Raw genomic sequence first — 115343 nt, forward strand, 5'->3', positions numbered from 1 at the left:
ACTGGTGAACCATCATCTCGAAGGCGGGCTGCACATCGATCGTATACGAATCCGTCCAATCCTGCCCGACGATCATATCCATCGCCGCAATCAGCGACGTTGCCCCCTTCAGCGCCACGCTGGTGGAAAATGGTGCGATGCCGAAAAGGATCACTGCGTCCAGACGGTCCCACAATTCCAACGGCATTTTGCGATTGGTAAAGCTGCCCAACACAAAAGCGTGTCCGTCGCTGACCACCGTATTTTCAAGCGCCGCAACAATGTGACTATAAAGCGGGTTGCTAAAAATACCGTTGGGAACGGTGTCGCGATTATAGAACCATCCGATCCGCAAATAGGTTTCGGCCCAAGGCAAGCGCACTAAAAACGAACCACGCCCAACCTGCCGATAAATAATGTCGTCAGCCTCCATATCGCGCAGGGTGCGCAAAACGGTAACCAACGAAAATCCCATCGCCGCGATTTCGTTCTGCGATTCAATTCGGTCCCCGACCTTCATTCCAGCACTACGCCAGCGCTTTAAAAGTAGATCTCGTAATTCCAGGTGACGTGGGACGCGTAATTTTGGCAAATTTTCCCTCGGGATAGCCTACCCCCGTAGGTTACACCGCGGGCGATTGGGGATGCAAGGCACCGCCGCATTTTATAAGGGCCGCAGCGTCCCCTGTCCCACGACCAGATACTTGAAGCTGGTCAACTGGGGCGCACCGACCGGCCCACGTGCGTGCAGCTTTCCGGTTGCGATCCCGATTTCGGCGCCCATACCGAATTCAGCCCCATCGGCAAATTGGGTCGAAGCATTGTGCATCAAAATCGCGGAATCCAACTGATTGAAAAACGCGGCGACTGCTGCGGGATCATCAGTTACGATACTTTCTGTGTGACCCGATCCGTACCGGCGAATATGGTCTATCGCGCCCTGCACGCCATCCACGGCACGGGCAGCAATGATCATATCCAAAAACTCGTGCCCGAAATCATCCGCGGTGGCGGCGATTGTGCCATCAACAGCCAGCGTTTCATCGGCGCGCACCTGAACACCAGCGGCCAACAAATCAGAAACAAGGCTTTTGCCGTGGCGATTAATGAAAGCGTGATCAATCAAAACACATTCCGCGGCGCCACAAACGCCGACGCGGCGGGTTTTGGCATTCAACAAAACCGCTCGCGCCATATCGGCGTCGGCGGCCGCGTCGATATAAACGTGGTTGATGCCCTCCAGATGCGCAAACACGGGCACGCGGGCTTCGGCCTGCACCAGCCCGACCAGCCCTTTGCCGCCGCGCGGAACGATTACGTCGATCCATTCAACCGCGCCCAGCATCGCGGCAACCGCGGCGCGGTCGCGCACAGGCACCATCTGAATTGCGTCTTGCGGCAGATCCGCCGCTGCCAGACCTGCCCGCAGACAGTCCAGAATCAGCGTGGCCGAATGCAAGCTTTCTGACCCGCCGCGCAAGATCACCGCATTACCCGATTTCAGGCAAAGCGCGCCTGCATCGGCAGTCACGTTCGGGCGGCTTTCGTAGATCACGCCAATGACCCCGATCGGCGTCCGTACGCGGCGAATATGCAGGCCCGACGGCACAGTCCACTCGGCAATCACTTCGCCCACGGGGTCGGGCTGGGCTGCGACGCTTTCCAACCCAGCCGCCATCGATTCGATGCGCGCGGGGGTCAGTTCCAAACGGTCGAGCATCGCGCCCGTCAGGCCCTTTTGCTGCGCAAAGGCCATGTCTTTGGCGTTGGCCGCCAAAATATCATCAATGCGCCGGCGTAGTTCGGCGGCCGCCGCATTCAGCGCGATGACCTTGGCCTCGGGTGGGACGGTGGCCAGTTCCCGCGCGGCAGAGCGGGCGCGTCGGCCCATATCTGCGATCAAAGCGGTAAAATCCTGGCCGATGTCCTGCATGTTCTGCCCCTATAAGACCATATCGTCGCGGTGAATAAAGGCCGCGCGCCCTTTGTACCCTAGAACCACCTCGATCTGGGCGCTGCGATGGCCGCGGATCATGTGGGTTTCGTCAACTGTATACCGTGTCAGCCCGATGCCAATGCGGTTTCCTGTCGGCCCGACAATCGCAACGGGGTCGCCCCGCCCGAACCGGCCAGTGACCAATGTGACCCCCGCGGGCAGAAGACTGCGACCCTGTTCCAGCGCAACCACGGCGCCCGCATCGATCATGACCTCGCCCTTTGGCTTCATCGCACCAATCCAGCGTTTGCGGGCGGCTTGCGGGTCTTCCATGGCCAAAAACCATGTCGCACGCGCGCCGTTTTCTAGCAATTGCAGCGGGTGCAGCGGCGCGCCCAGCGTGATCGCCATGTCGCAGCCGCCATCTGTGGCCACGCGGGCGGCCATCAGCTTCGTGATCATCCCGCCCTTAGACACCCCCGAGACACCGTCACCGGCCATCGCCTCAATCTCGGGGGTGATGTGGTCGATGATGGGGAAATGGGTCGCGTTCGGGTTCAGATACGGATTGTCGTCATAGAAACCATCAACATCCGACAGCAAAACCAGCTTGTCCGCCCCAACCGTAACCGCCACCTGCGCGGCCAAGCGGTCGTTGTCACCATAGCGGATTTCATCGGTCGCAACGGTGTCGTTTTCGTTCACGATAGGGGTAACGCCCAGCGAGAGCAGAGTCTCCATCGTGGCGCGGCTGTTCAGGTAGCGGCGGCGGTTCTCGGAATCCTCCAGCGTCACCAACACCTGCGCGGTAACGATACCGTGGGGCGCCAAGACTTCCTCATAGGCGCGCGCAAGCCGGATCTGACCGACGGCAGCGGCGGCTTGGCTTTGTTCCAGCGCCAACGCGCCTGCCGGCATGCCCAGTACCCCCCGCCCCAGCGCGATCGAGCCGGACGACACCAGGATCACCTGCGTGCCCGCGGCCCGCAAACGGGCCACATCAGCGGCCAGGCTTTCCAGCCATTCGCGCTGCAATGTGCCCGTCGCGCGATCAACCAGCAGCGCCGAGCCGATCTTTACGACAAGACGGCGCGCCCCGATCAGGGTTCCCAACGGGTGACCTCCTCGATGGGGGTCTGTTCTTTACGGTAGCGCAGGCGGCCCTCGTCGATCTGGGCGCGCAGAGCGCGCAGCACATCGACCACACCCTCGCGCGTGGCGCCCGACATCAGCATGACAGGGCCGCCAACGGCCTCTTCCATCGCCTCGCGCAGCTCCTCGCGCGCCTCGTCATCCAGCGCGTCGATTTTGTTCAGCACCGTAATGCGCGGCCGGTCGATCAGGTCGTTTTCAAGATCTTCGGCATAGGTCGCCAGTTCTTCGATGATGGTGTAATAATCAGCGACGGGGTCTTCCGACGTGCCATCGACCAAATGCAGCAGCACCGAGCAACGCTCGACGTGCGCTAGAAATTGGTCACCGAGGCCCCGCCCTTCGGACGCGCCTTCAATCAGGCCCGGAATGTCAGCGACGACGAATTCGACGTCATCCACACCCACAACCCCAAGGTTCGGCACAAGCGTGGTAAACGGATAATCGGCGATTTTAGGACGCGCATTCGAGGTTGCTGCCAAGAACGTCGATTTACCGGCGTTCGGCATCCCGAGCAGACCGGCATCGGCAATCAGCTTCAACCGCAGCCACAACGTCCGCTCGATCGCGGGCTGGCCTGGGTTCGCGCGGCGCGGCGCCTGGTTGGTCGAGGATTTGAACGCCAGGTTGCCGAAACCACCGTTGCCACCTTGGGCCACGGTGACACGCTGGCCCACCTCGGACAGGTCGGCGATCAGCGTTTCCTCGTCCTCGTCGATGATTTCGGTGCCAACCGGCACCTTCAGAATAATGTCGTCGCCATGCGCGCCGGTGCGCTGGCTGCCCATACCGGGCGTGCCGTTCTTGGCGAAGAAGTGTTGCTGATAGCGGAAGTCGATCAGGGTATTGAGGCCTTCGACAGCCTCGATGATGACATCACCGCCCCTGCCGCCGTCACCCCCGTCTGGCCCGCCGTATTCAACAAATTTGTCGCGCCGGAAGGAAACGCACCCGTTACCACCCGCACCCGAACGAATATAGACCTTGGCCAGATCCAGGAATTTCATGTTAGCCCCTTTTGCCCCGCGGCATCTTTCACGCGGGCATAGCGGCTTTGACCCCGACGGTCAAAGCCCGGTTTTCAAAGTATAGGTCCAGGTAGGGACAGCGGAATTGCGCGCAACCGACCACGCCTCGGCATCGCCCAGATATTCGAACCCGCAATTCGTCAGAACACGCGCCGCGCCGGGGTTATCCTGAAACGCCTCGGCAAAGAAACGCGACGCGCCATGCGGGTTAGCCGCAATAATGGCACGCACGGCTTCGGATGCCATGCCGGTGTTCCAAAACGCGGGCGCGATCCAATAGCGGATCTCGCTTTGTCCGCGGTCCATACGGTCTAGCGATATTAATCCCATGAATTCTTCGCACCCCTGTTCGCTGGAATCCAGCGCCCAGAAGTCTTCCTCGCGCAGCGCCCCGTTCGCACGCGAAACCAGTTGTGCAGCAGCCCCCGGGGGATAGGGATGCGGAATCGACCGCGTGCCAATGGCCACGCGCAGATCACCCGCATAAAGACTAATCAGCCCCGTGTCGGACATACGAAGCGGGCGCAGCGTAAACCGCGAGGTACGGATCACCGGCTGTACTTCGATCGTTGCGATGTTCATCATGGCCTCCTTTGTTGTCGGATCATACGATCCGGGCCCGATGCGCCGGGCCATATAGCCCCAGCATGACGCAAATGCGAAAAGGGGGTCGGCTTGCGCCGACCCCCTTCCTGGTGTGTGCCCTTCCAGGTTCGGCTTATTCAGCGGCCTCCGCCACCGGGAGAACCGAAATGAAAGTGCGGCCTTTGAGGCCGGTGTGGAACTTCACGGCGCCGTCGACGGTTGCAAAAATCGTATGATCTTTGCCCATGCCGACACCGGCGCCCGGCCACATCTTGGTGCCGCGCTGACGCATGATGATGTTGCCGGCGATGACAGCTTCACCACCGAACTTCTTCACGCCCAGACGACGGCCAGCCGAGTCGCGGCCGTTGCGGGATGAACCGCCTGCTTTTTTCGTTGCCATTGGGGATTACTCCTTGCTCGAGGCGCCGACAGCCGCCTTCACACCGGTTGCGTCCGCGCCAGTGGCGAGGATGTCTTTGATACGAACCAGCGTCAGTTGCTGACGGTGACCCTTGGTGCGCTTCGACGAGTGCTTACGGCGGCGACGCACGAAGTGGATCGTCTTTTCACCCTTGATCTGGTCGATCACTTCAGCTTGCACAGCTGCGCCGGCAACCACGGGGGCACCGATTTGATCACCAACAACCAAGATGGTGTTGAATTGAATGGTTTCACCTGCAGCAGCGTCCAGCTTTTCAACGCGCAGAACGTCGCCGCTCTGAACTTTGTACTGCTTGCCGCCGGTTTTGATAACCGCAAACATGTTTTCGTCCTTCATCTTCCGCGTCCTTTGGTCCCTTGCCACGACGACAAGTGTTGCGGTGAACCCCACCACCTACGGACTGCGCGCCCTATTGGGCGATGTCTATTCATAAGGCAGCGCGATTTTGCGAATCCCGCATGCCAAACCGGCGGCACATAGCCACCAGATGGCGGCTTATCCGGACTATCGGACCCAAAGTCAAGTATCAGAGTTCTTCTGACACCAAAAGCCTTGCAGCCGCGCGGCCCAGATTGTGGGAAATCTGCTCGATCATTGGGTCAAACGCCACGCCGGACACACGGCTAAGGGTTTTGCCCGCCGGTGTCCCCGCAAACGTGATCATCCCTTCGATGTCCGCGTCGCTGGCAGGTGTATAAGCAAGCAGCAAGAACGCATACAGCCATTCTGCCGTCGAGGCGCGCATATCGTCGGCTCGCCCCAGCACTTCGGCTAACACAGCATCGGTGGGCATGTCCCCCTCGCTTTCGGCCATGCCGTTGTAAAACGCTAAATTCGCATTCAAACCCGAGGCAACGTTGCCTTCCAGCAAATCGTTCGCCGCCATCAGCTGGGCGATTAGCGTGGCACGGGGTGTCTCGCGCGCCATCTCGACCGCCGCAAATTCGATAGCCGTTTCGCGCAGATCATCGTCCAACATCGCCTCGCGGGCTGAGACCTCCATCTGCAGCAGGCTGTGCGCGGGCTCGCCGGTGGCGAAGGCCAGAATGGGGTCGATATCCACCCCTTCCAGCGCGACATACCATTCCGACCGGGCTTCGGCCTGCATCCATTCGGGGTCGTGAATCGCCTCGACCGCTTGGCGCCACGTGTCGCTTGCGGCCCCGCCGGTCATATTCGGGGCCAGCGACAGGCCGAATTCAATACCCTCGCGCGACATCAGATCCGTGATCTGCGGCAACAACAGCGCGTTGAACAGCGCATCAGCCTTCTCGCGATCGACATCCGCGAGCGCGCCCGAGGCCGCGCAAGAGAGGGCCGCCGCACAAATCAGATTACGCCACATGACCAGCCCTCAGCGCCGCGCCGCGTTCCAGCAGCGGCTTCAAATAATGGCCGGTATAGCTTTCGGCGACCTCTGCAATCGCCTCGGGGGTGCCCGTCGCAACAACTTTGCCGCCACCAATGCCGCCCTCGGGGCCAATGTCGATCACCCAATCGGCCGTTTTCACCACATCCAGATTATGTTCAATGACCACGACGGTATTCCCCTGATCCACCAGTTCGTGCAGCACATCCAGCAGCTTGCGCACATCCTCGAAATGCAGGCCCGTAGTCGGTTCATCAAGGATATAGAGCGTGCGGCCCGTAGATCGGCGGGAAAGCTCCTTCGCCAGCTTCACACGCTGCGCCTCGCCGCCCGACAATGTCGTCGCCTGCTGCCCGACCTTGACATACCCCAGGCCCACATGGCGCAGCGCCTGCATCTTGTCGCGGATCGGCGGCACCGCGCTAAAGAAGTCAGCGGCTTCCTCGATCGTCATGTCCAGCACGTCAGCGATGGATTTGTCCTTGAACTTCACCTCCAGCGTCTCGCGGTTATAGCGGGCGCCGTTGCAGGTTTCGCAGGTGACATAGACATCGGCCAGAAAGTGCATTTCGATTTTCAGCACGCCGTCACCTTGGCACGCCTCGCAGCGGCCGCCCTTAACATTGAAGCTGAACCGCCCCGGGCCATAGCCGCGTGCCTTCGCCTCGGGCAGCCCCGCAAACCACTGGCGGATCTGATCGAACGCGCCGGTATAAGTCGCAGGGTTCGACCGTGGCGTGCGGCCAATCGGGCGCTGGTCAATGTCGATCACCTTATCAAGATGCTCGAATCCCTTGATCGTCTCGCACGGCGCGGGCACTTCGCGGGCGCCGTTCAGCTTCATCGCGGCGTTCTTATACAGCGTCTCGATCGTCAGGGTCGATTTGCCCCCGCCCGAAACACCCGTCACGCAGACAAACTTGCCCAGCGGAAAATCGACCGTCACATCATGCAGGTTGTTCCCGCTGGCCTTGACGACAGTCAACTTCTTGCCGTTTCCCTTACGACGCTTTTCGGGCACATCAATCCGGCGCACACCCGACAGATACTGCCCGGTCAGCGAATTGGGGTCAGCCTCGACTTCCTCGGGCGTTCCTTGCGAGACGATCTGCCCCCCGTGCACGCCAGCCCCCGGCCCCACGTCGAAGACATAGTCGGCGGTGCGGATGGCATCTTCATCATGCTCAACCACCAGCACGGTGTTGCCTTGGTCGCGCAGGTTGCGCAGGGCATCCAGCAGCCGGTCGTTGTCGCGCTGGTGCAACCCGATCGAGGGTTCGTCCAGCACATAAAGCACGCCCGTCAGGCCCGAACCGATCTGGCTGGCCAAACGAATCCGCTGGCTTTCGCCGCCCGACAACGTGCCTGACGCGCGGCTGAGGGTCAGATATTCCAGCCCCACATTATTCAGGAACCCCAAACGCTCGCGGATCTCTTTCAAAATAGCCGCGGCGATCAGACCTTTCTGATGGCTCAGCGCCTCGGGGACGGTTTGCACCCAAGCATAAGCGTCTTTCACCGATTGCTCGACCACCTGCCCGATGTGCTTGTCGCCCACGCGTACAGCGAGCGCCTCGGGGCGCAAGCGGTAGCCGTTACAGGTGTGACACGGCCGGTTGTTCTGGTACTGCTCCATATCCTCGCGCGACCAGTTGCTGTCGGTCTCGCGGTAGCGGCGCTGCAGGTTCGGCACCACGCCTTCAAAGCTGCGAGTCACGTTGTAGCTGCGCCCGCCGTCGTCATAACGGAACTGGATTTCTTCCTCGCCCGAGCCGTGCAGCACGACCTGCTTCACCTTTTCAGGCAGATCCTTCCATGCGGTTTTGGCATCGAACCCGTAATGTTTGGCCAGCGCATCAATCGTTTGCAGCCAATAGGGTGACTTCGTCTTCCCCCATGGCGCAACGGCCCCCTTGATCAAGCTGAGGGTCAGATCCGGAATGATCAAACGCTCGTCAAAGAACAGCTCGACCCCCAAACCGTCACAATCCGGACATGCGCCCAGCGGGGTGTTGAACGAAAACAGGCGGGGCTCAATCTCGGGGATGGTAAAACCCGACACCGGACAGGCAAATTTTTCCGAAAAGGTAATCCGCTCGGGCTCGCCCTCGCTCGGGGCGGTTTCCAGCACGGCAATCCCGTCGGCCAAGTTCAATGCGGTGCGAAAGCTTTCGGCCAGACGCGTTTCCATGCCGGCGCGCACGACAATACGGTCGACGACCACATCAATGTCGTGACGGAATTTCTTGTCCAATGTCGGCGGCGTATCCAGTTCATAGAATTCGCCATCGACCTTGACCCGCTGAAACCCCTGCTTGCGCAGTTCCAGCATCTCTTTCTTATACTCGCCCTTGCGGTCGCGCACGATCGGGGCCAGCAGATAGCCGCGGGTGCCCTCCTCCATTGTCATGGTGCGGTCGACCATGTCCTGCACCTGCTGCGCCTCGATCGGCAGGCCGGTCGCGGGGCTGTAAGGGGTGCCTGCGCGGGCGAACAGCAAACGCAGGTAGTCGTAAATCTCGGTCACTGTGCCGACGGTCGATCGCGGGTTCTTCGACGTTGTCTTTTGCTCAATCGAAATCGCTGGCGAAAGGCCGGTGATATGATCGACATCGGGCTTTTCCATCATATCCAAGAACTGGCGCGCATAGGCGGACAGACTCTCGACATAGCGGCGCTGCCCTTCGGCATAAACCGTATCGAAGGCGATGGACGACTTGCCCGACCCCGACAGCCCCGTCATCACCACCAGCTTATTGCGGGGAATATCCAGTGACACGTTCTTGAGGTTGTGTTCGCGCGCGCCGCGCACTTCGATGAACTTTTGTTCCATGCCGCTGTCCCTAGAAACTTCCCCATAGGAATAGGTATCCTGCCTTGCAAACTCAAGCGCGAAGTAAGAACATTAATCGAACATTATGGAGTTCGTGATGACCATCGCGCAATACACCGGCAGCTGCCAGTGCGGTGCCATCGCCTTACAGGCGCAACTGGATCTGGACCATACCGTGACCTGTAACTGCGGGCGGTGCCAGCGATGGGGGCTGTCTGAGCCTATACGTCCGAAAGCGGATTTCGCCTGACGCAAGACGGCCCGTGACGGTTTACACCTTCAACACCGGCAAAATCGCCCAAGCCTTCTGCCCCACCTGCGGGATCGAAGCCTATTCCTGCAACGACAGGGGTTAATCCCCGCGCGCTTCACACGCAGGCCTATGACGGCGCCGCACTATGAAAAAGGGGGCCAGTTGGCCCCCTTTCCGTTCTAGAAGTGCAAGGCACGCCCATAAGCGTCCAGCACCGATTCGTGCATCATCTCGCTCAGGGTCGGGTGCGGGAAAACCGTTTCCATCAGCTCGGCCTCGGTCGTCTCTAGCGTGCGGCCGATGACATAGCCCTGAATCAGCTCGGTCACCTCGGCCCCCACCATATGCGCCCCCAGCAATTCGCCCGTCTTGGCGTCGAAAACCGTCTTCACCATCCCCTCGGGCTCGCCCAGCGCGATGGCCTTGCCGTTGCCGATAAAGGGGAAGCGGCCGACCTTGACCTCGTAACCTTTTTCCTTGGCCTTCGCTTCGGTCAGCCCCACCGATGCCACCTGGGGCGTGCAATAGGTGCAACCGGCAATGGATTCGGGGCGGACGGGGTGCGGGTGCTGGCCAGCGACCAATTCGGCCACCATCACACCCTCGTGGCTGGCCTTGTGTGCAAGCCACGGGGCACCGGCAACGTCGCCGATGGCATAGATCCCCTCGACACCCGTGCGGCAGAACTCATCCACCACCACGTGGGTTCGGTCGACCTTGACGCCCAGCCCTTCGAGGCCAAGCCCTTCAACGTTACCGACGATCCCGACAGCCGAAATCACGGTGTCGAATTCCAGCTTCTCGACCTTGCCGTTCGCCTCGATATGCGCGGTGACTTTGCCCTTGCCGCGGTCAAGCTGCTTGACGGTGGCCTTTTCCATGATCGTCATGCCCTGCTTGACGAATTGCTTCTTCGCAAAGGCCGAAATCTCGGCATCTTCAACCGGCAGAATGCGATCCATGACCTCGACAACGGTCGTTTTTGCACCCAGCGTATTGAAGAAGCTGGCAAATTCGATGCCAATCGCGCCCGACCCGATCACAAGCAGGTTTTTCGGCATGCGGTTCGCAACCAGCGCCTCGCGATAGCTCCATACCAAATCACCGTCGGCTTCCAAACCCGGCAAGGTGCGCGCACGCGCGCCTGTCGCCACAATGATCGCTGGGGCGGTAAGGTCCTCGTCGCCCTTATCGGTCTTTACGCGGACTTGGCCTTTGGCGGGGATCGTCGCCTCGCCCATAATGACGGTGACTTTGTTTTTCTTCAGCAGGTGCCCGACGCCGCCCGCCAACTGCTTGGCCACCCCGCGCGAGCGTTGCACAACCGCATCCAGATCGAACCCGAGGCCTTCAGCCTGCAACCCGAATTCTTTGGCGCGGTGCATCAGATGATACACCTCGGCCGAGCGGAGCAGCGCCTTGGTGGGAATGCAGCCCCAGTTCAGGCAAATCCCGCCCACATGCGCCTTTTCGACGACCGCGACCTTCAGCCCCAACTGCGCGCCACGGATGGCGGCCACATAGCCGCCCGGGCCAGCGCCAATCACGATCATATCGAATTTCTGCATCGGTCTGCTCCTATCCTCGCTGACTGCGATCCGGCGGCGCGGGCGCGCGACCGAAAATTAGTTTGATGCTAAACCATTTTCTTCGCCATCACCAGATGCCGCTTCGGCAACCACTTGCACGGCAACAGGCGACGACCCGGCCAGCACGTGTTGGTGGGTTGCGGGGGCGCCCACAATCTCTTTGTGGGGCACGCGGCGCAGGCGCCACGCGGCATAAACGCCCAGCGCCAGCATAACGACTGCGACAACCAGCCAGAACCCCTGCGGCCCGACGTTATCCATCATCCAGCCCAAGATCAGCGGCCCCGCAATCGACCCCAACCCGTTGATGAACAACAACTTACCCGAAGCGGCCGGCATTTCGTCAGCTTCCAGATAGTCATTCGCATGCGCAATGATGACCGGATAAACCGTGTTCGACGTGCCGCCCACAACCGCCGCCGCCGCCAAAATCAACCACAGCTGCCCCGGGATCAAAAATGCCAGCAGCGCCGCGACACCGCCGATTGCGGCCATGATACCGATCAGAATCCGCCGATCCATCCGGTCGGCCAGCCAGCCGACGGGAAACTGCAAGATCAACGCGGCTACATAGGTCAGCCCGATCATCAGGGTGATCTGCTCGACCGGCATCCCGACGCGTACGCCGTAAATGGCCGCCATCCCGAACTGGGCCGCAAAAACGCTGCCCAACAGGAACATCCCTGCACAGGCCAGTGGTGAAGCCTGCATAAGCCGCCCCAACGGCAGCGATTTCGTCTGATCAAAGGTCGGCGTCACCTTGCTGGTCGTCAGCAACATCGGCGCGAAGCACAGCGAAATAATGACCGATGCGATCCCGAACAGCTCGAACCCGGCCACATTGCCGCTGGCCGCGATGATCTGCGAGGTGATAATCCCCGCCATCTGCATCCACATATACAGCGACAGCGCCTGCGCGCGGTTTTCATTCGATGCGGTGCTGTTCAGCCAGCTTTCAACGACGATATACGCCCCGCAAAAGCAAAACCCGATCATCGCCCGTTCCAGCATCCACGCCACCGGCGTCGGCCAAATCGCGTAAAGCACAAAAATCGCCGAGATCATCGAGGCCAGCGCCGCGAACACCCGCACATGCCCCACCCGCCGGATCATCTTCGGCGCCAGCGATGACGCCACCATAAACCCGACGAAATAGGCCGAGGTGACCATCGACATCGACAGTGTCGAGAACCCCTCCATCTCACCGCGCAGGCCCAGCAGTGTGCCTTGCATGCCGTTGCCGATCATCAACATGAAAATACCGACGAAAATCGCCCACGATCCGACCAGAACCTTCAGCACGGCTTACCCCTTTGGCAGCAACAGCGACGCATCGCCGTAAGAAAAGAACCGGTACTGCGCCGCAATCGCGTGGTCATAGATCGCACGGATCCGGTCGGCGCCCATCAGCCCCGACACCAACATCATCAGCGTCGATTTGGGCAGGTGGAAGTTCGTCACCAACCCGTCCGCCACGCGGAACTGAAAGCCGGGGGTAATGAAAATATCGGTCTCGCCCACCCACGGGCTGATCGCGCCAGTGTCGCGCGCCGCGGTTTCCAGCAGCCGCAGCGCCGTGGTGCCAACGGGGATGACGCGGCCGCCGGCGGCTTTGGTCTGGGCGATCTCGGCGGCGGCGGCGGGGGTCACTTCCCCCCATTCGGCGTGCATTTTGTGCTGCGAAATATCGTCAACCTTCACGGGCAGAAACGTCCCTGCCCCCACATGCAACGTCACGCGCGTCAGTGTCACACCGCGCGCCGCCAGTGCGGCCATCACATCCGCATCAAAGTGCAACGAGGCCGTTGGCGCCGCAACCGCACCGGGCCGATCAGCCCAAAGCGTCTGGTAATCTTTGCGGTCTTGCGCGTCAGCCGCGCGGCGTGCGGCGATGTAAGGTGGCAGCGGCATCTGGCCCGCTTCGGCCAGCGCGGCATCGAAATCATCGCCCGTCAGATTGAACTGCAGCTTGGCCTGATCGCCCTGCCGCCCCACCAACGTCGCCGACAAGCGCGGCGAGAATACGATGTCTTCCCCCTCTTGCACCTTGCGCAAGGGTTTGATCAGCGCCATCCAGCACCCGTCCGCCGTGGGCTGCAACAGCGTCACCTCGATATGGGCCGATGCCTCGCCGCGATGGCGGTGGCCCGACAGGCGCGCGGGGATGACCTTCGTGTCGTTCAACACCAACCGATCACCGGGATTGAACTGGGCTGCCAGATCGGCAACCGTCATATCAGCAATCGTATCCCCGCGCGCGACAAGCAGCTTGGCCGCGGTGCGCGGAACTGCGGGGCGCAGGGCGATCAATTCCTCGGGCAGCGTGAAGTCAAAATCCGAAAGTTTCATCCGCCATCCTCAGGCATAGGTGGAACAGGGCGGCGAAACGCCTCGCGCAGGAAACCGGGCGCAAGCAACGATAGCGGGTTCACCCCCACACGCACCTGCCCCGGCGGCCCATCCAACGTAAAGGTCATGCCGAACACCCCTTCGCCGCGACGCGTTATTGCCTGACCGATCCCGTTCAGGAAATACACAGGCGAGACGACGCCCTGAAAGCGCATCTCGGCCGCATCGGTCCTGTAAGCCCCGTCAAGCGATATGCCAAGCCCCGCCCCCATGGCCGAGGACGACAAAAGCGTCACCTGTCCCGGATCAATCCGGAACGTCGCATCAACGCTGTCAAACGCAATGCCCATGCCCACCATCTGCTGGATCAGGCCGACAACCGAAGCCGCATCCAGAATTTGCGCCAGCACGGGCGCATCGTGAATTTGGATCGGCCCCGTGACGAACTGGCCGAGGTAGCTGGCGGCCCCATCGGGCACAATCGTCAGCGTAAAATCACCGCCACGCGCGGCGACGGCCACACCCAGCGCCTGCACCAAGAGCCCCGCATCGGCACCGGTGATTTGCACACCTTGTCGGCCATCTTGGGTAAAAACGCGCCCCGCAACCGGCAGCACGCCATTTACCCTGGCCGTGAAACGCCCCGTCAGCCCCCCGCTGCCGTCGAATTGCCCATCAACATCGTTCAGATCAAGGCCGGGGAATACGTGGAACCGCGCCAAGGCCAGCGACAGCGGCCCACTGGCCCCACCGCCGCCGCCCTGCCCAAGGCTACCCAGCCCCGACAGATTCATCACACCGCGACCAACATTTACCTCCATCGGCTGCCCTGTCCCGCGCCCGATCAGCGTAAGGGGCGCATCGAGCCAGCCGTTCAGGTGCAACCTGTCGAAATCAGCCCGCGCCAAACCGCCATCCGGGCTTAGGCTGATGCGCCCCCGCCCCGCCAGCCCCGGCGCGTCTAGGGTCAACGCCGTGACCTCGGCAGGCGTCCCAAGCACCCCCTCGACCACCAACGGGGCCGACTGGCTTGCCCCTTTGGCCCAGCCGATCACGGGGACTGACACCCCAAGGCCCACCAGATCGCTTTCAAAGCGAAACCGTGGCGGCGCGGGCGTAGCCAGATCGACTGTCAATTCGCCCTGCGCCTGCCCGCGCAAGGTCAGCGGCAGGTCAATGTCTAGTGCTGCAAACAGGTCGGAATCGACCGGAACCGCCGCTGCTACGTGCGAGCCAACCGCCCCGAAATCATGCCACCACCGCACTTCGGCCGCCGCGCCCTGAAAGAATGCTGGCCCTGTGACGGCCACCGTTTCGGGCGTGACGCTGACCTGCAGATGGTCAGCTTCGATCACTTTGCCCGGAACCATTTTGGTGCTGTAAACATCGCGCACATCGGCGTCGAAACCAAAACCGATACTGCTGGCGGGTACTGGCCCGCCGTGCAGCGGAAAGGTGACCCACCCCTTCATATCGGCCTGCCCCGCGGTCAGATCGACCGGCACGTTGGCTTTTGTCATAAAGCCAAAGGGGGGCTGATCCAGTACTGAAAGCATACCGGCCACTGGGCCGCTGGCTTGTAAATCCAACCGCGCTTGCACGGGCGATGCGCCCATATGCGCGATGGTAAAGGCCGAACCGCCCATATCCAGCCGCCCGCCTTCGGGCGGATCAGCGTGCCCCGCCGTTAGCCCCACGCCCAACCGGCCAGCTGTAATTTCGACGAATCCGGCACTGTCGGCGATCACTGGCAGTTGGCCGTATCCATCAATCATGACGCCCTGAAAGCCAGTCGACAGCGCCCAATCCAGCGGGCCGGTCGGCGATTTGCGCAGCGACAGATGGGGGTTAATCGCCTCGCCGCCCGACAGGCTGCTGGCCATCCAATGGTGCGGCGCCGCGCGCATCGACTGCGGCCAAAGGGCGATCAGCCGCGCCGTCGGCAAGCGGTCCATCCCCGCATCGGCCCGCACCGACCAGCCTTCGGGCGTCGCCGCGATCTGCCCATCGGCCTGCAAAACGCCGCCGCTGGCATCTTGCAGCGTCAGCCCCGCCACATCGATGCGCAGCGGCTGCAATGTAACGCGAAAATCGGCCGAGGCCCCCGAAAGATGGGCAGGCGCGCTATAAAACCCCGGGGGCGCGACGGCGATATCCTCCATCGCCAGCTGGGCGCTGATCTGCGCGGGCAAGCCTGCGTGAAAGTCCTGTAAATAGGCTGCCCCGCTGGCCGTGAACGAGGCCCACCGCGACGCAACCGCCATACGCTGCAGATCGACACGCTGGGACGCAGGGTCATAGGCCAGCGACAGCGACAAATTGTCGAAGGTGGCGGCGGGCGGATCCAGACTGCTCGGCGCGACCCCCGGCAACAGGCCACCGCCCGGCACATCGAGCTGGGCAGACATGGATTGCAGCGCGCCCTGCCCGTCGATCTGCATCTGCAAATCGCCCGATATGCGCGCATCCAGCAATGTTAGCGCCCCAAGGCCCGGGATCTCGTAACCTATGTCGGCAGCGGCCACGTTATCGACACGCAGCACAGCCGAAGCGGCGGGCGAGTGGCGCGGGCTTTGATAGGCAAGGCTGATCTGCGTCGCATAATCGCGCCCCGACAGCACCGAGGCCTGCGCGCTCAGCACCGTGCGCTGCGCATCCAGCGCCATGCGCAGACTGCCGCCGTCCAATGTCATGCTGCGTGCGCTGCGCAGGTCGGTATAGCGCACCACCAGCCCGTCAATTTCAACGCTGCGCAAAGCCTCGAACACGGGGGACTCGAAAATCTCGTCGAATTGCTGAAAGACGGTGGAAAAGTCGGCCGCAGGCGCGGCAGTGCCTGCGCCAAAGCGAAGGGCCATCACACCGTTGGCATCGCGGGTCAGCTCGACCTCGGCCGCCGCGCTGGTTATGCGCTGCACCAGCAGGTCGCGCCGCAGCAAAAGCCCGCGCGGCGACAGATGCAGGCTAACCGCAGGCAGCACGGCAATTTCACGGTCGTCGCCATCATACAAGGCGGCGTTGCGAATGGTGACGATGGGATGCAAATCAGGCTGCAACCGCACCGTCAGCGCGCCAAAAGTGATCCGCCCCTCGCCCAGTGCCTCGCTGGCGGCGGCGGCGACCTCGTCGCGCAGCCAACGTGGCGCGGCAATATCGCGGTCAATCGCATAGCCCAAAACCAGCAGCCCCAAGCCAACGACAATGGCAAGGCCCAGCAGAACCGCCCCGTGACATAGCCCCCACACACGCGCCACCACGCGCGGCTGGACAGGCGCCGGTTTCGCCGTGTGCCGCAGTCCAATACTGGGGGGGACGCTGCGGCGCGTCATATCACCTCGTCTCGCGTTGCCCTTGGTGGGGCTTTTGTCTTTATACTCGCAGGGCTAGACGGAAATGGAAACCAAATCAGCCCCGAAAGGACGCCGATGCCCAAAGACTCGCCGATGACCAGCCTAAAACCCGGCCAAATCGCGCCCGATTTCAGCCTGCCCGCCCATGACGGGCAAACCTACACACTGTCAGCGCTGCGCGGCAGCCGAGTCGTGCTGTTCTTCTACCCCGCCGATAACACGCCGACCTGCACCAGCGAAAACAGCCAGTTCGCAGCCGCCTTTCCAGCCTTTCATGCTGCAGGTGTGAAATTGCTGGGCCTGTCGCGCGACAGCTTGCAAAAGCACGCGAAATTCGCCGAAAAGCTGGCGCTGCCCTTCCCGCTTTTGACAGATGAAGACGGCACCGTCTGCAGCGCATACGATGTCTGGCACGAAAAGCATACCTTCGGCAAAACCTACATGGGCCTTGTGCGCACCACGTTCCTGATCGAATCCGATGGGACGATCGGCGCTGTCTGGCCCGTGACCCGCCTTGCCGGCCACGTTGACGATGTTTTGACCAAGTGCCTGAACACCGCCTGATCTAACGCCGCATTCTTGGCCTTTCCCGCCGATTCTTTCGGCGGGAACCCGCCGACGACGGCGCGCTTTGGCCTATGCCCCCTTGAATGGTGATCGCAACGGTTGTCAGCCCTGCCCATCGTTGCCTAACACGTGGCAGACAAGCTGGGGCCACGCCCCGCCCAAAAACACTGATGAGGGACGCGTGCGCTTACCGCTGCGACACAGAATTCACGCCGCACTGGAACGGCGCCTGCCCGAGCGGCGGCTGTTCATCCGGTCCGACACCCAGACCCGCTTCATCCGGCTGCGCCCCATCACGCAACTGATCGCCATTGCCGGCTGCAGCGTGTTGGTTGGCTGGTCGATTGTGGCGACGGCCATCGTGCTGATGGACGCGATCAGCGCGGGCAATTACCGCGCCCAAGCCGAACGCGACAAAATGCTGTACGAGGCGCGGCTGGAAACGCTGTCGGGTGAACGTGATTCCCGCGCCGTCGAAGCCATGGCCGCGCAAGAGCGGTTCTCGGCCGCTCTGGCGCAGGTTTCGCAAATGCAAACCCAGCTGCTGACACTGGAAGACCAACGTGTCGAGTTGGAATCCGGCCTTGACGCAGTCCACCAAACGCTGCGCCGTACGGTATCGGAACGCGACTCGGCCCGGGCGCAATCCAGCAACCTCACCGCACAACTGAACGGCACCCAAGACGTGGTGCCGGGACATACCGGCGAGGAATTGGTCGGAACGCTGGATATGCTGTCGACAGCGCTGGCCGAAACGGCCGCCGATCGCGACGGTGTTGCCGCCGACGCGCAATCCGCCATCACCGCCGCCGCCGATCTGGAACTGGAACTGCGCCTGATGCAGGAGCGCAACAGCGAGATCTTCCTGCAGCTGGAAGAGGCTATGCAGGTTTCGGTCGAGCCGCTGGAGCAAATGTTCCGCGCTGCGGGCGTTAACCCCGACACCATCATCGCCCAAGTGCGGCGCGGCTATTCCGGCCAAGGCGGCCCGCTGACACCGCTGCAATATTCGACCAGCGGCAGCGCCATCAACCCCGACATCGAACGCGCGAACCGCATCCTCGAAGGGTTGGACAATATCAACCTTTACCGTATCGCCGCCGATCTGCTGCCAGTATCGCAGCCCTATCGCAACGCGGCACGGCTGTCGTCGACCTTCGGCACCCGCTGGAATCGCGCCCACGAAGGCGTCGATTTCGCCATGCCGATCGGCAGCCCGATCTACGCCACCGGCGAAGGCGTCGTGACCTTTGCAGGCTGGAGCAGCGGCTACGGACGACTTATCAAAATCCGGCACGAGTTCGGATTCGAGACCCGCTATGCACATTTGAACGATATCAAGGTGCGGGTCGGCCAAAGGGTATCGCGCGGCGAGCGAATTGCTGATAGTGGTAACTCAGGCCGATCCACCGGACCTCACCTTCACTACGAAGTTCGGTCCAATGGCGCCCCCCAAAACCCTCTCACCTATATAAGAGCTGGACGCGATGTTTTCTAAGAGCAAGATCAACGAACCCGGAAGCAAGACCCCTGATCAGGCCCCCGCGCCCAGCCAACCCGCTGCGGCTGCCAGCACTGCGCCTGCTTTCACCCCTGCAACCAGCGCCAAGCCCAAGCCCCCTGCTTCGGTTCTGTCGTCGGACCTGCACATCACCGGCAACATCCGCACATCGGGCGATGTGCAGATTGAAGGTCAGGTCGACGGCGACATCCGCGCCCACCTGCTGACGGTCGGCGAAGGCGCGACCGTGCGCGGCGAACTGGTTGCCGATGATGTGGTGATTAATGGCCGTATCGTCGGCCGCGTGCGCGGGCTGAAGGTGCGCCTCACCTCGACCGCGCGGGTCGAGGGTGACATCATCCACAAGACCATCGCCATCGAATCCGGCGCCCATTTCGAGGGTTCGGTCCAACGCCATGAGGACCCGATCACCGGCGAAGCAAAGCCCAAGGCGCTGGCAAAGCCTGTCGACGACCAAGGCGTCTAAGACACAAGTCCCCAACACTAAAAGGGCCGTTCTTAGCAATAGGAACGGCCCTTGCCTTTACCAGACCCCAACCAATCCTGCCGCTGTTGTGCCTGTCGCCCAGACGCGCTGGACGCGCACCGGCAGCGGCACGCCAACCAACACCGGCAGCGTCACAGGCTCGCCCCCCGCCAGCATGGTCACGCGCAGATTTCCCGCCGTGGTCGCGTAGATCGCGCGGGGCACGTTGGGCAAATCGACAGTGTTCGATGGCGTGATCGCTGCGGCCTGCACAGCGGGGCTTTGCAGGCCGGTTGCGGCATTTCTAAATGGATCGTTTGGCATGGCAGGGCCCTCTCTCGTTGTTGCACGGCTGGGGCGCAACGTCGCGGAAAAAGGTTTAGGCTGCCACACACCGGCGCGCGGTGGTGTTGCGCCTACTCGCCACTGCCGCGCGTCAGCAAATCCATCGGGATTTTCAGGTAGCGCCGACCGTTCGCCTCGGGCGCGGGCAGCTGCCCGCCGTTGATGTTCACCTGCAGCGCATGCAGAATCAGCTTGGGCATCGGCAGCGTAGCGTCACGCGCATCACGCGCGGCGATGTAGGCGGCCTTGTCGCGATGCACCGACAGATGGCTGTTCGTCGCGATCTGCATGGCAATGGTCGATTCGTACTGTAACGCCCGCCCACCCGGCAAATAATCGTGCCCGGTAAAGAGGCGCGTTTCGGGCGGCAATTGCAAAATCGCCTGAATCGAATCCCACAGCGCGGCAGAGCTGCCCCCCGGAAAGTCGGCCCGCGCCGTACCGCTGTCAGGCTGGAACATCGTATCGTGGATAAACGCCGCATCACCAATCACATAGGTGATCGAGGCCAGCGTGTGCCCAGGCGAATGAATGACATAGCCCCCGATTTCGCCAATGTTGAACGTGTCGCCGGCGGAAAACAGGTGATCCCACTGGCTGCCATCCTGCGGGAAATCGGGCCAGTTATAAAAATCGGCCCACAGCTTTTGCACGCGGGTGACATACGATCCTGTCGCTGTCGGCGCACCCGTTTTCGCTTTCAGATAAGGCGCGGCGGAAAAGTGGTCGGCATGGGGGTGCGTGTCCATAATCCACTGAACGCGGTAGCCACGCTCGGCAATGAAGGCCAAAATCTTGTCTGCGTTCTCGCTCCACGTCTGGCCGGACTTTTCGTCATAGTCGAAAACGGGGTCGATAATCGCGCAGTCTTTGGTGACCGGATCTGCCACGACATACTGAACCGATCCCGTGCGGCGATCATGAAAGGCGGTGACATCGGGCAAGCGTTCGGCGGCAGTCATAAGGCGATTCCCAAGTTATCAACTCTCGTCAGCGGCAACCTACACCCCGAAAAAATATATACAACGACACACCCCTGCGATGCGCTATCGCGCGGCGATGCACCACGGCGATTATTTCCGATTTGGAACCAATATCACACCGAAGCACTGTCTAATCCTCGGGGCGGCAATGCGTCATATACGCAGCAACGACAGGCCATGTCGGCCTGACCCCAGCTTTTCGGAGTATTCGAAATGATCGATCTGTCCACCGCCCCCTATGCCATCCTGATCCTGCGCTTGGCTTTGGCTGTTTTGTTCTTTGCCCATGCGGGCTTGAAACTGTTTGTCTTCAAACCTGCGGGCACCGTGGGTTACTTCCAATCGCTCGGGCTGCCGGGCTGGTTTGCCTACTTGACCATCGCCGCTGAAATTTTGGGCGCCCTTGCCCTGACCTTCGGTATCGTCCCGCGTCTGGCGGCTTTGGCCCTGATCCCGCTGATGCTGGGCACGATCATCAAGGTGCACGGCCCCGCCGGTTTCTGGTTCACCAACCCCAACGGTGGCTGGGAATACCCCGCCTTCTGGACGATCGCGCTGCTGGTTCTGGTGCTGCTGGGTGATGGTGCGGGCACGCTGGTCGCCAGTCCGTTCTAATAGGCCGCCCCTTACAAACGCAAACGGCGCTGCATCACGCAGCGCCGTTTTTTTTGTGTCTGGCCTAAAATCAGTCGACGCGCGCAACCTCGGAAATCGCGATGGGCTGGCGCAGGTGGGTCTGGTCTTTTTCCGCCCGCGCATACAGGCGGTCCATCACATCCCAGCCGCTTTCGACTTGACCAAAGGCGGCGAAGCCCTGCCCGTCAGGCTGGCGCTTGCCGCCAAAGTCCATCTCGGGATCTTCGTTCATCATGATGAAGAATTCCGACCCCGAATTGCCGGGCTCGTAGCGGCCCATCGCCAACGTGCCGCGCACGTGGCGCAGGCCGGTGTCGCGCGTCCGCTCTAGCGGGATCTGCGGGAACGGGCGCGGATCATTCGCGTCTTTCGCGCGCCAGCCCCAGTGCAGCGCCTGAATGTAATGGTCGCGCGCCTGTTCTTCGTTATCGGGTGTCACGATGCGGAACAGCGTTTGGTTGTTCAACGCGCCGCTGTCGACATAGCGCATGAAGTTTTCGCCCGAAATCGGCGCTTTATCGAGGTAAATGCGCAACGTGATGTCGCCCTCTTCCGTGCGCATCACTACCAGAGGATTTGTCATGTCAGACTCCCATTCCTTATAACTGTCGCCCTACTGCCCGAACGCCGCAAACGCCAGTGGGATGACAATTGCCGTCACCACCCCGTTCAACGCCATCCCCAGTCCGGCAAACGCGCCCGACACCGCGCTGACCTGCATCGCGCGCGCGGTCGCGATTCCATGCGCTGATACACCCATTGCAAACCCACGTGCGGCGGGGTCACGAATCCCCAGCAGATTCAGCAGCGGCCCCGCGATCACAGCCCCGACCACACCGGTCGAGATCGCAACCGCGACTGTCAGCGGGGCCAGCGCGCCAATGGCATCGGCCACGCCCACGGCAATACCCGCCGTGACCGATTTGGGCACCAGCGCCAAGGCCAGCGCCTGATCTGCGCCGAGGCCCCGCGCGATCAGCCAGCCTGCAGTCGCCCCCACCGGCGCGCCCACAACCAGCGCCCCAATTACCGGCAGCGCGCGCTCGCGAATCAAATGGCGCGCGCGAAACAGCGACAGCGCAATCGCGACCGTCGCCGGCCCCAGCAGCAGGTAGATGAGCTGCGCGCCCGACATATAGGTTGCATAATCCGTCCCTGTCGCGACCAGCGTCACCACAACAACCGCGATCGAGATAAGAACCGGGTTCACCACCGGATGGTTGCCCGACAAGCGCGCCAGCATCTGCGCCCCCGCAAACACGCCGACGGTCAGCGTCAGCCACAAAATGGGCGAATGAAGCAAATCGGCGATCATGCCCGCCCCCGTTTGGATAGCAGCGCGAAGACGGCCGCTGTGACGGCAATGGTGATCGCGGTCGAACAGACCAGCGCGATCAGCATCGGCCAAATATTCGCCGACAGCGCTTCGAAATACAGCATGATCCCGACACCGCCGGGCACGAAAAACAGACCCAGCACCGCCAGCAGACCGTCAGCAACCTTCACCGTCTGGCTTTTCTCTATCGCGGCATTGCCACCTTTGCGCGCCCAAACCAGCAACAACACCAGCAACAACACAATTCCGATCACCGGCGCCGATAGCGGCCAGCCAGTCACGCGGATCACGACCTCGCCCACCAACTGGCACGCAAGGATGACGAATAAACCCTTCAGCATAGGTTCCCCCTTTTCACCGAGGCTCCATGGCACCGCAGGCCGGGATTTGCAATTTCCACCGCCCCGCGCCGTCGCGACAGATCGGCGCGGGCAAACAAAAACGCCGCCTGCGATTATCACAGGCGGCGTTCAAATGGTGGCGGCGTCTTAGCGCAGTTTCAGCGTCGACAGCCCGATGATGGCCAGCACGAGCGCGATTATCCAGAACCGGATCACGATCTGCGATTCCGACCAGCCCTTCTTTTCAAAGTGGTGGTGAATCGGCGCCATCAGGAAGATCCGCTTGCCGGTGCGCTTGAAGTACAGCACCTGAATAATCACCGACAGCGCCTCGACCACGAACAGGCCGCCCACGACCACCAGCACCAACTCGTGCTTGGTCACAATGGCGATAGCCCCCAGCGCGCCGCCCAGCGCCAAGCTGCCGGTGTCGCCCATGAACACAGCCGCAGGCGGTGCATTATACCACAAAAAGCCCAAGCCCGCGCCGACCAGCGCCGCGCAGAACACCACAATCTCGGACGTACCAGGCACGTAATGCACGTCCAGATAGGTCGAAAAGTCGGCCCGCCCGACGAAATAGGCGATAATCCCGAACGTCGCCGCGGCGATCATTACGGGCATAATGGCCAGCCCGTCCAAGCCATCGGTCAGGTTCACCGCATTCGCCGCGCCCACAATGGTGATGATCGCGAAGGGGATGAAAAACACACCCAGATTGATCAGCAGCGATTTGAAGAACGGCACGGCCAGATGGTTAGCCATCAGTTCCGGCTGGTAATAGCTGGCCCAAAAGCCCGCAACACCCGCGATCACAAAGCCCAGCACCAACCGCACACGGCCCGAAAGGCCCGCCGTCGTCTGCTTGGTCACTTTGGCATAGTCGTCGACAAACCCAATGCCCGCATAGCCGATCGTCACGAACAGCACGACCCAGATAAAGGCATTATCCCAGCGCGCCCATAGCAGCGTGGCGACCAGCAGCGCACCGATGATCAGCAACCCGCCCATGGTCGGCGTGCCCGCCTTGGCCAAATGGCCCGCAGGGCCATCGGCGCGGATCGGTTGCCCCCGCCCTTGCACACGGCGCAAGTAATTGATCAGCGGTCGCCCAAAGACGAAGCCAATCAGCAGCGCGGTAAAGAACGCCCCGCCCGCCCGAAAAGTGATATAGCGGAACAGGTTGAACGGCCCGCCGCCATCTGAAAGAGCTGTCAGCCAATAAAGCATGTCTTATCCTATTCCACAGTCTCGGCCTTGCAGCCCAACTTGCGCAGCGCGTCGACGATGATCGAAACGCGACTGCCCTTTGATCCTTTGATCAGCACCACATCCCCCGCATCCGCAATGCGGTTCAGGTGCGGCAGAACGTCCTCGGGGGCGGCGAACCAATAGGCGTCCTCGGGGGGCAGCGCCGCGTGCAGCGCCTTCATGCGCGGCCCAACGCAAATCACCACATCGGCCTTTTGCAGCGCGGCATTGTCGGCCAGCGCGGCATGCAGCGCCATCTCCTCCGGCCCCAGTTCCAACATATCGCCCAGCACGGCAACGCGCCGGCCGCGCATCATCCGCCCCACGCCATCGACAGGCTCCGACAGGGCCAGCACGTCCAGCGCTGCCGCCATCGATGTGGGGTTCGCGTTATACGCATCGTCGATGAGTTCAAAACTGCGCCCCTCGCGCAGCGCATCCAGCGCGATCACCTGCCGCATGCCGCGGCCTGCGGGGGGCGTCCAATCGCCCAAGGCCACCAGCGCCCGCGCGCGGTCCACACCCACGGCGCTGACGGCGGCCAGAACCGCCAAAGCATTCACCGCAAAATGCCGCCCCGCGCTGTTGACCTTCAGATGGAAGGGCGTGCGCCACGCGCGCCCCGTGCCGACGGTCACGCCGCCACGCACGCGCACGTCCAGCAGGCGATGGTGATCCGCGCCCTGTTCGCCAAAGGTCACCACGCGCGCGCCCCGCGCCTTCGCGGCGGCAACCAAAATAGGTGTCACGGCCAGATCGCCGTTCACAACGGCAGTGCCCTTGGGCAGCAGGCCTTCAAAAATGGCCGCCTTTTCGTGGGCGATCCCCTCAAGGCTGCCGAATGCTTCAAAATGCGCAGCGGCAACCGTGGTGATGACGCCGACATGCGGCTGCACCATGCGCGACAACGGGCCGATCTCGCCGGGGTGGCTCATCCCCAGCTCGAACACACCAAATTCGGTATCAGCCGGCATGCGGGCCAAAGTCAGCGGCACGCCCCAGTGGTTATTGTAGCTGGCTTCCGATGCATGCGTGCGCCCGAAATGCGCCAGGACGGTGCGCAGCATGTCCTTGGTCGATGTTTTCCCGACCGATCCCGTCACCGCGATCACCTTGGCCTTGGTGCGCGCACGCGCCGCGCGGCCCATCGCCTCGAGGGCGGCCAGCACGTCATCGACGATCAGCAGCGGCGCATCATTTGCAACACCGGCGGGAATACGTGCGACCAGCGCACCCGCAGCCCCCTTTTCCAACGCGGCTTGAACAAAATCATGCCCATCGCGGCTGGCGGCCAGTGCCACGAACAGATCACCCGGTTGCAGCGTGCGCGTGTCGATTGAAATCCCATCGACAGCAAAATCGCGCAGCAGCCGCCCGCCCGTTGCGGCGGCAGCCTCGTGCCCCGTCCAAAGTGCCGTCATATCAATCCCTCGAGGGCAGCGACCGCAATGCTGGCCTGTTCGACATCGTCGAACGGCAGCACGTCCTGCCCCACAATCTGGCCGCTTTCGTGGCCCTTGCCGCAGATAATCAAGGCATCGCCCGCCTGCAGCGCATCGACGCCGCGCAAGATCGCCTCGGCACGATCGCCGATCTCGACGGTGTAGGCGCTGCCGCCTGCAGCGATCGCCCCCTCCATCACAGCGGCGCGGATGCTCGCCGGGTCTTCGGTGCGGGGGTTGTCGTCGGTGACAATCACCATATCGGCCAACTGCGCCGCAGCGGCCCCCATCAGGGGGCGCTTGGTGCGGTCGCGGTCGCCGCCCGCGCCGACGATGGCGATAATGCGGCCCATCACATGCGGGCGAATGGCCTGCAGCACGGTCGAGACAGCGTCGGGCGTATGGGCGAAATCGACGAACACAGACGCGCCATTGGCCCGCCGCGCGGCCAGCTGCATCCGCCCGCGAACGGTGGTCAGGTAGGGCAGTGCCGCAAAAACATCTTCCTCGTCCTCGCCGGATGCGATCACAAGGCCAGCGGCCAGCAGCACGTTGTCGGCCTGAAAGCCACCAATCAGATCAAGGCGTTGCTGATAAATCGTGCCCTGCCAGCTAAAACGGATGTCCTGCCCCGTGGCATCGAACCGCTGCCCCAGCAATTGCAGGCGTGCACCCATCGTGTGCCCCACGCCGATCACTTCCTGCCCGCGCTGCTCGGCGGTACCCGCCAGCTCTGCCCCTTTGGGGTCGTCAATGTTAATCACCGCGACGCCATCTTCCGGCAGCAACCGCGTGAAGAGCCCGGCCTTGGCCTCGAAATAGGCGTCGAACGTCTTGTGATAGTCTAGGTGGTCTTGGCTGAAGTTGGTGAACCCCGCCGCTGCCAGCATCACCCCTTCAAGGCGGCGTTGCTCGATCCCGTGGGACGATGCCTCCATCGCGACATGGGTGACCCCATCGGCAGCCGCAGCGGCCAGCACATGCTGCAGTGTCAGCGCATCGGGAGTGGTGTGTTTCAAGGGGTAATGCCAGTCGCCATCGACACCTGTGGTGCCGATGTTGATTGCATGATGCCCCAGCCGCTGCCAGATCTGGCGGGCAAAGCTGGTGACCGATGTCTTGCCGTTCGTGCCGGTGACAGCCACAACCATCGGCGGCTGCGGGCCAAACCACAGCGCGGCTGCGCCAGCCAGCGCGGCGCGGGCATCTTTGGTGACCACCAGCGTCACATTTTGCCCCGCCAGCGTGTCGCCGATCAGCGCTGCGCCTTCGGGGTCGGTCAGAATCGCCGTCGCGCCCAAGGTGACGGCGCGTTCGGCATAGCTTGCGCCGTGTGCTGCCGTCCCCGGCAAGGCAGCAAACAGCATGCCTTGGCGCAGTTGACGGCTGTCAATTGCAATGCCACTGACCCGCAGCGCCGCACCTTGCGGCCCCGCGGCCCCATGCAATCCCAACTCGGCCAGCGATTTCGTGTTTTGCACTTCTGCCATTGGCCGTCACCCCGCGCCTTTTGCGTTAATGCACGCCTGATACATCAGAGGAGCCGGTAACCTCAACATTCGGCCGCACGCCCAGCAGCGGTGCGACGCGACGAATAATCTCGGCGGTGACGGGAACGGTCGTCCACCCCGCCGTGCGCCGCGTTTGGCCTGCGACGAATTCCGACGGCTCGTCCATGGTGATAACAAAAACATACTGCGGGTCTTCCATCGGGAAAGCGCCCGCAAAGGTGGCAATCACCTTGTCATCATAATAGCCGCCCGTTGGCTTTGGCTTGTCGGCCGAGCCCGTCTTGCCGCCAATCGCATAGCCCGGAATATTCGCGAACGACGCCGTGCCGTGCGTCACGACCGAACGCAGCATTTCTCGCGCGTCTTCCGAGACCGATTGGCTGACGATCTGTTCGCCCAGCGGGTGATCTTCGGTGTGCACCAGCGTTGGGCGCACCAAATGCCCGCCGTTCAGCAAGGTCGAATAGCCCGCCGCCAAGTGCACGGGCGACGACGAAAAGCCGTGCCCGTAAGACGCAGTAATCGATGTCAGCTCGCCCCACGTGCGGGGCAGCAGCGGGACGCCAGTGGCGGCCTCGCTCAGCTCCAGCCCCGTCGGGGTCAGAAAGCCCAGCTCGCCCAGAAAGTCACGCTGGCGCTGCGGGCCGATCAGCATCGCAAGGCGCGCCGAGCCCACGTTTGAGGACTTTTCAATAATCTGGTGGACCGAATTCTGCGCGCCGTAGTTGCCGAAGTCGCTGATGCGGAAGCGACCCACAACCAGCGGGCTGCGGGTATCCAGCACGGTGTCTTGGTTCACCAAGCCCAGATCAATCGCCTGCGCGGCGGCGAAAATCTTGAATACCGACCCAAGTTCGTAAACGCCCTGCACCGCACGGTTAAATAGCGGGCTGTCGGACTGGTCGCCCTCGGTCAGCACGCGGGGGCGGTCGTTCGGGTCGAAATCGGGCAAGGACGCCATGGCGATAATCTCGCCGGTGTGGATATCCATGATGATGCCCGCCGCGCCCTTGGCGTTCATCATGGTGATGCCGCCCTGCAGCACCTGTTCAACCGCCGCCTGCACGGTCAGATCGATGGAAAGCTGCAACGGCTCGGCCAGGTGGGCGGGGTCGCGCAGGCGTTCGTCAAAGAATCGCTCGACCCCCGCCACGCCGATCACCTCGGCCGAGGAGACATCCTCGTTCCCAAAGCCAGCGCCGCCCATCACATGCGCGGCAATTGGGCCGTTTGGGTAAAGGCGTGCCTCGCGGGCGCCGAACAGGATGCCGGGGTCGCCGATGTCATGCACCGCCTGCCGCTGCTCGGGCGAAATCTGCCGGCGGATCCACAAAAAGCGGCGGTCCGAGGTGAAGTCGTGAAGCATCCGCTCCTCGTTCAGCTCGGGGAATATCTGCGCAAGTTCGCGCGCGGCGCGTTCGGGGTCGACCAGTTGCTGCGGGTGCACATAGACCGACGCGGTCTCGATATTCGTCGCCAACAGGCGGCCATTACGGTCGACAATATCCGCGCGCTGGCTGGTAATGCTGGCGACCAACCCCGCCGAGGTGCGCGGCTCGCTCGGCTCGGTCGAGGCCAGCAGCGCCATCCGCCCACCGACCATGAAAAACCCCAGCGCGAACGCCGCGCCCAGCAGCAGCAAGCGGCGCTCGGCGCGCTGGCGACCGTAATCGCGCTCTTCCTCTTGGCGCAGGCGCATGTTTTCGCGCTGGATCGCATCGGTGCTTTCGCCGCTTTCGCGGGCCTGCAAAATACGCGCCAAAGGGCGAAGCGGTTTGCGGATCATGGCAGAGCGGCCTCCTGCGGGGGGAAGTCTTGCGGCACGATGTCAAACCCGCGGGGGTCGACGGGTTGGGCGGTTTCGGCCTGCGCAAAGGGAATCGCGTCAATACGGCTGTAGGTTTCGCCCATCATAGGCAGCAGGCCCAATTCGCTGAAGTTCAGCGCCACCAGTTCGCTGAGGCGGTCGGGGCGGTTCAGATAGGCCCATTCCGCGCGCAGCATGGCGTTACGGGCATGCGTGGTGGCGATCTGGTTCCGCAGGCTGTTCAACTGTCGCTGTGCGGCCTGCGTCTGGTAATTCTCGCGGTAGGCCCAAAAGGCCAAACCCATCACAAGCGCCGCAACAAGGATGTGCAGCAGCGCTTTCATCTGCGGCCCCCGCGCCCCTTGGCGGGCTGCAGGCTGGGCATGCCGATTTCTGCCGGATCAAGCGTGCCCGCTGGCGCATCCGTTCGCCGCGCCACCCGCAACAGGGCCGAGCGCGCGCGGGGATTGGCGGCAACTTCTTCATCGTCAGGCTGAATGGCTTTGCGCGTAACCAGCGTGAAGGCGGGGGCCTCGCCCTGCACTTCGGGTGCGTAACGGCTGCCGCCGCCTGTCGCGCCTGCGCGCAGTTGCATAAAACGCTTGACCATGCGGTCTTCGACCGAATGGAAGGTGACCACGGCCAGATGGCCCCCCGGCTTCAGAATAGATTCTGCGGCGGCCAGACCGTCGTAAAGCTGGCGGTATTCATCATTCACCGCGATCCGCAATGCCTGAAAACTGCGCGTCGCCGGATGGCTTTGCCCGGGCTTTTGGCGCGGCAGGCAGCCGGCGATAATCGTCGCCAATTCCAGCGTCCGCTCGATGGGGCGGGCCTGCACGATCGCGCGGGCGATCCGGCGCGAGGCGCGCTCCTCGCCGTAAAGATAGAGGATGTTGGCCAGCGCCTCTTCGTCGGCGGTGTTCACCAGATCGGCGGCGGTCGGGCCGGTATCGCCCATACGCATGTCCAGCGGGCCGTCTTTTTGGAAGGAAAACCCACGCTCGGCTTGGTCGATCTGCATCGAGGATACGCCCAGATCCAGCACCACGCCGTCGACCTGTTCGCCCACAATCTTATCCATCTGGGAGAAGGTGCCAAGGCGCAGATCAACGCGGTCACCCATCGACGCGCGCCAGTCGGCAGACAGCGGAAACACGGTCGGATCGCGGTCGATGCCGATCACGCGCGTGGCACCTGCGGCCAGCAAATCGCGCGCATAGCCCCCTGCCCCGAACGTGCCATCAACCCAAACGCCCTGAACGGGCTGCACTGCGCGCACCAACGGCTTGATCAGAACAGAGACATGCGGGCTGGCGCTGGCGTTATTTTGCACCGGATCAGCCATACGTTACCCCTGCAACAGTGACAGCGGGTCGAAATCCTCGCCCTGCGCCGCCAAGAAGGCCTCGACCTCGGCCGCGATGGTGTTGGCGAAGGTCTGGTTTTCCCAGATCTCGAAATGGTCGCCCGCGCCGGTAAAACGCACCTCGCCCTCGGCGATGCCCAGCTTTGCACGCTGGTCGGCCGGCATCACCACGCGGCCATCCTTGTCGACATCCAGGCGCACCGACTGCCCCAAGATCAGCCGCGACGCGATGCGGCGCTGCGGCGCGCCCTGTGGCATGGCCTGAATGCCCTGCGCGATCTGACGAAACGCGGCAACGGTGTAGACATGCAGGCAGTTTTTCAGGTGTTCGCCGTAAAGCAGGTAAAGGCCGGGGTTTGCCCCCGGGGCCCAATCGGGATCATGCCCTTCCAGCACACGACGAAAATCGGCGGGAATGGACATGCGCCCCTTCCCGTCGATCTTCTGTACATATTCGCCGGTAAAGCTGACCAAGGCCGCGCCTTCCCTTTTCTGTCCCTCGCCGGGCCTTGTGGCCCTTTGGCAATTATTTGGGCCATGCGGCCCGCTATTTTTGTCAACCAGGCCAAGCTGCCTTGGCCCAATAAAAAACGGATCGCACCGCTGCCACAGCACGACCCGCCGATCACGTTCCCTTTCGGGTGTCTGGCTGCACGCATCCTTCTGGGGATCACTGCTCGTTGCGTGCGCCGGATCTGTTTTTACGTCCGACTTTTCGTCGTTTTGCCGTCCGGGGCAGTTGACCCACCCTCATCTGACGGAAGTGATCGAAGCGCCTGGTGAAACCTGCCTCGTAGCGCCGGATATTTTTGCGTCTTCCGGTCGCTGCTAAATCTCACGGCCACTTGCGTGAACTGCTCGATCCTTCCTTGAGACTGGAGATAGCATTGGGAATTCATGGAACGCAATGGGTTTTGCTGGGCAATCGGCGGAGGAGTGTCGATTCACCCTTGCCCTTGCAACCGAGGCTGTGGAATCGCAGCGCCGAATCTGGCCGCATTAGGTGTCATCTGACAGAATCGCTACCACATATAGTTAGTGGTGCAAAAATGGCGCATGATTAAAGTTCGTGATGTTTTTTGCATCTGCAATCGCAAGGCGATTCGCGCAAACGTGAACAGGGTGTGAACACTGCGGACACCGGCCCGACCAGACCAGCCAAACCCATGTGTTCCCAGTAACGATTATTAATAGAATCGAGGGCGATTCGGTTCAGCGCCGAACTTTCCGCCATCGCTCCACACGCAAAGGGCGCGAGGGTCGACCAAAATGCAACGCGCAGGGATCGCGGCTTTTCTGCAACAGGCTGATCAGGCGACACCGCCGCGAACCAAGCCCGCCGCCAGCTGCGCAAACGCCTGCGCCATCTCGCCATCGCCCAACGCAACGGGGCGGCCACTATCGCCCGCCAGACGCGTCTCCAGATCGATGGGCAACTGCGCCAGCAACGGCAGCCCCAAGGTCGCGGCCTCGTGTGCGACACCGCCGTGACCAAAGATATGGCTGGTGCCACCGCAATGCGGGCAGGTGAAATGGGACATGTTCTCGATCAGGCCCAGCACGGGGGTATGAAGGGTGTTGAACATATCGACGGCCTTGCGCGCGTCGATTAGCGCGACGTCCTGCGGAGTCGAGACGACGATCGTGCCCGTGACCTTGGTGCGCTGGCACAGGGTCATCTGCACATCGCCAGTGCCGGGCGGCAGATCGACCAGCAGCACATCCAGTTCGCCCCACGCCACCTGTGTCAGCATCTGCTGCAGCGCGCCCATCAACATCGGGCCGCGCCACGAGACCGCCTTGCCGGGCGGAACCAGCAGCCCCAGCGACATCAGCGACACCCCGTGCGCGCGCAAAGGTATCATCGTTTTGCCATCGGGGGCGGTGGGGCGGCGATCTTCGCCCATCATCAACGGCTGCGAGGGGCCATAGATATCCGCGTCCAGCAGCCCCACGCGCCGGCCCGCGCGTGCCAACGCGACCGCCAGATTCGCCGTTACCGTGGACTTACCCACGCCGCCCTTGCCAGAGCCGATGGCAATAACATGACGCACGCCCGGCACGGGCTGCGGGCCTGCCGCCTGCGCGGTCGCGTGACGCCCCACCTTCAGCGCCGGGGCCGGACGCGTGCTGGTGAGGACAACATTCACGCGCTGCACGCCCGCCTGCGCCATCAACGCATCCTCGACAATGCGGGGCACGTTAACGAAGGCCTGTGCGGTTTCGGGATCTGGCACTTCGATTACGAAGCGCACCTCGCCGTCGACCACGGCCAGAGCGCGCACCAAGTCGCGCGAGATCAGGTCGCCACCGCCCGGCAGTGCGATGGCCCGCAGCGCGGCTGTCACGTCGTCTTTCGTCAGTGTCATCTTGTTCCCCACTCTTGCACCCTGCCGCAGATTCGGATCATGCCCCACATTTATCTGCCGCATATCGGCCTTGGCAGAATCAGCGTCGCACTGGGGCGGTACTGTCATCGCCTCGACATGTTCGGGCTTTAGCCTGTTTGGTCGTTGACGGGAAGAATACCGCATTATTCCATCATCGCACAGAAAACAGGCAGATATTTCCCCCAAATGCGCAAGAGGGGAGCGCCTTATTCCCATCACCCCCTGCATACGCCAATAATCAAGAAAACAAAGGACTTTCGGCCTATGCACTGGATGCATGGCGGCCTTGTAAAGGCGGCGATTGAACCGGCGCGCAATTCATTTACATATGGTCTCAAGCAAGGGCGATGACGAAACAAGCACATCGGCAAAGCCTAGCAACATTATCCGGCGATCTCTCTCCTCCTCCCTCGAGAGATCCTTGGACCCGCAACCTGCACCTCCTCCTCCCATTGCAGGTTGCCACAAGACGGCGGCGTCACCTCCTCCCGGCGCCGCCGTCTCGTATTTTTGGCAGGTTGCATTTTCCGGACATATCCTCTCCTCTGACGCTGATCCCAGCGCAGGTCTGGGCCCGTCTGCAGGACTGCCAATGCGTGTTTCCCTTTTCGCCCCAGCCCTTGTCGCCGCCCTGATCGGGTATGGCTCGTCCATCGCGCTTGTGTTGGCAGCCGCGCAGGCGCTGGGGGCGACGCCTGAACAAACGCAAAGCTGGGTCTTCGCGCTCTGCCTTGGCAAAGCGGTGGGCAGCATCATTCTGTCGGTCTGGACACGTATCCCCACGGTTTTGGCGTGGTCGACACCGGGCGCAGCGCTGATTGCCGCGACCGATGGCATCACAATGGCCGAGGGCGTCGGCGCGTTCGTTCTGGTCGGCATACTGATTGCCCTCACCGGTGTAGTGCGCCCGCTGGGGCGGTTGATCGCCATGATCCCCGACGCGCTGGCAGGCGCCATGTTGGCCGGCGTACTGCTGCCATTTTGCCTACAGATCGCTGGCGCGCTACAAGGCGCGCCGATGATCGTGGGCATGATGGTTGTCGTCTATCTGCTGGCGCGCATGGTGAATGCCGCTGCCAGCGTGCTGGTTGCACTGGCGGCAGGGCTGGCCTTGGCCGCGATGCAGGGGCAAATCACGCTGCCGCACGATGGCTTTGTGCTGCCGCACCTTGTCTTTATTGCCCCCACCTTCAATCTTGGCACCGTCTTCGGGCTGGCACTGCCGCTTTATATAGTGACGATGGCAGCACAGAACCTACCAGGGTTCGCCGTGCAGCGAGCGGCTGGCTATACCCCGAATGTGGGACGCAGCCTGCTGGTCACGGGCACGGGGTCGGCGCTGACGGGGCTGTTTGGCGCGCACACCCATAATATGGCGGCCATTACAGCCGCCATCTGCCTAGACCCTGCCGTCCACCCGAACCCAGCCGAGCGCTGGAAAGTGGCCCTGCCCTATGGCGCTGCGTGGCTGGTGCTGGCGCTGGTCGGGCCGTGGATGATCGGCCTGCTGCACGGCCTGCCCCCGCAACTGCTGACCGCCGTCGTGGCGCTGGGCCTGCTGGCCCCGCTTGCCGGGGCGCTGGGCAACGCCATGAGCCACCCCAGCCAACGCACTGCAGCGACTGTCACGATCCTTGTCGCGGCTAGCGGGGTCAGCTTCTTTGGTGTCGGCGCGGCATTTTGGGGCTTGGTTGTCGGCCTTGTCGTCCATATGACCGACACAGTCCTGAAAAGAGCCAAGCCATGACCATTGCCACATTCCTTGCCGTCCTTGTTTTCGGGTTGATCAGTTCGATCACACCGGGGCCCAACAACCTGATGGTAATGACGTCGGGCGCGAATTTCGGCCTGCACCGCAGCTGGCCGCATATCTGGGGCATCGCCTTGGGGTTTGGGGTGATGATCTTCATTCTGGGCCTTGCACTTGCAGGGCTGTCGATGCTGCTGCCCACCATGCGGGTGCTGCTGAAGGTCGTGGCCGTGGTCTATTTGCTGTATCTGGCGTGGAAGATCGCCACCGCCGCGCCGATCGACGGGGCCACAAGCACGGCACAACCGCTCAGCTTCTTACAGGCGGCGGCGTTTCAATGGGTTAACCCCAAGGCCTGGGCCAGCGCGGTGACCGCAGTCGCCGCCTATTCGCCTAGCGGGTCGTTTTTGGGCGCGGTGCTGATCGCGGTGGCGTTTATCATCACGGGGCTGCCGTCTGTCACGCTTTGGTGCGTCATGGGGCAGGAACTGCGCCGCCTGCTGGATACGCCCGCGCGCCTGCGCGCGTTCAACATCACGATGGCCATCTTGCTGCTGCTGACGCTGATCCCGATTGTGATGGTGTAAGTGCCAACATCCCGTTCTTAGAACGGGATGTCATCAGCCTGCGCTGCGGGCACAACGAAATGCGACATCAGGTGCTTTTCACCCGCCTTATCAAAGGCGACCAGCACCTTGTCGCCATCCAGCGCGGTGATCAGACCGTAGCCGAACTTCTGGTGGAATACCCGATCCCCCACCGCCAGCACGGTGGTCGCCACGGCATCAATAATCGGGCCGCGGCCCGTCTTGAACCCCGACACACCGCGCTGCGCGCCGCGTGATTGCATGCGCTGCCACCCGGGCGAGTTGTAAACATCGGCGCTGGCGGCCCTTTCCTCGACCCGCGCGGGTTGGGGCGCGGCGGCGCCATAACTGCCCCCATAAAGACCGGGCGGCGTCAGCACCTCGACATCATCGGGCGGCAGCTCGTCGATAAAGCGCGACGGCAGCATCGACTGCCGCTGCCCGTGAAAGAACCGCGTCGCGGCAAAGCTGATGATCGCCAACCGCTCGGCCCGGGTGATACCCACATAGGCCAAGCGCCGTTCCTCCTCGAGCGCGGCAAGGCCGCTTTCATCCAACGCGCGCTGGGACGGGAAAATGCCGTCTTCCCAACCCGGCAGAAAGACAACGGGAAATTCCAACCCCTTCGCGGCGTGCAAGGTCATAATCGACACCTGCGGGCCGGCGGTGTCGGATTCGTTTTCCGCCACCAGCGCGACATGTTCCAAAAAGCCCTGCATGTTGTCGAAGTTATCCAGCGACTTCACCAGCTCCTTCAGGTTCTCCAAACGCCCTTCGGCATCGGGCGACTTTTCGGCCTGCCACATGCCGGTGTAGCCCGATTCGTCCAAGATCTGCTCGGCCAATTCGATATGCGATGCGCCCGCTAGAATGGCATCGTGCCACCGGTAGAATTGCTGTACCAAAGCGCCCAGCGTCGACACGGCTTTGCCGCCCAGCAACTTTTGCTGCACCACCGCCCCGGCCGCATCCAGCAACGACAAGCCTTGGTCGCGCGCGGTGCGTTGAATCGTCTGCACCGCTTTCTCACCCAAGCCGCGTTTGGGGGTATTGACGATCCGCTCGAACGCCAGATCGTCGCTGCCTTGCACCGCCAAGCGGAAATAGGCCATCGCGTCGCGAATCTCCATCCGCTCGTAAAAGCGGGGGCCACCGATGACTTTGTAGGGCAGGCCAATCGCCAGAAAACGGTCTTCAAATGCGCGCATCTGGTGCGACGCGCGCACCAGAATCGCCATCTGGTCCAACGCAAAGGGCGGCAAGCCGCGTGATCCGCCCTGCAGGGCCTCGATCTCTTCGCCGACCCAGCGGGCCTCGTCTTCGTTATCCCATTGGCCAATCAGGCGGACACGCTCGCCCTGCCCGGCCTCGGTCCAAAGGGTCTTGCCCAGCCGACCGCCATTCTTGGCGATCACACCGGACGCCGCCGACAGGATATGCCCCGTGGATCGATAGTTCTGCTCTAGCCGGATCACGGTCGCGCCGGGAAAGTCGCGCTCGAACCGCAAGATGTTACCCACTTCGGCGCCGCGCCAGCCGTAAATCGACTGGTCGTCATCACCCACGCAGCAGATGTTGTGGTGTTTGGCCGCCAGCAGCCGCAGCCACAGGTACTGCGCGACGTTGGTGTCTTGGTATTCGTCGACCAGAATGTACTTGAACCGGTCCTGATAGCTTTCCAGCACATCGGGGTGCTTTTGGAAGATGCGCACCATGTGCAGCAGCAGGTCACCAAAATCGACCGCGTTCAGCGCCTTTAGCCGCGCCTGATATTCGCCATAAAGCCGGATCGCCCGCCCGTCATAGGCGCTGGCATCGGATGTGGGGATGGAATCCGGCCCAATGGCCCGGTTTTTCCAGCCATCAATCACCCCCGCCAGCGCGCGCGCTGGCCAGCGTTTTTCGTCAATCCCCGCCGCTTTAATCAGTTGTTTCAGCAATCGCAGCTGGTCGTCGCTATCCAGAATGGTGAAGTCAGGTCGTAGCCCCACCAACTCGGCATGGCGGCGCAGCAGCCGCACGCAAACCGAGTGGAAAGTCCCCAGCCACGGCATCCCCTCGACCGCGTCACCCAGCACCTTGCCGATGCGGTGCTTCATCTCGCGCGCGGCTTTGTTGGTAAAGGTCACCGCCAAAATCTGCCCCGGGTAGGCGCGCCCCGTGCTGACGATATGCACGATGCGGCTTGTCAGCGCCTTGGTCTTGCCCGTCCCCGCCCCTGCCAGCATCAAAACCGGCCCGTCCATCGTTTCGACGGCCGCTAACTGCGCAGCATTCAGCCCATCCAGATAGGGGGTCGGGCGCGCGGCCATGGCGCGCTGTGAAAGCGAGGGGGTCGGGGTATTATCCATCATACCGGCCAACATAGCCAAGGCACGGGCCGGTGGGAAGATCAATGTTCCCGTTACGTTCAAAATCTGCCGCGACTTTTACCGCGCGCGCTTTCGCCACAAAACAGGCAATTGGTCTAACCACCTTACCAAATTGCCGCGAAAACAGCAAACTTCCGTTGTGTCAGGCGCTGGAACGACCTAAGCATTGACGAAACTGCACGAGGGGGAGGCAGAATTCCATGGCCGAATTCCAGAAGATTCTGGTCGCGAACCGGGGCGAAATCGCCATCCGCGTCATGCGCGCCGCAAACGAAATGGGCAAGAAAACCGTCGCCGTCTATGCCGAGGAAGACAAGCTGGGCCTGCACCGCTTCAAGGCGGACGAGGCCTACCGCATCGGCGAAGGTCTAGGGCCTGTTCAGGCGTATCTGTCGATCCCCGAAATAATCCGCGTCGCCAAAATGGCCGGTGCCGATGCCATCCACCCCGGCTATGGCTTGCTGTCGGAAAACCCCGAATTTGTGGATGCCTGCGATGCGACGGGCATTACTTTTATTGGCCCCAAAGCCATCACCATGCGCCAGCTGGGCGACAAAGCATCGGCGCGTAAGGTCGCGATTGCGGCAGGCGTTCCTGTCATTCCGGCGACCGAAGTTCTGGGCGATGATATCGCCGCCATTCGCGACGAGGCCGCCCAGATCGGCTATCCGCTGATGCTGAAAGCCTCGTGGGGGGGCGGCGGGCGCGGGATGCGCCCCATCAACAACCCCGACGAGCTGGAGGACAAAGTCCGCGAAGGCCGCCGCGAGGCCGAGGCCGCCTTCGGCAATGGCGAAGGCTATCTGGAAAAGATGATCCTGCGCGCCCGCCACGTCGAGGTGCAGATTCTGGGCGACAAGCTGGGCGGCATTTACCACCTGTGGGAACGCGACTGTTCGGTGCAGCGGCGCAACCAAAAGGTGGTCGAGCGCGCCCCCGCCCCCTATCTGACCCAAGCCCAGCGCGAGGAATTGTGCGAGCTGGGCAAGCGCATCTGCGCCCACGTCAGCTATGAATGCGCCGGCACTGTCGAATTCCTGATGGATATGGACTCGGGCAAGTTCTACTTCATCGAAGTGAACCCCCGCGTGCAGGTCGAACACACCGTGACCGAGGAAGTCACCGGCATCGACATCGTGCGCGCCCAGATCTTGATCGCCGAAGGCAAACCGCTGGCCGAAGCGACCGGCGCCGCGACGCAGGCCGATGTCGTGCTAAAGGGTCACGCCCTGCAATGCCGCGTCACCACCGAAGATCCGCTGAATAACTTCATCCCAGATTATGGCCGTATCCAGATGTACCGCAGCGCCACTGGCGCGGGTATCCGGCTGGATGGCGGCACCGCCTATTCGGGCGCGGTCATCACCCGTTATTACGATTCGCTGCTGACCAAGGTGACCGCGCGCGGCCAGACGCCCGAAATGGCCATCGCCCGCATGGATCGCGCCTTGCGCGAATTCCGCATTCGCGGGGTGTCGACGAACATCGACTTCGTCATCAACCTGCTGAAACACCCGACGTTCCTGAACAACACCTACACCACCAAGTTCATCGACACGACGCCCGACCTGTTCCAGTTTAAAAAGCGGCAGGACCGTGCGACGAAGCTGCTGCGCTACATCGCCGACATCACGGTCAACGGCCACCCCGAGACTGTCGGCCGCCCCCGCCCAGCCGACGTGAAGCTGCCCCGCGCACCCAAAGTGCCGCTGGCCGATGCGCCCGCAGGCACGCGCCAATTGCTGGAAAGCGGCGGCCCTAAGGCGGTTGCAGACTGGATGCTGGCCCAGCAGCGCCTGCTGATTACCGATACATCCATGCGCGACGGCCACCAATCGCTGCTGGCCACCCGCATGCGGTCGATCGACATGATCCGCGTGGCACCGGCCTATGCGCATAAAATGGCCGATCTGTTCTCGGTCGAATGTTGGGGCGGCGCGACGTTCGATGTGGCCTACCGCTTCTTGCAGGAATGTCCGTGGCAGCGCCTGCGCGACATTCGCGCGCAGATGCCGAACGTTCTGACGCAAATGCTGCTGCGGGCCAGCAACGGCGTGGGATACACCAACTACCCCGACAACGTCGTGCAGTTTTTCGTCAAACAAGCCGCAGAAACCGGCGTCGATGTGTTCCGTGTGTTCGACAGCCTGAACTGGGTTGAAAACATGCGCGTCGCGATGGATGCGGTGATAGACAGCGGCAAGATCCTCGAAGCGTCGATCTGCTATACGGGCGACATTCTGGATGCGCGCCGCCCTAAATACGACCTGAAATACTACGTCGCCATGGCGAAAGAGCTGGAGGCCGCAGGCGCCCACATTCTTGGCATCAAGGATATGGCGGGCCTGCTGAAACCCGCAGCCGCCAGCCAATTGATCAAGGCGCTGAAGGACGAGGTCTCGATCCCGATCCATCTGCACACGCACGATACCTCGGGCGCATCGGCCGCCACGATCCTGTCGGCCGCGATGGCGGGCGTCGATGCGGTGGACGCGGCTATGGATGCGCTGTCGGGCAACACATCGCAACCCACGCTAGGGTCGATTGTCGAGGCCCTGCGCGGCACCGACCGCGATACGGGGTTGGATATCGACGCGATCCGCGAGATTTCGAACTATTGGGAGCAAGTGCGCTACCAATATGCCGCTTTCGAATCTGGCCTGCAGGCCCCCGCATCCGAGGTCTACCTGCACGAAATGCCCGGCGGCCAGTTCACCAACCTGAAGGCACAAGCCCGCAGCCTTGGCCTCGAGGAACGCTGGCACGAGGTCGCCAAGACCTATGCCGAGGTGAACCAGATGTTTGGCGATATCGTCAAGGTTACCCCCTCGTCCAAGGTGGTGGGCGATATGGCGCTGATGATGATGGCCCAAGGCCTGACCCGCGCCGAAGTCGAAGACCCTGCGGTGGATGTCGCTTTCCCCGACTCGGTCGTCGATATGATGCGCGGCAATTTGGGCCAACCGCCCGGTGGCTGGCCCGCTGCCCTGCAAGCCAAAATCCTGAAGGGCGAGCACGCGATAACCGACCGCCCCGGCAAGTTCCTGCCCCCTGTCGATATCGAGGCGACCCGTGCCCAGCTTTCGGCCGAACTTGAAGGGCGCAAGATCGACGACGAGGATCTGAACGGCTACCTGATGTATCCCAAGGTCTTCATGGATTATATGGGCCGCCACCGCACCTATGGCCCCGTGCGCGCCCTGCCGACCGAAGCCTTCTTCTACGGCATGGCACCGGGCGACGAAATCTCGGTCGAGATCGACCCCGGCAAAACGCTGGAAGTACGCCTGCAAGCCGTGGGCGAGACGACCGACGATGGCGAGGTCAAGGTCTTCTTCGAACTGAACGGCCTGCCCCGCACGGTGCGTATCGCCGACCGCAAAAAGACCGGCACCCGCGCCGCGCGGCCCAAGGCCGAGGCGGGCAACCCGAACCACATCGGCGCGCCGATGCCCGGTGTCGTCGCCACCATCGCGGCAGCAGCGGGCAAACCCGTGAAGGCGGGCGATCTGCTGCTGACCATCGAGGCGATGAAGATGGAAACCGGTATCCATGCCGAACGCGACGGCGTCATCAAAGCGGTGCACGTCACGCCCGCCAGCCAGATCGACGCCAAAGATCTGCTGATCGAGCTGGAATAACCCTACCGCCCGCGCCACACACTGGCGCGGGTTTTCCATTTCGGCCGCTTTCCCCGACAGAAATGCGGCGATGCGTCCCGCTGGGCCGCCTTGACACGCCCCCCAATGTCCACGAACCTCGGGGGTGGAGGATCCCGCCACGCTGCGGGACGACGAACAATCGACCGACCATTGACCGAGGCAAGGCAATGGATTTTCCGGGGGAGCCATGACAACCAAAACATATCCGCCCAGTCCCGAACTGGCGGCACAGTCCCATGCCGACAAGGCAACTTATGATCGTATGTATGCGCAATCGGTGAACGACCCCGAGACATTCTGGTCGCGCGAGGCCGCGCGGCTGGACTGGGTGCGCCCCTTCACCCGCGTGAAAAACACCAGTTTTGTCCCCGGCAAGGTGAATATCGAATGGTTCGGTGACGGCACGCTGAATGTCGCGGCCAACTGTATCGACCGCCATCTGGTCGACAAGGCCGACACGACCGCCATCATCTGGGTGCCCGACGACCCCGACGCCCCCGCGCAACACATCACCTACCGCGACCTGTTTGAAAACGTAGGGCGCATGGCGAATGTGCTGAAAGGGCTTAACGTCAAACGCGGCGACCGCGTCATATTGTACATGCCGATGGTGCCCGAAGCTGCCTATGCCATGCTGGCCTGCGCCCGGATCGGCGCGATCCACTCGGTCGTGTTTGCGGGCTTTTCGCCGGATTCGCTGGGCGCGCGCGTGAACGGATCGGGCGCGAAGCTGGTGGTCACCACCGACTATGCCCCGCGAGGGGGCCGCAAAACGGCGCTGAAGTCGAACACCGATGCCGCGCTGCTGCACTGCGACGACGATGTAGAAGTGCTGGTCGTCAAGCGTACGGGCGAGCAGATCAGCTGGGTCGAGGGCCGCGACCACGATTACAACGCCCTTGCCGCCGCGGTCTCGCCCTACTGTACGCCGGCCGAAATGAACGCGGAAGATCCGCTGTTCATCCTTTATACGTCCGGCTCGACCGGACAGCCCAAGGGGGTCGTGCACACCACGGGCGGCTATCTGGTTTATGCGGCGATGACGCATGAATATTCGTTCGATTACCAACCGGGCGAGGTGTATTGGTGCACCGCCGATGTCGGCTGGGTCACCGGCCACAGCTATCTTGTCTACGGCCCACTGGCCAACGGCGCCACGACGCTGATGTTCGAAGGCATCCCGACCTACCCCGATGCCAGCCGCACATGGCAAATCGTGCAAGACCACAACGTCGCCATTTACTACACCGCCCCCACCGCAATTCGCGCGCTGATGGCCCATGGCAACGCACCGGTCGAGGGGTATGACCTGTCGTCGCTGCGCATTTTGGGCACGGTGGGCGAACCTATCAACCCCGAGGCGTGGAACTGGTTCAACGAGGTGATCGGCAAAGGCACCTGCCCGATTGTCGACACATGGTGGCAGACCGAAACCGGCGGCCATCTGATCACCCCGCTGCCGGGCGCGACACCGACCAAACCCGGATCGGCAACGCTGCCCTTCTTTGGCGTGCAGCCCGTTATCCTCGACCCGACCAGCGGGGCCGAACAAACCGATGTCGTCGCCGAGGGTGTCCTGTGCATCAAAGACAGCTGGCCCGGCCAGATGCGCACGATTTGGGGCGATCACGCGCGGTTCGAAAAGACCTATTTCAGTGATTACAAGGGCTACTACTTTACCGGTGACGGCTGCCGCCGCGATGAAGATGGCTATTACTGGATCACTGGCCGCGTTGACGATGTGATCAACGTATCGGGCCACCGTATGGGCACGGCCGAGGTCGAAAGCGCCCTCGTGGCCCACCCGTCCGTCGCCGAAACCGCCGTTGTCGGCTACCCTCACGCGATCAAGGGTCAGGGTATCTACGCCTATGTGACGCTGATGAACGGCGAAACCCCGTCCGAGGATCTGCGCAAGGACCTGATCCGGTGGGTGCGCGCCGAGATCGGCCCGATCGCCACGCCCGACTTGATTCAATGGGCGCCGGGCCTGCCCAAGACCCGCTCGGGCAAAATCATGCGCCGCATCTTGCGCAAGATCGCCGAAAACGACTACGGCGCCTTGGGCGATACGTCGACGCTAGCCGACCCTTCGGTGGTGGACGATCTGATCGAAAACCGCATGAACCGCGGATAAAAAAGCGGGCGGCAGGACAACCTGTCGCCCCTTTTGTTTCAGCGCGCGGCCATCAGTTCCCGCGCGGCAATCCGCATCGCCTCGCTGACAGGCTCGCGCGAGAGCATGCGTGCGATTTCGTCCACGCGCGCGTCGGTATCCAGCGGTACGACACGTGATGTCGTAACGCCGTTTTCGACGTGCTTTTCTACGCGCCAGTGATAATCCCCCAGTGCCGCAACTTGCGGGCTGTGGGTCACAACCAGCACTTGCCCGCCATCAGCCAACGCCAGCAAGCGCCGCCCGACGGCATCCGCTGTCCCACCGCCAACACCACGGTCGATTTCGTCGAAAATCATCGTCAGGCCCGACTGATCCTTCGTCAGGCAGACTTTCAGCGCCAGCAAAAACCGGCTGAGTTCGCCACCCGAGGCCACTTTCGACAGTGGCCCCGCAGGCGCGCCGGGGTTGGTGGCGGCGATGAATGTGACCTCATCAACGCCTTCCGCACCGCGCGGCGCGGGGGTAATGGCGACGGTAAACCGCGCCCGCTCCATCTTCAGGGGGGCGAGCTCCGCCTCGATCATTTGCGACAGCTGCAGGCCAGCGGCGCTGCGGCGGGCGGTCAAGGCAGCTGCGACGCTGTCATACTGCGCTTCGGCGGCGGCCAGTGCTTTGGCCAGCGCGGCATCCTCGGCCTCGGCCCCATCAAGGGCGGCGAGGCGCGCGGACAACGTCACCAGCAGCGGCACCAGATCGTCCGGCAACACGTTATGCTTGCGTGCTAGCCCGCGAATGGCGAACAGCCGCTCCTCAATCTGCTCAAGCCGTTGCGGATCAAACGACAGCGCCTCAAGGCAGCTTTCGATGCCTTGTTCAGCCTCGCCCAGCGCGTCCATGGCACGGCCCAGCGCATCCAGCGCCCCATCCAACCGGCCATCAGCCTGCCCTGCGGCCCCGTCAAGCCAACGAATGGCGTTGGCCACCATCCCCTCGGCCCCGTCGCCCGAGACTGCCTGTTTGGCGCGCGCGATATCGTCGCCGATCCGCGCGGCGGCCTGCATCAAACGGCGGGCCACGTCCAGCTCTTCCTCTTCCCCCGCCTTGGGGTCGAGGGTTTGAAGCTCGGCCACAGCGTGGCGCAGAAAGTCCTCTTCAGCGGCCAACGCAGCCCGCGCCTCGGCCTGCGCAGCGGCACGGCGACCCAAGTCACGCAGCGCAGTCCAAGCGCTGCGCACGTCGGCGATCAGGGGCTCGGCGCTGGCAAACTGGTCCAGCAGATGGCGGTGCATCTTTGCGTCCAGCAAGCCGCGATCGTCCTGCTGGCCGTGCAATTCCACAAGATGGTCCGAGAGGTTGCGCAGCACCTCGGCCCCAGCGCGACGGTCGTTGACCCAAGCCTGCTTGCGCCCGTCGGGGCTGGCGGTGCGACGAAGGATCAGTTCATCCTCGGGCGCCCAACCGGCGTCTTGCAAAATCGCGCGGGCCGGATGGCCTGCGGGCAAATCAAAAACGGCGGTGACTTCGGCGCGCTCGGCGCCTTGGCGCACCACCTCGGCGCGGCCGCGCCAGCCCAGCACGAACCCCAGCGCGTCCAGCAAAATCGACTTACCCGCCCCTGTCTCGCCGGTCAGCACATTCAGCCCCGGCTGGAACGCCAGATCCAGCCGGTCGATGATGACCATGTCGCGAATTTCAAGGGCGCGCAGCATCTGCGGCTGTTACAACCACTCGCCGCGGATCACTTGGCGATAGATCTGCGACAGCCAGTTTTCACCCACAGGCTCGGCCGACAGCCCGTGGCCCTGCAACAGCGCATAAGCATCGGCGTACCACGGCGTCGACTGGAAGTTATAGCCCAAGATCGCACCGGCCGAGCGTGCCTCGTCGTTCAGACCCAGCGCAAGGTAGGATTCGACCAGACGCATCAGCGCTTCGGGGGTGTAGGTAGTGGTCTGGAACTGTTCGACGACGACACGGAACCGGTTGATAGCGGCGGTGTAATTTCCACGCTTCAGATAATACCGACCGACTTCCATTTCTTTGCCGGCCAGATGGCTGAACGCCAGATCAAACTTCAGCGAGGCGGATTCGGCATAGGGGCTGTCGGGGTAAACCTCGATCACGCGGCGCAGCTCTTGCAGGGCCTTGAAGGTCAGGCCCTGGTCGCGGCCGATATCGTCGATCTGGTCGTAATACGACAGCGCCAGCAGATACTGCGCATAGGCGGCATCTTCCTCGGTCGGATAAAAATCGACATAGCGCTGCGCAGCCGAGCGGCTGTTGTCGTAATCACCCGCGCGGTGGTAGGCGAAAGCCTGCATGATCAGCCCGCGCTTGGCCCAGCTGGAATAAGGGTAGAGACGCTCGATCTCGCCAAAGAAATAAGCCGCATTATCCAGCTTGTTTCCGTCCATCTCGGTCTCGGCCAACTGATAGATCTGCTCGGCCGAGTAATCATCGAGTGCACCGGGCGCACGCAGTGCGGACCGCTGTTCCCCACACGCGGCGAGCAAAGTGAGGCTGAGCGCCGCCACCAGAAACACCCCCCGACCGCCTGTTGCCTTAATCAGGCCTGTCATTGCCATGCTCCGGCTCCGTTCAACGTCTTTGCTTTGCTCCGCTGTAGCATGAAATTCCGGATGGCAAAATGGCTTTTGCCATCACCGGCCCGACTTCGCCAATGCAACCGCGGCTTTAGGCGACGCGCGGCGCATCCTGCTGGGGCATATAGCCCATGCCGGGCAGGCGGGCGGCCATCGCGCGGGTGCAGCTGACACGGCGCCAAGCGGTTGGGTCAGCAAACAGCGCACGCAGCAGACGGTTGGTCATCGCGTGGCCTGCACGTTGGCCGGTGTAGCGCCCGATAATCGGCGCACCAGCGGTGTAGAGGTCACCCAAAGCGTCCAGCATTTTGTGCCGCACGGGCTCATCTGCGTACCGCAGACCGCCGGGCGTCACCACACGCGGACCATCGACGACCACGGCGTTTTCCATGGTGCCGCCCAAGGCAAGGCCATGCTCACGCATGTCCTCGACATCCGAAAGGCGGCAGAACGTCCGTGCTTCCTGAAGCTCGCGCTGGAAAGCGTCGTGCGACATGTTGAGCAGCTTAGCCTGATGGCCGATGGCCTCGTCGGGAAAATCGATTTCAAAATCGATCTGCATCGAGGTTGCAGGCGACAGGCGGGCAGTGGCGCCGTTATGCGTCACGCTGACTTCGTGCAGAATCTCGATTGCACGAATCGGGGCGCGCAACTCGGTCAAACCGACGCGTATAAAGCCCGCGACGAACTCACGGCTCGACCCATCAAGGATCGGCACCTCGGCACCGTCAATTTCGATCAGTGCGTTATGAATGCCGCAACCGGCCAGCGCGGCCATCAGGTGTTCGATGGTCGAGATGGTATGTCCGGCAGCGTCTTCCAGCTGCGTACAAAGGGGGGTTTGGACTGCGTGGTTCCACAAAGCAGGTATCAGCGCGCCACCCCCGGCAGCATCGGTACGACGGAACACGATTCCATGATCCGCCGCAGCGGGAAGAACCGTGACCGAGACCTTTGCCCCAGAATGTAGGCCCACGCCCGAAAACGTGACCGGCTGTCTAACTGTGGTCTGCAATGCAAAATGCCTTCTGCTAACTTCCTTTTCAGCAAGTAGTGATGAAGGGGTGAACCCTCAATTCACAGATTGCAACGAAGTGAAACAATGCAGGGGCGGCAAAGGCAGACCCGATACCGCACCCAATAAAAACAATACCTTAAACGAAAAAACCGCCCCAATGGGGCGGTTTCAAAGTGATCTGCAGACCTTGGGTCAGCGGGCGATTAATTCGCCTGACGCCGCAAGAATGCCGGAATTTCGACACGGTCACGTTCCGCATCTGTACCCGCATCATCACGCTGCGCCGTCGGCTGCGGGCGCGCCTGCGGTGCAGGGGCGTGGCCATCTTGATGGCCCGCCATACGTCCGATAATATTTCCGATCCCAAAGCGCCCTTGCGGCTCGGGGGCGCGGGCCGGGCGCTGGTCGGCAACAGGGCTGTGATCGACCGCACTGCTCAGGCGCTGCAACGCCTCGGCAGCCGACGACGCGGGGCGCTGCGGGGCAACATAACGCGGGTCGGGTTGCTGCGCGGGCGCGACAGGCTGGGTCATTTGCGGCTGCGACGCACGCGGGGTGTACATCGGCGGAACGTCTTCATACGTCTCGGCGGTGGGGCGCGGTTGAGGCGCATAGTTTTGGCGCGGGCGCTCCATCATCGGCTCTTGCTGCACTGAGGGGGCCGGTTGCGGGGCGTATTCCTGACGATGCTGCTGCACGGGCTCGCGCGGCGGCTCGGGGCGGAAGGCGGGCTCGGGCGCGGGCTGCACAGGTTGCTGCATGACGCGGCGCGGCACAGGCACTTCGACCGGCTTCTCGCCCGCATCAATACCAGTCGCCACAACCGACACACGGATCTTGCCGGCCATATCGGGGTCGAGGGTCGAGCCGACGATGATATTCGCCTCGGAATCCACAACTTCGCGGATGTGGTTGGCAGCTTCGTCCAACTCGAACAGGGTCATATCGTGACCACCGGTGATGTTGATCAGCACACCGCGCGCGCCGTTCAGGCTGATCTCGTCCAGCAGCGGGTTCGAGATGGCCTTCTTGGCCGCGTCGATAGCGCGGGTCGGGCCATCAGCCTCGCCGGTGCCCATCATCGCCTTGCCCATCTCGTCCATGACAGAACGCACGTCGGCGAAGTCGAGGTTGATAAGGCCCGGGCGAACCATCAGGTCGGTCACGCCCTTCACGCCTTGATACAACACATCGTCGGCCATCATGAAGGCTTCGGTAAAGGTCGTCTTTTCCGATGCGATGCGGAACAGGTTCTGGTTCGGGATGATGATCAGCGTATCGACGACCTTCTGAAGGGCAGCGACGCCCTCCTCGGCCTGACGCATCCGCTTCGACCCTTCGAACATGAAGGGCTTGGTCACCACACCAACCGTCAGCACACCCATTTCGCGCGCGGCTTGCGCAATGATCGGGGCCGCGCCCGTACCGGTGCCGCCACCCATGCCAGCGGTAATGAAGCACATATGCGAACCGGCCAGATGATCGATGATCTGTTCCAGCGATTCCTCGGCGGCGGCGGCCCCCACTGCGGGACGTGCACCAGCACCCAGACCTTCGGTCACTTTCAGACCGATCTGGATCTTCAGCGGCGCTTTCGAGGCAACCAGCGCCTGCGCATCGGTGTTCGCAACGACGAACTCGACGCCTTCCAGCTGCTGGTCGATCATGTTGTTGACAGCGTTACCGCCTGCCCCGCCAACGCCAAAAACGGTGATCCGCGGCTTGAGCTCGTCATGCCCCGGCATCGAGAGGCTGGTGATATTCATGCGCTGTCCGCCCGTCATGTCTGGCATCTGTGCTCTCCGCCTATGGTTTGGCCCGTCGCGGCGGGCTCTTGCTGTTCAAAGGGTGGTGCTTTCCACCGATTCTAGCGCGATTTCTTTCGGACGTCACCGTAAATCAACACCCGTCTTTGCCGTTTTGGGCGTTATCTAGGGGCAAATCGCGCGAATCAGACCAGTTCTTGTGGCTTTTGCGCGAAAACCCGCCATTACCAATTATCCTGAAACCACTTCATCGCGCGGCGCAGCGACCGCGCAGGGTAGCGCTCGGCCGGAATTTCGAAATCCCAGCACTCGTCTTGCGGGTGGGCGGCAAACAGCGCCAAGCCGACGGCTGCGGAAAAGTCGGGCCCAGTCGCAGCCTGCGGCAAGCCCTGCACGCGCAGCGGCCGCCCGAGACGCACCTGTTGGCCCAAAATACGCGACGCCAGCCCGTCGATCCCCGGCACTTGGCTGCCGCCCCCCGTCAGCACGATCGACTGCGAGGGCAGCGAGTCGAACCACGCCGCATCCAACCGCGCGCGTACCTCTTCCAGAATTTCCTCGATCCGTGGCCGCATGATGCCGATCAGATCCGACCGGCTGATCCGGCGGCTGTCACGGTCCCAATCGCCCGTCTCGCCGCCCAGATCGATCATCTCGCGATCATCGCGACCCGTTGCGACAACGCCGCCATGCACGGTTTTGATCCGTTCGGCTTGCGTCATCGATACCTGCAGACCCATCGCGATGTCGCCGGTGACATGATCGCCACCCATGCGCACCGCATCGGCATAGATCATGTGCTTGCGCATAAAAATCGAAATGCCGGTCGAGCCGCCACCCATGTCGATGCACGCGCCGCCCAGCTCCTGCTCGTCCTCGACCAAGCTCGACAGCCCCGCCACATAGGCCGAGGACGCGATGCCCGCACATTCCAGATGGCAGCGGGAAATGGCCCGCAGCACGCTCTCGACCACCGCACCATCGGCGGTCACCACGTGCATATCGGTCGCCAGACGCGCCCCCGCTTGCCCGCGCGGATCCGAAAGCCCCGAGCGATGGTCGAGCGAGAAATTCACCGGCTGGGCGTGCAGAACACTGCGCCCGTCGCCAAAATCCGGCACTTCGCATGCGGCCAGAACGCGGCCTACATCGCCCTCGCCCACGGTGTCACCGATGATGTCGACTGCGCCTTCAAGGCCGTAAGATCGCGGCTGCGCACCCGAAAAACACGCGATCACATGATCGACCCGCGTCTGGGCCTGATTTTGCGCGCCGGTAATCACTGTCCGGATCGCTTTTTCCGTCTCGGCCAGCGCGGAAATCTCGCCAAAGCGCACCCCGCGCGAGCGTGTAGTCGCCGCCCCGATCACGCGGATGGCGTTTTGCCCGCCCATCGCGCCCACCCCGTCGGCCAAACCTGCGCGGCGCGGCGCGCCGATTTTCAGGATCAGGCAGGCGATCTTCGACGTGCCAATATCCAGCACCGCGACATAGCCACGTTGCAAAGCAACGGTGCGCATGTGCCGCATGGCGCGCTGGCTTTGGTATAGGTCGGTCATAGCTCTGCCCCGTTGTTATTATTAGCCGCGATTAGGTAGTCCACGCAGCGCTTCGCGGGCGCCTTGTGTCAGACGAATGGTTTGACGCGCCGCGTTGCGCAAATCGACGACAGATACATCGCGCGACAGCAACTGCTGCGCTTCCTCTTGGGCGATCACCCGCTGCAAAGCCTCGACCGCGCCTTCCTCGGGCAGCTGGATGCGCTGGTCGCGGTCCAGCATCAGGTCCCAGCGCCGCTCGCCCATGCGGACCAGCGCCAGCACGCGCGACCCCAGCGGGGCGGCAATGCGGAACAGTTCCATCGCTTCGGGGATCGCATCTTGCGCCCCGTCGCCCGCAATCAGCGGCAGGTCGTGGCGGTCGGCGCGGTTCATAATCATGCCGGTCGCGATGCCTTCGCCGTCCATCAGACGCAGCCCGTCGGTGTGGCGCCAAACGGCCACCGGCTGACGTTCCTCGATGGCGATCTGCAGCGTGCCGCCAGCGGCTTGGATGCTCACCTGCTTTACGGGGCTGAGGGCCGAGATCCGCGCCCGCAGATCCCGCAGGTCCAGATTAAAGGTCGAGATGGGGAACGGAATGTCGACTAGCCCCTCGACCGCGTAGGCCAGATCGGGGCTAGCGCCGGTAATGGCGTAGTCGTTCACCATGAACTCGGGGCGCTGCGTGACCGCTGCGATGGCGGCATTGTAGTGCCCCTGCACCCATGCGCGCGTATCTTGGCGGCCGAACGTCACCGCCAGCACCAGCAGCAGAACCACGACAGGAATGCCGATGCGCAACAGCAGACGGAACATCGGCGTCAGCATCAGGCGTTGATAGCGATAAGACCACCGCGACGGCGCGGGGTCGCGCCGCAGATAGCGCGTCTCGCGCGCGATCTTGCGATGAATCACCGGTCGCACGAGGCATCCTCCACCAACCAGCGGCAAAGCGCGGGAAAATCCATCCCGGCCCAAGCGGCTTGTTCGGGGGCCAAAGACGTCGGTGTCATGCCGGGCTGAGTGTTGGTTTCCAGCAGGATCAGACCGTCGACCCCGCGGCTTTCGTCCCAACGAAAATCGGTGCGCGACAGGCCGCGACAGCCCAACGCCTTGTGGGCGCGCAAAGCATAATCCAAGCAGGCATCATAAATATCGCGCGGGATGTTGGCCGGAATCTCGTGCCGCGAGCCGCCGACGCTGTACTTCGCATTGTAGTCGTACCACCCATCAGTGACAATGTCGGTCACCGTCAAGGCGCGCTCGCCCAGCACAGCGGTGGTCAATTCGCGCCCCGGAACATATGCTTCGACCATCACGACATCGGGCATCTCGGCCGAGAGCTGGGGCGGTGAATTAGCGCCCTGCTGCACGATGTAAACACCGACGGAAGACCCCTCGTTCGAGGGCTTCACAACATAAGGCGCGTCCATCAGGTGGCGGTCACATACGTCGGCCTTGGGGGCCAGCAGGCTGGCGACGACGGGCAGACCAGCGGCACGGTAGGCTTCCTTACTACGCTGCTTGTCCATCGCAAGGGCCGAGGCCAGTACGCCGGAATGCGTGTAGGGAATGCGCAACCATTCCAGAATACCCTGCACGCAGCCATCTTCGCCCCAGCGACCATGCAGCGAATTGAAGACGACATCGGGTTTGACCGCGGCAAGCTGGCCGGCAAGGTCACGCCCAGCGTCCACCTCGACCACATCGTAACCAGCTTCAACCAGGGCAAGCGCGCATTCACGCCCCGACGACAGCGAAACCTCGCGCTCGGCCGAGAATCCGCCCATCAGTACAGCTACCCTGGGAACAGTCCTGCCCGACATTCCCATCGCCTCGTGTCCGGGCCATTCTATGGCCCTGTTATGATTTTAATTATCTGAAGGGGCCGGTTCGCCGACCCTCTTGATTTCCCACTCTAGCGTGATGCCAGCGCGCTCGTAAACAGCTTTTCGAACGCGCTCGCCCAAACCCTCCAGATCGGCTGCGGTTGCGCCGCCCGCATTGGTCAGGAAATTGGCGTGTTTGGGGTTCATCACCGCCCCGCCGAGTGTGGCGCCGCGCAGACCCGCATCGTCGATCAGCTTCCACGCCTTCAATTCGTGCGTATCATCCGCCTTCCCTGTCGAAGAAAAACCGGCGGGATTGCGAAAGGTCGAACCGGCCGTGCGATCCTTGCTGGGTTGGGTTTCATCGCGCTTTTGCAGCTGGGCGTCCATGGTGGCGTTCAGCACATCGGGTGCGGCAGCGGGGGCATCGAACAGCGCCTCCAGCACGATTGCGCCTGCGGGCAGCTGGCTTTGGCGATAGGCCAAATGCAGGTCAGCGGCGGGCAAAACCTGTACATCGCCGTTGCGGGTCATAATCGTGACTTCAATCAGTCGATCGGCCACATATTGCCCATAGCATCCCGCGTTCATTGTCACGGCCCCGCCGATGGTGCCGGGAATGGTCCGCAGAAAGGTTAAATCGCGCCCTGCGTCCGCCGCGCGGCGCGCAACGAACGAATCAAGCGCGGCAGCACCGGCGCGCACACGGCCATTCGCATCCACCTCGATCCCGTTGAAGCCGCGCCCCAGACGGATCACCACACCGCGAATGCCACCATCACGTACGATCAGGTTCGACCCGACGCCCATGGTGAACACCGGCACATCATCAGGCAGCGCGCGCAAGAAATCAGCCAGATCGTCACGGTCGGCGGGTTGGAACAACCAATCGGCGGGGCCGCCGACGCGCATCCACGTCAGGTCGGCCAGCGGGCGGTTCGGGGTCAGCGTGCCGCGAACGGGGGGCAGCGGGCTCATGCCCAGCCCTCCAGATGTTTTGGCAACGCATGCGCCCACGCCGAAATTGTTCCCGCGCCAAGGCACACCAGCATATCACCGGGCTGCATGTATTTGCGCACCACATCGGCTAACTCGGCCTCGGAATGCACAGCGAACGCGTGGCGGTGGCCGTGGCGGATCAAACCTTCGACCAGGTCATCGCGGCTTGCGCCGGGGATCGGATCTTCGCCTGCGGCGTAGACCTCGGTGATGCCGACATAATCAGCCTCGTTAAAACAGGTGCAGAAGTCTTCGAACAGGTTCGCAAGGCGCGAATAGCGGTGCGGCTGATGCACGGCGACGACCTTGCCATCACAGGCCTGCCGCGCCGCGCGCAGCACGGCGGCGATCTCGACCGGATGGTGGCCGTAATCGTCGATAATCGTCACGCCGTTCACTTCGGCGACCTTGGTAAAGCGGCGATTCACGCCGCCAAACTTCGCCAGCGCTGCGCGGATTTCGTCTGCGCCCATCCCCAGATGCCGCGCCACGGCAACAGCCCCCAGCGCGTTCGAGACGTTGTGATCCCCCGGCATCGGCAGCGTGCAGCCCTCGATCACCAGCCCCTCGGCCTGCAACTGGATGTCGAAATGCGCGATGCCTTTGATGAACCGCAGATTCACCGCGCGCACATCGGCCTGCGCGTTGAACCCGAAGGTCACAACGCGGCGGTCGGTCACACGCCCCACAAGGGCCTGAACCTCGGGGTGGTCGGTGCAGCACACGGCCAAACCATAGAAGGGGATGTTGCCGACGAAATCGTCAAAACCCTTGCGCAGCCCCTCAATCGTCCCCCAGTGCTCCATATGCTCGGGGTCGATATTGGTCACGATGGCGATGGTCGCGGGAAGGCGGGTGAAGGTGCCGTCGGATTCGTCAGCCTCGACCACCATCCATTCACCCTGCCCCATCCGCGCGTTCGAGCCGTAAGCGTGGATGATACCGCCGTTTACCACGGTCGGGTCCAACCCGCCTGCATCCAGCAGCGTGGCGACCATGGTGGTGGTTGTCGTCTTGCCGTGGGTTCCAGCGATTGCCACGTTCGACTTCAGCCGCATCAGTTCGGCCAGCATGTCGGCGCGGCGCACCACGGGCAAACCGCGCAGGCGCGCCTCGTCCAATTCGGGGTTGCCGGTTTTGATGGCAGACGAGATCACAATCACCGCCGCGCCATCGATATTTTCGGCGCGCTGCCCGATGAACACCTGCGCCCCCAGATCGGCCAGCCGCTGCGTGATCGCGCTGGCCTTCAGATCCGACCCCTGCACGCGGTAGCCTAGGTTCAACAGAACCTCGGCGATGCCCGACATGCCAATCCCCCCCATGCCAACAAAATGGATCGGACCGATATCGAGGGGCAGTTTCGTCGCGGGCGACATCTTTATTCCTTTGTAGTGGCTACCGGCGCGGCAGCGGCGGGCTGGGCCAGCCCTTCGACCAATTCGACAAGACGTTCGGTGGCATCAGGGCGGCCCGCAGCCAACGCGGCATGCGCCATACGCACGGCCGCCGCCGGATCATCCAGCACCCCTTCCAACAAAGCGGACAGGCGATCAACCTCGAAGTCTTTTTCCTGCAAGATCGCGGCGGCACCTTGCTGCACCAGCCCTGCGGCATTGGCATTCTGGTGGTCGCCCGTGGCGGCCGCGAAGGGCACCAAAATTGAAGGGCGCCCGATAACCGTCAGATCCGCTAGCGTCGATGCGCCCGCGCGTGTGATGATGATTTGCGCCTCGCTCATGCGGGCAGGAATGTCGTTAAAGAACGGCACGACCTCGGCCGGAATCGCTTCGGCGGCATAGAGTTCGGTCACCCGCGCTACATCCTCGGGGCGGGCTTGCTGTGCGACGCGGATATTATTGCGCAGGCGCATCGGCAGCGCGGCGATGGCGGGCGGCACCACATCCGCCAGAATGCGCGCCCCCTGACTGCCGCCGATAATCAGCACCGACATCGGGTAATCGCCCGGCGGAATATAAGGCGCGCCCGCACGTTCCAGCACGGCGCCGCGCACGGGGTTGCCGGTATGAATGCCCTGCACGCCAGCAGGCAGATCGGTGGGCCACGTCCCGCAAGCCACGGCATTTACGCGGGTGGCGAATACTTTGTTCACGCGGCCCAAGATACCGTTTTGTTCGTGGATCATGCGCGGCAGACGCAGCACCCAAGCCGCCGCCATCGCGGGGATCGAAGGGTAGCCGCCAAATCCCACCACAACCGCCGGCCGATCGCGCAGCATCTGCATGGCCGCCCCAATACACCCCGCCGCAATCGCAAAGGGCGCCAGCAGCTTACCCGCCACACCCTTGCGCGCAAACGTGCCCGAGCGCAGCTGCACAATCTCAACCGCGTCAGGGAAGCCGCCGACATACCGCGCACCGCGTGCATCGGTTGTCAGGCGCACACGCCAACCACGCGCCAGCATCGCCTCGGCCAAGGCCTGCGCGGGGAACATGTGCCCGCCCGTGCCGCCCGCCGCGATGATCAGCAACGGTGATTTATCGGTCATTGGCGGCGCCCCTGTCGCAAAAGAATATCGCCGATCCGCCCCTGCGGACGCGATCGTGTAAGGGCCAGCAACATGCCGACCGAAAGCCCCGCCGCCATCAGTGACGATCCGCCATAGCTGACGAAGGGCAGTGTCATCCCCTTGGCGGGCAGCAACCGCACAGCCACCCCCATATTGATCATCGCCTGCACGCCGAACACCGTGGCAAGGCCGGTGCCCGCCAGACGGATGAACGGGTCACGTTCGCGCATCAGCCGAAAGAGCGAGCGGACGACAATAATCAGGAACAGCGAAATGATGGCACCCACCATCAGCAAGCCGTATTCTTCGGCCGCGACGGCGATGATAAAGTCGGTATGCGCATCGGGCAGCGACCATTTCACCTGCCCCTGTCCCACGCCGACACCGAAAAAGCCGCCTTCGCGAATGGCATTCGTGGCAAAACCGATCTGGCTGCGGGGGTCGAATTCCTCGGCCAGAAAGCCGTTGATCCGGCGGGCAAAGTGGTCGGACGTGCTATAAGCGAACAGGCCGCCAGCCCCCACCACACCGGCCAAGCCGAACAGCAGCACCATCGGCGCGCCGGCAACAAAATACATGACGGTCCATGTGAAGATCACCAGCGCAGCTTGGCCAAAGTCAGGTTGCATGGCAAGCATCAACACGATGACAGCCGTAACCGCCAGCGAAATCCGCTTACCCGGCGGGCCACCCTCCTGCCCCCCCGCAACCATCAGCCACGCGGTGACGACGATGAAAAACGGCTTCAACACCTCGGACGGTTGAAAGCTGGCGACCCCCAGTGAAAACCACCGCACCGCCCCCTTGCCGAAGTCGGTGCCCACGAAAGGCAGTGCAGCAAGCGCCGCGAAAGCAACGAAAAACCCGATCACACCCAAACGGCGGATGTTACGCGGCGACATCATCGAGACCAGCAGCATCAGCGTGATGGCGGCAACCCCGAAGACCCCTTGGCGGGTAACGAAATAAAACGGCTCTAGCCCGAGGCGCGTCGCCAGCGGGGCAGATGCGGCCAAACCCAGCAGCAAGCCAAGCGCTAACAGCACCAGAATACAACTGAATGTCAGCTTGTCGATTGTGCGCCACCAGCGCGGCAACACAGGGTCGCTGACCTGCACTGCCGCAGCGCGATAGACCATGTCTGTCATGGCTACACCGCTCTCCGCCTGAATTTGCCTCAAATACCGCCCGTTTTCGGGTCTGTCCTAGCAGTTTAACGTGAAAACGCCCTTCAATCCAGCGCAAAAGCCGCCTTGCGCAATGATGCCGGGCAAGGCATCAGGCAGCCAAGCCCCTGCCCTAGAACCCTGCAACCCCGAGGCCGCCATGCACGTGCAGACCCTGATCATCGGTGCCGGTGCCGCCGGCCTTTATTGTGCCGCCCATGCAGGCCCGGGCGTTCTGGTGGTCGACCATGCGCGCGCGGCAGGCAAGAAGATCCGCATTTCGGGCGGCGGGCGCTGCAATTTCACCAACATCCACGCCCGCCCCGAAGCCTATCTGTGCCGCAACCCGCATTTCGTGAAGTCAGCGTTGAAGCGCCACACAGCCACCGACTTTCTGGCGCTGGTCGACGCGCACGGCATTGCATGGCACGAAAAGACTCTCGGGCAGCTGTTTTGCGACAAGACCGCGAAAGACATCGTCGCCATGCTGCTGGGGCTGCTGCAGAAAAATGACGCCGCACTGTGGCTGCAAACCGAGGTTGGCGACATCACCCACGACGGCACACATTTCCACGTCATCCTGCACCGCGACGGCAAGCCGACGCGGGTGAGCGCGCAAAATCTGGTGCTGGCCAGCGGGGGCAAATCCATCCCCAAAATGGGCGCTACAGGTTTGGCCTATCGTATCGCTGAACAGTTCGACCTGCCGCAGATCGAAACGCGCGCCGGTCTGGTTCCCCTCACCTTCCCGGACGGCGCGATGTCGCCGCTGGCGGGCACCGCGCTGCCGGTGAGGGCGCAAGCCGCGCGCGGCCCCAGCTTTGACGAAGCACTGCTGTTCACCCACCGCGGCCTGTCCGGCCCCGCCATTTTACAGATCAGCAGTTATTGGCGCGAGGGCGAGGACATCACCGTGAACCTGCTGCCGTCCAGCCGCGACCCAGCCGCCGACCTGCGCGCCTTGCGCAAATCGGCGGGGGCCAAATCGCTGGCAACCGTGCTGGGGGGAATTCTGCCGCGCAAACTGGTCGACGCGCTGCTGGGGCAATGGAATTTGGGGGGCAATATCGCGGACATGTCAGACAAAGCATTGGCTGATCTGGCCGCGCGCCTGACCGGCTGGCAATTGCGCCCGACAGGATCCGAAGGTTACCGCACCGCCGAGGTCACCCTCGGCGGGATCGACACTGACGCCCTGTCGTCCCGCACGATGGAGGCCAAGACCATGCCCGGCCTGTTCTGCATCGGCGAATGTGTGGATGTGACCGGCTGGCTGGGGGGCTACAACTTCCAGTGGGCATGGTCGTCGGCCCACGCCGCAGGCACCGAAATCGCCAGCCGGGCGGTTTAATTCATCCCCAAGGCTTGCTTATACAGCTCCAAGATAGCCTCTTCCTCGGCCAGATCGTTCTGGTCGCGCTTGCGCAGCGCGATGATTTTGCGCAGCACCTTGGTGTCATAACCACGGCCCTTCGCCTCGGCCATCACTTCTTTCAGCTGCTCGGCCACGTATTTCTTTTCGGCCTCCAGCGTCTCGTAACGCTCGACGATCGAGCGAATCTCGTCGGCGGCGGCGGTAAGGGTCACGTCGTTCATGGCAAATTCCGGTCTTATATGCTGCAAATCCGGCTCCAGTCCTACAACCTGCTTTGCCCGCCCGCAACGACTTGAACTGCGCCCTGCCACCCGATAGGCGTGGATCACCCTAAAGTTGGAGTGGACATGCAAACCCTGATCGTCGCCGGTGCCATCGTAACAGTGCTGGGCCTTGCCGGAATCGTCTGGACGCTTGTCACCATTTTGGGCGCAAAACGGCGCGGCCTGTCGCCCGAAGCGCTGCAAAATGCGATTCAGAAGGTTGCCCCGATCAACCTCGGCGCGCTTTTCGTCTCATTCCTCGGGCTGATCATGCTGGTCGCGGGGCTGATCCTGCGCTGACACCGCCTGCACGGCTGCGGCAAGTCCGGCCAGAACCACGGTCACTCGTATATCGGCGATGGAATACAGCATCTGGCGGCCATTGCGCGCGCTGGTGACCAAGCCTTCCGCCCGCATGCGCGCCAACTGACCGGATACATAGGCTTGGCTCATCCCCAACTGTTCTTCCAGTTCAGACACGCAGCAGGCCCCCGCGCTGAGAGCGCACAGCATGCGCAGGCGCTGCGGATTTGAAAGGGCACGACACACCTCGGATGTCCCCTCGGCCACAGCGGCCAGATGCGCCATGTCGGGGAAATCGCTGGCACTTTCTGCCTTTGATGTCAGTCGCTGTTCCATAAGGCGAACCTAGGAACGCCCGCGCCCCATTTCAACTTGTGCTGGGCGACGGATGCCGGTTTATCCCGCCATCCCGATGGTAACACCCCAGCCTTGCGTTAAATTCAACGCGTCGATTTCATCAGGTGTCACAGCCGCGCCCGTCAGACGCAGCGCGCGCATACCGCCAGCCTTTCCCAAGTGACCAAAGCCGACCTGCGCATCACCCGCCCCGATCAGACGGACAGCGCCCAAACTGGCCCCCGGCAACGACAGGACGTCGCCGACCGCAAGCCCCTCGATCTGAGACAGCGGAATCCGCATACGGTGCAGCACTGCGTGAAGTTCTGCATTCGCCGCCATCACATTGCGATTGATGGCAAGCGACCAGCCAGCGTGACGGCTCCGGCTCGCCTCGACCGCGCGCGAGGGGGCGTCTTCCGCCATCTTGCGGCGCTGCGAAACCGCCGCCCGCGCCCCTTCGGTAGGCAGCAACAAGGTTATCCCGCCCGCCCGATCATTGCTGATCGCCACACCGATTCGCATCTGTCGATAGGCCCCGTGACTTAGCGCAAAGGCCGCATCGCGCGCCCCGTTGAAGGGCCGACCGCAGGCCAAACCATCTACCCACCCCTGCACCGACCACCCCTGCGTTGGGCTGGCGATAGCTTCGGCGATCAAATCGCCGATGCACCGTTCGGCCACCGGCTGGCACAGCACCTCGTCCACCGAAGTGCGCGGACGCTCGGCAACTTGGGCGTGGTAAGGCTCGCCCAAAGTCTGCGCCTCGACCACGGCCATACGCAACTGGGCATCAAAGGCCAGAAGCCCGACGATTTCGCCGTCGCACAGCAGCGAAAACAGGATCATCCCGTCGGAGAGTCCCATCAGAATATCGTCCAGAACGCCCTCGTCAACGTCGGGCAAGGTCAGTGTCGCGCGCAACCCAGCGGCTTCGGTCAGCGCGCGGGCGAACGACTGGCGTAGAACCCGTTGCGGCGCGGCCCCGCCCGACGGGATGTGCGGCCGCCCCCGCCCGAGCATGGTTTTTATGCCGGCCTTTGCGCCGCCGCGCCCCGCCACGCCCTGATCATGCGCTTGCGACAATGCCAGCCCCCTTTGCAGCCCGTGCCTTGATTCATCCACAGGCTACCGCGCAGGGGTAAACGTTTGCCTAAAACAGGTTACAGAATGCGCAGCGATCGGGTGCGGTCGGTCATGTCCTCATCCACAAGGCGCGCATAGGTCTCGATGGCGAAGCGATCGGTCATGCCGGCGATGTAATCGGACACGATCCGCGCCAGCGCTTGCTGATCCGTCGCATTGTCGACATCGGCCCGCCATTGCTTGGGCAGCTCGTCTGGGTTTCGCATGAACAGCGGAAACAGCGTCTCGATGACTTTCGTCGCCTCTTGCCGCATCATCACCACGCCCGGGGCGCGATACATGCGGGTGAACAAAAATTCGCGGATGACTTTCAAGTCCTGCCACAGCGCAGCCGAAAACTGTACCATCGGCCGCCCCGCTTGGCGCACATCATCGGCGCTTTGGGGTTGAACCTCGGCCAGATTGGCGCGAGTGACCCTGATCACATCCTCAACCAGCACCCCAAAGAACCGGCGCAGCGCCTCGTGGCGGCGGCGGTAGTAATTCAGACCGGGGTACTTGGCATCCACCGCCGCGAAACAATCGCGCAAGATGGGCAACTCGGCCAATTCGTCGGTCGAGAATAGCTCGGCCCGCAAACCGTCGTGCAGGTCGTGGTGGTTATAAGCGATATCGTCAGCCAACGCGGCTGCCTGCGCCTCGGCGCTGGCATAGGTGTGCAGGTCCAGCGGGTGCCGGGCGTCGTATTCGGCCAGCGCGAAAGGCAGCGGCGGCAGCACGGGGCCGTTATGCTTGGCGATACCTTCCAACGTTTCCCATGTCAGGTTCAGGCCGTCGAAATCGGCGTAATGGCGTTCTAGCGACGTCACGATCTTGATCGCCTGCGCGTTATGGTCGAACCCGCCGTACGGTTTCATCAGCGCATCCAGCGCATCCTCGCCGGTATGACCAAAAGGTGTATGGCCCAAATCATGGGCCAGCGCGACGGCTTCGGCCAGTTCCTGATTGAGGCCGAAAGCGCCCGCCAGCGTGCGGGCCACCTGCGCCACCTCGATCGAATGGGTCAGACGGGTGCGGAAATAATCACCCTCATGTTCCAGAAAAACCTGCGTTTTATGCTTGAGCCGCCGAAACGCCGAGGAATGAATGATCCGGTCGCGGTCGCGCTGGAAAGGTGAGCGGTGCTCGCTCTCGTCCTCGGGGTAAAGACGCCCGCGCGATTGGGCCGGATCGGCGGCGTAAGGGGCAAGAATGCCGTTTGATCCTTCGGGCCAGCTTGTCGTCATCGCGTCACCACCTTATATTGCATCCACCAGCCTAACCAATGGCTGGATATCCGCAAGTTCGAAGCTGCTAGGCATCGCCATGTTCACCCTACCCCCGACCGTCACCCCCCGCGCATTCGAACGTCTGGCCGAAATCGGCGCGGCGAAACAGGGCAAAGCCCTGCGCATTGCGGTCGAAGGCGGCGGCTGTTCCGGGTTCCAGTACCAGATCACGTTGGATGCGCCGCAGGGCGACGACCTTGTGCTGGAAGGCGCGGGCGAGAAAGTGGTGGTCGACCAAGTGTCGCTGCCGTTCCTGACCTCGGCCAAGATCGACTTTAGCGATGCGCTGATCGGCGCGCGCTTCGTGATCGACAACCCCAACGTCAGCGCGGCATGCGGGTGCGGCACGTCATTCGCGATCTAGTCTTGTGATCGCGCGCCTCGGCGGGCCATAACGGGCCAATAGTTCGGGGGATATGTGATGCGGATTGCCACCTACAACATCAACGGCGTCAAGGCCCGTCTGGAGACGCTGGAAGCATGGTTGCGCCGCGAGACCCCCGATGTCGCCATCTTGCAAGAGATCAAGTCGGTCGACGAGGCCTTCCCCCGCAGCGTGATCGAGGATCTGGGCTACAATCTGGAAACACACGGCCAGAAGGGCTTCAACGGCGTCGCGATCCTGTCCAAACACCCGTTGGAGGACGTTACCCGCGGCCTGCCCGGCGATGACAGCGACGAGCAGGCCCGCTGGATCGAAGCGACGGTCGTCGGCAAAACCGCGCTGCGCATCTGCGGGTTGTATCTGCCAAACGGCAACCCTGCCCCCGGCCCGAAATACGACTACAAACTGGCATGGATGCAGCGCCTGCAGGCCCGCGCCGCCGCGCTATTGGCGGCCGAGGAACCCGCCCTCATGGCCGGCGATTACAACGTAATTCCGCAGGCCGAGGATGCCCGCCACCCCGAAGACTGGGTCGAAGACGCCCTTTATCTGCCGCAAACGCGCGAGGCTTTCCGCAGCATCGTGAACCTCGGCTTCACCGATGCGTTCCGCGCGGGCACGCAGGGTGCAGGGCATTACTCCTTCTGGGACTATCAGGCAAGGTCGTGGGAACGCGACAACGGCATCCGCATCGACCACTTCCTGCTGACACCGCAATGCGCCGACCTGCTGCAGGGCGCGTGGATTGAAAAAGAGGCACGCGCCTTGGATAAACCGTCCGATCACGTACCCGTTTGGGTCGAACTCGACATCTGAGACGGGTCGAACCCGTAAAGCCAATCCGTCGCGCCCAAGAAAGCGCGCGGTGCTATCCGCCCGATAGCCCCCAGACCAAAATGCGCAACCCGCTGCGCGGGGCCAGACAGGTGGTAGTTGCGCGCATTGGCGCTGGCGGCGCGAATGGCACGGCTGACCCGCGCGATACGCGCCCCCTGCCACGCGGCAAGATCATCAGCCAACGCCAGCGACACCGCATCCTCGATTGCCAAATTCGCGCCTTGCGCCAAAAACGGCAGCGTCGGGTGTGCCGCGTCGCCAATCATCACGCAGCGCCCGTGCACCCATTGGCGCGCCACGGGGTGCAAAAACAGTCCCCACAGCATTGGCTGCCGTACATGCGAAATCAAGTTGGCCAGTTCGGGCGCTGCATCGGTAAAAGCGGTTTTAAGATTTTCGGGCGTATCGAGGTGCCTCCATCCCTCCGGTGCCCAGCCGCTACGCTCCTCGACCGCGACAATATTGACCATCGGATCAGGCGCCGCAGGCAAGGGATAGGTCACGACGTGGTGGCGCGGCCCCATCCAGATATGCGCCTCGGGGGGGTGATCGGCGGGCACCACCGCGCGCCACGCCACCTGCCCCGTAAAGCGCGGCGCGGCGGGGAACAGCGCCTGCCGCGTGGCGGAATGCAGCCCGTCGGCCACTACGATCAGGTCGGCTTGCTGCGTGCCACCATGCCATGAGACCGTGCCGCTCTGGTCGGCAGACGCCTTGGTATTCAGGTGAAACCGCACGCCCGCCGCTGTGCACGCTGCCGCCAGCAAGCCAATCAGATCGCCACGGTGAAAGAACCGATATGGCGGCCCCGAAAGACCCGTAAGGTCAAAGCGGGCAACCTGCCTGCCTGAGTGCAGATCGCGCGGCACAACGGCCTGCCCCACAAGACCGGACGCCAAATCCAGCCCCAAGCTTTGCAGCCCGCGCGCACCATTCGGGGTGATCTGCAACCCAGCGCCGAACTCGCGAATGGCGGCCGCACGCTCGTACACATCAACAAAAGCGCCGCGCCGGGCAAAAGCCAGCGCGGCGGTCGTGCCGGCAATGCCCCCGCCAATGACGGCGACATGTTTGCCTTCATACATCATGGCACACCCGGACGATCAGTCGTCGCGGTGCACCTTCTCGCGGCGCTCGTGGCGTTCTTGCGCCTCGAGGGTCATGGTCGCAATCGGGCGGGCATCCAGACGCTTGAGGGAGATCGGCTCGCCGGTAATTTCGCAGTAGCCGTATTCACCCTCGTCGATGCGGCGTAGGGCAGCATCGATCTTGCTGACCAGCTTGCGCTGACGGTCACGGGTCCGCAGCTCTAGCGCGCGGTCGGTTTCCTCGCTGGCGCGGTCGGCCAGATCGGGGATGTTGCGCGTCTGATCCTTCATGCCTTCGATGGTGTCGCGGCTTTCGTTCAGAAGATCCGCCTTCCATTGCAGCAGCTTGCGCCGGAAATATTCCAGCTGCAGATCATTCATGAAGGGTTCACCGTCAGCGGGACGGTAATCGTCGGGCAGAAAAGCTTCTGCTTTCATGGCTGCTCCCCTAAATTGTAGCTCAGCCGACTGTCAGGGGCGAACCTGATCGCCGGCACCCTTATGCTGGCGCTGATAAACCTGACTTTCAGTAAAGTCACGCAGCTTTTACAGCCAGAGCTACCGCGAAATGAAACCGATTGCTTTGTGCTGAAAGGCGCGGCACATCCTGCACAGTCTGGACAGTCGGGGGCACAACAGCTAGGGCTTCGATCAGTTTTACACACAGCAATTCGGGCAAAGCGATGATCCTTATCCTTGTTGGGATGATAATTGGGGCAGCCATCGGCGCATGGCGCGCCAAGCAACGCGGCGGTGCTGTACTGGACATGGTGCAATGGGGTGCAGTCCACGCGGTGGTGGGCATGCTGATTGCAACCGCGATCTTCGTCATCATCCTGCGCCGCCTTAGCGCCTGACAGGCTGGCAGTGCTGCGGTTACTGCCCCTTATTCTTGTCGTTTTGTGGCCACTGGTCAGCTATTGGCTGGCGGTGCGTCGCACCAAGCGGATGTTGGACACCCAGTCCACGCTGCTGGCCGTGCCCGAACTGAACGCCGTAATGGCGCGGCTGGGGGCGGCGCTGGATCTGCCCCGCGTCAAAGTCCACGTCCTCGAGGTGCCCGCGATCAACGGGCTGGCCGCCCTCGATGGCCGTATTTTCATCACACGCGGTTTTCTGAACGCCTACAGCAACGGCCAAATCACCGCCCCCGAGATGGCCAGCGTCATCGCGCACGAGTTGGGCCATGTCGCGCTGGGGCATGGGCGCCGCCGGATTTTCGACTTTGCGGGCCAAAACGCGCTGCGCACCGCGCTGGTCATGGTGCTGGGGCGGCTGGTGCCGGGCCTTGGGCAGATGATGGCGGGCCTAGCGGCGACAGCCTTTGCTGCCCGTCTTTCGCGCGGGGATGAATACGAGGCCGACGCCTACGCCACGGCGCTGATGGATAAATCCGGCATCGGCGTGGCGCATCAAATATCGATGTTCCACAAGCTCGACCGCATGACAGGCGGCGGCAGTGGTCAGGCGGCGTGGCTGCTGTCGCACCCCAAAACCGCGCAGCGCATCGCGGCGATCGAAAAAAACGCCGCCAAATGGGGCCTACGGATCGAGTAGCTTGCCAAGGCGGTTCAGCCGCGCCCGCTTCATCAGCGCGCGCAGACGCCACGGCGCACCGCCGGGCGGGGCCAGCTGGTTGGCGCGGTCCAGCACCTTTTGCACCACAGCCACCATCACATCGGGCGCGCGCACAGCCAAGCCCAGCAAAAAGCCGTCGGGATCAAGGCGGTCGACACCTTCCTCGGCCAAAATATTTTTGGGAAAGTCGGCGGCGTTCATCGTCACAATCGCATCGGCAGATGATGCAATCGCCGTGGCCAGCACATGACGGTCATTGGGGTCGGGCAGATACAACCGCTCGATCATCTCGGGCGGGGTGTTGACGGTGGCCTGCGGAAAAGCGGCGCGCAGCATCGCAATCTCGCCTTCGGCCTGCAGCGCGGCCGCAGGCCCCAGCTTTACCACCGCGCGCTGCCATTCCCCCAAGATCCGGTCAGACCAAACAGGCCGGAACAGACCTGCCGCAGCGGCACCAACCGTGACCTCGCGCATCACGGTCGGGAACAGAACACAGGCATCAATGACAATGCGCGGCGGCGTCATAGCCGGAAGAACACCGACTTCAGGTAGCCGCTTTCGGCCAGATGCGGCAGCAACGGGTGGTCGGGGCCCGCGTATCCGGTGTGAATCACCTGCCCCCGCCGCCCTGCGCGCCCAATACCCCGCGCCGAGGTATTGCGGAACTTCGTCAGATCGGCTGCATGGGAACACGAACACAGCGCCAGATAGCCACCCTCGGCCACCAAGGGCGCGGAAAGGCGGGCGATGCGTTCATACGCCCTCAGCCCAGCCTCAAGCGCGGCTTTATTTGGCGCGAAGGCAGGCGGATCGCAAATGACCACATCGAAGACCGCGCCTTCGGCGGCCAATGCTTCGAGCGCGGCGAAAGCGTCGCTTTGGCGCGTCTGGAAACGGTCGGCGACGCCCATCGCCTCGGCCCCTTGCTGGGCCAAGGCAAGCGCATTGGCCGACCCGTCCACCGACAGTGCCTGCGTGGCACCACCGGCTAGCGCGGCAAGGGCAAAGCCCCCCACATGGCTGAACACATCCAGCACGCGCGCCCCGCGCGACAGGCTGGCGGCAAAGGCATGGTTCGGACGCTGGTCAAAGAACAGGCCGGTTTTTTGCCCGCCCATCACATCGGCCATATAGGTCGCGCCATTCATCGGCACAGGAATGGGCGCAGTGGGTGCATCGCCCCGCAGCACAGCCATTTCCTCGGGCAGACCTTCCAGCGCGCGGGCACGGCCTTCGCCGTTTTTGATGATCTGCGCCACGCCAGTCACCGCCACCACGGCGTCGGCCAGCACATCCACCATCGTTTCGGACCAAGCAGCGTTGGGCTGGATCACGGCCAGATCGCCAAACCGGTCGATCACCACACCCGGCAGGCCATCTGCTTCGGCGTGAACCAGACGGTAAAAGGGCTGGTCGTAAAGGCGGCTGCGGTGGGCCAAGGCGCGGGCCAGTTTAGCCTGCAGCCATGCGCCATCAATAACCGCATCGGGGTTCTGGTCCATTACGCGCGCCGCGATGCGGCTGGCAGGGTTGACGGTCACAACCGCCATCGGACGGCGCTCGGCATCCTCGAGCACGGCAAAGGTGCCGGGCTTCAGCGCCTTCGTGCGGCGGTCCAGAACAAGCTCGTCGCTGTAGACCCAAGGGAAGCCGTGGCGGATGGCACGGGCGTCGGCCTTGGGCGACAAGCGGACGGTCGCATAGGCGGGGGCGGTCGGGGTGTGATCTGTCATGATAGGGACCAATTACGCGCTTTCGCCCGTGCGGGAAAGGGGGTCCGCAAGACCGGCCGCAATCGCGCTGGCGGCCTGCGCTGCGACCCGCTCGATCGTACTGTTCAGCGCCGCGACCGAGGGTTGCCCTGTCTCGCGTAGCAAAAAAGCCTGCGCGCCCGCGCCCAGCGCATCGGCGGTCAGCGGGCCAGCCGTCAGTAAGCGCTGCGCGCATTGCAACTGCCAGAAAAGGTGCTCGCCCGCCGCCAGCGCCGGTGAACTCTCGCTAGCAGCGGTCAGTTGCGCAGCCACAGCCCGCGCGGGGCTGGCAGACAGCAAGGCCTGCGTTTCGGCGAAAAGCTCGATATCCTGCAAGCGGCCGGGGCCGATTTTGGCATCCCAGTCGCCCTGCGGCGGTTTTGCCGCGCTGATACGCGCCCGCATATCGCGCACGTCGGCCCGCACTGTCGCACCCCTCGCCTTTTGCCGCAGCAAATCGCGGCGGAAGGATTCGAATTCAGCCATCAAGCCCACGTCGCCCACAATCGGGCGCGCGCGCGTTTGGGCCAGATGTTCCCACGTCCATGCGGCGTCTTGCTGGTAGGCCCGAAACGCCCCCCACGCCGTCGCAACCGGCCCCTGTCGGCCCGAGGGGCGCAGACGCATGTCAACTTCATACAGGCGCCCTTCGGCCATAGCGGCAGACAGCGCGGTGACCAGCGCCTGCGTTAGGCGCGCGAAATAGGCCGAAACCGCCAGCGAACGGGGGCCGTCCGACACCTCGGCCCCTTGGGCGTCGTAAATCAATATCAGGTCGAGGTCGGATTGCGCATGCAGCCGCCCAGCGCCCAGCGAGCCCATACCGACCACAATCGCCCCGCGCCCGGGCTGCGGCCCGTGGCGGCGTTCAAATGCGGCCACAACGCGCGGCCAGATCCCCCGCAGAACCGCATCGGCCAAGGCGGCGTATTGTCCGCCAGCCTCTTCCGCCGTGATCACGCCTTGCAACAAATGCACGCCAATACGGAAATGCCATTCTTTCATCCAACGGCGGGCGGCATCCAACTGCTGTTCGTAATCGGGCGCGCCATCCATGACATGGTCCAGCCCAACCAGCAGCGCATCGTCTGTGGGCCATGGGTCAAAGAAGCTACCGCCGAGCACGGCGTCGAGCACGCCCGCGTTACGCGACAGGTATTGGGCCAGCGCGGGCGCTGTCGCACAAATATCTATCAGCAGATTCAATAGATTTTCGTTCGCGTCGAACAATGCGAACAGTTGCACCCCCGCCGGAAGACCCGACAGGAACTGGTCGAAAACCCCCAAGGCCTCGTCAGGTTTTGCCGCTTGTTGCAGTCGCGCCAGAATGCGCGGGCGCAGCCGGCGGAAAATCTCGCCCGCGCGGGCCGATCGCAGCGCGGGGTACGACCGCCAGCGGGCAATCACATCCGCACCAAAGCCGTCTTGCGGTGGTACTGCCGCCCCATCGGACGCAGTTTCGGGCGCAAAGAAGGCCGCTGTCAGCCGGTCAACCGCGCGAATGCGGCGGGTAATATCGGCCTTCAAGGATGGCACATCTGTGTCCATGAAGGCTGCCAAACGCGCGAAACCTTCGTCGGTCACGGGCAAGTCGTGGGTCTGCGCATCGCCCAGCATCTGCAAGCGGTGTTCGACCAAGCGGTGCGCACGGTAATGGTCGGACAGCGCCTCGGCAACGTCGGGCGCGATCCAACCCGCATCCGCCAAGCGGTGCAAGCTGGGGACGGTGGCCCGCAGGCGCAAACTCTCGTCCCGCCCGCCCGCGATCAGTTGGCGCGTCTGGGTGAAAAACTCGATCTCGCGTATGCCGCCCTGCCCCAGTTTGATATTGTGACCAAACAAGTTCAGCTTGCCATGCAGCCCCTTGTGGTCGCGGATACGGACCAGCATCTCGTGCGCATCCTGAATGGTCGCAAAATCCAGATGCCGCCGCCAGACAAAGGGGCGCAGATCGCGCAAGAACCGCTCGCCCGCCGCAATATCGCCCGCAGCCGCGCGGGCCTTGATATAGGCGTTCCGCTCCCACGTGCGGCCCTCGGCCTCGTAGTACCGCTCGGCGACCGACATGGCCACGCAGACCGGCGTGACCGAGGCATCGGGGCGCAGACGCAAATCGGTGCGAAACACATACCCCTCGGGCGTGATGTCGGACAGCAGCGATGTCATCTTGCGGGTGGCGCGCACATAGGCGGCGCGCGCATCGGGGTAGGTATCGCGGTCAAAAGGAGAATCGTCGAACAGGCAGATCAGGTCGATGTCGGACGAATAGTTCAACTCGCCCGCGCCCATTTTCCCCATCGCCAGCGCCACCATCGCGGCACCGGTTTCGACATCGTCGGGGGTCATGCCGGGCAATTTGCCGCGCGCAATTTCTGCGCGCAGCGCGGCCTTCATAGCGGCATCGGTCGCGGCATCGGCCAGCCACGTCAGCGTCTCGGTCACGTCCTCTAGCTGCCACGCGCCGCCCAAATCGGCCAAGGCGACCAGCAAAGCCACACGCCGCTTGGCTTGGCGCAGGCCGTCGGCCAACCGGTCGGGCGGCAGCGCGGCAAGGCCGCCTATCACCGCGTCCAACGCTTGCGCGGGGGCCAAAACCGCCTCGGCCACCCAAGCACCTTCGCGTTCGAGCGAGCTGGCAAGGTACGGGCTGCATCCGGCGGTGCCGACCACCAAATCGGCGACTCGGTCGGGCAATGACGGGATCTGGCGCAGCACATCCGCCCCGCGGGCGGGGTCAAAGGCGCGCGGGATGCGGGTGATCCGCGTGGTCAGGGGCGTATTGTCCAACATATCCGTATCGTGTGCGCTGGCGCGCTTCGGCGCAAGGGTGCGAAATTGTTTCACCACTCTGTGTTTTTCCGATTTGCATCGCTATGACTAGAGTGAATTGACCAGACCGCCGGGGGACCCATGGCCGAAGACGACAGCCTGTTGGCAGAAGTAGAAGCACTCCAGACCCGCCTTGGGGCCGCACGGGCCAGCATCGCGCGCAGCGTAATCGGGCAAGAACGCGTGGTCGATCTGGCCTTGGGGGCCGTGCTGGCGGGTGGCCACGCCCTGCTGGTGGGCCTGCCCGGCTTGGGCAAGACACGGCTGGTCAACACGCTGGCGCATGTGCTCGGCCTCAATTCCAGCCGCGTGCAGTTCACGCCCGACCTGATGCCCGCCGATATTCTGGGGTCGGAGGTGCTGGAAACCGCCGCCGACGGCACGCGCAGCTTCCGCTTTATCGAAGGGCCGGTCTTCTGCCAGCTGCTGATGGCCGATGAAATCAACCGCGCCAGCCCGCGCACCCAGTCTGCCCTGCTGCAAGCCATGCAGGAAGGCGAGGTCACCATTGCAGGCCAGCACCGCCCGCTGGGTCGCCCCTTCCACGTTCTGGCCACGCAGAACCCGCTAGAGCAAGAGGGCACCTACCCCCTGCCCGAGGCGCAGCTTGACCGTTTTCTGGTCATGATCGACGTCCCCTACCCGACCCGCGCGACCGAGCGCGAAATTCTGTTGGCCACAACCGGCAGCGACGAGGCCGAATCCGAAGCCGTCTTCACGCCCGATGACCTGTTGGCCGCCCAAGCCCTGCTGCGCCGGATGCCGGTGGGCCAAAGCGTCGTCGATGCGATCATCGATCTGGTGCGCGCTTGCCGCCCTGACGATGAAACCGCCCCCGATTTCATCCGCGAGAATATCGCCTGGGGCCCCGGCCCGCGTGCCGCGCAGGCCCTGATGCTGCTGGCCCGCGCCGAGGCGCTGCTGAACGGTCGCCTGTCGCCCAACATCGCCGATGTCGCCGCCTTGGCCGGCCCTGTTCTGGGGCACCGTATGGCCGCCAGCTTTGCCGCCCGCGCGCGCGGCGCGACGGTCGAGAGCCTTGTGGACCGTCTGGTCGCCCACGTTCTGCATACCGAGGCGGCTGCGTGACAGCACGAACCGTCCCTACCGCGCCGCTGCGGTCCGAGGCCGAAGCCTTAGCTGCCAGCCTGCCCGCACTGATGGCTGCCGCCGATGCGTTGGCCGCAACCATTACCCCCGGCGTGCACGGCCGTCGGCGCGCGGGTATGGGCGATACGTTCTGGGAATACCGCGCCGCCGAGGCGTGGGACGATGCCGCCCGCATCGACTGGCGCCGGTCGGGGCGCGGCGATACCGCCTTCGTGCAAGACCGCGAATGGCAGCTGGCGCAAAGCGTCAGCCTGTGGGTCGATGACAGCGCGGCGATGCGCTACACGTCGGGCGCGCAGAGCAAGGCCGATGTCGCGCGCAAATTGGCGCTGGCCTTGGCCATATTGCTGGAACGCGGCGGAGAGCGTGTGGGCTATTTGCGCCCCGACCTGCCGCCCCGGCGCGGGCGCGCCCAACTGGAACGGCTGGCCAGCGCCCTGCTGCACGATGGCACCGGCGATTACGGCACCGCCCCCACGGCGCAGCCACCGCAGCGCGGCCAATCGGTGCTGTTCTCCGACTTCTTTGGCGACCTTGCGCCGCTGGAATCCTATCTGGCGCAAGCATCGGCCAGCGGCGGTACCGGCCTTTTGGTGCAAGTGCTGGACCCCGCGGAAGAGGCGTTTCCCTTCCAAGGCCGCACCCTGTTTCAAAGCATGGTCGGCGCGCTGCGCCACGAAAGCCTGAAGGCCGACAGCCTGCGTGCCCAATACCAAACCCGCCTTGCCGCGCGCAAAGATGCGCTGTTCACCATCGCCTCGCGCGCGGGCTGGCGGTTTCACACCATCCACACCGATACCCCGCCGACGACCACGCTGATGTGGCTGTTCGGCGCGCTTGAGGGGGCGTTATGAGCGGCCTGATCTTTACCAGCCCGTGGCTGCTGCTGGGCCTTGTGGCCTTGCCGGCGTTGTGGTGGTTGCTGCGCGCCGTGCCGCCCGCGCCGCTGACCCGTCGCTTCCCCGGCGTGGCGCTGCTGCTGGGCCTGCCCGACCCCGAGGCGGAAAGCGCCCGCACGCCGTGGTGGCTTTTGCTGCTGCGTGCCTTGGCTGTGGCCGCTGCAATTTTGGGGTTCGCGGGGCCGATCCTGAACAGCCAACAGCAAACGACCGGCGACCAGCCGCTGCTGATCTTGGTCGATGGCAGCTGGGCCCAAGCGCCCGATTGGCCCGCCACCCGCGCCCGCATCGCCGCATTGGCCGCCGAAGGCGACCGGCCTGTTGCAGTTGAATCGCTGACAACCCCCTCGCCCGACGGCCCGCTGTTCCGCCGCCCGTCCGAGGTTGAGGGCACCATCGCCGCAATGTCGCCCGCCGCGTGGGAACCCACCGACCCCGCCGAGTGGCTGGAGACACTGACCGGCACCTTCGACACCGTCTGGCTGTCGGACGGGCTAGATCGCGATAGCCGCAGCGTGGTAACCGCCGCGCTGCAGCAACACGGTCAGGTGCGCGTGATCCAATCGCCCCGCACCGTGTTGGCGCTGCGCCCGCCTGTGTTCACCGGTGGCGCTGTCAGCCTGACGGCACTGCGCAGCGATGCGGGGCCCGAAGCGACCGTGCCCGTGATGGCGCATGGCACCGACCCGAACGGGCTGGGGCGCGTGCTGGCCACCGCCGATGCCACCTTCGCCAGCGGTGACACCACCGCCGAGGTCAGCTTCACCCTGCCGCCCGAAATGCTCAAACGGATCACTCGGTTCGAACTGGGCACGGCCCCGTCGGCAGGCGCGACGGCACTGGCCGATGACGGGCTGCGGCGGCGCGAGATCGCGCTGATCCCCCCTGCTGGCGCAGGCGAAGCCGTCAACCTGCTGTCGCCGCTGCATTATTTACGTCAAGCCCTCGCCCCCGAGGCCGACCTGATCGAGACCGACATAGCAACCGCCCTGCGCGCAAACCCCGATGTGGTGGTGTTGATTGATTCGGCGACGCTAACTCCTGACGAAACCGACAATCTGTTGAACTGGATCAACGACGGCGGGCTGCTACTGCGCTTTGCCGGCCCGCGTCTGGCCGCGTCCGATCTGGGGCGTGGCGGTGAAGACCCGTTGCTGCCGGTGCGCCTGCGCGCGGGGGGGCGGACAATCGGCGGGGCCCTCAGCTGGGGCGAGCCGAAAACGCTGGCAGCCTTCCCCGAAAATTCGCCCTTCCACGGCCTTGCTGTGCCCGATGATGTCACCGTCAGCGCGCAGGTCATCGCCCAACCCGACCCGAACCTTGCGCCACGCGTCATCGCGCAGCTATCGGACGGAACCCCGCTGGTGACGCGCAATTTCATCGGTCAGGGCCAAGTGGTGCTGTTCCACGTGACAGCCAGCCCCGATTGGTCAAACCTGCCGCTGTCGGGCCTGTTCGTCCAAATGCTGGAACGGCTGACGCTGGCCTCGGGCGGGGCGATCACAGCAGATGAACTGGAGGGAACGCGCTGGACGCCGGACGAGGTGCTGGACGCTTTCGGCACCTTGCACAACAGCGACGGCCTAGGCGCTGTCGATGGTGCCGCACTGGCCACCGCCGAACCCAGTGCCACAACGCCCCCCGGCCTTTACGCGGGTGGCGGGCGGCGTGTAGCGCTGAACGCGGTCGGCCCCGAGGCTACATTACACCCGGCGGTATGGCCCGCATTCGTCGCAGTCGAGGGGATCGAGGGCGCAGGCGCGATAGCCTTGCGGCCGTGGTTGCTGGCCGCAGCTATAGTGTTTTTGCTGCTGGATACGCTGGCGACGCTTGCATTGTCGGGGCGCATCCGCCGCACGGGCGTGGCGGCTGTGCTGGCGGCTTTGGTCTTGGCGCAACCTCAGCCCAGTGCCGCGCAGGAATTCGACCAAGGCTTCGCCATTTCGGCAACCTCGCAGGTCGTTCTGGCGCATGTCGCCTCGGGTGATGCGCAGACCGACGCGGTCGTGGCAGCGGGGCTAGCCGGCCTGTCCGACGCGCTTGCCCAGCGGACCACGGTGGTCACTAGCCGACCCATTCTAGTCGATCTGGAAACCGACGAGCTGGCGTTTTTCCCCCTGCTGTATTGGCCAATCACCGCGCAAAGCCCGCTTCCCTCGCGCGAGGCGTACCAACGGCTGAACCGCTACCTGCGCACCGGCGGCATGATTGTCTTCGACACGCGCGATGCCGATCTGGGCAATTTCGGGGCCACCCCTGCCAGTCGCCGCTTGCAGGAAATCTCGGTCGCGCTGGATATTCCCGCGCTGGAAGTGATGCCAAGCGACCACATTCTGAACCGCAGCTTCTACCTGCTCGACGGCGCACCCGGGCGATTCACAACGGGCGCGACATGGGTCGAGGCGACGCCTGCGGGCGATCCCGTCGATGGAATGCCGTTTCGCAACCTGAACGACAATGTGACGCCCGTGGTGATCGGCAGCAACGACTGGGCCGGCGCGTGGGCCAAGCGCCCCGATGGCGCGCCGATGTTGCCTGTCGGGCGCGGCTTGGCGGGCGATCGGCAACGCGAGATGGCGCTGCGCTTCGGGATCAATCTGGTGATGCATGTGCTGACCGGCAACTACAAATCCGATCAGGTGCACGTGCCTGAATTGCTTAACCGTTTGGGGAACTGATGAACGGCGCGCTGGTTTTTTCGCCTCTGTTGGGGTGGCCACTTGTGGCGGTTGCAGGCGCGGTCGCCCTGCTGATCGCGGGCCTGGCGCTATGGCGCGGTTTGGCGGGCTGGGGCTGGCGCGCGCTGGCGGCAGCTGTGCTGACGCTGGCGCTGGCCAACCCCGTCGTGCAACAGGAAACGCGCGCGGCGCTGTCGGATATCGTCGTGGTAGTGGTCGACCGATCGGCCAGCCAACGCATCGGCGGGCGCGCGGCGCAGACCGATGCGGCGCTAGCCCACCTGCAAAGCCAAATCGCCGCGCTGCCCAACACCGAGCTGCGGCTGGTGGAGGTTAGCGATGCGCAGAGCAACGATAGCGATGGCGGCACGCGCCTGTTGACCGTGCTGTCCGATACCCTCGCCGAGGAACCTGCCGCGCGCGTGGCGGGCATTATTCTGCTGACCGATGGCCGCGTGCATGACGTCGACATCAACCCCCAGCTTCCCGCGCCGACACACATTGTGCTGACCGGACAGCCCGATGACTGGGATCGCCGCCTGATCGTGCGCAACGCCCCCGCCTTTGCCATTTTGGACGAACCGATCCGCCTGACGCTGCGCATCGACGACCAAGGGGCAGCCCCGCAGACCGACAGCGTCCCCCTAACCATCGCCATCGACGGCGGTGAGCCGATGCGCTTCACCGTTCCCGTCGGCCGCGACATTGAACTGCCGGTGACCCTGCCTCACGGCGGCATGAATGTGCTGCAATTCGAAACCCCCGCCGCCGAGGGTGAGTTGACCGACCGCAACAACGCCGCTGTCGTGCAGATCAACGGCGTGCGCGACCGCCTGCGGGTCATGTTGGTGTCGGGCGAGCCACACGCGGGCGAGCGGACATGGCGGAACCTGTTGAAATCCGACCCTGCTGTCGATCTGGTGCACTTTACGATTCTGCGCCCCTCGGATGCGGTCGACCCGACCCCGACCGAGGAGCTGGCGCTGATCGCCTTCCCGACCCGCGAGTTGTTCGTCGACAAGATCAACGATTTCGACCTGATCATTTTCGACCGCGATCGCAGGCGCGGGTTGGTGCCCGACGATTATATGCAAAATGTCGCGAATTACGTGCGCAATGGCGGCGCGGTGCTGGTCTCGACGGGGCCTGAATTTGCGGGGGCGGAATCGATTGCCCGCTCGCCTTTGGCGCAGGTGCTGCCTGCGCGCCCCAGCGGCCAAGTATTCGACGGTGCGTTCCGCCCGCAACTGACCGAACTGGGGCAACGCCACCCTGTGACCGCAGGCCTGCCAGCGCTGTCGGGCGTCGATGAAGACGGCAACCCGCTGTGGGGCCATTGGCTGCGGCTGTTAGATGTGAAACCTACCGATAGCGCCGAAGTCGTCATGTCCGACGAAAGCGGCCACCCCCTGCTGGTACTGGACCGCGCAGGCGAGGGCCGCGTAGCCCTGCTGTCGTCCGACCAAGCATGGCTTTGGGCGCGCGGCTTTGAAGGGGGCGGGCCGCAGAACGAATTCCTGCGCCGCTTGGCCCATTGGCTGATGAAGGAACCCGACCTTGAGGAAGAAGCACTGTGGGCCGAGCCGCAAGGCCAGCAGATGCGGGTCATTCGCCGCACAATGGAAGACGCCGCCCCGCCGGTGACGATCACCCTGCCCGACGGGTCGACCGCCACCGTGACCCCGACCGAAGTTGCACCAGGCCGGTTCGAATCACTGTGGACGGCACCCGAAGCGGGCCTGTACCGCCTGACCGACGGCACGCTGGAGGCTGTCATCGCGGTCGGCCCAGCAGCGCCGCGCGAGTTTGAGCAGACGATTGCAACCGCCGATATCTTGTCGCCCCTGACGACACCGACCGGCGGCGGCACGCTGGCAGCCTCGGACAGCATGCCCGATGTGCGCACGGTGCGCGCCAATCAAACCGCGTTCGGCCCTGACTGGATCGGCATCACACCACGCGACGTGGCGCGCGTCACATCGCTGCAGACCAGCCCCGTGCTAGCCGCATGGGCGTGGCTGTTGATTGCTGCAGGCCTGATGTTGATCGGTTGGCTGCGCGAAGGGCGGCGGGGCGGCGCAAAGCCTTAGGGCTTGCCCGCCCCTTCCAACATTACATCGCGCGAGCGCGAGGCAAATTCGCGCGACCACAAGAATGCCGTGACCGCCACAATCGACACAAGCATAGCCCCCGTGCCCAGCACCCAAGCCAAAGTGCCCAGCGCAAAATACATCGCGCGCAAGCCGCGATTGAACGAAACGGCAGCGCGGATGTTCAACTCGGCCGCGCGATTGGCGCGTTCGTGCCCCTCGGGGTGGCCAAAACTGGACGGCACCGAGCCCATCAAAATCGAGCAGTAACCAAACAGTCGGTTCGACCAGATGAACTTCAGCACCGCGATCACCAGAAAGACGGTCGCGGGCAGCAGGCGGATCTGCCACAGCAGCTGCGATGATGTCTCGTGCGTAAACTGCTCGGCCACGCCGCTGATTTGATCGACGTTGCGCATTAACGCCAGCAGCCCGCCCACGGCCAGAAGGCAGGTCGACACAAAGAACGACGTTGACTGCCTTAAACTAGAGATGATCTGCGAATCGAAAACACGGTTTTCGCGGGCACGGAAGTCATCCATCCACGCGCGCCGATACCCCTCCATCAGGCGCGAGACCGACGGACGATTTGCGGGCGGGTTTTCAATTACATAGCCCAGCCCCAGCCACGCCACTGCGACAAAGGCAAGTGTGGCCAGATCGAACCAGTCGACCATGCGGAATAATTCGATCAGATGCATGACGTTTCCCTGCCTATGCCCGCGGTTATGTCCGCGCCCTTTTGCAGCAGATTCGCGTAAAAAATTGAAAAAGTCACGCCTTGCGCGGGGCCCGTGCGCTTGCAAAACTGGCGCTGTGGCACAGGAGCCAACCCATGAAACACCACTGGCCCAAACCCAACTGGCGCAGGTGCGTGACACCTGTCTTCGTTGCGGCTGTGCTGTTGGGCGGCGGGAATGCCATCGCCCAAACCGTGCCAGCGGTGGGGCGCATCGAAATCAACGGCGCGGGGCATTGCAGTGCGGTTCTGATTGCACCTGACCAGGTGCTGACGGCGGCGCATTGCCTGTTCGACCCTGCCACCGGCGCGCGCCTGCCCGCGCAAGACATTGTCTTTCAAGCTGGTTTTTCACACGGGCGCGCCATGGCATTTCGGCAAATCCGCCGCATGACGGTGCACCCCGACCATCGCCCCGACACGGCACCCTCTGGCAACGCAGCACGCAGCGCGGCGGATCTGGCGTTACTGCAGTTGTTCCAACCGGTCACCGCGCTGTCGGGTATCACACCCCTCGTCATCGCGCCGGTCTTCCCGCGCGAGGGGGCCGTCACCCTTGTCGGCTATGGCAGCGGCGCGGCAAGCTACGTGCAGCAGCGCGAAAGCTGCGACCGCCACGGGGCGGACGGGGCGGTCTTGCTGTTTGCTTGCCATGTCGAACGCGGCGCATCGGGCGCGCCGCTGTTGGCGGAACGGGGCGATGCCGTGCAAATCATATCGCTAGTGTCGGCCGTCGGCCAAGTGGGCGGCGTCGATCTGGCGGTTGGCGTGGATGTGCCAGCCCAAATCGGCGCCCTGCGCGCGGCCTTTGATGCCGACGCCGCCCTTGGGGCCGAGCCACGCACGTCGCGGCGGTGAGCCCCTTGAAAGCTGCGTAACAGCCCCCAAATCAGTTGCATCGGGATGCCGGTGACCGGGCCCGATGGAACCGCCCTGCCATCTGATGGAGGGCACAACTTTCGTTATCGCTCATCTGGAGGATGACCATGCGTACCTTTGATCTTGCACCGCTTTACCGTGCCACTGTCGGTTTCGACCAAATCGCCGATCTGATCGACCGCACCCTGAGTGCCGACAGCACCCAAACCAATTACCCGCCCTACAACATCGAAAAAACCGCTGATGACGCTTGGCGCATCTCGGTCGCCGTTGCAGGCTTTGCCGATGACGAGCTGGATGTAGAACTGCGCGAAAACGCCCTGATCGTGACCGGCCGCAAGGCTGACGACACCACCGGCGAGCGTAAATTCCTGCATCGCGGTATCGCCACCCGCGCGTTCGAGCGCCGCTTCCAACTGGCCGATCACATCCGCGTCGAAGGCGCGACCCACGAAAACGGTATGCTGCACATCGATCTGGTTCGCGAGGTGCCCGAAGCGCTGAAGCCCCGCCGGATCGCCATCACCAATGCCGGCCCGAAAGTCGAGCAAGCCTTGGTTGAAGCAAAACCCGTCAACTAACCAAACGCGACAGCGCGGCCCCCATCGGGGCCGCGTTTTTTATTGGGCCACGCGATAGACTTTCTGCACACGCCCATTGGCTGTTTGCCACGTCTGGAACCCCATCGCAGCGTAATACGCCTGCCCTTCGGGATTATCCGCCCCGATCGATGCATCGATCTGCGTGACACCCGCATGCCGCGCCGCCGCCAGCGTACACGCGAAAAGTGCCCGCCCGACCCCCTGCCCGTGCGCATCGGGGCTGACATGGGTACCAATTGCGCCCCAGCCTTCGGGGGTGCCATAGGCGCTATCTGGCCCTGCAATCGTCAGCGACTGAAACCCGACAACCTGCTCCGCGCCATCGATGGCGACAGTGCAGCACACGCTTGCAGGGTTTTCGATGTAGGTCGCAAGGCAATATGCGGCGTCGCTGGCGCGCATCCGCCCGGTCAGCGCGATGATGTCACGCAGAATTTGCGCCATACCGGCCGCGTCGGCAGGCTGCGCATCGCGGTAGGTCAGCATCAGTGCGCCTCGGCCCAGCTGTGGCCTTTTCCTGCCTCGACCACCAGTTTCAGGCCCAAATGCACGGCGGGGGCCGAAGCATTTTCCATGATATCACGCGCCACATCGATCAGCTTGTCGGCGGCGGGGGCCTCGACCTCGAACAGCAGTTCGTCGTGAACTTGCAGCAGCATCTTTGCGGGCAGGTCGGCGATGGCAGGTTCCATGCGGATCATGGCGCGGCGGATGATGTCGGCGGCGGTGCCCTGAATCGGTGCGTTGATCGCAGCGCGGCGGGCGAAACCTGCGGTCGGGCCCTTGGCGTTAATTTCGGGGGTGTTGATACGGCGCCCAAACATGGTGCGCACATGGCCATGTTCCTTGGCGTAGGCCACAGTCTCGTCCATGTAGGCCCGAATACCGGGGAAGCGTTCAAAATACCGATCGATAAAGGCCTGTGCGCGGTCGCGGGGAATGCGCAGGTTACGGGCCAACCCGAAGGCCGAAATGCCGTAGATCACCCCGAAGTTGATCGCTTTGGCCTGACGGCGGATTTCGGATGTCATATCCTCTAGCGGGACGTTGAACATCTCGGATGCGGTGGCGGCGTGAATATCGATGCCCTGCCGGAAAGCATCTTTCAGCGCCTCGATCCCCGCAACTTCAGCCAGAATGCGCAGCTCGATCTGGCTATAGTCCAGCGATACCAGCACTTTGCCGGCAGGCGCGACGAAAGCACCGCGAATACGGCGGCCTTCCTCGGTCCGCACCGGAATGTTCTGCAGGTTCGGGTCGGTCGAGGCCAGCCGCCCCGTGATCGCGCCCGCGATGGAGTACGACGTATGCACCCGCCCCGTGTCGGGGTTGATATGGTCTTGCAGCGCGTCAGTATAGGTCGATTTCAGCTTCGACAGCTGCCGCCAATCCAGCACCAAGCCCGGCAAGGCGTGTTCGGTGGCCAAATCTTCCAGCACATCCGCGCCCGTGCCCCACGCGCCATTCTTGCCCTTGGTTCCGCCCGGCAGGCCCATTTCGTCAAACAGGATTTCGCCCAGTTGCTTGGGCGATCCGACGTTGAAACTGCGTCCCGCGCTGGCGTGAATTTCTTCCTCAAGCTGCACCATTTTCTGCGCAAAGGCGTTCGACATGCGTGCCAGCGTATCGCGGTCGACTTGCACGCCAGCCATTTCCATCCGCGCCAGCACGGGGATCAGGGGGCGTTCCAATGTCTCGTACACCGTCGTCACGCGCGCTGTGTGCAACTGCGGCTTGAAATGGTGCCACAGGCGCAGGGTGACATCCGCATCCTCGGCAGCGTAAGTCGCGGCTTTGTCGATGGGGACGTGATCGAAGGTCACCATGGATTTGCCCGACCCGATCAGATCCTTGATGGGGATGGGGCGGTGATTCAGATAAAGCTCGGACAGATCGTCCATGCCGTGGTTGTGCAGCCCCGCATTCAGCGCGTAGCTGAGCAGCATCGTATCATCGACCGGCGCCAGCGTGATGCCGTGGCGCGCCATGATTTTGACATCGTATTTGATGTTCTGGCCGATTTTCAGAACGGATGGGTCTTCCAGAACGGGGCGCAAGGCTGCTAGCACATCGTTCAGTGGCAACTGGCCTGAGGCCAAGCTGTTGTCTGCAAACAGATCGTCACCGCCTTGGGACAAATGCCCCACAGGGATATAAGCGGCCACGCCCGGTTGCGTCGCCAGCGAGATACCGACCAGCTCCGCCTGCATCTCATCCAGACTGGTGGTTTCGGTGTCGAATGCGACGAAGCCCTGCTGGCGAATGGCGGCGATCCATTGGGCCAAGACCTCGGCGGTGGTGATCGTGACATAACCGCTGTGATCGATGGGGGCCGTCGGCGGGGCGATGGGCGCGGGGGCATCGGCCTTTGGCGCGGCGGCTTTGGTCACCGCTGCGGCAATCATCGGGGCATCGACCCCCATGCGGTCAGCCACCCGCTTGGACATCGTGCGGAACTCCATCTGCGTCAGGAAGGCCAGCAGCGTATCGGCATCGGGCGCGCGCAGCGTCAGATCGTCCAGATCGAAATCGAGCGGCACGTGGTTGTCCAACTGCACAAGTCGCTGCGAGATTCGGATTTGGTCAGCAAAATTCAGCAGCGTTTCTCGGCGTTTGGGTTGTTTGATCTGCGCTGCGCTGGCCAGCAGGGTTTCCAGATCACCGTATTCGTTGATCAGCTGCGCGGCGGTTTTGATACCGATGCCCGGCGCCCCCGGCACGTTATCGACCGAATCCCCTGCCAGCGCTTGCACATCAACCACGCGCTGCGGCCCGACCCCGAACTTTTCAACGACACCTTCGGCGTCGATCACCTTGTTCTTCATCGGGTCGAACATGACGACCTGCGGGCCGACCAGCTGCATCAGGTCTTTGTCGGATGAAATGACCGTGACCCGCCCACCCGCTTCGGCCGCTTGTCGCGCAAGGGTGGCGATGATGTCGTCAGCCTCGAACCCTTCGATTTCTTTATAGACGATATTGAAGGCGGCTGTGGCCGCGCGCGTCAGGGGGAACTGGGGGCGCAGATCCTCGGGCAGCGGCGGGCGGTGCGCCTTGTATTCGGGGTAGATACCATTGCGGAAGGTGATCGACCCCTTATCGAAGATCACCGCAATATGGCTCGCGGCCTCGGGGCCGGTGTTGTTTTCGACATAGCGCTGCAGCATGGCGCAAAAGCCAGCAACAGCCCCTACAGGCAGCCCGTCGGACTTGCGCGTCAGCGGCGGCAGCGCGTGATAGGCCCGAAAGATATAGGCCGACCCGTCGATCAAGTGCAGATGGCTGCCCGCGCCAAAGGGGGCTTTGATGGTGTCCGTCATGCTGCGCTCCTGTCCGTCCGTGCTAGGGCAAGCTTTGACAGAAACGCAGCCTTCTGGCCAGACGGCTAGTGCCCCTGCCCCTCGCCGCCGACCTGCACAAAACGGGCATCGCAATAGGGGCAATCGACGAAATCCTGCCCCGGCGGGATCGATAGCCACACACGCGGATGGCCCAGCACGGGGCTGTTGGTCAGACCATCACAGGCGACGCGCGACGCGCTGACGGTGCGGATGACAGGCGCAGGTCGGTTCAGTTGAACGGCGGGCGTGGACATCGTTTATCCTTTCGGGCGGATTATGCGGGCAGAAGCGGCCCCAGATTACGGCCACCCAGCAGATGCAGGTGAAAATGCGGCACTTCCTGGTTCGAATCGGGGCCGGCGTTGCCGATCACGCGAAAGCCGGTCGGCAAATCCAGCGTGGCGACCAACTGCGCCAGCGCGGCGTTGAAGCCCAGCTGTTCCTCGGGCGAGGCTTCGGCGACGAAATGGCCGAAGTCGACATACGGCCCCTTGGGGATCAGCAGCACGTGCACGGGCGCCTGCGGGTGAATGTCGTAAAACGCCAGCGCATGGTCGGTTTCAAGGACGGTCTTGTTCGGAATCTCGCCGCGCAGAATTTTGGCGAAAATGTTGTTCGAATCGTATTGCTTGCTCACGCCGAGCCTCCGACAGGGTTAGTCGCTGAAAATATAGGGTGTGTGGATGATTTCGGTCGCAGCATCCGGCTTGATCCCAAAGAATTCGACCAGCGCCGCAACGTTTTGCGCCTCGGGGCCACTTTCCTGCACACGGTGGTGGAAGGTGAAGCCCATGTCACGCATCCGCTCGCTCTCTAGGGTGAGGTCGGCGCGCACGGCGGGGATCAGCCGTTCCAACAAATCCGACGGCGAGCGTTCGGACGCCAGCCCCACACGCGTCGCATGGCCGCGCAGGAAATCGTCCGAGAGGTCACATTCGATTTCCAGCACGCGCATTGTCGCGCGGTCGGATTCAAAATCGCTCATCAATTCAACGTTGGACGGATCGAGGCAGACGACTAGCTTGTCGGAATCGAAGTATTCGAACAGCATCCGCAACAGCGCACGGCGGTGGCGGGTGCGCTTGGCCACCGTGGTCTGGATACCCCCCAGATCGGGCAGCGGCGCGCGATCTTCGTTGAACATGTATTCCAGCGACGGCAGCCCGGTAACGCGCGATGCCGCCTGCACGAACCGCTTGGCGACGTGCCACTTTTTACACACGACGACCAGCACCTCGCGGCCGCGCCCGACGGATGTGATCTCCTCCCAGAAACGGGGGGCGAAGCGTTGGCCGACGCGGCCGCGGCCGGTCTGGAATTTGAAGAGGTTGCGCCCCTCGCCCGAGATCTGGAAATCGTCGCGGTCCGACCCGTAAAGCTGACCCAGCCGCAAGCGCAGGTCCTTGGCCTCGGGCGAGATCTTGCGCGCGAACAGATAGTCTTGCGAGACCAGCAGGTCGTAATGGTCGTTATAGAACACCACCGGCATGCCGTAATCGGTGAACATCAGGAACGTCAGCGTCCGCCGGCGGATTTCACGGTCGGGCACCAAGTGCGGCACGAGGGTCTGGAAAAACGTCTCGTCCGGGATCCAGGTCGTGCGGAAGAAGCGCACGACATCGGCACGCTGGTCAATGAATTTCAGAATCGCCTCGATCGTGTGACGGCGCAGGCACCACCACTGCGAGCCGATCATGATCTGCATGTCTTCGGGCACGGGCCGCGTCAGCCCGAACTTTTGCTGCAGATCGTAGCTCCAGTAAAACAGCTTCTTTTGTGTGCGCTCATTGAAGAAGTGCCTATAGATCAGGCGCTCTTCCTTGAAACCGGTCTTGATCCATTCACTCTCGAAGAAGTCGAAACACTCGATGAAATCGGCGTCCTGCTCCTCGAGGTAGCGGTGCGTGTAGATCGCCGATTTGACCGCCATGCAGTCGCCCGAGACCATGTAGAAATGCGTGGCATCGGGGAATGCCGATTCGGCTGCCCGCACCGCCTCGATCGTCGCTTCGACCAAGCTCCACTCGCCCCAGCCGCACTTCAGGCGGCGGCGCGCGAAGGTCACGCCGGGGTTTCCGGCCAATGTACGCTGGATCTCGTCGTAATCTTCTTGCGCGGCGCGCCCGTCGAAGTGAATCGCAACACAGTCACCGCCGCTGGTCAGCTGCATCGCCTGATTGATAATCGCTTTCGCGTCTTTATGGCACAAAAGTATAAAGGCAATCTTTGTCATAACACTTGATACCTGCGAGAGCGTCGGTTGGCTATTGATAGCTGGCCTAGGTGCTGGATAGAAGAATACTAAAGCGGGTTTTGACCCTATTGCCAGCACCTTCTAGGCTGTGGTTGGGTATTTCCTGAAAGTTGTGCACCAGAAAAAGGCCTGTGAAATGAGTTTCCCCGGAACTTGGATGACCGAGAGCGAAAGCATGATCTATCGCGTCGTTCCAAAATGCGCCTGCTCGACCATCGGCCAGATCATGTATTACTCGGATCACGGCAGCTTCTTCGATGGCGACATCCACGACTCGACTAAGGGTCTGCACAAGTGGAACCAGCCCGAAAGCCAGCCCCTGATCACCGAGGCCGTCACTGCACACAACGCCTATGTGTTCACCTGCGTGCGCAACCCCTACACCCGCATCCTGTCGTCGTTCTTTGACAAAATCGCCGGCATCCAGCGCAACGGGCGGCGCTACCGCGGCAATCTGGTGCCGCAGTTGGTACAAAAATACGGGATCGAGGTAGGCTCGCCCGAAGACGAGTTCGATTTCGACCAGATCAAAAGCTTCCGCCGCTTCTTGCTGTTCGCGCGTGACACCATCCGTTTCCGCAAGCCGATGGAACCCGACATTCACTGGTCGGCCATGTCGGGCCACATTGCCACGTTCATCGCCAACGGCGGTCGCTACAACTCGATCTTCTGGACCGAGAAGTTCAACGACGGCATGGATAAAGTACTGAAGAAGAGCAAAACGCCCAATAAAGTCGACATCAAGTCCATTCCCCGCTTTAACGAAAGCGAAGGGCACGGGCCCAAGCGCCTCTATCCCGTCGAGGATTACTTCGACGACCTGTCGATGCATCTGATGTTCGAAATCTACAAGCGCGACTTCCGCCTGTACAAATACGACTTTGAGAACCCCGCGAACAAGAACCCGATCGGCGAGATCGATCTGGACGAAGTTCACAAAAAGCTGGCGCGCTAAGCCCGGCTGTTACCCCGCCGTAGGGCTTGTTCCCTGCGGCGCGGTAACCTATCCCCGTCGCACGATACCCGTTGACGACAGCCGGAGAGCCCCATGCCCCTATCCCCCGAGCAGATCGGCGAAATTGCCGCCCAACGCGCCGACACCCAGCCCACGTTGCGCGCCGTCAGCCCCGGGATGGAGGCACATCTTTTCAACGCCTTGCCCGTGCTGGATCACGGTTTCGTCCGCGTAGTGGATTACATGGGCGACGATAACGCGATCGTTCAGGCGGCCCGCGTGTCTTACGGCAAGGGCACGAAATCGGTCAGCAATGACGAAGGGCTGATTCGCTACCTGATGCGGCACTGGCACTCGACCCCGTTCGAGATGTGCGAGGTGAAGCTGCACGTGAAGTTGCCGGTTTTTGTGGCCCGCCAGTGGATTCGCCACAGGACGGCAAACGTGAACGAATATTCGGGCCGCTACAGCATTCTCGATCGGGAATTTTATATCCCCTCGCCCGAACATCTGGCCGCGCAGTCGGTGGTGAACAATCAAGGCCGGGGTGCGCCCCTGTCCGGCGAGGAAGCCGCCCGCGTATTGGAATGGCTGAAGCAAGACGCCGGCCGCGCCTATGACCATTACGAGGCGATGATCAGCCAGGAAGGTCAGCAAGGCCTAGCCCGCGAGCTGGCCCGTATGAACCTGCCCGCGAACATCTATACGCAATGGTACTGGAAGGTTGACCTGCACAACCTGCTGCATTTCCTGCGCCTGCGCGCCGATGCCCACGCGCAATACGAAATCCGCGTCTATGCCGATGCGATCTGCCAGATCGTGAAAGATTGGGTGCCCCTCGCCTATAAGGCGTTCGAGGATTACCGATTGGGGGCCGTATCGCTGTCGGCCCAGCAGGTCGACGTGATCAAGCGCCGCCTTGCCGGCGAGGATGTCGTTCAAGAGACATCCGGCATGAGCAAGGGCGAGTGGCGCGAGTTCACCGCGATCTGGGGTTAGCCCGCCCCGCTCAAATGCTCGATCAAGATCATCAGGCCTAGCCCGCACAGGGCCAGGCCGCCCAAGCCTTCGGCAACGCGGCCAAAGCGGTTCCCCAGCAAGCGCCCTGCCAGCATACCCGATGTGCTCATCAACATCGTCGCACAGCCAATCGCCAGCGCAATGACGATGATATTCGCATTCAAGAACGCCAGCGACACGCCAATCGCCATCGCATCGATAGATGTTCCGATGGCGGTCAAAACAGTCGCCCACAGGGCTGTGTCGGCGCGCGAGGCTGCATCGTCGTGGTGCAGCGCCTGCCAAACCATATGCGCGCCGACGCCGCCCAGCAGCGCAAACGCGATCCAGTGATCGACCGCGTCTATGTATTGGCTGGCCGCCACGCCCAGAACCCAGCCGATCAAGGGGGTGATCGCCTCGACCACGCCGAAAATAAGCCCGGTACGCAGCGCGGTGCCGAAGCTGACACGCGGCAGCGCCGCGCCTTTGCCAACCGATGCGGCGAAGGCATCTACCGACATAGAAACGGCCAAAACGCCGATTGAGATCGGGGTCATCATATAATCCTCGGGGGCGTGCCGGGCGATGGTCGGACCCCGCCCGCAGGGTTCCCTCGCCACGGTCTTGCAAAGCCCCGATGGGCCGGACATGCCACGCGCATCTGGCGCGAGCCTGTTGACATGTCACCCGCTTGAAAAGCGATCGCTACTCCCCGATAGGGATCGGACTGCCCGTGATCTACATAAATTGCAAGCGAAAACAATAACTTACAAATGCGTCGCATTCGCAACTTGTAAATGGCGGGCCGAAAACCGGCCTGCCGTCAAAGCTTTACCCCGCGCCGGCCAGCCAGATCGGTGAAATATTGCCATGCGACACGCCCCGACCGGCTGCCACGCGTGGCCTGCCACTCGATCGCCTCGGCCCGCAGGGTCGCATCGTCAATCTCCACACCATAGGCGTCGCAATAGCCGCGAATCATGGTCAGGTAGTCGTCCTGCCCCGCGCCATGAAACCCCAACCACAGCCCGAAGCGGTCTGAAAGCGAGACCTTCTCCTCGACAGCTTCGGTCTCGTGGACCGCTGCTTGACGTTCGTTTTCGATCATATCGCGCGGCATCAGATGGCGCCGGTTCGAGGTGGCATAAAGGACGACATTCTCGGGCCGCCCCTCGATCCCACCATCCAGCACGGCTTTCAGCGCTTTGTAGTGCTGGTCGTCGCTGCTGAACGATAGATCGTCGCAGAACAGGATGAATCGCTCGGGTCGACCGCGCAGCAAATTCAGGCAACGGCTGATCGACGGCAGGTCTTCGCGCTGCACCTCGACGATTTTCAGCTTGGGAAGGTCCTGCGCAACAGCTCCATGAGCCGCTTTGACGAGGCTGGATTTTCCCATCCCCCGCGCGCCCCACAACAGGACGTTGTTGGCGGGCAGCCCTGCCGCGAATTGGCGCGTGTTCGCCAATAATGTGTCGCGCGCACGGTTGATGCCGACCAGTAACGACACATCAATACGGCTGACGGCAGTCACCGCCTCGAGGTGGTCAGGGTTGACGCGCCAGACGAATGCTGGCGCGTCAAAGTTCGGGGCGGGCTTTGGCGCGGGGGCCAGCCGCTCTAGCGCGGCGGCGATACGGGCAAGCTCGGTCGTATCGGTCATGGTTTGGTCGCCTTGGCATCAGCCTCGTCTTCCAATTCCTCGTCATCAACCCACAGCCCTTCGGCACGCAGCTGGGCCTCGCGCTTCTTTTCGTACCGGCGCACCAGATAGATCGAGACTTCGTAGAGCGGGTAGACCGCCGCGAACAAGACGATCTGACTGATGACATCGGGCGGCGTGGCAATTGCAGCCAGTATCAAAATGCCGACAATGGCATAGCGGCGCACAGCCGCCAAACCCGCCGCCGTCACGATACCAGCGCGCCCCAACAGCGTCAGCAAGACCGGCAACTGGAAGCACAATCCGAATGCCACGATCAGCGCCATGGTCAGCGACAGATATTCTTGTGCCGATCCTTGGAAGATAACGCTGGCGGGCGGCGCGCGGTCGGGGTCGATCACAGCGCTGCCGTCGGGCGCGAACTGCTGGAAGCCCAGGAAGAACGAATACGCCATCGGCATGATGACATAAAACGCGAAAACCGCACCGAGGACGAACATGATCGGCGATGCGAACATGAACGGCAAAAACGCATTCTTTTCAGACTTGTAAAGGCCGGGTGCCACAAAGCGCCACAGCTGGTAGCCGATAACCGGAAACGACAGCGCCAACCCACCGAGCATCGAGATTTTGACCGCAACGAAGAAGCCTTCTTGCGGGCTGATGAAGATCAACTGGCAGTCCTGACCGCGCTTTGCAAGCTCGGTACACAGCGGGGCGGTCAGGATGTTGAACACCGGCGTCGCAAAGAAGAAGCAGAATGTCATGGCCACGACGAAGGCCAGAATGCTCCAGATCAGGCGATTGCGCAGCTCGGCCAGATGTTCGATCAGCGGGGCTGCGGAATCGTCGATATCTTGCGGGGTGCTCATTGTGGTTTCTCGCTGATTGACGCGCTTTCGGGCGCAGCCACATCTGCCACAACCGGCGCAGGCGCGACAGATGCTTCAGCGGCTGGTGTCACTGCGACAGGTGTCGACGTGACGGGCGCAGGTGCGACTGGTGGGGCGAAGGTCGGTTTCCCCACACCCGCAGCCGATGCGCTAAGGGTGTTGCGATGCATCGCGGCGGCGCCAGTATCGCGCAAGGTCTTTTCAGCCTCTGCTTTGTCGCCGGCGGCCTCATCCTCGACCGTTGTGGGCTCGACCGTTGTGGGCGAAAGCCCCGCCGCATCGCGCAGCTTTTGCGCGCCATAGGCTTTCGGGTTTTTCGCCGCGCTTACGGCTGTATTCAGCGATTGGCCCGCCGAGCGCAGCGTCTGGTTGATCTCGCTGACGCCCGAATCTTTGGCCGCATCGTTCATGGCGCGCGAAAATTCCCGCGCCATTCCCTGCGCCTTGCCGACGAAATTCCCGATGTTGCGAAACAGCACCGGCAAATCCTTGGGCCCGACGACAATCAGGGCGACGATCCCGATGACCGCCATTTCCCCCATGCCTAGTTCAAACATGACTTCCGCCCCGCTTCCTTATCGTAACACCAGACCTTGTTCAGATCAGACCTTGTCTTTGGCCTCGGTGCTGACAGGCGTCACAACGGGCGCAACAGCGGCGTTTGCAGTCGGGGTCACATCACGCAACTCGTCAGCCGAGGATTCGAGTTCTTTTTTGCCATCATCGACGCCGCGCTTGAACGCGGTAATGCCTTTGCCGACCTCGCCCATCAGGCTCGAGATTTTGCCCCGGCCAAACAGAACCAGGACCACAACAGCGATCAGCAGAATGCCCATCGGGCCGATATTGTTAAACATGTCATTCTCCGCAGCAACCCGGCGCCGCAGCGCTCGGTGTAAATCCATGAGTCGTTTTGCACATGAAACGGCGGCACAGCCAAGCAGCCGCGCTGGGTTTGCAACGATTTTCGGCGGTTGCGCCTCTGCGCTTTGACAAAAACATGTCAGTATATTAGACTGCAGCGTATGGAGTCCCCCAAGAACGAACGCCTGTTTGCCATTTTGCAGCGCCTGCGCACCTTGGCGCCCGCTGCGCCTGCCGTGACCGCACAGGCTCTGGCCACCGAAAACAGGGTCACCCTGCGCACGATTTACCGCGATATCGCTGCGCTGATCGCGTCAGGCGTGCCGGTGCGTGGCACGCCCGGGCAAGGCTATCGCGTTGATTCGGGCCATGTGACACTGCCGCCCATGAACCTCAGCCTTGCCGAGGTCGAAGCCCTGCATATCGGCCTGACGATTCTGGGCGAGGCCGACGACCCCGCCCTTCGCAGCGCAGCGCGGGGGCTATCTGCAAAAATCGATGCCGCGCTGGCGGCAGATCTGCGGGATGCAGACCGTGGCTGGGCCTTGGCAGGGCCCGGTATCACCGCGCCGGTCGCTGGCGACGCCCCCGATGCCGCGCGCGGCTTTCACGACCTTCCGCTGCTGCGCAGCGCCATCGCGCGCCGCCAGAAAGTCGCGATCACCACCGCCGCAGCGTCCCCCCCTGCTATCGTCCGCCCGCTGCGCATCGACTATTGGGGCCGCATCTGGACGCTGACGTGTTGGAGCGAAACCGAAGCCCGTCAGATCAACCTGCGCACCGACCATATCTTAACGATACGCATTCTGCCGCAGCTGTTCTCGCCCGAGAACACGCCAATAACTTAGCTAAATACAATGCAAACTATGGAATACATATTAATGCCTCTGAAAAATCATTAACATAGCAGCCCTACACGCTTGACTTGTGTCCCGCCCGTGGGCCTATTCGGTGTAGTATTGTTTGCGGTGATTCAAAGGTATGGAAATGGAATTCGGATCGTCGGATCTGTTTTGCCAGTCTTTCATGGTTTTCAGCGGCAATGATTTTATCGCCACCGACGGGGTGGCCGAGGGCGACCCCCTGATCTTTGGTGAAGATCTTCTCGTCGACGATTATTATACCCTACAACCCGATGCGCTTCCGAACCGCCTTAGCATTGCGCAAAACGCGGGTGCGGCGCTGGTCGTCGGGCCGGATTCGGGCACCGGCACCGCAGGTAACACCGTGCATGTCGATAGCCACCTTCTGCTGATCGACCGCTTGGGCAACACCCTCGAGGCGCTGCTGTTGGTCGAGGAATTGGGCGGGCTGGCCGTAGCGATCCACCTTCTGCCGTTGGGGGCATTGCAGCCCAAGGTCGAATACCGCCTGTCGGGGATTCGCCAGCAGGGCACGCGGCACCGGCTGGCACAAGTGCCGCTGCTGCAATTTCCACTGGGAACCCGCGTTGCGACCGCCGACAACATTCTGCGCACTGTCGAAGACATCAAGACGGGCGACCGCATTCTGGCCGAGGATGGTCGCAAAATGACCGTGCATTGGGTCGGCGCGACCCCGCTGTTGTCATCGCGTGCGATGGCGCCTGTGATGGTGGATGCGGGCCGGTTTGGGAATGAAAAAGCGCTGCTTCTGTCGCCCCGCCACCGCGTGCTGGGGCAATTGCTGCGCAACAAAATGGGGCAAGATGGCATTCGCCAGATCGAACCCAAGCTGATGACCTATGTGCAGATGGTCGTTGTTGATCCGCAAGCGGTGCGGATCGATGGCGCGAGTGCAGATTGCCTGTTTATCGGCCACCCTGCCCGCAGCGCTGCCAATGCGCAGCACCCCGTGCCGCAGCAAGCCGCCGCCCAGCATAACTGGCGCTAGATTACTGACGCCAGCTGCGCGCGGATTTCTTGCCGTAGCTGCACGGATCGCCTATAGCCGCGCCATGCAAAACCAGACCTCGCCCCTCCCCGCCGAAATCGCCCGCCGTCGCACCTTCGCGATCATCGCGCACCCTGACGCGGGTAAAACGACACTGACCGAAAAATTCCTGCTGTTTGGTGGCGCCATCCAGATGGCCGGTCAGGTGCGCGCCAAGGGCGAGGCACGCCGGACGCGGTCCGACTTCATGAAGATGGAACAAGATCGCGGGATCTCGGTGTCGGCCTCGGCGATGTCGTTTGATTTCGGACAGTTCCGCTTCAACCTTGTCGACACCCCCGGCCACAGCGACTTTTCCGAAGATACCTACCGCACGCTGACCGCGGTGGATGCGGCGGTGATGGTCATCGACGGGGCGAAGGGCGTGGAAAGCCAAACGCGCAAGCTGTTCGAGGTCTGCCGCCTGCGCGACCTGCCGATCCTGACATTCTGTAACAAGATGGACCGCGAGGCCCGCGACACGTTCGAGATCATCGACGAGATCCAGGAAAATCTGGCCATCGACGTGGCCCCTGCCAGCTGGCCAATCGGATCGGGCCGCGACTTTTTGGGTTGCTACGACCTACTGCATGACCGGCTGGAGCTAATGGACCGCGCCGACCGCAACCGCGTCGCCGAGACAGTCTCGATCAGCGGGTTGGACGACCCCAAGCTGGCCGAACACATCCCCGCCGACATGCTGCAAAAGCTGCGCGAAGAGATTGAGATGGCGCGCGAACTGCTACCCGCCTTCGACCGCGAGCGTTTCCTTGAGGGGTCGATGACGCCGATCTGGTTTGGCTCGGCCATCAACTCGTTCGGCGTCAAGGAATTGATGACCGGCATCGGCGAATTTGGCCCCGAGCCTGAGCCGCAAAAAGCGGCCGAGCGCACCGTATCGGCGGCGGAAACCAAGGTGACGGGTTTTGTCTTCAAGGTGCAGGCAAATATGGACGCGCGCCACCGCGACCGCGTCGCATTCATCCGGCTTGCCTCGGGCCACTTTGAACGCGGGATGAAACTGGTGCATGTGCGGTCGAGAAAGCCGATGGCCGTGACTAACCCCGTGCTGTTTTTGGCCGCCGACCGCGAGCTGGCCGAAGAAGCTTGGGCCGGCGACATCATCGGCATCCCGAACCACGGCCAGCTGCGTATCGGCGATGCCCTGACCGAGGGAGAGACCCTGCACTTCACCGGCATCCCCAGCTTCGCCCCCGAATTGTTGCAAAACATCCGCGCGGGTGACCCGATGAAGGCCAAGCATCTGGAAAAAGCCCTGATGCAATTCGCCGAAGAAGGCGCGGCCAAGGTGTTCAAGCCGATGATCGGGTCGGGCTTTATCGTCGGCGTCGTCGGTGCCCTGCAGTTCGAGGTGCTAGCCAGCCGGATCGAGGTGGAATACGGCCTGCCCGTGCGGCTGGAAAGCTCGCAATTCACCTCGGCCCGCTGGGTGTCGGGCGAAAAAGATGCGGTCGAGGCTTTCGTATCGGCGAACAAACAGCACATCGCCACCGACAACGATGGCGATCTGGTCTACCTGACCCGCCTGCAGTGGGACATCGATCGCGTGGCCCGCGACTACCCCAAGATTGCGCTGACCGCGACCAAGGAGATGATGGTCTCGTAAGCCGAACAGTGGCTGGGGTTAGTCAAGCAGCCCCAGCGCCGTGCGCGAACTCAGGGTGATGGCGGCCGTGCAGGCCTCCTCGCCCAGATCGCCAGCCTCGCAGGTCTGCCACTGGTTGATCAGCACGTTGCCTAAGCCATCACACGCGTTTCCGGTCACCTCGTAACGCCGCACGCGGGTTTGCCCTGCGGCCACGTCGCCCAATTCAAACATCGTCATCTTGGCAACGCCGCCGTTCGGGTCGAACAGAACGGTCTCGGCCATCATACCTGCGATCGGCTGCGACAGGCCATTGCGGGTGACGAACGTCAGGCGGCAACTCCCCTCGAACGACTCAAGGCGGTTCAGTTCGATCGCGACTTGGCCTTCGGTCACCTCGTTCGTGCTGATGCGGCTGGTCACATCAAGATTTTGTGCGCAGGCGCTGGGGTCAAGGCCGACAGCCTCGCACGTCAGGGTACGGTTGACGACCACCTGCCCCACATCATCGCAGCTACGCCCGCGCAGATCGAATTGCCGCACGCGGACCGCGCCTTTGTTCAATTCGGTGAACTCCAGCAGCGTGAACTGGGCTGCCTCGCCTGCCTTGTCGAACACCACAGCCTCGAAGCTCAGCTTGTATAGGTTCTCGTCCAGCCCGTTTGTGGCCAAAAACGACACGCGGCAGGCGCCGTCCACGTCCTCTTTGGCGTTTGCCTCGATTCCAAGGCGGCCGGGCACTACTTGCTGCGCGCCCGCAGCACTTGCCCCCATCGCCAAGGACAAGGCGGCAATCAAAGGCGAAATCTGGCGAAAGAAGGTCATGTCCAATCCAGTCTACATGCTGTTATACAGGCCGTGTTACGCGGGGGCGCATGGGTGGGGCGCAGGATGCACCTGCTCGCTTGCCTCTGCTGCTTTCTCCGAGTAAATTAATCAAGATTGCCGTTCAAGAGGGACGGCGAACCACCAGCCACGCAACCGCCCTTTCAGGTGCGGCGCGCAGCCAGATATGCCAGCTTTAACCAACAGGTGCATCATGGCTGATTCCCTAGCCCCCATCCCCAGCCCGGCCGAAATCCGCCAAGCGCGCGCCGATAACCCCAAGGCCCGCGACCGCGACCTGGCCGACAGCCTTGGCATTACCGAGGCAGATCTGGTCGCCGCATATGTCGGCCACGGGGTCACGCGCATCAACGCCCACCCCGACCAGCTGATGCCACTGATCCCCGCCTTGGGCGAGGTCATGGCCCTGACGCGCAACGACGCATGCGTGCACGAGAAAGTCGGCACCTACACCGACTATCACGCCAACCCCCATGCCGGCAGCGTGCTGAACCCCGATATCGACCTGCGCACCTTCCCCAAATACTGGGTGCACGGCTTTGTCGTCGAAAAGACCACCGATACCGGCACGCGCCGCAGCATTCAGGTGTTCGATCAGGCCGGCGATGCCGTCCACAAAATCTGGATGCGCGAAAATTCAGATCTGGCCGCATTTGAAGCCCTGAAAGACGCGCTGCGCCTGCCCGAGCAAGACTCAACGCTGGTACTGGAGCCGCGCCCTGCGACAGAAGCCGCCAAAGTCGACGCCAGCAAGGCCGACGAGTTGCGCACCGAATGGGCCGCGATGACCGACACGCACCAGTTCCTGCGTATGGTCGGCCGCCTGGGTATGAACCGCTTGGGGGCCTACCGCACCGTCGGCGCACCCCATGCCCGCCTGCTGGACAAAACCGCCTTCCAAACCATGCTGGAAGGCGTCGTCGCGCAAGAGCTAGGCATTATGATTTTCGTCGGCAACCGCGGGATGATCCAGATCCACACCGGCCCGATCTTCAAGCTGATGCCGATGGGCCCGTGGCAGAACATCATGGACCCCGGTTTCAATCTGCACCTGCGCGCCGACAAAATCGCCGAGGTCTGGGCCGTCGACAAGCCGACCAGCCGTGGCCGCGCAGTCTCGGTCGAGGCGTTTGATGAGGACGGCGGCCTGATCTTGCAGATCTTCGGCCTGCAAAAACCCGGCGCCGAATTCCGCGACCGCTGGAATGCGCTGGTCGAGGCGCTACCGTCGGCCCAAGTGGAAGAGGTAGCCTGATATGAAACGCGTCCTTCTTACATCGTCCCTTGCGCTGGCGCTGTTTGCCAGCGCCGCCAGCGCGCAAGACCGTATCTTGTCGCTCGGCTCCTCGACCACCGAGATCTTGTTTGCGATTGGTGCGGGCGACAAGGTTGTCGCGCGGGACTCGACCTCGACCTATCCGGCCGAAGTCGAATCGCTGCCTGATATCGGCTATCTGCGCGCGCTCTCGCCCGAGGGGGTTTTGTCGGTGAACGCCGACATGATCATCGCCGAACATGATGCGGGCCCGGTGGAAACGATTGATGTACTGAAGGCCGCGTCTATCCCGTGGATCAGCCTGCCCGCAGGCTGGTCTGCCGAACAGATTGTCGCCAACATCCGCACGGTCGGTGAAGCGAGCCACCACGTCGCAGAAGCCGAGGCACTGGCAACCGAAGTCGAGGCCCAACTGGCAGCCGCCGCAACCGCCGCCGCATCTGTTCCAGCCACGGCCCGCAAACGGGTGATGTTCATCATCTCGACCCAGGGCGGCCGTGTGATGGCGGCTGGGCAGAACACCGGCGGCGATACAATCATTGGCATGGCCGGTGCGGTGAACGCCATTCAGGGCGTCGACGGTTACAAACCCCTGACCGACGAGGCGATTGCAACCGCCGCGCCCGACGTCATCTTGATGATGGACCGTGGCCACGATCTGGATGCCGCAAATTCCGACCTGTTCGCGATCGCCCCGTTGGCGGCAACGCCTGCGGGCCAAAATCAGGCCGTAATCCGCATGGATGGCGCTTATCTGCTGGGCTTCGGCCCGCGTGCCGGCGCAGCTGCGCTGGAATTGCACAACACGCTGTACGGCGGGAACTAAACCGATGTCGATGGCCCTTTCACACGCAGGCGGCGACGTCGACCTGCGGGAACTGCGCGCAAAACGCCTGACCATCTTGCTGGCGGTCGCCCTTGTCATCACCTGCGCGCTTTCGGTGCTGTTTGGGGCATCGGGGACCTCTGCGATCAAGGTTCTTGGGCAATGGCTGCGCGGCGAGGATATCACCCTCGTCGACCGCATCGTTCTGCTGCAAGTGCGCATCCCTCGCATGGTGCTGGGCGTGCTGGTCGGGGCAAGCTTGGCGGTTTCGGGCGCGGTTATGCAGGGCCTGTTCCGCAACCCGCTGGCCGACCCCGGCTTGGTTGGGGTCAGCGCGGGGGCGAGCCTTGGGGCCATCGTCGCTATCGTTCTGGGGGGCTTTCTGCCCGCCGCATTCGCCGCCATGATCGGCAGCTGGCTGGTGCCAGCCGCCGCGTTCTTGGGCGGCTGGGGCGCCACCATGGCGCTGTATATGGTCGCCACGCGGCAGGGGCGCACGTCGATTGCCACCATGCTGCTGGCGGGTATTGCGCTCGGTGCGCTGACAGGCGCGCTGTCGGGCATCATGATTTACCGCGCCAACGACAACCAGCTGCGCGACCTGACCTTTTGGGGCATGGGGTCGTTGGCGGGCGCAAACTGGCCGAAAGTCATCACGGCCGCACCGCTGATTGTCATTGCGCTGGCGGTCGCGCCCTTCTTGGGCCGGTCGTTGAACGCGCTGGCCTTGGGCGAGGCAGCCGCCGCGCATATGGGCATTCCGGTGCAACGCATGAAGTCGATCGCAATTCTAACAGTCGCTGGCGCGACCGGCGCTGCAGTAGCGGTATCTGGCGGCATCGGGTTCATCGGCATCGTCGTGCCGCACCTGCTGCGCCTTGCAGCGGGGCCGGACCACCGGCACCTGTTGGTTAACGCGGGCTTGTTGGGCGCGATCGTCCTGTTGCTGGCCGACATGATCAGCCGCACCATCGTCGCACCGGCCGAGCTGCCCATCGGCATCGTCACTGCCGTCATCGGCGGCCCCGTATTCTTGTGGGTTCTTCTGAAGCAACGCGGGATCATCGACCTATGAGCCTGATCGCAACGAATGTCCGCGTCCGTCTTGGGCGCAAACAAATCCTCGACGGTGTCGATTTCGCGGCCGAAGGGGGCCAAGTGACCGCAATCGTCGGCCCGAACGGGTCGGGCAAGACGACCCTGCTGAAAGCGCTGACCGGCGAGGAAGGTAACGGCGCGGGGATCACCCTGAACGGTCGCGCCGTTGACACGCTGAAAGCGTGGCAGGTCGCTGCGATGCGGGCCGTGATGCCGCAAGCCTCCAGCCTCGCATTTCCCTTCACCGCGATCGAGGTTGTGCGGCTGGGCCTGCAAGCCGGCGTGCACGCTGCCGACCGCACCCTGCCCCGCCGCGCGCTGGACCGTGTCGGCCTTGGGTCCAAGGCCGAACAGCATTACCAGCAGATGTCGGGCGGCGAACAAGCGCGTGTTCATTTGGCCCGTGCGCTGTGTCAGGTGTGGGAACCCACCGCCCACGGCCAGCCCTCGTGGCTGTTTCTGGACGAGCCGGTATCCGCGCTGGATATCGGGCACCAACTGCAGGTGATGGAGATCACCCGCCAGTTCGCGCAAGCCGGCGGTGGCGTGGTCGCTGTGATGCACGATTTGAACCTGACCGCGCTTTATGCCGACCGCGTGGTGCTGATGCGCGACGGCTGCATTTTGGCCAGCGGCCCCGTGGAAACCGTCATGACCAGCGAGAATCTGTCGGCGGCCTATGGCTGCGCGCTGCGCGTAAACCACGCGCCGACCACGGGTCATACCTTTTTGCTGCCCCATGCCGCCGGTGCGCACGCAGCGTAAGCTGACGTGCGCCCGAAATGGCATGAAAGGTCTTTGTCGATTGTCATAAAATCGTTACACTTGTGTCACATTCCCTTCGCACGGGTCACCTAGACCCTCGGGCGACGGTGCTGCCTTCGCAGTCCAACCGCACCCACGACACAGGAGTATGTCATGTCGTTGAAGACCGTTTGCGCCTCGGCCATCGCACTGGCAGCCGCCACCGGCGCTGTGCAGGCCCGCGATAATATTCAAATCGCAGGTTCCTCGACCGTTCTGCCCTATGCCTCGATCGTCGCCGAATCGTTCGGCGAAAACTTCCCCGACTTCCCGATCCCCGTTGTCGAATCGGGCGGCTCCTCGGCTGGCCTGCAGCGCTTCTGCCAAGGCGTCGGCGAAAACCAGATCGACATCGCCAACTCCTCGCGCCGCATCCGCGCGGGCGAAATGGAAACATGCGCCGCCAACGGCGTGACCGAAATCATGGAAGTGCGCGTCGGTTATGACGGCATCGTCTTTGCTTCGGCACTGAACGGCCCCGAATTCGCCTTCACCCCCGCCGACTGGTACAAGGCGCTGGCTGCCGAAGTCGTCGTCGACGGCGAAGTCGTTGCCAACCCCTACACCACTTGGAACGAAGTGAACCCCGATCTGCCGAACCAGCCGATCCTGGCCTTCATCCCTGGCACCAAGCACGGCACGCGTGAAGTGTTCGACGAAAAAGTCCTGACCGCTGGTTGCGAAGAATCCGGCGCACTGGAAGCATTGACCACTGCGCGCGGCGATGACGGCAAGAAAGCCTGTACCGCGCTACGCACAGACGGCGTCTCGGTCGACATCGACGGCGACTACACTGAAACACTGGCCCGCATCGCGGCAAACCCGCAAGCCTTCGGCGTGTTCGGCCTGTCGTTCTACGAAAACAACACCGACACCCTGCGCGTCGCCACCATGAGCGATATCGCACCCAGCGTCGAAACCATCGCCACCGGCACCTACCCCGTGTCGCGCCCGCTGTACTTCTACCTGAAGAAAGCCCACATCGGCGTGATCCCCGGCCTGAAGGAATTCGCTGAATTCTTCATGTCGGACGACATGGCTGGCCCCTCCGGCCCGCTGGCACAATACGGTTTGGTGTCGGACCCCGAGCTTGCCCAGACACAGGCCATGATCGCCGACGAAACCGTGATGGCACCTCTCTAAGTCGAAATAACAAGGGCGGCCAACTGGGCCGCCCTTGGCAACTTCAGCGGCAGGACACTCATGCCTCTCTTCTGGACGTTCATCGTCATTTTATTGATCGCGGCGGCCGGATTTTGGCTTGGCCGCGCGCGCGCGTTGCAGGCGGCTGGCGGTACGGCCCGCGGGCTGCATTCGCTGCCGCGCTATTATGGTTGGAATGTCGCCATCTGGGCGCTGATCCCTGCCTTTTTGCTGATTTTGGTCTGGCTGGTCATCCAGCCCGCCTATGTGAACCATATTGCTTTGCAGACACTGGGCACAGCCGCCGATAGTGCAAGCAGCGCCAGCTTGCTGCTGTCGGATGTGCACCGCCTTGCCCGCGATCTGGGTCGCGGTATCGCAATCGACCCCACTGCAGTCGCCTATGACGCGTCGGTTGCGGCCTACACCGCTAATGCCACGGGCCGCTTTTGGATGAGCGTTGCGGCCATCGCGCTGTCGGTTGCGGGGGCCGCATGGGCCTATACCCGCACGAACCCCGCCTTCCGCGCCCGCCCCCGCGTCGAGGCGGCGGTGCGCGTTTTGCTGATCGCTGCCGCGATGATCGCCATTCTGACCACGGTCGGTATCGTGATCGCGCTGATTTTCAACACGATCGCCTTCTTCCGCGCCTACCCCGCGCTGGACTTCTTCTTCGGCCTGACTTGGAGCCCCTCGTTCGGTGGCGGCTCGCAGCTCGGCATTCTGCCGCTGCTGTGGGGCACGCTTTATATCTCGTTCATCGCGCTGCTGGTGGCCGTGCCGCTGGGCCTTTTCGCGGCGATCTACCTGTCCGAATATGCAAGCCCCAAAGTGCGCGCCCTCGGCAAGCCGATGCTGGAAATTCTGGCCGGCATCCCCACCATCGTTTACGGCCTGTTCGCGCTGGCGACGGTCGGGCCGCTGCTGATGCAGATTTTCGGTCCTGGCGGCTTGCTGGGCGTCGGTTGGATGCGCGGCGGCACCGCCGTGATGACGGCTGGCCTTGTGATGGGGGTGATGATCATCCCATTCGTGTCATCCTTGTCGGACGACATTATCAACGCCGTGCCGCAATCGCTGCGCGACGGCTCGCTGGGTCTGGGCGCGACACGCTCCGAGACGATCCGGCAGGTGATCCTGCCCGCCGCACTGCCGGGTATCGCTGGTGCGATCCTGCTGGCCGCATCCCGCGCGATTGGCGAGACGATGATCGTGGTCATGGGCGCAGGCGCCGCTGGCGCGCTGTCGATGAATCCCTTTGATGCGATGACAACGGTCACCGCGAAAATCGTCAGCCAGCTGACTGGCGATGCCGACTTTTCCTCGCCCGAGGCGCTGGTCGCCTTTGCCCTTGGCATGACGCTGTTCGTCATCACGCTGGCCCTGAACATTCTGGCCATGGCGATCGTGCGCAAATATCGCGAGCAATACGAATGACACAGAACACCAACCACCGCCACGGATCGCTGCTGGTCGCCGACGGCCGCACCAAATCGCGCAACCGCGCCGAGGCCCGCTTCCGCAGCTATGGCATCGGGGCACTGGTGCTGGCCTGCGGGTTCCTGCTGGCCCTGCTGTGGACGATCATCTCGAACGGGCTGGGCGGGTTTACGCAAACCTACGTCCGCATTCAGGTGCCGCTGCAAGAATCGGTGCTTGACCCGAACGGCAACCGAGATCCGGCCGATCTGGCCCGCGCGACCACGTTGCGCTATGGCAGCATGCTGCAAGAGGCGATGGCTGCAACGCTGGTGGCCGACGGGATCGAAACCGACCTGCCCCCTGCCGCCTTGGCACAAATTCTGTCGTCATCTGCGGCCGCAACGGTGCGCAATCGCGTTCTGGCCGACCCCACGCTGATCGGGCAGACCGAGACATTCGAGGTTCTCGCCTCCTCGCGCGTTGACGGCTACCTGAAGGGCCGCGTGACGCGTGAAAGCCTGGCCCGCGACCGCAACCTCAGCCCCGCCGCGCTGGATGTAGTCGACGCCATGCAAGAGGAAGGCCTGATCCAGCGCCGCTTCAACATGGACTTCATCTTCGGGTCGGACGCGTCGGACGCGCGCCCCGAACAGGCGGGTATCGGCGTAGCTATGCTGGGTTCGATGTACATGATGCTGGTGGTGCTGTTTCTGGCCCTGCCGATCGGCGTCGCCGCCTCGATCTACCTAGAGGAATTCGCCCCGCAAAACCGCCTGACTGACCTGATCGAGGTGAACATTTCGAACCTCGCCGCGGTGCCGTCGATTGTTTTCGGGATATTGGGCCTCGCGGTCTTCATCCAGATCATGCACCTGCCCCAGTCGGCGCCCATCGTCGGCGGCTTGGTGCTGACACTGATGACGCTGCCCACGATCATCATCTCGACCCGCGCGGCGCTGAAGGCGGTTCCGCCCTCGATCCGCGATGCGGCACTGGGTCTGGGGGCCTCGCGGATGCAGGCGGTATTCCACCACGTGTTGCCGCTGGCGATGCCAGGTATTCTGACCGGCACCATCTTGGGTTTGGCGCAGGCCTTGGGCGAGACAGCCCCGCTGCTGCTGATCGGGATGGTGGGCTTCGTCGCCTCGAACTACCCCAGCGGTGCGGTCGAGGGTTTTGTCGCCCCGAACTCGGCCATGCCCGCCCAGATCTATGAATGGGCCAAGCGGGCCGACCCCGCCTTCTACGAGCGTGCATGGGGCGGGATCATTCTGCTGCTGATCTTCCTGATGCTGATGAACATTCTTGCAGTGCTGCTGCGCCGCCGCTTCGAGCGGAAGTGGTAAGAGCCGTTAAAAGGTTGCAAAACATGACGAACGCAAAAATCTCGGCCCGCGACGTGCAGGTCTATTACGGCGACACCCACGCGATCAAAGATGTGAATGTCGATATCTCGGACCGTATGGTCACCGCGTTTATCGGCCCGTCGGGCTGCGGGAAATCGACCTTCCTGCGCACGCTGAATCGCATGAACGACACCATCGCCAATGCGCGCGTGGAAGGCCAAATCCTGCTGGATGGCGAAAACATCTACGATCCCGCTGTGGACCCGGTGCAGCTGCGCGCCAAGGTCGGCATGGTGTTCCAAAAGCCGAACCCCTTTCCCAAGTCGATCTACGATAACGTGGCCTATGGCCCCCGCATCCACGGCCTTGCCAAGAACAAGGCCGAACTGGACGAGATCGTGGAAAAGGCCCTGCGCCGCGGCGCCATCTGGAACGAAGTGAAAGACCGCCTTCATTCCCCCGGAACGGGCCTGTCCGGTGGCCAGCAACAGCGCCTATGCATTGCCCGCGCCGTCGCTACCGAACCCGAAGTGCTGCTGATGGACGAGCCTTGCTCGGCCCTTGATCCCATCGCGACGGCGCAGGTCGAGGAACTGATCGACGAGCTGCGCGCGACCTATTCGGTGGTGATCGTGACCCACTCGATGCAGCAGGCCGCCCGTGTCAGCCAGAAAACCGCCTTCTTCCATTTGGGCAACTTGGTCGAGTTCGACGACACTACCAAGATTTTCACCAACCCCGAAGACCCCCGCACCGAGAGCTACATCTCGGGCCGTATCGGCTAAGGAGAGCGTGATATGAGCGAACAGCACATTGTATCGGCCTATGACCGCGACCTGGAATCAATCCAAGGCCTGATCTTCAAGATGAGCGGTCTGGTCGAGGATGCGATTGCCAAAAGCGTCGAAGCCCTGTCCACCCGCGATGTTGAACTGGCCGAAACGGTGCGCGCCGCCGACAAACAGATCGACGCACTGGAAGAACGCATCAACGACGAAGCCGCCCGCACCATCGCACTGCGCGCGCCCGTGTCGAAAGACCTGCGGATCATCCTGTCGGTGCTGCGGATTTCGTCCAGCCTTGAACGTATCGGCGATTACGCCAAGAACATCGCCAAGCGCGTGCCGGTTCTGGCCGAGCAGCGCGCGATTACCGAATCGGATGCCACGCTGCGCCGCATGGCGCGCGAGGTTGAGCGGATGCTGAAAGACACGCTGGACGCCTTTGTGCAGCGCGATGCGACGCTGGCGCAGGAAATCATCACCCGCGATTCGGACATCGATCAGATGTACAACGCGCTGTTCCGCGAATTTTTCACCTACATGCTGGAAGATCCGCGCAACATCACCGCCTGTATGCACTTGCACTTTGTGGCCAAAAATCTGGAACGCATGGGCGACATCGTCACCAACATCGCCGAACAGGTCATCTACGTGACCACCGGCAGCCGCCCAGACGAGCCGCGCCCCAAGGGCGACCAGACACCCTTCATTGGAACAGTGGATTAATCCATGTCGAGCCAACTTCCCCATGTGCTGGTTATCGAAGACGAACCCGCACAGCGCGAAGTCCTTGCCTATAACTTCGAGGCCGAGGGCTATCGCGTCACCACCGCCCCGAACGGCGACAGCGCCCTGCTGCAGCTGGCCGAGGAGCCGCCAGACCTGATCGTGTTGGACTGGATGCTTCCCGGCGTGTCGGGGATCGAGATCTGCCGCCAGATCAAGGCCCGCACCGAAACCCGCGCCATCCCCGTGATTATGCTGTCTGCACGATCCGAGGAAGGCGACAAGGTGCGCGGCCTTGAAACCGGCGCGGACGACTATGTGACGAAGCCCTATTCGATCACCGAATTGCTGGCGCGTGCACGCGCGCAACTGCGGCGCACCCGCCCCACCACTGTCGGCGGCGTGCTACGATTCGAAGACATCTTGCTGGACGGCGAAACACACCGCGTCACCCGCGACGGCAATGAACTGCGCCTCGGACCGACTGAGTTTCGCCTGCTGACCACACTGATGGAACGCCCCGGCCGCGTATGGTCGCGCGAGCAGCTGCTGGACCGCGTCTGGGGCCGCGATATCTACGTCGATAGCCGCACGGTAGACGTTCATGTCGGCCGCTTGCGTAAGGCGCTGATGGCCCACGGCGGGGCCGATCCGCTGCGCACCGTACGGGGTGCAGGATACGCTTTGGGTTGACGTTCGGTCGTGGCGATGCAGGTGATTTTTCCCCTTGCGCGTCAGGATCGAAACCCATAATTAGCCCATACCAACACGGAAGCGGGCGTAGCTCAGGGGTAGAGCATAACCTTGCCAAGGTTAGGGTCGGGCGTTCGAATCGCCTCGCCCGCTCCAAGTTGGTAAAAGGCCGGATAGATCAGCTACTGCTGAAATCTCCGTCCACGGAAGCGGGCGTAGCTCAGGGGTAGAGCATAACCTTGCCAAGGTTAGGGTCGGGCGTTCGAATCGCCTCGCCCGCTCCATATTAAACACAAAGGCCCGGCCATTTGGCCCGGGCCTTTTGTTTTGTTTAGCACCCCAACCTTGTAAAGCTACGGCACCCTTTTGAAGGCTACGATCTGGCAGGATGACCCGCACGCCACGAGTCATCCCTTTTATTTACGTCATTGAAACGGGCGCTACTTAATCTTCGTGGGTGGCCACAGGCAGGCGCGTGTAGGGCGACTCGCCCTCAATTGCCATGATGGCCAACTGTGCTTCGATTTCCTCGGCCGTCAGATCCCGCCAGCCGTCAAGACTGCCGATCATGCCCGACGCCAGAAGATCCTCGCCGACGGCTCGCAAACCGACCTCGCTCCAAGACGTGCGGCCGATGCGGCGGTACTTCTTGTTCACATAGTCAGCGCGAATATGATCGATGACCTGGATGTCAGGCGACGCGAAGCTTTCCAGATGCGCAAGAATGTTGGAAATCGCATCCATCGAGCGACGCTTGATAATGCTAATTTTCTGATCTGGGCACGCAACATAGGCCAGAAAGTGAAGAGGCGAGGCGTCGACAGAAATAATTTTCTTGGCCGCGCGGTACTGGGCGGCCTGCTCGGCAAGCGTGTGGCGCTGCGGCTGGAATATCCGGTAGCCCTCTTTCACCAGTAAATCGACCAAGAGTTGCTCGCCCAGCAGCATCCCGCGATCGACGGGCAAACCCTGGCGCGAGATATAAACCAGCTCGGCACCCTCGGGCTGAACCGTAGCAGCACATTTGCGCATGAAATCTACATAGCGCGGGGTGCCGCGGATCAATGCGGGTGACAAGCCAAATTCTTGCGCCGGGATCAGCAGCCGCTCGACCCGCGTCGGACGGTCGACAACTGTCAAGCTGGTGTGAACGCCAATCGCGGCCAGCAAACCTGCCTGTCGTTGAACAGCGTGCTCGCTAAAGCCCTTTTCCTTTGGGGCATAGACAACGCCATCGAGCATCAAATCGGGTTCGCCCAAAGCCCAAAGGCGTCCGGTCGATTCCGCAATAAAGTGCCCGAAATGACCGAAGAAAACCCCGCCAAAGGCATGGGTTCCCGGAAGGTAGCCTTCTTCGTATGAACCTTCGTCCGGTAACGCCGGCTCGCCGTGAATATGGCGATCGCCGGTCACGGTCAGCGACTCGGCTATAAAGGTTCCATCCTCGCGGAAAACACCCGATCTCGAGTCATACTTTCCTGCGGAGTCCGCTGTCGGCGGAACGATCAAAGCATTTTTAAATTCAAGAATATCAGTTGCACGCGACCGAATCGATGCAACTTTTTTTCGCGTTCTACGGACCATCTCAACTCTCAACAACAACTATAATAAATACACCGCCCCGGCACTACTTCCGACAGCCAGATACCGAAAAGACCAAATCAAGCGGTTTGACAAGCGATATAGTTGACCTTGCCACATCGCGAAAAAATACACTCTAAAAATGTATATCTTTCAGACAAATATTTAGCATATTTTTAAATAATTGATTAACCGCTCTGGGGGTTATGCATTAGCCCATTATGGAAATAGCACCAGTTTCTGTACGGCACCAGCGCATCCACCGTGCCCGCTTGTAAACTTCAGCTTCGGCTTCGGCCCATGCAACCGCGCTATCGTCACCAGACGCGGCCGCTAGTTTCGCCACAGCAACCCAGAGATCAGCCCGGTAAGGCACGATTTTCAACAGGTGAACATAGGTATTAATCGCCGACGGAATGTCACCTGCATGTACATAGGTCTCGGCAAGCGTCGTCAGTGCATTCGGGCACGCAGATGACCGCAAACGATCACTGGTGATCAGCGAAATGACGGCGGCATGATCCTGCCTCTTACGTAAAGCTCCGACGCGCGTGAAAAACGTCTTTGTGCTCTCCTTATCGGTCAGGTTGACGATCATCAGCTCCAACCGGTCGATCGCAAGCTGCGACAGAGCGATACCCGCGTGCCCCTCGTGGTGGAGGTTCGGCACCGCGTCGTCTTCACCGATACTGTGGTCGGCGAAAAAGTGAGTGTAGAACACGCCAGAGGCAGAGGCGTGCATGTTGAAATCGCCAAAGCGATGCCGCGCGGTCTGCAGGTGGCTTAGTTCGATAAAATGGGCACCGGGTTTACCATAGAGCATGTTCGCAAACCCAGCGCCATGGGCCGAGATCAGCACATCGGCTGAGTTAACAAGGCTGGCTTGCTGGATAGGGGTCATCTCCTCGAACAAGACCGTTTTGAAACCATAGCGGCCCAGCATTTCCAGCAGCAGATCCTCGCCCACAATGGCGCGGTCACGTGCGGCGCCGGGTTTGCGCGACACATAGACCAACTTCGCGCTCTCGTCATGGAAGGTGCGCGTCAGGACCGCATCGCGATGTAGGCGAATATATTCGTCGCGGCTATTGCGGAAGATATTGCGGTAATTATCGATGGTCGCGGGACGCAGGTCGCCATTTTTCAATTTATTCGAAAAACCTGCCTCTTCCTCTATATCGGCCAGCATGGCGGCCGTCGAAAAATGATAAAGATGATTGGTCGTGAATGGAATAATGGCTTCTTTATAGGACGTACTGCCCGTAAGAAACTGTATTCTATCGAACAGATCGGGGTAGAAGTCCTCAACCGCCCGTTCGATGTAAGGTTTTAATTCGCCCGCGCCGCCGGTCACGAAATGGATCGGGCCCGACATGCCGAAATCGCGATACATCTGCAGATAGATCAACGATTCCGTTGTGAAGTGGTAGTAGTTATAAAAATTTCGGCACTCGACCACAAAAGGAAGTTCGGCGTAGGCAGTAAATTCCTCGGGCGAGATCGAGGGGATGGTAGATAGTCCCAAACTGCGCGCGGCCTCAGATTCGGCCATCAGCAAATGATTTGCTTCCTCCTCGCCCATGTCTTTGAGAATCTTGGTGCGCACCCGCAGCGCAGCGGCGCCCGTCATCAGCACCGCCCCGCCGCATTTCGGCAGACGGCCCTTGAACGAGAAATTGCGCACGACCACGGGAAAGCTGCGCAACTCCACAGCCCTTTTCGCCGATTTGAAGTCGCGGTAGTTCGTCACGAAGCCATGCAGCAACTTGTTATGTGCCGGATTTTCGGCAGCAATCACCGACTGCAGCTCTGCGCGGTCGACGTAACGCGGGTTCAGGCCATCACCGTTGTCGACAAACCTAAACTTGTTGTTTTCGCCCGGCACGAAGAAGAACGGCCCGCTGGCTTTCTTCCTTTTCTCGTTATTCTCACTCACATCACTTGTCCGATAATGCTGGTTCGACTGCGCCGATGCCCGTCAAATGGCGGTCCAAATCTTGCGCGAATCCGTTGCGGTCAATCGCCGTGAAATACGCTTTGGCGATTTGCATCCGCCGGATCGACCCGTTCAGAATGATACGCTCGACAAGGTTGGCCTGGTACGTGCGGTTGGCGCGCGCGGCGCGATACCCGCGATAGAACCAGTCCGGCGCCAAGGTTCCGTCGGCTGCGCCGCGCAGCGCGTCGTCGAGCAAGCCCAGATAGTCGACGAAACGCTTGCTGTAGGCGCCGGTGCCGCGCGCGTTCAAAACAAGGGTACGCGCGGGGCCCAACCCATCGATATATGCCGCGTCGGCCTGCTTTGGATCAGCGATAACATACGCCTTAGTGCCCGCCGCATGGCCGCCCAATGCGAGACCTGCCAAAGCTTTCGGCGAAAGGGCCAGCAGGTTTGCAGCCGGAAACAGGTCCTGCAATCCCGCCGCCAGCGCTGCGCCATCGCCAATCCCCACCAGCAGAATAGTCTTGAAATCCTGCAGCACTTTCAGGTTCTGAAGCTCGGCACGCAGGGCTTCGTACGCTGCCGTGTCGCCACGGCGGACGACCAGATCCAGCGCCGAAACACCCAGACGGCGGCAGTTGCCGGCGATTACGCCTTCCTCGGCCCGCACAGCCGCAAAAGGCCCCACCGCAAACGCAGCCGATATGATCAGAGTGTCGCTGTTGCGCGGCAGGTAGCGCACCATCATGTCGTCGGTCGAAACAAACCGCCCGCCGTTCATGGAAAGCTCGCTCATCCACATGGCGGATTGGGCCGAAGACAACATCAGGAAATCGGTAATGCCCGACAGCTTCTTGCCCTGGTCACCTAGAAAACCGAAGTTGACCTCAATCGCGATTCTGACCTGATCGGGGGTCATCACCGACATGCGGCGTTTGCGGATCATATCGGGGGTGTAATCGGTGTCGTTGGTACCGTTATTGGTCACCAGCGCCAAACGCCCCGCGATCTTGATGGCTTTAAACCGCGACCCCAGCGCGAAGTGGCCGAAATCATACACGCTTTTGCTGGAATGCCGCACCGCGGCGCCCGCACTGAAGAAGTCGACCGGCCAGTTATAGATCACCGTGTCCGGCCCGTTGACTTTGGTGTACATCACCCCGTGCACGGTGGCCGAAAAGGGCTCCTCGTCGGCCACCATCAGATGCTGCGTATGGGCCTTCATCTGTTCGACATAATCGGCGCAGAGGCAGTCGTCATCGTCCAGCCGAAACTGCAGGACATCGGCAAACTTCAGGCCCAACTCGCGGAAGACCTTCTTTTGCGCCTCGCCTGCAGCGGTCAATCCGAAGAACTGCAACTTCACCTGCGGAACGGCGGTGCAGATCTTCTCCAACCGTTCGCGGAATCGCTTCGGCATCAGCTTTGACGCCAGCACGACAAAGATGAAGTCCTGATCGGTCTGCGCGCGTAAAGACGCCAGTGTCAGGTGCTCGAACGTGGCAAGGCGCGCATTCATGCGTTCGGTCGTGAACAGCATTTTGACTTGCTCGAGCGCGATAGCCTCCACCTCCTCGGCGGATTTTCCCTGGTAGGCCTTCCAATCGCCGCGCCCGACAAGCGAAAAGCGGCACACACCGGCGACTATCATTTTGCCTTGAACCCTTCGGCTAGCGCAATTTCACTGGCGACGATGCAACACAAAGACGCTGAACGCCAGTATTTTAGCGATGACATCCAGCTTTTCACCGCGCCAGCAGACGCCTGCACTGATTAACAGCACCGCGATAAAAACACTCATTTTTTTGGATAATGGTGCTGTGAGAGAGGATTGAACTCTCGACCTCTCCCTTACCAAGGGAGTGCTCTACCACTGAGCTACCACAGCAACCTTGCAGCGGCTTTTAGCGAAGATGACGGTGGGCGCAAGGGGGAAATTTGCTTGACGCTGCGGCCAGATGCGCACCGCTTTCGCGCATCGCGCGCGCGGGCAAAGCTGGACGGGCCGCCCTACGCGGTTTAGACCATAGGTATGACGAATAACCAAACCTCCAAACGCCCCGGCGATTCCCCCCGCGACGCGCGCATCAAAGCCGCGCTCAAGGCGAATATCGCGCGGCGAAAGGCGCAAATGAAGGCGCGGGCCCCAAGTGACGCCGCCGCCGATAACGAGCAGCCCGCAGACGGTCTGGAAGCGCCCCAGCCCCCAGCGCAAGACGACTAAGGACGCCTGATGGACCATATCATTTTGCGGGGTGGCCAGCCCCTGCGCGGCCAAATTCCCATCGCCGGCGCAAAAAACGCCTGCCTTGCGCTGATGCCCGCCACCCTGCTCTCGGACGAGCCGCTGACGCTGACGAACGCGCCGCGCTTGTCGGACATCGTGACGATGACCCAGTTGCTGGAATCCCTCGGCACCGAGGTGAGCAGTCTGCAAAACGGCAAGACTCTGGTGATGTCCTCGCATGCGATGACCTCGGTGCAGGCCGATTATGACATCGTCCGCAAAATGCGCGCCTCGAACCTTGTGCTTGGCCCGCTGTTGGCGCGCCATGGGCAGGCGATTGTTTCCTTGCCGGGCGGCTGCGCCATCGGCGCGCGGCCGATGGATATCCACATCACCGCGCTAGAGGCGCTGGGGGCCGAGATTGAACTGAAAGACGGCTACCTGCACGCTGTCGCCCGCAACGGCCTGCGCGGCGCGCGGGTGCCGCTGCGATTCGCCTCGGTCGGGGCAACGGAAAACGTGCTGATGGCGGCAACGCTGGCCAAGGGCACCACCATCATCGAAAACGCCGCGCGCGAGCCTGAAATCGTCGATCTGGCCGATTGCTTGCGCAAAATGGGCGCGCAGATCGAAGGTGACGGCACATCGACCATCACCATTCAGGGCGTTGACCGCCTGCACGGCGCGACGCACCAAGTCGTCACTGACCGCATCGAATTGGGCACCTATATGCTGGCCCCCGTTATCGTGGGGGGCGAGGTCGAATGCCTTGGCGGACGACTGGCGCTGGTTGAAAGCTTTGTCGAGCACCTGCATGCCGCGGGTATCGATGTGACCGAAACGGCCCACGGCCTGAAGGTCAGCTGCGCAGGCGATCGCCCCCGCGCGGTCAACGTGACCACGCAGCCGTTCCCCGGCTTCCCGACCGACCTGCAAGCCCAGATGATGGCGATGCTGTGCACCGCCGATGGCACGTCGGTGCTGGAAGAAACCATTTTCGAAAACCGCTTCATGCACGCCCCCGAGCTAATCCGCATGGGCGCGCGCATTGAAGTGCAGGGCGGCACCGCCACCGTCCACGGCGTCGCCCGCATGAAGGGCGCTCCCGTGATGGCCACCGACCTACGCGCCTCGGTCAGCTTGATTCTGGCTGGGCTGGGGGCCGAGGGCGAGACAATCGTCAACCGCGTCTACCACCTTGATCGCGGCTACGAACACGTCGAAGATAAGTTGCGGGCCGTGGGCGCGCAGATTGAAAGGGTGCATGGATCATGACCGAAGACGCACGTTTCGCCGACGGCGACGAACGCCCGCTGCGCCTGATGGCCGAAGGGCCAGAAGATTTGGAAATTATCGCCGCGCTGGTGCAGGATTCCGTCCTGCCCGCCGCCGAGATGATCTGGCAGCCCAAGCAGCGGCGTTTCGCACTGCTGCTGAACCGCTTTCGCTGGGAAGATCCGCTGAACGCGAACGGCCGCCGCAAGCGCCCCGAACGCGTCCGCAGCGTCCTGCGCTTTGACGATGTCTTGCGCGTGCGCAGCCAAGGCCTCGACCAAAACCAAAAGGATGTCGTCCTGTCGCTGCTGACGGTGGAATTCGTCCCTGGCGTGGATGGCACGGGCCAGTTCAAGCTGGTTTTGGCTGGTGACGGCCTGATCGCGCTGGATGTCGAGGCTCTCAATGCTACGCTCGAGGATGTGACGCGCCCCTATGCCGCGCCCTCGGGCAAGGTGCCGACCCACGACTGAGTGTTGCACCCCCTGCCCCGCAACGCTAAGCGCATAGGCAAAGGAGACCGCCATGCCGCTGCACCTCAACAGCCAGAGCGCTGATTTCGAACAAGCCTTCACCGCCCTTCTGGGCATGAAGCGCGAGGATAGCCCCGATGTCGACGCCATCGTCGCCGACATTATCGCCGACGTGCGCGGACGGGGCGATGCGGCGCTAATCGAGCTGACGGCGCGTTTCGACAAGATGGATCTGACGCCCGAAACGCTGCGCTTTTCCGACGCCGAAATTGACGCGCTGGTCGCGCAAGTCCCGGCCGAGGAAGCCGCCGCCCTGCAACTGGCCGCCGACCGCATCCGCGCCTACCACACCGCCCAAATGCCGCAAGATGCGCGCTGGACGGACGAGGCTGGTGCCGATCTGGGGTGGCGCTGGACGGCGCTGTCGGCTGCTGGCCTTTATGTGCCGGGTGGGTTGGCCAGCTACCCGTCTTCGCTGCTGATGAACGCAATTCCTGCCAAGGTCGCGGGCGTCAAGCGGTTGGCCGTGACCGTGCCCACGCCGGGCGGCGCTGCCAACCCGCTGGTGTTGCTGGCCGCGCGCATTGCGGGCGTGGACGAGGTTTACCGCGTCGGCGGCGCGCAGGCGATTGCCGCGCTGGCCTACGGCACGCCCACCATCCCGCCGGTCGACAAGATCACCGGCCCGGGCAACGCCTTTGTCGCCGCCGCCAAACGCCGCGTTTTCGGCAAAGTCGGCATCGATATGATCGCGGGCCCGTCGGAAATTCTGGTCATCGCCGATGGCGACAACAATCCCGAATGGATCGCCCTCGACCTGATGTCGCAGGCCGAACACGATGCCAGCGCTCAATCCATCCTCATCACCGACAGCCCGACGTTTGCACAGGCTGTCGAGGACGCCGTCGAACGCCTACTGACGACGCTGACCCGCGCCGATATCGCAGGGGCCAGCTGGCGCGACTTTGGCGCGATCATTCTGGTGCGCGACATGGCCGAGGCTGCCGCGCTTTCAAACCGCATCGCGCCCGAGCATTTGGAAATCTGCACCGCAGACCCCGAAGCCCTGCTGCCGCAGATCGAACACGCCGGTGCCATCTTCCTTGGCCAATGGACCCCCGAAGCCATCGGCGACTACATCGGCGGCCCAAACCACGTGCTGCCGACGGCCCGCTCAGCGCGATTCTCCTCGGGCCTGTCGGTGATGGACTTCCTCAAGCGCACGACGATTGCCCGCATGACCCCCGAGGCCCTGCGCGCCATCGGCCCCGCCGCCGAGGTGCTGGCCGCCTCCGAAAGCCTCGAGGCGCATGGCCTGTCGGTCACCGCCCGCCTGAAGTCGTTGAACGCGGCGCCATGAACCGCCTGATCGCGATCACGCTGGACGAGCACGGCCTGCCGCCTGCGGCACCCGAAGCTGTGCAAGAACGCGCGGTCGCGATCTTTGATTTACTGGAAGACAACGCCTTTGCCCTGCCCGCACGGCCCGATTACCCCGTGCCGGTCGGCCCCTACCGCCTGAATCTGGCGCTGCGCGAGCGGCGCCTGCATTTTACGATCGCGGGCGAATCCCATAATCCGATGGCAGAATTCCAGCTCTCGATGGGCCCGTTCCATCAGGTCATCAAAGACTACTTCCAGATCTGCGACAGCTACCACAACGCGGTGAAATCCATGCCACCCGCGCGGATCGAAGCCATCGACATGGCGCGGCGCGGCATCCACAACGAAGGCGCCCGCATTTTGCAAGAACGGCTGCACGGCAAGGCCGAATTGGACGCCGCAACCGCGCGCCGTCTGTTCACGCTGGTCTGCGCCCTTTGCGAAGGCCCCGCACGGTGAGCGCGACCGCACCCCTGCCCGGTTCGGTTTTGTTTTGCTGCGACCAAAACTCGGTCCGATCGCCCATGGCTGAGGGGATTATGAAAAAGTTCTACGGGCGCGATACTTACGTGCAATCGGCGGGCGTCCGCTCTGATCTGGAAATCGACGGTTTTGCGATTGCCGTCTGCGCCGAAATCGGGGTCGAGCTATCGCGCCACCGCGTGCGGTCCTTCGACGAGATGCAAGACTGGGGCGACGACATTTCCGCCTTCGACCTTGTGGTCGCCCTCTCGTCTGCGTCCGAGGCGCGCGTGCTGGAGCTGAGCCAGTATTTCCACATGAACGTCGCCTATTGGCCGATCCCCGACCCGACCAGCAGCGGCGAATCGCGCGATGCGCGCTTGCAGGCCTATCGCGACACACGCGATGCCATCATCCGCCACCTGACCGACCGCTGGGGCCCGCCGAACGCGGCCACAAGCCTTGCCCAAGCCTGAGACGAAAAACACCTCCGCCGGGCGGAAGCCGCGCGTTTTCCCTTGAAATATACCAAAAGACAGCGCATCTAGCACCCGTCCGCAACAGGCGGACGGTTCTATCAGGAGATCACATGGCCAAGGAAGAACTGCTCGAATTCCCTGGTGTCGTCAAGGAACTCCTGCCGAACGCGACGTTTAGGGTCGAGCTAGAAAACGGCCACGAGATCATCGCACACACGGCAGGCAAGTTGCGCAAGAACCGCATTCGCGTTCTGGCAGGCGACAAAGTACAGGTCGAGATGACCCCTTACGATCTGACCAAGGGTCGGATCAACTATCGCTTCCGTTGACAGCCCGCGCGCCCATGACGGGCCTGCAGCTGATTTTGGGTTCGGCCTCGCCGCGGCGGGCCGAGCTGTTGGCGCAAATCGGCGTCACACCCAGCGCGATTACCCCGCCCGACATCGATGAAACGCCCGCCAACGGCGAGTTGCCGCGTGACTATGTCGCGCGGATGTCGCGCGAGAAGCTGACGGCCCTGCCACAGTCCGACGATACCGTGACCCTCTGCGCCGATACGACGGTTGCGATGGGGCGGCGTATTCTGGGCAAGCCCGCCGATGCGGCCGAAGCTGCCGCGTTCCTTTATAGCATGTCGGGTCGCCGCCACCGCGTGATCACCGCCGTGTCTGTCGGCCGTGGCAGCGACAGCTGGCAAAAGGTCGTTGAGTCGGTGGTGAAGTTCAAAGTCCTCTCGGATGCCGAGGTGAACGCTTATATCGCCAGCGACGAGTGGCGCGGCAAAGCGGGCGGCTATGCCATCCAAGGCTTGGCCGCGGGGTTCATCCCGTGGATCAGCGGCTCGTTCAGCGGGATTGTCGGCCTGCCTTTGGCCGAGACCGCAGCACTGTTACAAACCGCCGGCTACGTAAAGCCGCAGAAGGATTAGGATCATGAAGGGCCGGAAAATCGTCCTTGACCACTATCAGGGGCGCGAAGCCGCCGCCCTGCTTGTCGATGGCCGTCTGGACGACGTACTGATCGACAGCGATCATGTCCGCCCCGGCGCGATCTTCCGCGCGATCTGCGACCGCCCGCTGAAAGGCCAAGGCGGCATGATGCTGCGCATTCCCAACGGTACCGCATTCTTGCGCCAAGG

106 protein-coding genes, 3 tRNA genes and 1 pseudogene (2 of these 110 running past the window's edge) are annotated in these 115343 nt (G+C 62.6%); 47 read left to right on the forward strand and 63 right to left on the reverse strand.

Translation table 11 applies throughout. The annotated features are described in order from the left end of the window. The 9 genes and pseudogenes from BVG79_RS07705 to uvrA form a co-directional block, all read right to left on the reverse strand. On the reverse strand, positions 1-499 hold the 5' portion of the coding sequence (locus BVG79_RS07705; RefSeq protein ID WP_085786370.1) for a GntR family transcriptional regulator. 416 nt of this gene lie to the left of the window's left edge; 499 of the gene's 915 nt are visible here — the first part of the coding sequence; it begins with the start codon at positions 497-499; its stop codon lies off the left edge, out of view. A gap of 144 nt (positions 500-643) precedes the next feature. Beyond that, a complete protein-coding gene (locus BVG79_RS07710; protein WP_085786371.1) occupies positions 644-1912 on the reverse strand; it encodes a glutamate-5-semialdehyde dehydrogenase in 1269 nt (422 codons plus the stop codon). Between the two features lie 9 nt (positions 1913-1921). Continuing rightward, positions 1922-3028: a glutamate 5-kinase gene (gene proB, locus BVG79_RS07715; RefSeq protein WP_085786372.1), complete on the reverse strand. Its 1107-nt coding sequence runs from the start codon at positions 3026-3028 to the stop codon at positions 1922-1924. Next, positions 3016-4074 (reverse strand): GTPase ObgE, encoded by a 1059-nt coding sequence (gene obgE, locus BVG79_RS07720; RefSeq protein ID WP_085786373.1) that lies wholly within the window; start codon positions 4072-4074, stop codon positions 3016-3018. The genes proB and obgE overlap by 13 nt, the downstream gene beginning before the upstream one ends. A gap of 60 nt (positions 4075-4134) precedes the next feature. Next, entirely contained in the window at positions 4135-4677 is a 543-nt protein-coding gene (locus BVG79_RS07725; RefSeq protein WP_085787315.1) for a GNAT family N-acetyltransferase, read from the reverse strand. 136 nt (positions 4678-4813) lie between these two features. After that, positions 4814-5083 carry a 50S ribosomal protein L27 gene (rpmA, locus tag BVG79_RS07730; RefSeq protein WP_013383240.1) on the reverse strand — a complete coding sequence of 90 codons (270 nt, stop codon included), beginning with the start codon at positions 5081-5083 and terminating at the stop codon, positions 4814-4816. 15 nt (positions 5084-5098) lie between these two features. Continuing rightward, positions 5099-5446 (reverse strand): annotated as a pseudogene (gene rplU / locus BVG79_RS07735) (50S ribosomal protein L21); the annotation flags it as partial. A gap of 205 nt (positions 5447-5651) precedes the next feature. Next, positions 5652-6470, reverse strand: coding sequence for a hypothetical protein (locus tag BVG79_RS07740; protein WP_085786374.1), 819 nt, complete (start codon positions 6468-6470; stop codon positions 5652-5654). Beyond that, entirely contained in the window at positions 6460-9327 is a 2868-nt protein-coding gene (uvrA, locus tag BVG79_RS07745) for an excinuclease ABC subunit UvrA (RefSeq protein ID WP_085786375.1), read from the reverse strand. The genes BVG79_RS07740 and uvrA overlap by 11 nt, the downstream gene beginning before the upstream one ends. Before the next feature lie 97 nt (positions 9328-9424). Here uvrA and BVG79_RS13940 point away from each other — a divergent pair, with 97 nt between their 5' ends. Continuing rightward, positions 9425-9577: a GFA family protein gene (locus BVG79_RS13940; RefSeq protein WP_472382585.1), complete on the forward strand. Its 153-nt coding sequence runs from the start codon at positions 9425-9427 to the stop codon at positions 9575-9577. Between the two features lie 182 nt (positions 9578-9759). On the opposite strand, the gene lpdA is transcribed toward BVG79_RS13940, so the two are convergent. The 4 genes from lpdA to BVG79_RS07770 are packed head-to-tail and all read right to left on the reverse strand — an operon-like array spanning position 9760 to position 16772. Further along, positions 9760-11148, reverse strand: coding sequence for a dihydrolipoyl dehydrogenase (gene lpdA, locus BVG79_RS07755; RefSeq protein ID WP_085786376.1), 1389 nt, complete (start codon positions 11146-11148; stop codon positions 9760-9762). A gap of 57 nt (positions 11149-11205) precedes the next feature. After that, positions 11206-12471, reverse strand: a complete 1266-nt coding sequence (locus BVG79_RS07760; RefSeq protein ID WP_085786377.1) for an MFS transporter — start codon at positions 12469-12471, stop codon at positions 11206-11208. Between the two features lie 3 nt (positions 12472-12474). Further along, a complete protein-coding gene (queA, locus tag BVG79_RS07765) occupies positions 12475-13518 on the reverse strand; it encodes a tRNA preQ1(34) S-adenosylmethionine ribosyltransferase-isomerase QueA (RefSeq protein ID WP_085786378.1) in 1044 nt (347 codons plus the stop codon). After that, positions 13515-16772: a hypothetical protein gene (locus BVG79_RS07770; protein WP_157115656.1), complete on the reverse strand. Its 3258-nt coding sequence runs from the start codon at positions 16770-16772 to the stop codon at positions 13515-13517. Before BVG79_RS07770 ends, queA begins: the two co-directional genes overlap by 4 nt. Before the next feature lie 189 nt (positions 16773-16961). Here BVG79_RS07770 and BVG79_RS07775 point away from each other — a divergent pair, with 189 nt between their 5' ends. The 3 genes from BVG79_RS07775 (at position 16962) to BVG79_RS07785 (ending at position 19423) form a co-directional block, all read left to right on the forward strand. After that, the gene (locus BVG79_RS07775; RefSeq protein WP_236951334.1) at positions 16962-17432 is read left to right on the forward strand and encodes a peroxiredoxin; all 471 of its coding nucleotides are present in this window, start codon (positions 16962-16964) and stop codon (positions 17430-17432) included. A 184-nt stretch (positions 17433-17616) separates the two neighbouring features. Beyond that, positions 17617-18933, forward strand: coding sequence for a M23 family metallopeptidase (locus tag BVG79_RS07780; protein ID WP_085787316.1), 1317 nt, complete (start codon positions 17617-17619; stop codon positions 18931-18933). Then, a complete protein-coding gene (locus BVG79_RS07785; protein WP_085786381.1) occupies positions 18923-19423 on the forward strand; it encodes a bactofilin family protein in 501 nt (166 codons plus the stop codon). Before BVG79_RS07780 ends, BVG79_RS07785 begins: the two co-directional genes overlap by 11 nt. A 57-nt stretch (positions 19424-19480) precedes the next feature. On the opposite strand, the gene BVG79_RS07790 is transcribed toward BVG79_RS07785, so the two are convergent. Together BVG79_RS07790 and BVG79_RS07795 are read right to left on the reverse strand one after the other, a co-directional pair. Then, complete coding sequence (locus BVG79_RS07790; protein WP_085786382.1) at positions 19481-19747, reverse strand: spike base protein, RCAP_Rcc01079 family; 267 nt, start codon at positions 19745-19747, stop codon at positions 19481-19483. Between the two features lie 92 nt (positions 19748-19839). Next, positions 19840-20730 carry an MBL fold metallo-hydrolase gene (locus BVG79_RS07795; RefSeq protein WP_085786383.1) on the reverse strand — a complete coding sequence of 297 codons (891 nt, stop codon included), beginning with the start codon at positions 20728-20730 and terminating at the stop codon, positions 19840-19842. Between the two features lie 234 nt (positions 20731-20964). Between BVG79_RS07795 and BVG79_RS07800 the strand changes: the two genes are divergently transcribed. After that, positions 20965-21366 (forward strand): DoxX family protein, encoded by a 402-nt coding sequence (locus tag BVG79_RS07800; protein WP_085786384.1) that lies wholly within the window; start codon positions 20965-20967, stop codon positions 21364-21366. Positions 21367-21436: 70 nt separating this feature from the next. On the opposite strand, the gene BVG79_RS07805 is transcribed toward BVG79_RS07800, so the two are convergent. The 11 genes from BVG79_RS07805 to BVG79_RS07855 all read right to left on the reverse strand — a co-directional run bounded on the left by BVG79_RS07805 (position 21437) and on the right by BVG79_RS07855 (position 32813). Beyond that, positions 21437-21970 (reverse strand): peptidylprolyl isomerase, encoded by a 534-nt coding sequence (locus tag BVG79_RS07805; RefSeq protein WP_085786385.1) that lies wholly within the window; start codon positions 21968-21970, stop codon positions 21437-21439. Between the two features lie 30 nt (positions 21971-22000). Then, entirely contained in the window at positions 22001-22702 is a 702-nt protein-coding gene (locus BVG79_RS07810; protein ID WP_085786386.1) for an LrgB family protein, read from the reverse strand. Then, positions 22699-23064, reverse strand: a complete 366-nt coding sequence (locus BVG79_RS07815) for a CidA/LrgA family protein (protein ID WP_085786387.1) — start codon at positions 23062-23064, stop codon at positions 22699-22701. The genes BVG79_RS07810 and BVG79_RS07815 overlap by 4 nt, the downstream gene beginning before the upstream one ends. Positions 23065-23211: 147 nt before the next feature. Further along, a complete protein-coding gene (mraY, locus tag BVG79_RS07820) occupies positions 23212-24294 on the reverse strand; it encodes a phospho-N-acetylmuramoyl-pentapeptide-transferase (RefSeq protein ID WP_085786388.1) in 1083 nt (360 codons plus the stop codon). 8 nt (positions 24295-24302) lie between these two features. Then, positions 24303-25736, reverse strand: a complete 1434-nt coding sequence (locus BVG79_RS07825; protein ID WP_085786389.1) for a UDP-N-acetylmuramoyl-tripeptide--D-alanyl-D-alanine ligase — start codon at positions 25734-25736, stop codon at positions 24303-24305. Continuing rightward, a complete protein-coding gene (locus BVG79_RS07830) occupies positions 25733-27247 on the reverse strand; it encodes a UDP-N-acetylmuramoyl-L-alanyl-D-glutamate--2,6-diaminopimelate ligase (RefSeq protein WP_085786390.1) in 1515 nt (504 codons plus the stop codon). The genes BVG79_RS07825 and BVG79_RS07830 overlap by 4 nt, the downstream gene beginning before the upstream one ends. Positions 27248-27272: 25 nt before the next feature. Next, a complete protein-coding gene (locus BVG79_RS07835; protein WP_085786391.1) occupies positions 27273-29054 on the reverse strand; it encodes a peptidoglycan D,D-transpeptidase FtsI family protein in 1782 nt (593 codons plus the stop codon). Continuing rightward, positions 29051-29419, reverse strand: a complete 369-nt coding sequence (gene ftsL / locus BVG79_RS07840) for a cell division protein FtsL (RefSeq protein ID WP_085786392.1) — start codon at positions 29417-29419, stop codon at positions 29051-29053. Before ftsL ends, BVG79_RS07835 begins: the two co-directional genes overlap by 4 nt. Further along, positions 29416-30423, reverse strand: coding sequence for a 16S rRNA (cytosine(1402)-N(4))-methyltransferase RsmH (rsmH, locus tag BVG79_RS07845; protein ID WP_085786393.1), 1008 nt, complete (start codon positions 30421-30423; stop codon positions 29416-29418). The genes ftsL and rsmH overlap by 4 nt, the downstream gene beginning before the upstream one ends. A gap of 3 nt (positions 30424-30426) precedes the next feature. After that, positions 30427-30918 (reverse strand): division/cell wall cluster transcriptional repressor MraZ, encoded by a 492-nt coding sequence (locus tag BVG79_RS07850; RefSeq protein ID WP_085786394.1) that lies wholly within the window; start codon positions 30916-30918, stop codon positions 30427-30429. 836 nt (positions 30919-31754) lie between these two features. Then, a complete protein-coding gene (locus BVG79_RS07855; protein WP_085786395.1) occupies positions 31755-32813 on the reverse strand; it encodes an Mrp/NBP35 family ATP-binding protein in 1059 nt (352 codons plus the stop codon). Positions 32814-33426: 613 nt separating this feature from the next. Between BVG79_RS07855 and BVG79_RS07860 the strand changes: the two genes are divergently transcribed. Together BVG79_RS07860 and BVG79_RS07865 are read left to right on the forward strand one after the other, a co-directional pair. Further along, complete coding sequence (locus BVG79_RS07860) at positions 33427-34581, forward strand: benzoate/H(+) symporter BenE family transporter (RefSeq protein WP_085786396.1); 1155 nt, start codon at positions 33427-33429, stop codon at positions 34579-34581. After that, complete coding sequence (locus BVG79_RS07865) at positions 34578-35171, forward strand: LysE family translocator (protein WP_085786397.1); 594 nt, start codon at positions 34578-34580, stop codon at positions 35169-35171. Before BVG79_RS07860 ends, BVG79_RS07865 begins: the two co-directional genes overlap by 4 nt. 17 nt (positions 35172-35188) lie before the next feature. Here the strand turns inward: BVG79_RS07865 and BVG79_RS07870 are convergent, their stop codons facing one another. Then, on the reverse strand, positions 35189-37522 hold the full coding sequence (locus BVG79_RS07870; protein WP_085787317.1) for an ATP-dependent helicase: 2334 nt from the start codon (positions 37520-37522) through the stop codon (positions 35189-35191). 221 nt (positions 37523-37743) lie between these two features. On the opposite strand from BVG79_RS07870, the gene BVG79_RS07875 reads away from it, so the two are divergent. Both BVG79_RS07875 and acs read left to right on the forward strand, forming a co-directional pair. Further along, entirely contained in the window at positions 37744-41184 is a 3441-nt protein-coding gene (locus BVG79_RS07875; protein WP_085786398.1) for a pyruvate carboxylase, read from the forward strand. Between the two features lie 208 nt (positions 41185-41392). Then, positions 41393-43342 carry an acetate--CoA ligase gene (acs, locus tag BVG79_RS07880; protein ID WP_085786399.1) on the forward strand — a complete coding sequence of 650 codons (1950 nt, stop codon included), beginning with the start codon at positions 41393-41395 and terminating at the stop codon, positions 43340-43342. Positions 43343-43380: 38 nt separating this feature from the next. On the opposite strand, the gene recN is transcribed toward acs, so the two are convergent. From recN to BVG79_RS07935, 11 genes are all read right to left on the reverse strand, one after another. Next, entirely contained in the window at positions 43381-45033 is a 1653-nt protein-coding gene (gene recN / locus BVG79_RS07885) for a DNA repair protein RecN (protein WP_085786400.1), read from the reverse strand. Positions 45034-45042: 9 nt separating this feature from the next. Continuing rightward, a complete protein-coding gene (locus BVG79_RS07890; protein WP_418268892.1) occupies positions 45043-45903 on the reverse strand; it encodes an outer membrane protein assembly factor BamD in 861 nt (286 codons plus the stop codon). Between the two features lie 115 nt (positions 45904-46018). After that, positions 46019-46942 (reverse strand): UDP-3-O-acyl-N-acetylglucosamine deacetylase, encoded by a 924-nt coding sequence (gene lpxC, locus BVG79_RS07895; protein ID WP_085786402.1) that lies wholly within the window; start codon positions 46940-46942, stop codon positions 46019-46021. A gap of 206 nt (positions 46943-47148) precedes the next feature. Continuing rightward, positions 47149-48711 carry a cell division protein FtsZ gene (gene ftsZ, locus BVG79_RS07900; protein ID WP_085786403.1) on the reverse strand — a complete coding sequence of 521 codons (1563 nt, stop codon included), beginning with the start codon at positions 48709-48711 and terminating at the stop codon, positions 47149-47151. A gap of 224 nt (positions 48712-48935) precedes the next feature. Beyond that, a complete protein-coding gene (ftsA, locus tag BVG79_RS07905) occupies positions 48936-50270 on the reverse strand; it encodes a cell division protein FtsA (RefSeq protein WP_085786404.1) in 1335 nt (444 codons plus the stop codon). A 21-nt stretch (positions 50271-50291) separates the two neighbouring features. Then, entirely contained in the window at positions 50292-51176 is an 885-nt protein-coding gene (locus BVG79_RS07910; RefSeq protein WP_085786405.1) for a cell division protein FtsQ/DivIB, read from the reverse strand. Next, on the reverse strand, positions 51164-52084 hold the full coding sequence (locus BVG79_RS07915) for a D-alanine--D-alanine ligase (protein ID WP_085786406.1): 921 nt from the start codon (positions 52082-52084) through the stop codon (positions 51164-51166). The genes BVG79_RS07910 and BVG79_RS07915 overlap by 13 nt, the downstream gene beginning before the upstream one ends. A 39-nt stretch (positions 52085-52123) precedes the next feature. Then, positions 52124-53059, reverse strand: a complete 936-nt coding sequence (gene murB / locus BVG79_RS07920; protein WP_085786407.1) for a UDP-N-acetylmuramate dehydrogenase — start codon at positions 53057-53059, stop codon at positions 52124-52126. Continuing rightward, positions 53056-54459 carry a UDP-N-acetylmuramate--L-alanine ligase gene (murC, locus tag BVG79_RS07925; protein WP_085786408.1) on the reverse strand — a complete coding sequence of 468 codons (1404 nt, stop codon included), beginning with the start codon at positions 54457-54459 and terminating at the stop codon, positions 53056-53058. The genes murB and murC overlap by 4 nt, the downstream gene beginning before the upstream one ends. A gap of 2 nt (positions 54460-54461) precedes the next feature. Next, on the reverse strand, positions 54462-55589 hold the full coding sequence (locus BVG79_RS07930) for a UDP-N-acetylglucosamine--N-acetylmuramyl-(pentapeptide) pyrophosphoryl-undecaprenol N-acetylglucosamine transferase (protein WP_085786409.1): 1128 nt from the start codon (positions 55587-55589) through the stop codon (positions 54462-54464). Continuing rightward, positions 55586-56758, reverse strand: a complete 1173-nt coding sequence (locus BVG79_RS07935; protein WP_085786410.1) for an FtsW/RodA/SpoVE family cell cycle protein — start codon at positions 56756-56758, stop codon at positions 55586-55588. The genes BVG79_RS07930 and BVG79_RS07935 overlap by 4 nt, the downstream gene beginning before the upstream one ends. 178 nt (positions 56759-56936) lie before the next feature. On the opposite strand from BVG79_RS07935, the gene BVG79_RS07940 reads away from it, so the two are divergent. Beyond that, positions 56937-58127, forward strand: coding sequence for a BaiN/RdsA family NAD(P)/FAD-dependent oxidoreductase (locus BVG79_RS07940; protein ID WP_085787318.1), 1191 nt, complete (start codon positions 56937-56939; stop codon positions 58125-58127). Here the strand turns inward: BVG79_RS07940 and BVG79_RS07945 are convergent. Next, positions 58124-58372, reverse strand: coding sequence for a DUF2312 domain-containing protein (locus BVG79_RS07945; protein WP_085786411.1), 249 nt, complete (start codon positions 58370-58372; stop codon positions 58124-58126). The two genes, BVG79_RS07940 and BVG79_RS07945, sit on opposite strands and share 4 nt — an antisense overlap. A gap of 126 nt (positions 58373-58498) precedes the next feature. On the opposite strand from BVG79_RS07945, the gene BVG79_RS07950 reads away from it, so the two are divergent. After that, positions 58499-58714, forward strand: coding sequence for a hypothetical protein (locus tag BVG79_RS07950; RefSeq protein ID WP_085786412.1), 216 nt, complete (start codon positions 58499-58501; stop codon positions 58712-58714). Here the strand turns inward: BVG79_RS07950 and BVG79_RS07955 are convergent. The 3 genes from BVG79_RS07955 to BVG79_RS07965 all read right to left on the reverse strand — a co-directional run bounded on the left by BVG79_RS07955 (position 58667) and on the right by BVG79_RS07965 (position 61425). After that, the gene (locus BVG79_RS07955; protein ID WP_085786413.1) at positions 58667-59053 is read right to left on the reverse strand and encodes an ArsR/SmtB family transcription factor; all 387 of its coding nucleotides are present in this window, start codon (positions 59051-59053) and stop codon (positions 58667-58669) included. The genes BVG79_RS07950 and BVG79_RS07955 overlap by 48 nt on opposite strands. Positions 59054-59113: 60 nt before the next feature. Next, positions 59114-60139: a flagellar motor switch protein FliM gene (locus tag BVG79_RS07960; RefSeq protein WP_236951336.1), complete on the reverse strand. Its 1026-nt coding sequence runs from the start codon at positions 60137-60139 to the stop codon at positions 59114-59116. A 77-nt stretch (positions 60140-60216) separates the two neighbouring features. Continuing rightward, entirely contained in the window at positions 60217-61425 is a 1209-nt protein-coding gene (locus BVG79_RS07965; RefSeq protein WP_085786414.1) for a deoxyguanosinetriphosphate triphosphohydrolase, read from the reverse strand. A 79-nt stretch (positions 61426-61504) separates the two neighbouring features. On the opposite strand from BVG79_RS07965, the gene BVG79_RS07970 reads away from it, so the two are divergent. Both BVG79_RS07970 and xth read left to right on the forward strand, forming a co-directional pair. Then, entirely contained in the window at positions 61505-61831 is a 327-nt protein-coding gene (locus tag BVG79_RS07970; protein WP_085786415.1) for a HesB/IscA family protein, read from the forward strand. Between the two features lie 57 nt (positions 61832-61888). Continuing rightward, on the forward strand, positions 61889-62668 hold the full coding sequence (gene xth, locus BVG79_RS07975; protein WP_085786416.1) for an exodeoxyribonuclease III: 780 nt from the start codon (positions 61889-61891) through the stop codon (positions 62666-62668). Here the strand turns inward: xth and BVG79_RS07980 are convergent. Both BVG79_RS07980 and dksA read right to left on the reverse strand, forming a co-directional pair. Then, positions 62635-63774 (reverse strand): FAD-dependent monooxygenase, encoded by a 1140-nt coding sequence (locus BVG79_RS07980; protein ID WP_085786417.1) that lies wholly within the window; start codon positions 63772-63774, stop codon positions 62635-62637. The two genes, xth and BVG79_RS07980, sit on opposite strands and share 34 nt — an antisense overlap. Positions 63775-63792: 18 nt before the next feature. Next, on the reverse strand, positions 63793-64215 hold the full coding sequence (dksA, locus tag BVG79_RS07985; protein WP_085786418.1) for an RNA polymerase-binding protein DksA: 423 nt from the start codon (positions 64213-64215) through the stop codon (positions 63793-63795). Positions 64216-64460: 245 nt separating this feature from the next. Here dksA and BVG79_RS13545 point away from each other — a divergent pair, with 245 nt between their 5' ends. Further along, a complete protein-coding gene (locus BVG79_RS13545; protein ID WP_157115658.1) occupies positions 64461-64634 on the forward strand; it encodes a hypothetical protein in 174 nt (57 codons plus the stop codon). A 10-nt stretch (positions 64635-64644) separates the two neighbouring features. Further along, positions 64645-65334 carry a M48 family metallopeptidase gene (locus BVG79_RS07990; protein WP_085786419.1) on the forward strand — a complete coding sequence of 230 codons (690 nt, stop codon included), beginning with the start codon at positions 64645-64647 and terminating at the stop codon, positions 65332-65334. Here the strand turns inward: BVG79_RS07990 and BVG79_RS07995 are convergent. From BVG79_RS07995 to BVG79_RS08005, 3 genes are read right to left on the reverse strand one after another with little or no spacing between them, the layout of a single operon-like run. Beyond that, positions 65320-65880 (reverse strand): RSP_2648 family PIN domain-containing protein, encoded by a 561-nt coding sequence (locus tag BVG79_RS07995; protein ID WP_085786420.1) that lies wholly within the window; start codon positions 65878-65880, stop codon positions 65320-65322. The genes BVG79_RS07990 and BVG79_RS07995 overlap by 15 nt on opposite strands. After that, positions 65877-67088, reverse strand: a complete 1212-nt coding sequence (locus BVG79_RS08000; RefSeq protein WP_085786421.1) for an RSP_2647 family RNA methyltransferase — start codon at positions 67086-67088, stop codon at positions 65877-65879. Before BVG79_RS08000 ends, BVG79_RS07995 begins: the two co-directional genes overlap by 4 nt. Before the next feature lie 12 nt (positions 67089-67100). Further along, entirely contained in the window at positions 67101-69896 is a 2796-nt protein-coding gene (locus tag BVG79_RS08005; RefSeq protein ID WP_085787320.1) for a [protein-PII] uridylyltransferase family protein, read from the reverse strand. A 120-nt stretch (positions 69897-70016) separates the two neighbouring features. On the opposite strand from BVG79_RS08005, the gene BVG79_RS08010 reads away from it, so the two are divergent. The 4 genes from BVG79_RS08010 to BVG79_RS08025 are packed head-to-tail and all read left to right on the forward strand — an operon-like array spanning position 70017 to position 76712. Next, positions 70017-71024: an AAA family ATPase gene (locus BVG79_RS08010; protein WP_085786422.1), complete on the forward strand. Its 1008-nt coding sequence runs from the start codon at positions 70017-70019 to the stop codon at positions 71022-71024. Then, positions 71021-71899 (forward strand): DUF58 domain-containing protein, encoded by an 879-nt coding sequence (locus BVG79_RS08015; protein ID WP_236951337.1) that lies wholly within the window; start codon positions 71021-71023, stop codon positions 71897-71899. Before BVG79_RS08010 ends, BVG79_RS08015 begins: the two co-directional genes overlap by 4 nt. Beyond that, entirely contained in the window at positions 71896-74622 is a 2727-nt protein-coding gene (locus tag BVG79_RS08020) for a DUF4159 domain-containing protein (protein ID WP_085786423.1), read from the forward strand. The genes BVG79_RS08015 and BVG79_RS08020 overlap by 4 nt, the downstream gene beginning before the upstream one ends. Next, a complete protein-coding gene (locus BVG79_RS08025) occupies positions 74622-76712 on the forward strand; it encodes a hypothetical protein (RefSeq protein ID WP_085786424.1) in 2091 nt (696 codons plus the stop codon). Before BVG79_RS08020 ends, BVG79_RS08025 begins: the two co-directional genes overlap by 1 nt. On the opposite strand, the gene BVG79_RS08030 is transcribed toward BVG79_RS08025, so the two are convergent. Further along, positions 76709-77413, reverse strand: coding sequence for a DUF599 domain-containing protein (locus BVG79_RS08030; protein ID WP_085786425.1), 705 nt, complete (start codon positions 77411-77413; stop codon positions 76709-76711). The genes BVG79_RS08025 and BVG79_RS08030 overlap by 4 nt on opposite strands. Positions 77414-77547: 134 nt before the next feature. Between BVG79_RS08030 and BVG79_RS08035 the strand changes: the two genes are divergently transcribed. Together BVG79_RS08035 and BVG79_RS08040 are read left to right on the forward strand one after the other, a co-directional pair. After that, positions 77548-78309: a trypsin-like serine peptidase gene (locus BVG79_RS08035; RefSeq protein WP_085786426.1), complete on the forward strand. Its 762-nt coding sequence runs from the start codon at positions 77548-77550 to the stop codon at positions 78307-78309. A 128-nt stretch (positions 78310-78437) separates the two neighbouring features. Then, positions 78438-78911, forward strand: a complete 474-nt coding sequence (locus BVG79_RS08040; protein ID WP_085787322.1) for an Hsp20 family protein — start codon at positions 78438-78440, stop codon at positions 78909-78911. A 39-nt stretch (positions 78912-78950) separates the two neighbouring features. On the opposite strand, the gene BVG79_RS08045 is transcribed toward BVG79_RS08040, so the two are convergent. The 5 genes from BVG79_RS08045 to BVG79_RS08065 form a co-directional block, all read right to left on the reverse strand. After that, complete coding sequence (locus tag BVG79_RS08045; RefSeq protein ID WP_085786427.1) at positions 78951-79418, reverse strand: GNAT family N-acetyltransferase; 468 nt, start codon at positions 79416-79418, stop codon at positions 78951-78953. Then, positions 79418-82252 (reverse strand): DNA polymerase I, encoded by a 2835-nt coding sequence (polA, locus tag BVG79_RS08050; RefSeq protein ID WP_085786428.1) that lies wholly within the window; start codon positions 82250-82252, stop codon positions 79418-79420. Before polA ends, BVG79_RS08045 begins: the two co-directional genes overlap by 1 nt. A 65-nt stretch (positions 82253-82317) precedes the next feature. Further along, a complete protein-coding gene (locus tag BVG79_RS08055; protein ID WP_085786429.1) occupies positions 82318-82527 on the reverse strand; it encodes a zinc-finger domain-containing protein in 210 nt (69 codons plus the stop codon). Positions 82528-82547: 20 nt separating this feature from the next. Next, the gene (locus tag BVG79_RS08060; RefSeq protein WP_085786430.1) at positions 82548-82910 is read right to left on the reverse strand and encodes an HIT domain-containing protein; all 363 of its coding nucleotides are present in this window, start codon (positions 82908-82910) and stop codon (positions 82548-82550) included. Between the two features lie 18 nt (positions 82911-82928). Next, a complete protein-coding gene (locus BVG79_RS08065) occupies positions 82929-84506 on the reverse strand; it encodes a DUF5928 domain-containing protein (RefSeq protein ID WP_085786431.1) in 1578 nt (525 codons plus the stop codon). 157 nt (positions 84507-84663) lie between these two features. Between BVG79_RS08065 and BVG79_RS08070 the strand changes: the two genes are divergently transcribed. Further along, complete coding sequence (locus BVG79_RS08070) at positions 84664-85482, forward strand: sulfotransferase family protein (protein ID WP_085786432.1); 819 nt, start codon at positions 84664-84666, stop codon at positions 85480-85482. Positions 85483-85575: 93 nt separating this feature from the next. Continuing rightward, positions 85576-86481 carry an FAD-dependent thymidylate synthase gene (thyX, locus tag BVG79_RS08075; RefSeq protein ID WP_085786433.1) on the forward strand — a complete coding sequence of 302 codons (906 nt, stop codon included), beginning with the start codon at positions 85576-85578 and terminating at the stop codon, positions 86479-86481. On the opposite strand, the gene BVG79_RS08080 is transcribed toward thyX, so the two are convergent. From BVG79_RS08080 to BVG79_RS08100, 5 genes are all read right to left on the reverse strand, one after another. After that, positions 86478-87041 (reverse strand): manganese efflux pump MntP, encoded by a 564-nt coding sequence (locus BVG79_RS08080; protein WP_085787323.1) that lies wholly within the window; start codon positions 87039-87041, stop codon positions 86478-86480. The genes thyX and BVG79_RS08080 overlap by 4 nt on opposite strands. A 266-nt stretch (positions 87042-87307) precedes the next feature. After that, positions 87308-88147 (reverse strand): ATP-binding protein, encoded by an 840-nt coding sequence (locus BVG79_RS08085; RefSeq protein WP_085786434.1) that lies wholly within the window; start codon positions 88145-88147, stop codon positions 87308-87310. After that, a complete protein-coding gene (tatC, locus tag BVG79_RS08090; RefSeq protein WP_085786435.1) occupies positions 88144-89019 on the reverse strand; it encodes a twin-arginine translocase subunit TatC in 876 nt (291 codons plus the stop codon). Before tatC ends, BVG79_RS08085 begins: the two co-directional genes overlap by 4 nt. After that, positions 89016-89597, reverse strand: coding sequence for a twin-arginine translocase TatA/TatE family subunit (locus BVG79_RS08095; protein ID WP_085786436.1), 582 nt, complete (start codon positions 89595-89597; stop codon positions 89016-89018). Before BVG79_RS08095 ends, tatC begins: the two co-directional genes overlap by 4 nt. 45 nt (positions 89598-89642) lie before the next feature. Beyond that, entirely contained in the window at positions 89643-89897 is a 255-nt protein-coding gene (locus BVG79_RS08100) for a twin-arginine translocase TatA/TatE family subunit (RefSeq protein WP_085787324.1), read from the reverse strand. A 168-nt stretch (positions 89898-90065) separates the two neighbouring features. Here BVG79_RS08100 and BVG79_RS08105 point away from each other — a divergent pair, with 168 nt between their 5' ends. The 3 genes from BVG79_RS08105 (at position 90066) to BVG79_RS08115 (ending at position 93442) form a co-directional block, all read left to right on the forward strand. After that, a complete protein-coding gene (locus tag BVG79_RS08105) occupies positions 90066-90752 on the forward strand; it encodes a helix-turn-helix transcriptional regulator (RefSeq protein ID WP_085786437.1) in 687 nt (228 codons plus the stop codon). 139 nt (positions 90753-90891) lie between these two features. Continuing rightward, entirely contained in the window at positions 90892-91776 is an 885-nt protein-coding gene (locus BVG79_RS08110; RefSeq protein ID WP_198167829.1) for a Hint domain-containing protein, read from the forward strand. A gap of 64 nt (positions 91777-91840) precedes the next feature. Beyond that, complete coding sequence (locus BVG79_RS08115; RefSeq protein ID WP_085786439.1) at positions 91841-93442, forward strand: peptide chain release factor 3; 1602 nt, start codon at positions 91841-91843, stop codon at positions 93440-93442. Between the two features lie 18 nt (positions 93443-93460). On the opposite strand, the gene BVG79_RS08120 is transcribed toward BVG79_RS08115, so the two are convergent. Beyond that, the gene (locus BVG79_RS08120; protein WP_085786440.1) at positions 93461-94246 is read right to left on the reverse strand and encodes a hypothetical protein; all 786 of its coding nucleotides are present in this window, start codon (positions 94244-94246) and stop codon (positions 93461-93463) included. A gap of 214 nt (positions 94247-94460) precedes the next feature. On the opposite strand from BVG79_RS08120, the gene BVG79_RS08125 reads away from it, so the two are divergent. The 12 genes from BVG79_RS08125 (at position 94461) to BVG79_RS08180 (ending at position 104667) form a co-directional block, all read left to right on the forward strand. Beyond that, positions 94461-95522 carry a hemin-degrading factor gene (locus BVG79_RS08125; protein ID WP_085786441.1) on the forward strand — a complete coding sequence of 354 codons (1062 nt, stop codon included), beginning with the start codon at positions 94461-94463 and terminating at the stop codon, positions 95520-95522. A 1-nt stretch (position 95523) separates the two neighbouring features. After that, a complete protein-coding gene (locus BVG79_RS08130) occupies positions 95524-96369 on the forward strand; it encodes a heme/hemin ABC transporter substrate-binding protein (RefSeq protein ID WP_085786442.1) in 846 nt (281 codons plus the stop codon). 4 nt (positions 96370-96373) lie between these two features. Beyond that, positions 96374-97444, forward strand: a complete 1071-nt coding sequence (locus BVG79_RS08135) for a FecCD family ABC transporter permease (protein WP_085786443.1) — start codon at positions 96374-96376, stop codon at positions 97442-97444. Beyond that, positions 97441-98232, forward strand: a complete 792-nt coding sequence (locus BVG79_RS08140; RefSeq protein ID WP_085786444.1) for a heme ABC transporter ATP-binding protein — start codon at positions 97441-97443, stop codon at positions 98230-98232. The genes BVG79_RS08135 and BVG79_RS08140 overlap by 4 nt, the downstream gene beginning before the upstream one ends. Before the next feature lie 153 nt (positions 98233-98385). Next, on the forward strand, positions 98386-99414 hold the full coding sequence (locus tag BVG79_RS08145) for a substrate-binding domain-containing protein (RefSeq protein WP_085786445.1): 1029 nt from the start codon (positions 98386-98388) through the stop codon (positions 99412-99414). A gap of 60 nt (positions 99415-99474) precedes the next feature. Then, positions 99475-100851, forward strand: a complete 1377-nt coding sequence (gene pstC, locus BVG79_RS08150; protein ID WP_085786446.1) for a phosphate ABC transporter permease subunit PstC — start codon at positions 99475-99477, stop codon at positions 100849-100851. After that, positions 100848-102182 (forward strand): phosphate ABC transporter permease PstA, encoded by a 1335-nt coding sequence (gene pstA / locus BVG79_RS08155; protein WP_085786447.1) that lies wholly within the window; start codon positions 100848-100850, stop codon positions 102180-102182. Before pstC ends, pstA begins: the two co-directional genes overlap by 4 nt. 23 nt (positions 102183-102205) lie before the next feature. After that, positions 102206-102967: a phosphate ABC transporter ATP-binding protein PstB gene (gene pstB, locus BVG79_RS08160; RefSeq protein ID WP_085787325.1), complete on the forward strand. Its 762-nt coding sequence runs from the start codon at positions 102206-102208 to the stop codon at positions 102965-102967. Between the two features lie 12 nt (positions 102968-102979). Continuing rightward, positions 102980-103690, forward strand: a complete 711-nt coding sequence (phoU, locus tag BVG79_RS08165) for a phosphate signaling complex protein PhoU (protein WP_085786448.1) — start codon at positions 102980-102982, stop codon at positions 103688-103690. Positions 103691-103693: 3 nt separating this feature from the next. Continuing rightward, complete coding sequence (gene phoB, locus BVG79_RS08170) at positions 103694-104383, forward strand: phosphate regulon transcriptional regulator PhoB (protein ID WP_085786449.1); 690 nt, start codon at positions 103694-103696, stop codon at positions 104381-104383. A gap of 81 nt (positions 104384-104464) precedes the next feature. Continuing rightward, a tRNA-Gly gene (locus tag BVG79_RS08175) sits at positions 104465-104539 on the forward strand. Between the two features lie 53 nt (positions 104540-104592). After that, positions 104593-104667 (forward strand) — tRNA-Gly (locus BVG79_RS08180). 160 nt (positions 104668-104827) lie between these two features. Here BVG79_RS08180 and BVG79_RS08185 read toward each other — a convergent pair. The 4 genes from BVG79_RS08185 to BVG79_RS08200 form a co-directional block, all read right to left on the reverse strand. Then, the gene (locus BVG79_RS08185; RefSeq protein WP_085786450.1) at positions 104828-105967 is read right to left on the reverse strand and encodes a glycosyltransferase 61 family protein; all 1140 of its coding nucleotides are present in this window, start codon (positions 105965-105967) and stop codon (positions 104828-104830) included. A 208-nt stretch (positions 105968-106175) separates the two neighbouring features. Then, positions 106176-107900 (reverse strand): glycosyltransferase family 61 protein, encoded by a 1725-nt coding sequence (locus BVG79_RS08190; protein WP_085786451.1) that lies wholly within the window; start codon positions 107898-107900, stop codon positions 106176-106178. Position 107901: 1 nt separating this feature from the next. Next, the gene (locus BVG79_RS08195) at positions 107902-109557 is read right to left on the reverse strand and encodes a glycosyltransferase (protein WP_085786452.1); all 1656 of its coding nucleotides are present in this window, start codon (positions 109555-109557) and stop codon (positions 107902-107904) included. A gap of 162 nt (positions 109558-109719) precedes the next feature. Continuing rightward, positions 109720-109794 (reverse strand) — tRNA-Thr (locus BVG79_RS08200). A gap of 144 nt (positions 109795-109938) precedes the next feature. Here BVG79_RS08200 and BVG79_RS08205 point away from each other — a divergent pair. The 9 genes from BVG79_RS08205 to BVG79_RS08245 form a co-directional block, all read left to right on the forward strand. Next, positions 109939-110130 carry a hypothetical protein gene (locus BVG79_RS08205; protein WP_085786453.1) on the forward strand — a complete coding sequence of 64 codons (192 nt, stop codon included), beginning with the start codon at positions 109939-109941 and terminating at the stop codon, positions 110128-110130. Between the two features lie 9 nt (positions 110131-110139). Then, entirely contained in the window at positions 110140-111408 is a 1269-nt protein-coding gene (murA, locus tag BVG79_RS08210; protein ID WP_085786454.1) for a UDP-N-acetylglucosamine 1-carboxyvinyltransferase, read from the forward strand. Further along, positions 111405-111881 (forward strand): DUF2948 family protein, encoded by a 477-nt coding sequence (locus BVG79_RS08215; RefSeq protein WP_085786455.1) that lies wholly within the window; start codon positions 111405-111407, stop codon positions 111879-111881. Before murA ends, BVG79_RS08215 begins: the two co-directional genes overlap by 4 nt. Positions 111882-111933: 52 nt before the next feature. Continuing rightward, positions 111934-113241: a histidinol dehydrogenase gene (hisD, locus tag BVG79_RS08220; protein WP_085786456.1), complete on the forward strand. Its 1308-nt coding sequence runs from the start codon at positions 111934-111936 to the stop codon at positions 113239-113241. Next, complete coding sequence (locus BVG79_RS08225; RefSeq protein ID WP_085786457.1) at positions 113238-113723, forward strand: UPF0262 family protein; 486 nt, start codon at positions 113238-113240, stop codon at positions 113721-113723. Before hisD ends, BVG79_RS08225 begins: the two co-directional genes overlap by 4 nt. Next, positions 113720-114202 (forward strand): arsenate-mycothiol transferase ArsC, encoded by a 483-nt coding sequence (locus BVG79_RS08230; RefSeq protein WP_085786458.1) that lies wholly within the window; start codon positions 113720-113722, stop codon positions 114200-114202. Before BVG79_RS08225 ends, BVG79_RS08230 begins: the two co-directional genes overlap by 4 nt. 113 nt (positions 114203-114315) lie before the next feature. Next, positions 114316-114534: a translation initiation factor IF-1 gene (infA, locus tag BVG79_RS08235; protein ID WP_013384801.1), complete on the forward strand. Its 219-nt coding sequence runs from the start codon at positions 114316-114318 to the stop codon at positions 114532-114534. 23 nt (positions 114535-114557) lie between these two features. Further along, the gene (locus BVG79_RS08240; protein ID WP_198167924.1) at positions 114558-115133 is read left to right on the forward strand and encodes a Maf family protein; all 576 of its coding nucleotides are present in this window, start codon (positions 114558-114560) and stop codon (positions 115131-115133) included. Between the two features lie 4 nt (positions 115134-115137). After that, positions 115138-115343: the beginning of a ribonuclease E/G gene (locus BVG79_RS08245; protein ID WP_085786460.1), read on the forward strand. Its footprint extends 826 nt past the window's final position; the window shows 206 of its 1032 coding nt (coding positions 1-206); its start codon is at positions 115138-115140; its stop codon lies beyond the right edge, outside the window.

This window comes from Ketogulonicigenium robustum (genome assembly GCF_002117445.1).
Taxonomy (GTDB): domain Bacteria; phylum Pseudomonadota; class Alphaproteobacteria; order Rhodobacterales; family Rhodobacteraceae; genus Ketogulonicigenium; species Ketogulonicigenium robustum.

Excerpts from the sequence above, each read along its gene's own strand:
- BVG79_RS08125 (WP_085786441.1), top strand. The coding sequence starts at position 94,461 with ATGGCTGATTCCCTAGCCCCCATCCCCAGCCCGGCCGAAATCCGCCAA.
- BVG79_RS07790 (WP_085786382.1), bottom strand. The coding sequence starts at position 19,747 with ATGCCAAACGATCCATTTAGAAATGCCGCAACCGGCCTGCAAAGCCCC.
- BVG79_RS08055 (WP_085786429.1), bottom strand. The coding sequence starts at position 82,527 with ATGTCCACGCCCGCCGTTCAACTGAACCGACCTGCGCCTGTCATCCGC.
- BVG79_RS07810 (WP_085786386.1), bottom strand. The coding sequence starts at position 22,702 with ATGATCGCCGATTTGCTTCATTCGCCCATTTTGTGGCTGACGCTGACC.
- BVG79_RS07955 (WP_085786413.1), bottom strand. The coding sequence starts at position 59,053 with ATGGAACAGCGACTGACATCAAAGGCAGAAAGTGCCAGCGATTTCCCC.
- rpmA (WP_013383240.1), bottom strand. The coding sequence starts at position 5,083 with ATGGCAACGAAAAAAGCAGGCGGTTCATCCCGCAACGGCCGCGACTCG.
- BVG79_RS08085 (WP_085786434.1), bottom strand. The coding sequence starts at position 88,147 with ATGACCGATACGACCGAGCTTGCCCGTATCGCCGCCGCGCTAGAGCGG.
- BVG79_RS08000 (WP_085786421.1), bottom strand. The coding sequence starts at position 67,088 with ATGACAGATCACACCCCGACCGCCCCCGCCTATGCGACCGTCCGCTTG.
- BVG79_RS07995 (WP_085786420.1), bottom strand. The coding sequence starts at position 65,880 with ATGACGCCGCCGCGCATTGTCATTGATGCCTGTGTTCTGTTCCCGACC.
- BVG79_RS08025 (WP_085786424.1), top strand. The coding sequence starts at position 74,622 with ATGAACGGCGCGCTGGTTTTTTCGCCTCTGTTGGGGTGGCCACTTGTG.
- BVG79_RS07835 (WP_085786391.1), bottom strand. The coding sequence starts at position 29,054 with ATGATCCGCAAACCGCTTCGCCCTTTGGCGCGTATTTTGCAGGCCCGC.
- ftsL (WP_085786392.1), bottom strand. The coding sequence starts at position 29,419 with ATGAAAGCGCTGCTGCACATCCTTGTTGCGGCGCTTGTGATGGGTTTG.
- BVG79_RS08130 (WP_085786442.1), top strand. The coding sequence starts at position 95,524 with ATGAAACGCGTCCTTCTTACATCGTCCCTTGCGCTGGCGCTGTTTGCC.
- BVG79_RS07710 (WP_085786371.1), bottom strand. The coding sequence starts at position 1,912 with ATGCAGGACATCGGCCAGGATTTTACCGCTTTGATCGCAGATATGGGC.
- lpdA (WP_085786376.1), bottom strand. The coding sequence starts at position 11,148 with ATGCAGAAATTCGATATGATCGTGATTGGCGCTGGCCCGGGCGGCTAT.
- BVG79_RS07725 (WP_085787315.1), bottom strand. The coding sequence starts at position 4,677 with ATGAACATCGCAACGATCGAAGTACAGCCGGTGATCCGTACCTCGCGG.
- BVG79_RS08070 (WP_085786432.1), top strand. The coding sequence starts at position 84,664 with ATGAGTTTCCCCGGAACTTGGATGACCGAGAGCGAAAGCATGATCTAT.
- BVG79_RS07800 (WP_085786384.1), top strand. The coding sequence starts at position 20,965 with ATGATCGATCTGTCCACCGCCCCCTATGCCATCCTGATCCTGCGCTTG.
- rsmH (WP_085786393.1), bottom strand. The coding sequence starts at position 30,423 with ATGGCTGATCCGGTGCAAAATAACGCCAGCGCCAGCCCGCATGTCTCT.
- BVG79_RS07825 (WP_085786389.1), bottom strand. The coding sequence starts at position 25,736 with ATGACGGCACTTTGGACGGGGCACGAGGCTGCCGCCGCAACGGGCGGG.
- BVG79_RS08225 (WP_085786457.1), top strand. The coding sequence starts at position 113,238 with ATGAACCGCCTGATCGCGATCACGCTGGACGAGCACGGCCTGCCGCCT.
- obgE (WP_085786373.1), bottom strand. The coding sequence starts at position 4,074 with ATGAAATTCCTGGATCTGGCCAAGGTCTATATTCGTTCGGGTGCGGGT.
- BVG79_RS08145 (WP_085786445.1), top strand. The coding sequence starts at position 98,386 with ATGTCGTTGAAGACCGTTTGCGCCTCGGCCATCGCACTGGCAGCCGCC.
- BVG79_RS08185 (WP_085786450.1), bottom strand. The coding sequence starts at position 105,967 with ATGGTCCGTAGAACGCGAAAAAAAGTTGCATCGATTCGGTCGCGTGCA.
- BVG79_RS08080 (WP_085787323.1), bottom strand. The coding sequence starts at position 87,041 with ATGACCCCGATCTCAATCGGCGTTTTGGCCGTTTCTATGTCGGTAGAT.
- murC (WP_085786408.1), bottom strand. The coding sequence starts at position 54,459 with ATGTCGCCCGCGACGAAACTGCCCCTCGATATCGGTCCGATCCATTTT.
- BVG79_RS08205 (WP_085786453.1), top strand. The coding sequence starts at position 109,939 with ATGACGAATAACCAAACCTCCAAACGCCCCGGCGATTCCCCCCGCGAC.
- BVG79_RS08095 (WP_085786436.1), bottom strand. The coding sequence starts at position 89,597 with ATGTTTGAACTAGGCATGGGGGAAATGGCGGTCATCGGGATCGTCGCC.
- BVG79_RS08010 (WP_085786422.1), top strand. The coding sequence starts at position 70,017 with ATGGCCGAAGACGACAGCCTGTTGGCAGAAGTAGAAGCACTCCAGACC.
- BVG79_RS08065 (WP_085786431.1), bottom strand. The coding sequence starts at position 84,506 with ATGACAAAGATTGCCTTTATACTTTTGTGCCATAAAGACGCGAAAGCG.
- BVG79_RS07740 (WP_085786374.1), bottom strand. The coding sequence starts at position 6,470 with ATGTGGCGTAATCTGATTTGTGCGGCGGCCCTCTCTTGCGCGGCCTCG.
- BVG79_RS08195 (WP_085786452.1), bottom strand. The coding sequence starts at position 109,557 with ATGATAGTCGCCGGTGTGTGCCGCTTTTCGCTTGTCGGGCGCGGCGAT.
- BVG79_RS07815 (WP_085786387.1), bottom strand. The coding sequence starts at position 23,064 with ATGCTGAAGGGTTTATTCGTCATCCTTGCGTGCCAGTTGGTGGGCGAG.
- BVG79_RS08105 (WP_085786437.1), top strand. The coding sequence starts at position 90,066 with ATGGAGTCCCCCAAGAACGAACGCCTGTTTGCCATTTTGCAGCGCCTG.
- ftsZ (WP_085786403.1), bottom strand. The coding sequence starts at position 48,711 with ATGAATATCACCAGCCTCTCGATGCCGGGGCATGACGAGCTCAAGCCG.
- BVG79_RS08020 (WP_085786423.1), top strand. The coding sequence starts at position 71,896 with ATGAGCGGCCTGATCTTTACCAGCCCGTGGCTGCTGCTGGGCCTTGTG.
- BVG79_RS13940 (WP_472382585.1), top strand. The coding sequence starts at position 9,425 with ATGACCATCGCGCAATACACCGGCAGCTGCCAGTGCGGTGCCATCGCC.
- BVG79_RS07860 (WP_085786396.1), top strand. The coding sequence starts at position 33,427 with ATGCGTGTTTCCCTTTTCGCCCCAGCCCTTGTCGCCGCCCTGATCGGG.
- phoB (WP_085786449.1), top strand. The coding sequence starts at position 103,694 with ATGTCGAGCCAACTTCCCCATGTGCTGGTTATCGAAGACGAACCCGCA.
- pstC (WP_085786446.1), top strand. The coding sequence starts at position 99,475 with ATGCCTCTCTTCTGGACGTTCATCGTCATTTTATTGATCGCGGCGGCC.
- mraY (WP_085786388.1), bottom strand. The coding sequence starts at position 24,294 with ATGCTTTATTGGCTGACAGCTCTTTCAGATGGCGGCGGGCCGTTCAAC.
- BVG79_RS07980 (WP_085786417.1), bottom strand. The coding sequence starts at position 63,774 with ATGTATGAAGGCAAACATGTCGCCGTCATTGGCGGGGGCATTGCCGGC.
- BVG79_RS07855 (WP_085786395.1), bottom strand. The coding sequence starts at position 32,813 with ATGACACTGACGAAAGACGACGTGACAGCCGCGCTGCGGGCCATCGCA.
- BVG79_RS07940 (WP_085787318.1), top strand. The coding sequence starts at position 56,937 with ATGCACGTGCAGACCCTGATCATCGGTGCCGGTGCCGCCGGCCTTTAT.
- recN (WP_085786400.1), bottom strand. The coding sequence starts at position 45,033 with ATGCTGCGCGCCCTTGAAATTCGCGACATGGTCATCATCGACCGGCTG.
- BVG79_RS07945 (WP_085786411.1), bottom strand. The coding sequence starts at position 58,372 with ATGAACGACGTGACCCTTACCGCCGCCGCCGACGAGATTCGCTCGATC.
- BVG79_RS08140 (WP_085786444.1), top strand. The coding sequence starts at position 97,441 with ATGAGCCTGATCGCAACGAATGTCCGCGTCCGTCTTGGGCGCAAACAA.
- BVG79_RS07890 (WP_418268892.1), bottom strand. The coding sequence starts at position 45,903 with ATGACAGGCCTGATTAAGGCAACAGGCGGTCGGGGGGTGTTTCTGGTG.
- BVG79_RS07970 (WP_085786415.1), top strand. The coding sequence starts at position 61,505 with ATGTTCACCCTACCCCCGACCGTCACCCCCCGCGCATTCGAACGTCTG.
- BVG79_RS07830 (WP_085786390.1), bottom strand. The coding sequence starts at position 27,247 with ATGGCAGAAGTGCAAAACACGAAATCGCTGGCCGAGTTGGGATTGCAT.
- BVG79_RS07875 (WP_085786398.1), top strand. The coding sequence starts at position 37,744 with ATGGCCGAATTCCAGAAGATTCTGGTCGCGAACCGGGGCGAAATCGCC.
- BVG79_RS08115 (WP_085786439.1), top strand. The coding sequence starts at position 91,841 with ATGCAAAACCAGACCTCGCCCCTCCCCGCCGAAATCGCCCGCCGTCGC.
- queA (WP_085786378.1), bottom strand. The coding sequence starts at position 13,518 with ATGAAACTTTCGGATTTTGACTTCACGCTGCCCGAGGAATTGATCGCC.
- BVG79_RS08100 (WP_085787324.1), bottom strand. The coding sequence starts at position 89,897 with ATGTTTAACAATATCGGCCCGATGGGCATTCTGCTGATCGCTGTTGTG.
- BVG79_RS07935 (WP_085786410.1), bottom strand. The coding sequence starts at position 56,758 with ATGACAGACATGGTCTATCGCGCTGCGGCAGTGCAGGTCAGCGACCCT.
- BVG79_RS08030 (WP_085786425.1), bottom strand. The coding sequence starts at position 77,413 with ATGCATCTGATCGAATTATTCCGCATGGTCGACTGGTTCGATCTGGCC.
- BVG79_RS08040 (WP_085787322.1), top strand. The coding sequence starts at position 78,438 with ATGCGTACCTTTGATCTTGCACCGCTTTACCGTGCCACTGTCGGTTTC.
- xth (WP_085786416.1), top strand. The coding sequence starts at position 61,889 with ATGCGGATTGCCACCTACAACATCAACGGCGTCAAGGCCCGTCTGGAG.
- BVG79_RS07865 (WP_085786397.1), top strand. The coding sequence starts at position 34,578 with ATGACCATTGCCACATTCCTTGCCGTCCTTGTTTTCGGGTTGATCAGT.
- BVG79_RS07915 (WP_085786406.1), bottom strand. The coding sequence starts at position 52,084 with ATGGGAATGTCGGGCAGGACTGTTCCCAGGGTAGCTGTACTGATGGGC.
- BVG79_RS08035 (WP_085786426.1), top strand. The coding sequence starts at position 77,548 with ATGAAACACCACTGGCCCAAACCCAACTGGCGCAGGTGCGTGACACCT.
- BVG79_RS07930 (WP_085786409.1), bottom strand. The coding sequence starts at position 55,589 with ATGACCGATAAATCACCGTTGCTGATCATCGCGGCGGGCGGCACGGGC.
- uvrA (WP_085786375.1), bottom strand. The coding sequence starts at position 9,327 with ATGGAACAAAAGTTCATCGAAGTGCGCGGCGCGCGCGAACACAACCTC.
- BVG79_RS13545 (WP_157115658.1), top strand. The coding sequence starts at position 64,461 with ATGATCCTTATCCTTGTTGGGATGATAATTGGGGCAGCCATCGGCGCA.
- BVG79_RS07965 (WP_085786414.1), bottom strand. The coding sequence starts at position 61,425 with ATGACGACAAGCTGGCCCGAAGGATCAAACGGCATTCTTGCCCCTTAC.
- BVG79_RS08110 (WP_198167829.1), top strand. The coding sequence starts at position 90,892 with ATGGAATTCGGATCGTCGGATCTGTTTTGCCAGTCTTTCATGGTTTTC.
- BVG79_RS07775 (WP_236951334.1), top strand. The coding sequence starts at position 16,962 with ATGACCAGCCTAAAACCCGGCCAAATCGCGCCCGATTTCAGCCTGCCC.
- dksA (WP_085786418.1), bottom strand. The coding sequence starts at position 64,215 with ATGAAAGCAGAAGCTTTTCTGCCCGACGATTACCGTCCCGCTGACGGT.
- BVG79_RS08215 (WP_085786455.1), top strand. The coding sequence starts at position 111,405 with ATGACCGAAGACGCACGTTTCGCCGACGGCGACGAACGCCCGCTGCGC.
- thyX (WP_085786433.1), top strand. The coding sequence starts at position 85,576 with ATGCCCCTATCCCCCGAGCAGATCGGCGAAATTGCCGCCCAACGCGCC.
- polA (WP_085786428.1), bottom strand. The coding sequence starts at position 82,252 with ATGACGGACACCATCAAAGCCCCCTTTGGCGCGGGCAGCCATCTGCAC.
- murA (WP_085786454.1), top strand. The coding sequence starts at position 110,140 with ATGGACCATATCATTTTGCGGGGTGGCCAGCCCCTGCGCGGCCAAATT.
- BVG79_RS08120 (WP_085786440.1), bottom strand. The coding sequence starts at position 94,246 with ATGACCTTCTTTCGCCAGATTTCGCCTTTGATTGCCGCCTTGTCCTTG.
- murB (WP_085786407.1), bottom strand. The coding sequence starts at position 53,059 with ATGAGCCCGCTGCCCCCCGTTCGCGGCACGCTGACCCCGAACCGCCCG.
- BVG79_RS08135 (WP_085786443.1), top strand. The coding sequence starts at position 96,374 with ATGTCGATGGCCCTTTCACACGCAGGCGGCGACGTCGACCTGCGGGAA.
- tatC (WP_085786435.1), bottom strand. The coding sequence starts at position 89,019 with ATGAGCACCCCGCAAGATATCGACGATTCCGCAGCCCCGCTGATCGAA.
- BVG79_RS07870 (WP_085787317.1), bottom strand. The coding sequence starts at position 37,522 with ATGGATAATACCCCGACCCCCTCGCTTTCACAGCGCGCCATGGCCGCG.
- BVG79_RS07950 (WP_085786412.1), top strand. The coding sequence starts at position 58,499 with ATGCAAACCCTGATCGTCGCCGGTGCCATCGTAACAGTGCTGGGCCTT.
- BVG79_RS07785 (WP_085786381.1), top strand. The coding sequence starts at position 18,923 with ATGTTTTCTAAGAGCAAGATCAACGAACCCGGAAGCAAGACCCCTGAT.
- ftsA (WP_085786404.1), bottom strand. The coding sequence starts at position 50,270 with ATGACCGACCTATACCAAAGCCAGCGCGCCATGCGGCACATGCGCACC.
- BVG79_RS08045 (WP_085786427.1), bottom strand. The coding sequence starts at position 79,418 with ATGCTGACCTACCGCGATGCGCAGCCTGCCGACGCGGCCGGTATGGCG.
- BVG79_RS07795 (WP_085786383.1), bottom strand. The coding sequence starts at position 20,730 with ATGACTGCCGCCGAACGCTTGCCCGATGTCACCGCCTTTCATGATCGC.
- BVG79_RS07805 (WP_085786385.1), bottom strand. The coding sequence starts at position 21,970 with ATGACAAATCCTCTGGTAGTGATGCGCACGGAAGAGGGCGACATCACG.
- BVG79_RS08005 (WP_085787320.1), bottom strand. The coding sequence starts at position 69,896 with ATGTTGGACAATACGCCCCTGACCACGCGGATCACCCGCATCCCGCGC.
- phoU (WP_085786448.1), top strand. The coding sequence starts at position 102,980 with ATGAGCGAACAGCACATTGTATCGGCCTATGACCGCGACCTGGAATCA.
- infA (WP_013384801.1), top strand. The coding sequence starts at position 114,316 with ATGGCCAAGGAAGAACTGCTCGAATTCCCTGGTGTCGTCAAGGAACTC.
- pstB (WP_085787325.1), top strand. The coding sequence starts at position 102,206 with ATGACGAACGCAAAAATCTCGGCCCGCGACGTGCAGGTCTATTACGGC.
- hisD (WP_085786456.1), top strand. The coding sequence starts at position 111,934 with ATGCCGCTGCACCTCAACAGCCAGAGCGCTGATTTCGAACAAGCCTTC.
- pstA (WP_085786447.1), top strand. The coding sequence starts at position 100,848 with ATGACACAGAACACCAACCACCGCCACGGATCGCTGCTGGTCGCCGAC.
- acs (WP_085786399.1), top strand. The coding sequence starts at position 41,393 with ATGACAACCAAAACATATCCGCCCAGTCCCGAACTGGCGGCACAGTCC.